We start from the raw sequence: 115,343 nt of genomic DNA, 5'->3' as shown, positions 1-115,343 counted from the left end.
GACCTGTTCGGCTCGTCCTGGCGGTCCGCGTTCCTGGTGAACGTGCCGGTGGCCGTGGTGGTGCTGGCCCTCGCCCGGAACCTGCCGGAGGACCGCGCCCCGCACCGCCCGGCCCTCGACTGGCCCGGCACCGCGCTGGCCGCACTCGGCACCGGGCTGCTGGTGCTTCCGCTGATCGGCGGCGATCTGCGCCAACTCCCGCTGCGCGACTGGCTGTCGCTGCTCGCCGGGCTGTTCGTGCTGGCCGGCTTCGCCCGCCGGCAGCGCCGTACGGCCCGCCCTCTGCTCGAGCGCAGCCTGTTCACGCGGCGCGGCTTCCCCGCCGCTCTCGTGACCTCCACGGCGTTCTTCGCGGTCACCAACGGACTGACCGTCGTGGTCGTCCTCCAGCTACAACTCGACGCGGGAACAGGGGTGTTGGCGGCCGGACTGAGTCTGCTGCCCTGGTCCGCGGGGCTCGCCCTGGCGTCCTGGTGGGCGGGCTCGCGGCTGGTGCGGCGGTACGGGCGCCGGGTCATGCCGTGCGGGCTCGGGACGCTGCTGGCCGGACTGCTCGCCGCCGTGGCCGCCTACCGGACGACCGCGCCGGGCCACTACCCGCTCGCGCTGCTGCCCGCCCTCGCCCTCGTCGGCCTCGGTGCCGGCCTGTTCACCCCCGCCTTCTTCACCCTCGCCCTGCATCCCCTGCGCCCGCACGAGACCGGCTCGGCGGCCGGCGCCCTCAACGCCGTCCAGCAACTGGGGGCCACGCTGGGGGTGGCGACACTCGGCAGCGTGTACCTGTCCGGCACGGGAGGGCACACACCGCAGACCGCCTGCTGGGCGGCGGCGGCCCTGCTGACGGTGGCGTGGGCGGCGAGCAGGAGAGTGGGGGCGGAGGAGAGGCCGTAAGCGGCGGCGCGCTCTTTGCGCCGGGTGGGCGTACGGCTTCAACGGCCTAGGGTGTTGCGCCCTAGGGGAGGAGCGTGCGCGGCCTGAACACCCCCGCCGGACTCCCCGCCTTCAGCGTGCGCAGCACCGGGCTCGTCTCCAGCGCGTCGATCTCCCGCAGCGCACCCAGCCGTCGGGTGAGGTACCGGTGCAGATCGGCCGGGTCGCGGCACAGGGCCTGCGCCACCAGGTTGGTGCGGCCCGTCGTCGCGGCCACGAAGGCCAGCTCGTCATGGCCGGCCAGGGCGAGCGCGACCCGCTCCAGGTCCGCGGGGCGCACCGACAGCCACAGCAGGGCCTGAGTCCGGACGCCGAAGAGCGCCGCGTCCACCTCCACGTCGAAGAACAGCGCGCCCGTCGCGCGCAGTTCGGCCAGCCGCCGGGCCACGGTCGTGGGCGACCAGCCGGTCGCGTCGGCCAGCTCCCCCTGTCCGGCCCGGCCGTCCCGCGCCAGCACGGCGAGCAGCTCGGCGTCCTCCCGGCCCGGTTGCCGTATCCCGTCGGTGTCATGGACGTACTCCGGGCCGGAGGGCGCGGACGGGCCGGGCGGCTCCCCGTCCCCCGCCCCGGCCGCGGGCGTCCGGTACTCCAGCGCCCGCTGCTGCCTCTCGTCGAGGGCCTCGGTGCGGCCCCGCCAGCCGGCGGGGCCGCCCAGATAGGTGTGGAGCAGGCAGTGCGCGGAGACGGCGGTGATGCCGCCGGTGCGCGGGATGTCGCGCAGCAGGAGGGAGCCGGGGGAGGCGTCCTCGGCCGGGGCGTGGATCACTGCCGTGATCTCCGTGCCCCCGGACGTCAGCTTCACCCAGGACGTGTCCGGCCGCCGCACCAGCGCGCCGGCGATGTCCTGCGCCGAACGCGCCGTCGCCGTCAGCCGGACCAGCCACTGCGCGCGGCCCGTCCGGTCCGGGGCGGTGAGGCCCACCACGCGCAGCCCGGCCTCCGTACGCAGCCGGCGATATCGCCGGGCGACGGTCTGCGCCGAGACCCCGAGCACCTCGGCGATCCTGCTGAACGGCGCCCGGCCGTCCAGGTGCAGGGCATGGATGAGGGCACGGTCGAGATCGTCGAGCATGCCCCCATCCTCGCGCGGTACGGCACCGATGGGTCCGTCGGCTCAGAGGTCGAACTCGTGCGGCGGCAGGTCCAGCGTGTAGCACGCCTCGCGGACCACGGCCTGCTCCGTCTTGTCGAAGTCGCCGTCCGCACCGCCGATCACGATGCCGATCTGGACCACGGCCCGCGCCTCGGCCGGCTTCTTCTTGGCCTTGGCGATCTCCTGCAGCACACTCACCTTGCCGAAGGCGAAGTCGGTCGTCAGCTTGTTCAGATTCTCCTCGAAGCGGCGCCTGAGGTCGTCCGCCGGGAAGTTCTGCAGCACCTCGTTCGTCGCGATGAGCTGGGCCACCCGCTGCCGCTCGGACGGGTCGACGGTCCCGTCCGCCGCGGCCACGAGCGCGCACATCGCCATGCTCGCGTCGCGGAACGCGCCGCTCTTCAGGTCGTTCTTCTTCGCCTCCAGCTGGGTCTGCATCTGCGACGCCGACTCCTTGATGCGGTCCCACAGGGCCATGCGTACTCCTCGTCATCAACGGCCGGCGGCTTCCCCCAGCACACCGGCGGCAACTTCTACAGCACCGTAGAAACTAACGGGACGGCCGGGAAGTTCCGGCCGACCTAGACTGATTCCCCGCACACAGCCCGAACACCCCATCCGCACCCCACCCGGCCGAGACTCGGCACGACCTACCGGACACGCGCGACCTACCGGACACAGAGGAAACAGAGGAAGACGACAGTGGTGACAGTGCCCGGCACCGGCCATCAGGATCCCTCCGCCGAGGTGCTCACCGAGGCGGCCGCCGCCTTCGGACTGCTCGCCTCGCCCGCCCGGCTGCACATCGTGTGGGCGCTGATCCACGGGGAGAGCGATGTCACCGGGCTCGCCGAGCGGGTCGGCGGCGCGCTGCCCGCCGTCAGCCAGCATCTGACCAAGCTGAAGCTGGCCGGACTCGTCCGCTCCCGTCGCGAGGGCCGCCGCCAGGTGTACTTCGTGGACGCCGCCGGACAGGCCGCCGTCGTCGACGTCGTACGCCTGCTCGTCGGCCGGCTCGCCGAGCGGGACGCGGCCGCCCCGGCGCCGGCCCGCCGCCTCCATGGCCTCTGAGCCGGTGACCGGGACGTCTCTGCAGGTGCTGCGGCGCCTGGAGACCGGTCCGCGCGGACTGACCGACGCCGAGGCCGCCGGCCGGCTCGCCGCCCACGGCGAGAACAGCCCGCCTTCTGTGCGCACCCCCTCCGTGCTGCGGCGGGGCCTCGCCGGTCTGCGCGACCCGTTCACGGCCGTGCTCCTCACCCTCGGCCTGGTCTCCGCGTTCGTCGCCTCCTGGGGCACCGCCACGGTGATCCTCGCGCTGGTCGCCGTCAGCTGTGTGCTGCGCGCGGCCGGGGAACGGCGCGCCGACCGCTCGCTCGCCGCCCTGCGCGAACTGGTCACCGGCACGGCCACCGTGCTGCGCCGCACCGACGGCGCCGCCGCCCCGCGCACCCACGAGGTCCCGGTGGCCGACCTGGTCCCCGGCGACGTCGTACGGCTTTGCCCCGGCGACCTCGTCCCCGCCGACGTACGACTGCTGCGCAGCCGCGCGCTGACCGTGCGCGAGGACACGCTCACCGGCGAGTCCGCACCCGTGCCGAAGGAGGCCGCCGACCGGCCGGAGCCGGATGCCGAGTCCGCGCTGTGCTTCCAGGGCAGCGCCGTCGTCGCGGGCAGCGCCACCGCCGTCGTCGTGGCGACCGGGCCGCACACCCGGTTCGCCGCCGCCGGGCGGACGGCCCCGCCGCGCGGACCGAGCGCCTTCGACCGGTCCGTGCACGGCATCGCCTGGGTGCTGGTCCGGTTCATGCTGCTCACCCCGCCGCTGGTGCTCATGGCGGGCGCGGCGGTGCGCGGCCGGGGCCTGGAGACCCTGCCGTTCGCCGTGGCGGTGGCCGTCGGGCTCACCCCCGAGATGCTCCCGGTGATCGTCACCACCTGCCTCGCCCGCAGCGCCGCGCTGCTGGCCCGCACCCGCCGGGTCGTCGTACGGCGGCTGCCCGCGCTGCACGACCTCGGCGCGATCGACGTGCTGTGCGTGGACAAGACGGGCACCCTCACCCAGGACCGGCCCGTCGTCGCCCGCTCCCTCGGACCCGACGGCCGGGACGATCCGGAGGTGCTGCGCTGGGCGGCCGCCGGCGCCTGGTGGACCCTGCAACTGGCCGAACTGCCGGCCCCCGACGCCCTCGACGAGGCCCTGCTCGACCTCGTCCAGGACGCCGGCGAGGAGTACGACGGGCTCGCCGCGCTGCCCGTCGCTCCGGGGCGGCGCCTTGCCACCGCCGTGGTCGCCGGCCGGCTCGGCCACCATCTGCTGATCACCAAGGGGGCCGCCGAGGACGTCCTGGAGCGCTGCGAGCTGCCGGCCGCCGAGCGGGCGCGGCTGCTCGCGCTCGCCGCGCGCGAGGCCGAGTCAGGGCAGCGTGTGCTGGCCGTCGCCACCGCCGACCGCCCTGGTCGCACCCGCCCGTACACTCCGGCCGACGAACGCGGCCTCACCTTCCGCGGCCTGGTCACCTTCCACGACGAAATCGCCCCCGGCGCCGCCGAGTCCCTGCGCACCCTCGCCGGCCTCGGCATCCAGGTCCACCTCCTCACCGGCGACCACCCCGCGACCGCGGCCCGCGTCTGCCGGGAACTGGGCCTGGAACCCGCCGATATACGCACCGCGACGGCACCCCCGGACAAGGCCCCGCACACCACCGACTCCACCCCGGCCGACACCACCGTCACCCGCCTCGGGGCGGACGAGGCAGGGGAAGGCGATTCAGGGGCCGGTGAGGCAGGGGTCGGTGAGTCCTGGGCGGGCGGGACAGTGGGTGGTGAGACACGGGCTGGCGCGGCAGGGGTCGGAGGGGCTGGGGCCGGCGAGACACGAGGCGGCGAGTCCTCGGCCGGCGATGCAGCGGTCGGAGGGTCCTGGGCCGGTGAGGCAGGGGGCGGTGAGACCGGGGCCGGCGTGGCAAGGGGGGGTGGCTCCGGGGCCGGTGGGGCAGACGGCAGCGGTGGTGTGTTCCCTGCCGAAGGCACCGTGGTCGTCGCCCGCTGCACGCCCGAGGACAAGGCCCGTGTGATCGCCGGGCTGCGGGCCGCCGGGCACACCGTCGGCTTCCTCGGGGACGGCGTCAACGACATCGCCGCGCTACTCGCCGCCGACGTCGGGATCGCGCCGCGCGGGGCCGTGGCGGTCGCCCGGGAGAGCGCGGATGTCGTGCTCGCCGAGAAGGACCTCACCGCCATCGGACACGCCGTCACCGCCGGCCGGCGCAGCAGCGCCAACATCGCCGCCTATCTGCGCGTGACCCTCTCCTCCAACCTCGGCAACGTCCTCGCCATGCTCGCCGCCGGACTGCTGCTGCCCTTCCTGCCGATGCTCCCGGTCCAGGTGCTCGCGCAGAACCTGTGCTTCGACGCCGCCCAGCTCGCCTTCGCCCACGACCGCCCCGCTCCCCGCGAACTGCGCCGGCCGACCGTGCTGCGGCCGCCCGCGTTCCTGCGGTTCATCACCGGCTTCGGCGTGCTCAACGCGTTCGCCGACCTCGCCACCTTCGGCGTCCTCGCGCTCGCCCTGGACGGTCCCGACGCCCTGGACGACGAGGCGGTCTTCCACTCGGCCTGGTTCACCGAGAACCTGCTCACGCAGGCACTCGTGATGCTGCTGCTGCGCGACGGCCGGCGCCTCGCGCGTGGCGGCCGGCCCGGACCGGTCGGCTGGGCCGCCGTCCTGCTCGCCGTCGTCGGACTCGCCGTACCGCCCAGTCCGCTCGGCGCCGCGCTCGGCATGACCGCCCTGCCCGCCGCGTACCACCTGCTGCTCGCCGCCGTCCTCGGCCTGTACGCGCTGGCACTCACTGTGGCGAAGGTCCGCTCCGAAGTCTGACCCAGCAGGTTGTACAGTTGCGCAAGACGGCAAGCATTCATGAGAAGGGGGCGGCCATGCTCCGCAACGGACTCGAGCCCTGGCACCTGTTGATCGTCGCGGTCGTGTTCCTCGTGCTGTTCGGATCCCGCAAGCTCCCGGACACCGCGCGGGCGCTCGGCAAGTCGATGCGCATCCTCAAGAGCGAGGCGAAGGCGATGAAGGACGAGAGCGCCGCTCCGGGCGAGGGGGCCTCGACCGTGGAGCCGTCGCAGGTCCTGCGGGCGAGCGAGGTCCGCACGACGGCGGACGCGGGTACGACCCGGCAGCCGGCGGCGCCCACGTCCGCCGAGCCGCCGGTCACCGCGGGCTGACAGCGGGAGCCGATGGGCGCCGCGCGTGGCACTGCGGCGCCCGGCAGACCGCCGCGGCACTGCCCGGCGACGCCGGTCGAGCTGCTGTGTGCTGCCTGGTGGTGCTGGTCGGGCCGCTGTGTGCTGCCCGGTGGTGGCGGTCGGGTCGCCGTGTGCTGCCTGGTGACGCTGGTCGGGCTGCCGTGTGCTGCCCGGTGGTGCCGCCGTGTGCTGCCCGCCGGTGCCCGTCAGGCCGCCGTGCTGCCTGCCGGCGCGGGTCAGGCCGTCGTGCCCTCCGCCCCCTCGGCCGGCGCGGCCGGTGCCGCCGCCCTCGCCTGCCTGCGGCGTTCGCGGAGGCTGACGCGCGGTTCCTGGTCGGGGAGCCAGCCGAAGGCGAGGCAGCTGCCGGTGACGCCCAGTAGCAGGCCGACGAAGAAGCCGCCCAGGTTGGAGGTCATCCAGGTGCCCAGCGAGACCAGGACGCCGGTGATGGAGTAGAAGAGCCGCTGCGCGGGGTTGAACAGGACCAGCAGACCCAGCAGCGCCATCAGCGTCGGCAGCAGATAGCCGGCGAGCCCCTGCATGCCGATGTGCATCACGACCTTCAGCGAGGCCTTCTCGGTCAGCAGGATCTCACCACCGGCCAGGGCGAGCAGCAGCCCGCCCCAGAACGGCCGGCGGGCCCGCCAGCCGCGGAACGCGGCCCGCGCTCCCTGGCGTGGACGCTCGGACACCGCTCTCAGCAACCCGAGCCGCTGAAGCGGAGCTTGAGGCCGGGAAGCTTGAACACCCCTGCTGTCGTCGCGTAGTTGGTCTGCCGCAGATGGGCGATGCGCACGGTGTCGGCCTGCTGGCTGAAGACCCCGATCGGACCCTTCACGCCCGCCTTGGTCAGCGTGCTCGCGTCGTTGCCGATCTCGATGTTGTTGAACGCCGCGTCGCCGGACAGCTGGGTGGAATCGGTGGCCAGGTCGCTCGCCGTCACCTTGGTGGCGCCGCTGCCCGCCGTGATGAGCAGGTTGGTGCCGCCGAGGTCGACGCTCTGGCACAGATGGTCGAGCGTGGCGTTCTTGATCGCGGAGGTGACGACGAGCTCCTGCCCGCCGGTGTCCCCGGCGTTCGGGCTGCCCTCCGCCATGTTGTCGAGGCCGCCGAACTGCTCGAAACCGGTTCCGTCGAGTTCCGTCGCCGTGACCGTGAACGGCATGCCGGAGATCGCGAACTGCACGCCGAGCGCCCCCTGCGCGGTGAGGACCGCGAGGGTGGCGGCAACGAGGGTGGCGGGCACCGCCATCACCGCGGCCCGGCGGGCCCGGACCCGGCCCCGTCGCTCGCCGCCGGTGGCGGTCCCGGCGGTCTGCGGCGCTTCGGAGGGTGAACCGTTTCCCGGGTTCTCGGGGGTGTTGCCGGCGGACGGGACGTCCGGGGACGAGGCCATGTCTGCTCCCATGGGCATGGATCAATGCGGGTTGGGCTTCAGCGGCGCGATGTCCTGGCGCGGACAGCGACCGTCGCGTACGCCTCCTCGCACCCCGGCGGAGCAAGGGCTTTCTCGCTACGCGACAGTAGCCTTCCGAGCAAGTTACCGCCGGTTACTTCGGAGGGTCAAGGGAGATGTGAAAAAAGGGTGTCGGATGTGCCCGGACCGCGACCTGGACCCGCAACTCCCTTGAAACGCCTTGACGTTGACGCTTGATCAGGTCTACAACTTGCCCTGCTTCACGGATCCGTGGCGCCGGATCCGACGAGCGGCACCGGCCGCGATTGCCGGCCCTCTCATGTCGGCCGCTCACCTCGGCTCGCGGAAACCGTTCTCTCCACCGCGGCCGCGCACGGCCCATTCCCCCAGGCCGTGCCCGCCCGCCTCCGCCGGCCCGGCCGAAGGCCTTCCCTCGAGGTCTTCGGCCGGTGCCCGGTCCGCCGCCGTCGCCGGTCCGTCGCGTACGGAGAAGGCACAACGGCCCGGCGCCGGCGGCACCGCACCCCCTCCCGCGCGCCTCGGTGCCCTGCCGCACGGCCCCCGTCCGCCACCCCCCACCCCACCTCGTCCGGACCCCACCCAGGAAAGAGGCACCCGCATGCGTACGCGCTCCCTCCTCGCCCTCGCCGGCACCGCCACCGCACTCGCCCTGGCGGTGGCCGCCCCGGCCTCCGCCGACGGCAGCGCCGTCCTGACCACCGGCAGCGCGGGCGGCACCGCCGCGGCGACCGGCGACACCCTCATCGCGCCCCTGGCCTCCGGCACCTCCGCCACGCTCTACTCCAGCGCGACCGGCACCAGCGGTGTCACCTGCACGTCCTCTCAGTTCACCGCCAAGGTCACCGGCAACCCGACCGCCCCCGGTACGGCCACCGAGTCCGTCACCGGGCATACCTTCGACGCCGCGTCCTGCACCAGCAACGTCCCGGGTGTCACCGGCGTCAGCAGCATCACCGTCGACAACCTGCCGTACACGGCGACGGTCGCCTCCGCCGGCACCCTCACGGTCTCTCCGGCCAGCGGCTCGACCATCCAGACCACGGTCAAGCTGAAGACCCTGCTGGGCAGCATCACCTGCGTCTACCAGGCGCCCTCCCTCACCGGGAAGGCGGACAACGCCGACAGCAGCATCAGCTTCACCAACCAGCAGTTCACCAAGTCCTCCGGCTCGTCGCTGTGCTTCGCCAACGGCTACTTCACCGCCAAGTACGCACCGGTGACGGACGGCGGTGCCCGGGTCTACGTCAACTGAATCGTTAGCTGAACCGACAACTGCACCGATAACCGAACCGATAACCGAACCGACAACTGAACCGACAACTGAACCGACAACTGAACCGATATGACGGCGAGTTCACGGCCGTCGTAGCCGCGGAACCTGGGCGGCGCCCCCGGTGCACACCAGCACCGCGGCGGCGCCGCCCGTCGGCATGTGCGCCGAGGGCCCCGAGCCCGCGCCACGCCCGTCCGTGCCGTGCCCGTCCACGCCACGCCCGTCCGTGCCGTGCCCGTCCACGCCGTGCCCGTCCGTGGTGCGCGCGTCCGCGGCCTGCGCCGCCCCCGGCTCCCGCCCCCGCCCCTTCTCGACCTCGCGTCGACGCCGCCGGGCGGAGCGGCGCATCGGTGACGCGGGGGCGCGCGAGCACCGACCGCTTGGGATGTTTCGCGCCTGCTTCGAGGACCCGTTGAGGAGCCGGCGGTCGGCCTCGTATCGTGGCGATCATGGGTCCGGCGCCGTCACCCCGCAGCTGCCGCGAACGGTCGGGCGACGAAGGGGGAACCGTTCTGGTCTTGTCTCTGGTCTCGTCCGGTCTCGCCCCGCCCCAAGGACCGCCGAGGGGCCGTCAGGTGCCGGATCCATGGGTGACACGTGTCGTCATTTCGGCCCGCACCCCAGGGCTCCTGCTGCCGCTCGGTGAGATATCGTGTGCGAGGGGTTAAGAAAAAACCGCATGTCCCGTTCGTTTAGAGCCGCGAGGAGGGGTCCAGGATGGCGAGGCAGTTACGCGCTGAGCAGACCCGGGCAACGATCATCACGGCCGCCGCCGATCTGTTCGACCGGCACGGCTATGAATCAACGAGCCTGAGCGACATCGTCGCACACGCGAAGGTCACCAAGGGCGCGCTGTATTTCCACTTCGCCGCCAAGGAGGACCTCGCCCAGGCCATCCTCGAACTCAACGCCAGGGCTGGGCAACAGCTCGTCGCCGAGGTCGAGAGCCGGGGCTACTCCTCGCTGGAGTCCCTGATGCGCACCACTTTCGGGGTCGCCCGGCTCGCTGTGGAGGACCCGGTGCCCCGTGCCGCCCTCCGACTCGCCACCGCCGACATCGCCGTACGGCCGCCGCTCAGGCACCCGTTCACAGAATGGCTGGAATTCTCGACACGCAAATTCACCGCGGCCGTCCGGGAGTCCGATCTGCACGGCGATCTCGACGTCGGCATCGTCGCGCACTCCCTGGTCTCCTTCTTCGTCGGCACCCGGGTCGCGGGCCGCTCCCTCGAACCGGTCGGACGGCTGCCGCGCCGCGTCGCCGAGATGTGGCACCTGCTGATCCGGGGCCTGGTCCCGGTGCACCGCCGCCCCCGCTACGTCACACTCGCCACGCAGCTGGAGCGGGAGATCAGAACCGCCTGACCCGCGCTATACGTTGGAGACATGCCCGACACCCCGTCCGCCCCCGTGATCCTCGGCAACGAACCCGGCTCGTTCCCGCACAGCGTGCTCGCCCGGGGGTACCTCCCACGCCCGTCAGGCAGTGGGGGAGGCACCCCGCGATCATCAGACAGGTGCGGGGCGCCTTCCCGTACGGCCCCGGCCAGCGCCAGGCGCTGGACGAGCTGCTGAAGAGCTGCACGGAGGGGACGATCGGGCCGTTGCCCTCCGGCGCCCCGGACCGGGAGCGGTGGCGGGAGTGGGGCCTGCCCGACCGCGTCGGACGCCCCTGGTACGACGTGCCGTGGCTGTGGTCCGAGAGCTACTTCTACCGCCGGCTGCTCCAGGCCGTCGGCTGGTTCGACCCCGGCGCCTGGCAGGGCATCGACCCCTTCCGCCCGTTCAAGCGCGCCGAACCGGACGCTCCGGAGACCGACGCGGAACTGGCCGCGCTGGACGCCCTGCCGACCCTGCCGGAGCCGGAGCGGGCATGCGCCCTGCTGCACGGCTCGCTGTGGGGCAACCGCGCCGACCTCGGCTTCCGGCTCTCCGCCGAAGGCGCCGAGGCCCAGGACCCCGTGCCCGCGCTGGTGGCCGACGACAGTGCGGCCCTGTGGTCGCAGCTGCCGCCCGGCGGTGCGGCCACCCTCGTCCTGGTCGCGGACAACGCGGGCCGTGAACTCGTCCCGGATCTGCTGCTGATCGCCCATCTCCTCGCCGAGGGCCGGGCCGCGCGCGCCGTGCTGCACATCAAGCCGTACCCGTACTACGTCTCCGACGCCACGACCGCCGACGTCGTCGACGCGCTGCACCGGCTCCGGGCGGCGCCGGGCGTGGCCGGCGACTACGCGCGCGTGCTCTGGTCGGCCATGGCGGACGGCCGGCTCACCGTGCGCGCCCACCCCTTCTCCTGCGCCCCGCTGCCGTACGACCGGATGCCGGACGACCTGCGTGCCGAGTTCGCGGCGGCCACGCTGACCGTGTTCAAGGGGGACCTCAACTACCGGCGTCTGGTGGGCGACCGGAGGTGGCCGCCGACCACGCCGTTCGCGGAGACGACCCGGTACTTCCCCGGCCCGGTCGCCGCGCTGCGCACCCTGAAGTCGGACGTGATCACCGGCCTGTCCCCGGCGACCGAGTCCGCGCTGGTGGCGGCCGAGGGCCGGCGCTGGCGCACCAGCGGCGCCCATGCGCTGGTCCAGGTCGCTCTCAAGTGGCCCGGAGCGGAAGCGACTTGATGCCGTTGATGAAGTTCGACACGAGCCGCTCCGCGGGCGCGGCGAGCCGCAGCTCGGGGAGCGCGCCCAGCAGCTCCGTGTGGAGCAGCCGTAGTTGCAGCCGCGCGAAGTGGGCGCCCAGGCAGACGTGCGGGCCGTCGCCGAAGGACACATGCGGGTTGGGGGAGCGGGCGAGGTCGAGCCGGGCGGGATCGGTGAAGACCCGCTCGTCCCGGTTGGCCGAGGCATGGAAGACCACGACCTTGTCACCGGCCCGGATCCGCCGCCCCGCCAGCTCCGTGTCCCGCGCGGCGGTCCGGCGGAAGGTCAGCACGGGCGGATGCCAGCGCAGCAACTCCTCGACGGCCAGCGGAAGTTCGCTCTTTCCGGCACGCAACGACGCGTAGGCCTCCGGGTGCTGTGCCAGCGCGAGCAGTCCGCCGGGCGCCGCGCTGCGCACGGTGTCGTTGCCCGCGACGGTGAGCAGGAAGAAGAACATCTCCAGCTCGGCGTCCGCGAGTTCGGCGTCCCCGGCGAGCGTGGTCATGACGTCGTCCGCCGGGTGGTGCCGCTTGTGCGCGGCCAGCTGCCGCGCATAGGCGAACATGTCCGCCAGCATCGCCGGGGAGCGCGGGTTCACCGGCCTGCCCGCCTCGTCCCGCACCGGGGGGCCGGCCTCGTCGGGGTCCTGGTAGCCGATGACCCGCTGCGTCCAGTGCAGCAGCAGCCGCCGGTCGCTCTCCGGGACGCCCAGCAGATCCGCCAGGTTGAGCAGGGCGTACTCGTCGGTGACGGCCGCCACCAGATCGACCGTGCCGTCGCCCTCGCGTGCCTGCCGGAGTGCTCCGGCGAGCAGGGTCCGCGCCCGCTCCCGGGCGAGCGCCGCGAACCGGTCGACCCGGCCCGGCGTGAACGCGCGGCTCACCAGCCGCCGCAACCGGCCGTGCCGCGGCGGATCCTGATTGAGCATCATGCCCCGGATGAACGGCAGGTCCTCCGGGTCCGGATCACGGATCTGGGTCGCGCCGAGGTGGGAGGAGTACGTCGTCGCGTCCTTGAGTACCCGTACGACGTCCGCGTGCCGGGTCACCGCCCAGAACCCCGGCCCGGCCGGCCAGCCCAGTACCTCCGGCTCCTCCTGCCAGGCGACCGGATGGTGATCGCGCAGCACGCGGTAGTCGGCATGCGGCACACCGGCGGCGTACCGGCGTGGGTCGAACACATCGGGCACCGGCGGGTCCTCGCGCACCCGCACCCCGTCGGGCACCCTCATGCCGGCTCGCCCTCGCCGGCCGGCGCCCGGTCGTCCTCTGCGGCTGGGGCCCGGTCGCCCTCTCCGGCCGGGGCCGGGTCATCCGTGGCCGCCGGGTCCGGCTCGTCCGTGGCGGCCGCGGTCCACGGCGGATGTCCGGCGTCGGCCCGCAGGAAGTCCTCGACCACACGGATCAGCTCCAGCGGGCACTCGTCCATGGCGTAGTGCCCCGCGAACGGCAGGGCCACGAGTTCGGCCCGCGGATACCAGGACAGCCAGGTCTGCCGCATGACCTCCGGCGACAGCGCCGGGTCGAGTCCGCCGGCGACGGCCAGGGCGGGCACCTCGCTGCCCTCGACGTCGGCGTGGAAGTCCTCGCCCGCCCATGACTCCAGCCAGGCCCGGAACGCCGTCGCGTCGCTGCGCTCCAGCGAGAGGGCGACCATCCGGTCGAGCCAGGCGGCGGGCCGCCGGCCCCCGGTGGTGAAGTCGATGATCGCGCGCCGGTTCTCCGGCCGGTGCGCGGCGTCGGTGAACAGCGCGGCCTGCTCGCCGGCCAGCGGCAGGCCCGAGGCGGGCACCGGGGAGACACCCACGATCCGGCGCAGCCGGTCCGGTGCGACGGCCGCCAGCCGCTGCGCGACCGCGCCGCCCATGGAATGCCCGATCACCGAGAACCGTTCCCAGCCCAGCCGGTCGGCCAGCTCCACCAGGTCCGCGGCCGCCTCGGCCGTCGTGTACGCGCCCGCCGCGTCCCGGGCCTCGCCGTAGCCGCGCAGGTCGACCAGCGCATAGCTGAACGCGGTGCGGTCGAGGTCGGGCAGGACGGCGGCGTACGCGGACCGGTCGGCGAACCAGCCGTGCACGGCGAACACCTTGTGGGAGCCGTCGCCGTGCACCTCATGGGGCAGCACAAAGGAGGTCATGCGCCTACCGTGGCCCGCGTCCCCGAACACGGCAAGGGCACACGCGAGGCACCCGCCCATGCTCGCACCGATGCTCACGGACAGCGGTGAACGTTCCACGTTTCGGGGGCGGTTCACGCGATGGTGTGATCATCTCCCGCGCCGCGGATGGCGGTCGGAGGCCGCGGGTAGGGCCCCGGCCATGACGCAGCCGTTCGAACTCCCGCGCTTCTACATGCCGTATCCCGCGCGGCTCAACCCGCACCTCGACGAGGCCCGTGCCCACTCGACCGCCTGGGCGCGCGAGATGGGCATGCTGGAAGGCTCCGGGATCTGGGAGCAGGCCGACCTGGAGGCGCACGACTACGGGCTCCTGTGCGCCTACACCCACCCCGACTGCGACGGACCCGCTCTCTCCCTGATCACCGACTGGTACGTGTGGGTGTTCTTCTTCGACGACCACTTCCTCGACATGTTCAAGCGCACCCCGGACCGGGCCGCCGGAAAGGCCCATCTGGACCGGCTGCCGCTGTTCATGCCGCTCGACCCGGCCACCCCCGTGCCCGAGCCGGCGAACCCCGTCGAGGCGGGCCTCAAGGATCTGTGGGCGCGCACGGTGCCGTCGATGTCCGTGGACTGGCGCCGCCGCTTCTCCCTGGCCACCGAGCATCTGCTCAACGAGTCGATGTGGGAGCTGTCGAACATCGACGAGGGGCGGATCGCCAACCCCGTCGAGTACATCGAGATGCGCCGCAAGGTGGGCGGCGCCCCCTGGTCGTCGGGGCTCGTGGAGTACGCGACCGCCGAGGTGCCCGCCGCCGTCTCCGGCACCCGGCCGCTGCGGGTCCTCATGGAGACGTTCTCCGACGCCGTCCATCTGCGCAACGACCTGTTCTCCTACCAGCGCGAGGTCGAGGACGAGGGCGAGAACAGCAACGGCGTCCTCGTGCTGGAGAAGTTCTTCGGCTGTACGACCCAGGAGGCCGCCGAGCGCGTCAACGACATCCTCACCTCGCGTCTGCACCAGTTCGAGCACACCGCGTTCACCGAAGTCCCCGCCGTGGCGCTGGAGAAGGGCCTCACCCCGGACCAGATCGCCGCGGTCGCCGCCTACACCAAGGGACTTCAGGACTGGCAGGCCGGCGGCCACGAATGGCACATGCGCTCCAGCCGCTATATGAACAAGGGCGCGCGCCCCGGCTCCCCCTGGCAGCTGCTGAGCCACCCCGGCACCTCGGCCGCCGACGTCGGCGCGCTGCTGGCCTCCGCCGCCCAGGAACGCCTGCGCGCCTACACCCATGTGCCCCACCAGAAGGTCGGCCCCTCGGTCCTGCCCGAGTTCCACATGCCGTACGAGGTGAGCCTGAGCCCTCATCTGGACGGCGCACGCCGCCATCTGCTCGCCTGGTCGCACCGCACGGGCATCCTGGAGGAAGGCGTCTGGGACGAGGACAAGCTCGCCGCCGCCGACCTCGCGCTGTGCGCCGCCGGACTGGACCCGGACGCCACCCCCGAGGCCCTCGACCTCAGCACCCAGTGGCTCGCCTGGGGGACGTACGCCGACGACTACTACCCGCTGGTGTACGGCCGTCGCCGGGACCTGGCCGGCGCGCGGCTGAGCACGGCCCGGCTGTCGCAGTGCATGCCCCTGGACGGCGAATCGGCGGTCGTCCCGGCGAACGCCATGGAACGCGGCCTGACCGACCTGTGGGCGCGCATGACCGCCGGGATGACCACGGAGCAGCGGCAGATCGTCAAGGACTCCGTGGACGTGATGACCGAGAGCTGGCTGTGGGAGCTGTCCAACCAGCTGCAGAACCGTGTCCCCGACCCGGTCGACTATCTGGAGATGCGGCGCGCCACCTTCGGCTCCGACCTCACCCTGAGCCTGTGCCGGATGGGCCAAGGACCCGCGATCCCGCCCGAGGTGTACCGCAGCGGTCCGGTGCGCTCACTGGAGAACGCCGCCATCGACTACGGCGGCCTCGTGAACGACATCTTCTCGTACCAGAAGGAGATCGAGTACGAGGGGGAGTTCCACAACGCCGTCCTCGTGGTGCAGAACTTCTTCGGCGTGGACTACCCGACCGCGCTCGGCGTCGTCCATGATCTGACGACCCAGCGTATGCAGCAGTTCGAGCACATCGTCGCACACGAACTGCCCGTCCTCTGCGACGACTTCGCGCTGACGCGGGAGGAGCGCGCCGTCATGGACGACTATGTGCGCGACCTGCGGAACTGGCTCGCCGGGGTCATGAACTGGCACCGCGAGACCGACCGCTACAAGGCCCAGTGGCTCGCCCGCCGCTCCCACGGCTTCCTGCCCGACCGCGCGCCCGCCCCGCCGGCCCTGGGCGCCGACCGCTGCCCGGCCGAGGTGGCGCGCAGGCTGGTGGGGACGGGGTGAGTGGGGGCGGGGTGAGCGGGGTGGCGCGGCCGTGAGTCCCGGCGCCGACGGCGACGCCGGTTCCCGCCCCTGAGGATGCCGGCTCTCGCCCCTAAGGGTGATGACTACCCTGCGCCACCCTCCGGCCAGTCTCACTCGTTCGTGTCTCGTCGCGGCCCGGCGCCCCGGGTAGGCACCAGCAGGAGGCGAGCGAACCATGGAACAGACTGCGTTGCGTCCCAAGCCCATGCCAGGACAGGACCGACGGGAGGGCACCACCCCGGGCCCCACCCGTCGCCCGCATGCCGCGCCCCGACGTGGACGGCGGCTGTGGACCGCGCTGTTCGGCCTGATCACCGGCACCGTGCTGGTGCTGTCCGGCGTGGGCATCGGCACGGTCGGGGCCACTGTGATCGGCATGAGCAGGCTGGCCGAGCTGCAACGCCGGGCCCCGTCGGCCGCGCCGTCGGCGAGGGCCACGCCCACCGCACCGGCCGGCACCCCGGGCCCCGCCGCGGCCGCGCTGCCCGCGGCGACCCTGGGCATCGAGGCCGTCGACGCGCGGAAGGCGGGCGCGCTGGTCGTGGGCGTGCATGTGCCCGGACCCGGCTACGCGGCCGGTCTGATCCGCGGGGACGTCCTGCTGCAGTTCGGCTCCGCCCGTGTCGACACCGCCGCCGACCTCGCCCGGGCAGTGGCCCGGGCCCGGCTCGGCAAGGCGGTGGTCCTCACCGTGCGTCACAGCAGCGGGGGCTACCAGCAGTTGGCGGTCGTCCCCGGCGTGGTGACCTGAGCCGGTGCGACGCGCGGGCGGTGCGACGCACGGGCTGGGCAACTCGGACCAGGTGAGGCGTGGGACCGGGTGAGGCGCGGACCAGGGAGCGCCCCTGCCGTGCGACGTCCCGGTCACCCCCGCCCCCGCCGTTCCGGTGGCTCTGGGAAACCCGCTGGTCACCATCCGCGCCGCGCGCGATGATGGCCCCATGCCGAGTCCCCTCCGCGCCGACCGTATTCCGCGGGACGCAGCGGCGACCGGCTCGCGCGCCCCTGTCCGGCCGGGCAGGATGCTGCCCGAGACGCCGTCGCCCGTTCCCGCACCCGCGCCCGGAGGCCCGGATGACCGGTAGTACGCCCGCGCCCTTCACCGCCGCCGACTACAAGGCCCGCATGGAGCGTGCCGTGCGCTCCGCGGCCGACGCCGGCCTCGCGGGGCTGCTCGTGGCACCGGGACCGGACATGGTCTGGCTCACCGGCTACACACCCACGGCCGTCACCGAACGGCTCACCGTGCTGGTCCTCACCCCGGGCCACGAGCCCGTGCTCGTCGTGCCGACCCTGGAGGCCCCGGACGCCGAGCACGCGGCCGGCGCGTCCGCGCTCGCCCTGCGCGACTGGACCGACGGCAAGGACCCCTACGCCGTCACCGCCGCCCTCCTCGACGGCCGGGGCCGCTTCGGCATCAGCGACAACACCTGGGCCATGCACCTGCTGGGCCTCCAGCGAACGCTGCCCGACACGTCCTACGCCTCTCTCACCGACGCCCTCCCCATGCTGCGCGCCGTCAAGGACGCGGCCGAAGTAGAACTCCTCGCGGCGGCCGGAGCCGCTGCCGACGCAACGTTCGAGGAGATCCGGAAAGTTCCCTTCGCCGGCCGACACGAGACCGACCTCGGTCGGGACCTCGCCGCGCTGCTGCGCCGCTTCGGCCACTCCCAGGTCGACTTCACCATCGTCGGCTCGGGCCCCAACGGCGCCAATCCGCACCATGAGGTCGGCGACCGCCTCATCCGCCACGGCGACATGGTCGTCCTGGACTTCGGCGGCCTGAAGGACGGCTACGGCTCCGACACCACCCGCACGGTCCACGTGGGCGAGCCGACCGAGGAGGAGCGCCGGGTGCACGACATCGTGCGCGCGGCCCAGGAAGCGGGCTACCAGGCCGTACGCCCCGGCGCGGCCTGTCAGGACGTCGACCGTGCCGCCCGCGCGGTGATCACCGACGCCGGGTACGGCACGTACTTCATCCACCGCACCGGGCACGGCATCGGCGTCACCACGCACGAGCCGCCGTACATGATCGAGGGCGAGGAACAGCCCCTGGTGCCCGGCATGTGCTTCTCCGTGGAGCCCGGCATCTATCTGCCCGGCCGCTTCGGGGTGCGCATCGAGGACATCGTCACGGTGACCGAGGACGGCGGCCGTCGCCTCAACACCACCACGCGCGAGATGGTCATAGTGGACTGAGCGACCACACGGCGACTCAGGAGACACCTCTTCGACGACATCCCGGAACTCGACGACATCCCGGAACGGCGACGCGCGACCCATGACCCAGGCACCGACACCCACCGCGGACACGGTCCGCAGACTGGTCCGTTCGCTGCTCAAGGAGGGCGGCGCCGGTACCGCGGGACCCGACGTGCGGCCCGTGACGGAGGGCGGCGAGCACTCCACATGGTGGGTCGGCACCCGTCATGTGCTGCGCCTCGCCACCGACCGCGAGGCCTCCGCACGCCAGCGCCGCGAACTGCGCGTGCGCGATCTCGTACGGCCGCATCTGCCCGTCACCGTGCCGGCCAGCGCGGCGCACGGCGAATGGGCGCCGGGCCTCGGCTACACCCTCGACACCGCGATCCCCGGCGGCAGCGCCGAGGAGCACGATGTCTCGGCCGTCGGGGAGGCCGACCTCGCCGGGCTGCTCAGCGGGCTGCGCGCGGTGCCGGTACGGCAGGCCGAGACGCTCGGCGTGCCACGGACCGCCCCGCGCTCCCTGGAGGCACTGCGCCGCATGGCCGTGCACGCGGCCGAACGCCTCGCCGCCGCCGACGAGTTCGAGGCCGCGCGTATGCATCAGCTCACCCCGCCCGCCGCGGCCCAGCTCGCCACGCAGCCCGGCACCGCCGTCCTCGTCCACCACGACCTCAAGGGCGAGCATCTGGTGGTCAGCGCCGACGGCAGGGTGCGCGGCGTCCTCGACTGGACCGACGCGGCCGTCGCGGACCCGGCCGAGGACATCGCCGGACTCGTCCTCGCGGTCGGCTCCGGCGCGGCGGTTCGCGCGGCCACCCTCGCCGGCTACGGCGCCCGCCCCTGTCTGCGCGGCCTGTGGCTGGCCCGCTGCGACACCGTCGTCCGGCTCGCCGACCGTCTGGAGGGCCGCGACGACAGCCCCCTGCCGCTCCTGCGCACCCAGCTGGAGCGCGCCTGGGAGCCGATCCTGCTGGAGCGCTTGACGGACTTCACGGAGAGCGAGCAGGAGCCGTAGCACGGCGTCCTCCGCCGGCTCAGGGCTGGGTGAGGATCACGCAGGACTCGCCGGGCAGCCGCAGAAGGCCGGCGTCACCCGGCGGGCCGACCGGGTCCCAGGCCGCGAGGACCAGCGCGGGCCGGGAGCCCAGCGGGATCGCCGCCGGTTCCTTGGCGAGGTTCACCGCCACCCGTACGTCACCGCGCCGGAAGGCGAGCCAGCGGGCCTGCGCGTCGTAGGCCACCCTCGTGTCCACGAGGTCCGGGTCGGTGAGGTCGGGCTGCTCGTGCCGGAGCGCGATCAGGCGCCGGTACCAGGCGAGCACGCGCGCGTGGGGCTCGCGTGCCGGTTCCGACCAGTCCAGGACGGAGCGGTCCCTGGTCGCCGGGTCCTGTGGATCCGGTACGTCCTCCTCGGCCCAGCCGTGCGCCGCGAACTCCCGGCGCCTGCCCCGCCGTACCGCCTCGGCCAGCACCGGATCGGTGTGGTCGGTGAAGAACTGCCAGGGCGTGCCGGCCGCCCACTCCTCGCCCATGAACAGCATCGGCGTGAACGGCGAGGTCAGCGTCAGCGTCGCCGCGCAGGCCAGCAGCCCGGGGGAGAGCCGGGCCGAGAGCCGGTCGCCGCGGGCGCGATTGCCGACCTGGTCATGGGTCTGGCCGTAGCCGAGCAGCCGGTGCCCGGCCGTCCGCGCGCGGTCCAGCGGCCGGCCGTGATGCCGGCCCCGGAAGCTGGAGTACGTGCCGTCGTGGAAGTACCCGCCGGTCAGCGTCTTGGCGAGGGCGGCGAAGGGAGCCTCGGCGAAGTCCGCGTAGTAGCCCTGCGACTCGCCGGTCAGGGCGGTGTGCAGGGCGTGGTGGAAGTCGTCGTTCCACTGCGCGTCCAGCCCGAGGCCGTGCTCCGCGCGCGAGGTGATGATCCGAGGGTCGTTCAGATCCGACTCGGCGATCAGGAACAGCGGCCGGTCCAGCTCACCGGCGAGCCCGTCCACGGCCGCCGACAGCTCCTCCAGGAAATGGCACGCGCGCGTGTCGCACAGCGCGTGCACCGCGTCCAGCCGCAGCCCGTCGATCCGGTAGTCCCGCAGCCACGCCAGCCCGCTGCCCACGAGGAAGGCGCGCACCTCGTCCGAGCCGGGCGCGTCCAGGTTCACCGCCGCACCCCACGGGGTGTGGTGCGTGTCGGTGAAGTACGGCCCGTAGGCGGGCAGATGGTTGCCGGACGGGCCCAGGTGGTTGTGCACGACATCCAGGACCACGCCGAGACCGAGTTCGTGCGCCCGGTCGACGAAGCGTTTCAGCGCCTCCGGGCCGCCGTACGGCTCGTGCACCGCCCACAGCGACACACCCTCGTACCCCCAGCCGTGCCGTCCGGGGAACGGACACAGCGGCATCAACTCCACATGTGTGATGCCCAGTTCCACCAGGTGCTCCAGCCGGGCGGCCGCCGCGTCCAGGGTGCCCTCGGCGGTGTACGTGCCCACATGCAGCTCGTACAGCACGGCACCCGGCAGTCCGCGGCCCGCCCATCGCGCCCGCCACGCGTGGCGCCCGTGGTCCACGACCGCGCTCAGCCCGTCCGGGCCGTCCGGCTGGCGGCGCGAGCGCGGATCGGGCAGCACGGCGGAGTCGTCCAGCGCGAACCCGTACCGGGTGCCGTCCTCGGCCTCCGCCTCCCCCGTCCACCAGCCCGCGCGCTCGGGATCGCGCGTCAACGCGCGCGTACCGCCCCCGCAATGGAGCGTCACTCGGTCTGCCTGCGGTGCCCACACCTCGAACTGCACGGACGGTTCCCCTTCGTCTGCGACGGATCGCCTGCTCACCGTGATGTCCCGCGTCCCCATCGTGCCCGCCCGGACGATCGATCCGCATTCCGATTGCGCCCTTTCCCGGTGGTGTCGTGGGTGTACGCGCCGTTCGGCGCCGATTCCCCGTTTTCTGGACACCCGGGGTTCACTGCCCGACAATCACCTGCGTGACGTCGTCCTTCGAGTTCTCCACCTATCCCGCGCGGCTGTCCGACGCGGAGCGTGACAAGGCGCTCCAGGTGCTGCGTGACGGCGTCGCCATGGGCCGGCTCTCGCACGACACGTTCGTGCGCCGCATGGAGCTGGCGCTGGCCGCCCGCCGCAGCGACGAACTGGCCGCCCTCGTCGCCGACCTGCCCCGCGAGAACCGTTTCTCCCGCGTGGTCCTCGGCAGCGTCGAGGCCGTCTCCGGGTTCACCGTACGGCTGCGCCGGGCCTGGCAGGCCGAGCGGCTGCCCAAACTGCTGCTGCCGAGCCCCGCGCACACCCACCCCCTGCGCATAGGCCGCGACCCGGCCAACGGGCTGCGCCTGAACCACGAGACCGTCTCCCGCGTGCACGCCGAACTCAGCCGCCAGGGCGGCATGTGGGTCCTGCGCGACCTCGGCTCCACCAACGGCACCACGGTCAACGGCCGCCGCGTGATCGGTTCGGCCGTCGTCCGCGAGGGCGACCAGGTCGCGTTCGGCCGGATGGCGTTCCGGCTCGCCATGAGCTGAGCGGCGCCGGCCGGCCGGGCCCGGACCGGCTCACCCGCACGGGCGCGCGCCGGACCGATCGGGTGAGCCGGGCTGTGGAACGCCGCCCCGTGTGCCGATGCATCGGTCATGACGTACATCACCCGACTGACCACGGCCGCCGGCGCCCTGCTGGCCTGTGCCGGTCTCCTCGCCGCGGCCCCGGCCCAGGCGGCACCCCGCACGGCGTTCCCGCTCACCGACAACTGGCTCTACCTCACCGTCGTCCGCGGTGAGACCGCCCAGAGCGGCGACCGGCACGGCACGCTGCTGCTGTGCGACCCGTTGCCCCTGGGGTACGCGCGCGCGGCCGAGGCCTGCGGCGAACTCGCGGCCGCCGACGGCGACATCACGCGCATCGAGCAGAAGAAGGTCATCTGCTCGATGATCTACGCCCCCGTGACCGTCCACGCGCACGGACAGTGGAACGGCCGGCCGGTCGACTACCAGAAGACCTTCTCCAACAAGTGCGCCATGGAGGCACGCACGGGAGCGGTGTTCGCCACGGAGCACTGAGCCCGGCTGCCGGGCGGCGCGGGGCGCCGGGTGCCGGGGCGCGGGGGGCTCATACGAACCGCTCCCTGGCCTGCTGCGCCGCCACGAGCACCGTACGGGACTGATGCTCCACCTGGTGCTCCAACGGCACCCAGCGGGCCCTGAAGCGGGCCGCGAAGGCATCGCACCACGCGGCGACGAGCTGTTCCAGGCCCGGCGCCGCCCGGTCGTCCGTCTCGCGCAGCACCCGCAGCAGCATCGCCGCCGCCCGCAGCGGCAGCCGCCGCCCGAAGGCGTCCACACTGCCGACGTACGCCATGGTCGAGCCGGCGGGCGGCGTCCGGGTCCAGTCCTCGGCCAGGCCCGGGATCAGCTCCAGTGCCCAGCGCGCCGCCCGCAGCAGCGGGCCGTCCACGCCGTCGAGGCGGGGCAGCGCCTCGGTGAGCACCCCCTCCACCTCCAGCGCGTCCCGCAGCAGCCGCTGCGCCAGACGCCGCATCGCCGCCGCCGGCGCCGGGTGCGGTGCCGGATCGTCCACCAGGTCGCTCGCCCACATCGGCACCTCCACCACGGCCGTCAGACCGCCGTAGCGGTGCGCGTGGTACCAGGTGCTGTGCCGCGCGTCGTCCGGCATGCTCGGGTAGGCCGCACCGGTCTCCGGGCCGGGCATGACATGCACCCCGGGGCCGGAGGCCGGCCAGCCGGCGGCGTCCGAGGCACCCGTCTCCACCGGGATGTGCAGTTGCGCGGCGGACTTGGCGAACGGCTCGGCGAGCCCCGGCACGTCCCGGGTCAACTGCACCCAGCTGCCGCCCAGATCGGTGCCGTGCAGGGTCACCTGGAGGTAGGGCCGCAACTCGTCGATGACCCCGGTCAGGGCCCGGGTCTCGGGCGGCAGCCGGTCCGGCGGCAGCACGGACGGCGACCACTCCGGCTGTTCCGCGCCCGTCGGCCGGTAGAAGCCGAGGTGGTAGTCGAGCAGACTGCGCGGCGCCGGTGTGACATGCAGGCTCGCGCCGTCGGGATCCGCGCAGAGCAGGAAATGCCAGGACGTGTCCGTCCGCAACTCCCGCTCGGCCAGTACGCGTTCGGCCAGCACCCGCAGGGTGGAGCCCCCGGTCGGTTCGTTGGCATGGGCGCCGGCCACCACCAGCACCGCTCGCCGGGCGTGCCCCACCGACAGCAGGTGCAAGGGTCTTCCCGCGCGTGAGACGCCCACTTGCCTGAGCGAGCACAGCCCTGGTCCCTGAGCGGCCAACGCCTGTGCGGAGGCGATCAGTTCGGGAACACTGGGGTAGCGCAGCTCCGGCAGAAGACTCACCCCCGACTTGTTCCGCCCGGCTTCGCCCTCCAAGTCCCGCACGCGACGGGTGAACTGTCAAGCATCCGGCGGGGGAGGCTACCGGGGGCGCCCGGACACAGGCGCGGGGCGCGTTCCGGGCGGTGTGTGCCGTGCGCTCACTGCTGGTGCAGACCGCGTCCCGCGAGGGTCAGGAACACCTCGCCGACGGCCTCCGACAGCGTGGGGTGCGCGTGCACATGCCGGGCCACGTCCGCGGGCTCGGCGTCCCAGCCGACGATCAGCTGGCTCTCGGCGATCATCTCGGACACGTGCGGGCCGACCAGGTGCACGCCGAGCACCTGTCCGCCGCCGGCCTCGGCGACGACCTTCACCATGCCGCCCTGGCCGTGCACCATCCCTTTGGCCACGGCGGTCAGCGGCATCGTGTTCACCTCGACCTCGGACCCACGTGCGCGTGCCTCCGTCTCGCTCAGCCCCACCGAGGCGGTCTGCGGCGACGAGTACGTCACCCGGGGCACCGCCCCGTAGTCCACCGGGGCCGACGCCAGGCCCGCCAGTGTCTCGGCGACCAGCAGGCCTTCGGCGAACGAGGCGTGCGCGAGGCCCGGCGACGGCGGCGGCAACAGATCCCCGACGGCATGGATGCCCGGCACGGCCGTCTCCAGCCGCCCCCAGTCGGCCGGTACGACGAACCCCCGCTCGTCCGTCGTCAGACCGGCCGCCTCCAGCCCGAGCCCCTCGGTGACCGGCACCCGGCCGACCGCCACCAGCAGCCGCTCCGCCTCCACCGCGCGCGTCTCGCCGCGCGCGGTGCGCACACGCGCGCGTACGCCGTTCTCCCGCACCTCCGCGTCCAGCAGCCGTGCGCCCGCCTGCACGTCGATCCCGCGCTTCTTCAGACCACGCGTCAGATGACGGCTCACGTCGGGGTCCTCCAGGGGCACGATCCGGTCCGCGGCCTCGACCAGGGTGACCTCCGCGCCCATGGACCGGTGGAAGGAGGCGTACTCCACACCGATCGCGCCCCCGCCCAGCACCAGGACGGACGCGGGCAGCCCCGGCGCGAACAGCGCGTCGTCACTGGTCACCACGCGGCGCCCGTCCGGGGCGAAGCCCGGGAGCGTGCGCGGGCGCGAGCCGGTCGCGAGGACGATCCCGCGGCGCGCGGTGAAGTCGTGCACGCCGGGCGCGATCTCGTGCTGCGCGCCGGGCGCGGGCATGGACGGCGCGCCGGGCGTGGAATCCGTCGGCACGCCCTCCACGCGCACCGTACGCGTACCCGTCAGCCGTGCGCTGCCCCGCACCACTCGTACCCCGGCGTGCGCCAGATGCGCCTCGACCCCCTTGTGGTTGCGCGCCACGATGTCGTCCCGTGTGGCCACCAGCGCCGCCCAGTCGACCGAGTCCAGCGTGGCCTTCACGCCCCACCGCTCGCGTGCTTCGGCGATGCCGTCGACCAGTTCGGCGGCGTGCAGCATCGCCTTGCTCGGTATGCAGCCCCGGTGCAGACAGGTGCCGCCGACCTTGTCGCGTTCGACGAGGACGACGTCCAGACCGAGGGCGGCGGCGCGCAGGGCGGTGCTGTACCCGCCCGTGCCGCCGCCGATGACGAGGACGTCCGTCGTGTTCGTGGTCCGTGTGCTCATGCGTCCACCTTCCGTCCACCCCTTGTCATGAGTCCAAGGCAATGTTCTTGTGGAAGTCATGCAGGATATTTATGGATGGACGGGGAGGGCAGGGAGTTGAGCCTCCGGCAGATGGAGTACTTCGTGACGGTCGTCCATGAGGCGTCGTTCACACGCGCGGCCGAGGCCCTGCACGTCACCCAGCCCGCGCTCTCGCACCAGATCAAGGCCCTGGAGAAGTCGGTGGGCGGCGCCCTGCTGGAGCGCATGGCCCGCGGCGTGCGCCTGACGGCCATGGGGCGGGCCTTCCTGCCGCACGCCGAACTCGCCGTCCGCAGCGCCGCGCAGGCCCGCCGCGCGGCCCGCGCCACGGCCGGCGCCGAGGGCGGCGAACTCCACGTCGCCACCCTGCACTCCCTCGCCGTGGGCGTCCTGCCCGACGTCTTCGCCCGCTGGCGCGCGGCCCGCCCCCGCGTCCTGCTGCGCCTGCACGAGTACGCCACCGCCGAAGCACTGGAGGAGGCCGTGCAGCGTGGCACCGCCGACCTGGCCTTCGGCCCGGAGCCCGCCGACCGGCCCGGCACCGTCGTCCCGGTCGGGGAGGAGGAACTCGTCCTGGTGGTCCCGTTCGACGACCGGCTCGCGGGCCGTACGACGGTGACACTCCCCGAACTGGCGGACCGGCCCTGGGTCCGCTGCGCCATGGAACCCGTCGTCCACGGTGCGCGCTTCCTCGACTGGGCCTGCGGCCGGGCCGGGTTCGGGCCGAGGACCGCCGTGTGGACCGAGCACACGTCGACGGCCGTACGGATGGCCGCCGCCGGTGTCGGGGTGTGCGCGGCCCCGGCCCACCTCGTACGCGGTGCCGTCGGCGAGGACTGTGTGATCCTCACCCCGGACCCGGCCTGGAAGCGCGCCCTGGCCGTCTACGCGCGCGTGCCGCCCACCGGAGCGGCCGAGGCCTTCGTGGACCTCCTGCGAGCCACCTGGGCCGAGCTGGGAGCACCGCCGCAACGGCCGTACGAGCGGTGCCGGCTGTCCACCGGCCCCCGCTGAGCCGCCGACTGCTCCGAGGCCGCCTGCTCCGAGCCGCCTACTCCTCCCGGCCGCGCTCCAGCAACACCACCGGCAGCCGGTCGAAAAGGTCCGCCACGCGTGCGTGGCCGCTGAATTCGCGCTCCGGCGTGAGCAGATCCGCCCACCGCCCCGGCGGCAGCGCCAGCCGTGTGTCGTGCCAGCCACCCGCCTCCGCGAGCCGCAGCGACAGCCGGGTCACCGCCGTGACCACCTCGCCGGAGCGCGCGAACGCCAGACAGTGCCCGGCCGCGGCGCCCTCGGCGTGCAGCGGGTCGTACGACGCGCCCGCGCCGAAGACGTCCGCCCGGCGGGCCCGCAGCCGCAGCGCCGCCGCCGTCAGCGCGTCCTTCTCGCCGGGCGCCTCGGGCGGGAACGCCACCGGCCGCCGGTTGTCCGGGTCCACCAGCGCCCGGTACTCGCCCTCGGTGCCCTGGTACAGGTCCGGCACCCCCGGCATCGTCAGATGGACCAGGGCGGTGCCGAGGACGTTGGCCCGGATGTGCGGCTCCAGGGCCTTGCGGAACGCGGCCACGCGCTCCCCTGGCGGCCCGCAGGGACCGGCGGCGACGAACGCGGCCACCGCCTCCTCGTACGGCGGTTCCTGCTCCGTCCAGCTGGTGTACATGCCCGCCTCGCGCACATGCTTCAGCAGCGCCCGCCGGACCCGCTCCTCCCCGGCCGGCCCCAGCCCGAACACCGTCTGCCAGGCCGCCCAGGTCAGCTGCCCGTCCGGCACGCCCAGCTCCTCCTCGGAGCGGCCCACCTCGGCCAGCAGCTCCGCCCACCGGTCCGGGCATTCGGTGAGCACGGCCAGCGCGGCGCGGACATCGGCGCTGCGCTTGGTGTCATGTGTGGAGACCACCGTGCCGGTGACCGGCCAGTCGCGCTGCACGCGCGCGCAGTGGGCGTGGAAGTCCTCCGGGGACACCCCCGGCCGGCCCGGATCGCCGCCCACCTCGGTCGCCGACAGCAGCGGCACGTACCGGTAGAACGCGGTGTCCTCCACCGACTTGGCGCGCAGGGCCGACGCGGTCTGCGCGAACCGGGTACGGAACTCCACCCGGTCGGCGTGATCCGCGGCCGATCCGTCACCGGGCGGCTCGACCAGCAGCCCGCGCACGATGCCGACCGCCCCCGCCTCCTCGGCCACCGCGAAGGCGAGCCGGGCCTCCTCGGCGGCCTCCTCGGTGACCACGGCGGCGGCGTCACCCGAGGGGTACGGCCGGTACACCCGCATCCGGACCAGCAGCTCCTCCACGGCCGTGCGCAGCGCCCAGGGAGCGCGGTCGCGCAGGGCCAGGTCCGGCGCGGCCGCGCACAGCCGGGTGGCGACCCGGGTGAGCCGGTCGGTCTCGGCGGCCAGCTCGTGCGTGAGCACCTTGTAGGCGGCCCGTCGTACCGTCGCCTCCCAGTTCCCGCCCCGGTCCGTCTGCGGTGCCGCGAACGCCCGGTACCGGCCCAGCAGTTCGTACGCCCCGGTCGGGTCCGTGAACAGGCCGTCGACCTGGCGCAGGGCGTCGTAGCCGGTGGTGCCCGCGACGGGCCAGGAATCCGGCAGCCGCTCGCCGTCGGCGAGGATCTTCTCCACCACCGTCCAGCGCCCGCCGGCCGCCTCGTGCAGCCGCTTCAGATAGCCGTCGGGGTCGGCGAGGCCGTCGGGGTGGTCGACGCGCAGCCCGTCGAGCACGCCCTCGCCGAGCAGCTGGAGGATCTTGGTGTGCGTGGCGTCGAACACCTCGGGATCCTCCACGCGCACCCCGATCAGCTCCGAGATGCTGAAGAACCGCCGGTAGTTCAGCTCGGTGCGGGCCAGCCGCCACCACACCGGGCGGTACCACTGGGCGTCCAGCAGCTCCGGCAGCGGCAGCCGGGCCGTGCCGGCGCGCAGCGGGAAGGCATGCTCGTGATAGCGCAGCACGTCACCGTCGACCACGAGGTCCGTCAGCTGCGAGCCGACCGGACCGCCCAGCACGGGCAGCAGCACCCGCCCGTCCCGCGCCTCCCAGTCGATGTCGAACCAGCGTGCGTACGGCGAGCCGGGCCCCTCGCGGAGCACCTCCCACAGGGCGTGGTTGTGCCGGGGCGACATCGCCATGTGGTTCGGCACGATGTCGGCCACCAGGCCCAGACCGTGCTCCCGCGCGGTCCGCGCCAGCGACCGCAGGCCCTCCTCGCCGCCCAGTTCCTCGCGCACGCGCGCGTGGTCCACCACGTCGTAGCCGTGCGGGGAACCCGGCACGGCCTCCAGGACGGGGGACAGGTGCAGATGCGAGACCCCGAGCGACGCCAGGTACGGTACGGCCGCGGCCGCGGCGGCGAACGGGAAGGCGGGCTGGAGCTGCAGCCGGTAGGTGGCCGTGGGCACCTCCGGACCGGGTCGCGCAGACGTCATGCAGTCCTACGTACCCAGCCCGCCGCCTTTCCTGTCATCGCCCCCCGCCCGCACCCACGTGTGCCGGCACGGGGACACCCCTAGGGCGTGTTGCGAAAGTCCCGCCTGCTGCCTGCTGCCTGCTGCCTGCCGCCCGACGCCTGGCACGCACTCTCGGCGTGCCGGGCGAAAACCCACGTACAACCAGTACGAGGGCTTCCGCCCGGCACTCCCCCAGCCTCCGGCCGGGGGGACCCCCAGAGCACGCACCAGACGCCGCTCGGCCCGCCCTCCGGGCGGACGACGGGACTTTCGCAACACGCCCTAGGCCGGCCGTTGCAGCACCGTCAGGCTCCGGTCGGGCAAGGTGATCCGGTCGCCCGCCGCGACCTTCGTGCCCGGTCCCGCCGCCACCTCTTCCGGATGGGCCGTGTCGACGACCACCTGCCACTGCCGGCCGTGGTTGACCGGCACCAGGAAGTCCAGCGGGCCGGGGGAGGCGTTGAACATCAGCAGGAAGGAGTCGTCGGTGATGCGCTCCCCGCGCGGACCGGGCTCGGAGATCGCGTTGCCGTTCAGGAACACCGTCAGCGCCGACGCGGGCGCCGAGTCCCAGTCCCGCTGGGTCATCTCCGAACCCTCCGGGGTGAACCAGGCGATGTCGGACAGCTCGTCATGGGTGCCCTCCACCGGACGGCCGTGGAAGAAGCGGCGCCGGCGGAGCACCGGATGGTCCCGGCGCAGCCACACCATCGCGCGCGTGAACTCCAGCAGCTCCCGGTCGTCCTCCGGCCAGCCCACCCACGCGATCTCGTTGTCCTGGCAGTAGGCGTTGTTGTTGCCGCGCTGGGTGCGGGCGAACTCATCCCCATGACTGATCATCGGCACGCCCTGGGACAGCATCAGCGTGGCCATGAAGTTGCGCATCTGCCGGGCACGCAGCCGCAGCACCTGCGGATCGTCGGTCTCGCCCTCCGCCCCGCAGTTCCAGGACCGGTTGTGGCTCTCGCCGTCCCGGTTGTCCTCGCCGTTGGCCGCGTTGTGCTTGTCGTTGTACGAGACCAGGTCGCTCAGCGTGAAGCCGTCGTGGCAGGTGACGAAGTTGATCGAGGCCAGCGGGCGGCGGCCGTCGTCCTGGTAGAGGTCGGAGGAGCCGGTCAGCCGGGAGGCGAACTCCGCGAGCGCGCGCGGCTCGCCCCGCCACAGGTCCCGTACCGTGTCCCGGTACTTGCCGTTCCACTCGGTCCACAGCGGCGGGAAATTGCCCACCTGGTAGCCGCCCTCGCCCACGTCCCAGGGCTCGGCGATCAGCTTCACCTGGGAGACCACCGGGTCCTGCTGCACCAGGTCGAAGAACGACGACAGCCGGTCCACCTCGTGGAACTGCCGGGCCAGGGTCGCCGCGAGGTCGAAGCGGAAGCCGTCGACATGCATCTCGGTCACCCAGTACCGCAACGAGTCCATGATCAGCTGGAGCACGTGCGGGGACCGCATGAGCAGCGAGTTCCCGGTGCCCGTGGTGTCCATGTAGTAGCGGGGATCGTCCGTGAGCCGGTAGTAGCGCGGGTTGTCGATGCCCTTGAAGGACAGCGTCGGGCCCAGATGGTTGCCCTCGGCGGTGTGGTTGTAGACGACGTCCAGGATGACCTCGATCCCGGCCTCGTGCAGCGCCCGGACCGCCGATTTGAACTCCAGGACCTGCTGTCCGCGGTCGCCCCAGGAGGCGTAGGCGTTGTGCGGGGCGAAGAAACCGACCGTGTTGTAGCCCCAGTAGTTGCTCAGGCCCAGATCGGCCAGCCGGTGGTCGTTCACGAACTGGTGAACGGGCATCAGCTCCAGGGCCGTCACCCCGAGCTTCGTCAGATGCTCGACGATCGCCGGATGCGCGAGCGCCGCATAGGTGCCGCGCAGCTCCTCCGGCAGCCCCGGATGACGCATGGTCAGCCCCTTGACATGGGCCTCGTAGATCACCGTGTGGTGGTACTCGGTGCGCGGCGGCCGGTCGTCGCCCCAGTCGAAGTACGGGTTGATCACCACCGAGGCCATGGTGTGCGGCGCCGAGTCCAGGTCGTTGCGGCTGTCCGGGGCGCCGAAGTGGTAGCCGTACACCTCCTCGCCCCACCGGATCGCGCCGCTGATCGCCTTCGCGTACGGGTCGAGCAGCAGCTTCGCGGAGTTGCAGCGCAGCCCGCGCCCGGGGTCGTACGGGCCGTGCACCCGGAACCCGTAGCGCTGCCCCGGCATCACGCCCGGCACGTACGCGTGCCGCACGAAAGCATCGCTCTCGCGCAGTTCCACCGCCGTCTCGGAGCCGTCGTCGTGCAGCAGACACAGCTCTGCTCGGTCAGCGGCCTCCGTGAAGACCGCGAAGTTCGTTCCGGCGCCGTCGTAGGTGGCGCCGAGCGGATACGCCTGTCCAGGCCAGACCTGCATGGATACGACTCTCCCAGGTGTGCCGTCGCGCGGGGGCCGCCTTGGCCCCGAGTCTGCCCGAAAGTGACGGAACCTCCCCTGACTTACGTCCCTCTTACCCACCGACCGGCGCACGCGGTGGTTCTTGTGGCCGCCGTGTGCCGAACCAGTGGGGCAACACCTACTCCCCGAGGACCACGGGGAGTAGGGGGACAGCGTGCGTGAGACAGTGCACCGCCATCTGGGGAAGTCAGTGGCCGTCGCGGCCGTGGGGACCGCCGCGATGGCCGCGGTCACCCGGCCGGGCACGGCGGGGGCAAAAACGCCACCAGGGGCGGGCAGCGGGGGGACACAGGCAGGTCAGGGGCCGGACGGAGTCCGGCCCGCGGTCGTCGAACGGGCGCCCGCCGAGGGCGCCAGGGGCACCGGCCGGGATCCGCTGACCGACGACGGGATCCGGCGGGCCGAGAAGATCGCCCTGAACCGGCAGCCGCCGAACACCGGCGAGAGTGCCGACGGCGGCCGCGGGCCGCAGCGGCTGAGCGTCGACCTCGCCGAACCCGAGGCCGGCGAGAGCGACGGACCCCACGCGCCCCGACGGGCCGCCGTCACCTTCCACGACTACGAGGACGACACCCTCGTCACCACGACCGTCGACCTGGACACCGGCAAGGCCGAGCGGAGCGACACGCAGCGGGGCGTCCGGCCGCCGCCCAGTGGGGCCGAGAACACCGAGGCCGCCCGGCTGCTGATCGCGGCTCCGCTCGGCGCGGGCCTGAAGGCGGACTACAAGGACGCCACCGGCAGGGAACTCAGCCCCCCGGACCAGCTGCTGCTGAGCGGCGGTGTCTACCGGGCCGCTCCGGGCGCCCAGCCCGCGGTCCCGCGGTCCTCGACCGGTGCGGCGCGCACCGGTGCGTCCGGCTGTTCACCAAGGGCAGGAACGGGCCCTGGATCGACACCAGGTCCCTGGTGATCGACCTGAGCACGCGCCAGGTGGCCGCCCTCGACCACGGCTGACCGGCCGGTTCCGCCCACTCGCAGCTCCAAGCGCCTTCGGCAAGGGAGTCATCTCGTCATGCCTGTGAAGCCCGGCACGCCCGCGAAGCCCGCCATGCCCGTGCGGCTCGACATGCCCGTGCGGCTCGATATGCGTCTTGTCTCCGACCGTCGGGTCCGCCGGGTCCGCGCGGTGGCGGCCGCCGTACTGGCCGTGGCCGCGCTGACCGTCGGCGCGACGACCACGGCGGGCCCGGCGGCCGCCCGGCCGAGAGCGGCCACCGGCGCACCCGCACCCGACTGCAGCGCCGCCCACCGCCTCGAACAGAAGCTCTCCGGCGGCACCACCCCGGCGGCATGCTCAAGTCCGTCAAGCTGCCCGACCCCGTCGACCCGGCCCGTGCGACCGTCAACGGACTGTGCGCGACCACCCGTTCGCGCGGCCACCCCTACCGCATGCACGACGCCGGCACCGACAGGGTGTATCAGACCCAGGGCAAGGACTTCCTCGTCTGCACCGTCCACCAGGTCGGCTGGTACGAGTACATCACCGAGTGGCGCTTCCAGGACGACGGCACCATCGCCAGTGACAACCCCAGGTGCGGCCACGGACATCCCTCGTCCGTGGACAACTGGGTCGACGGACAGACCCTGACCCACCCGGTGATCTGGATGAACGTCGGCTTCCACCACATCGCGCGGGACGAGGACCAACAGCCCCTGCCGGTGCACTGGCAGGGCTTCGCCATCGCACCGAGGGACGTCACCGCTATGAATCCGCTCACTCCCCGTGACCCGACGTGGCAGAACGGCCATTGGGGGTGGCCGAGTTGAGGAAAACAGTTGAGAAACCGACCTGTCCATCCGGCTGCACCGCCGACCTCTCGCGGAGTACCCTTCCTTGATCGTTGAGACGGGAAAGGCCCGGGGGGCGGAAGGCGGTGCACGGGTGGGCTCGGGAGGGCTGGAGCTGCCTCCTGGTGACGAGGGTCACGAGGGGAACTCCACGGACGTCCCGCCCGGCGCGGTGTCCCTGGCCAGGCCGATGGACGCGGGATCCATCGGGCCGGAGCTGGAATGGAACGCCGACGCCTGGCGCGAGGTGCGCACTCGCGCCCAGCGGGCGGGCCGGGCCTACATCTGGCTGAACCTCGTCGAACAGCGGCTGCGCGCGGTCGTGGCCGCCGTACTGCGCCCCATCTACGAACCCGTCCACGGGGACGACTGGGTGGTCGCCGCAGCCGGCCCGGCCGGACAGGAGTGGGTGCAGCGCGCGGTCGCCGTGCGCGAGGTCAGCCGCCGCAAGGGCTATCTGCTCGACCCGGCCGACGACAACGTGCTCAGCTTCCTCACCCTGCCTCAGCTGCGCGAGCTGATGGTGCAGCACTGGCCGTGCTTCGAACCGTACTTCGACGAACGCCGCGACCTGGAACTCGCCCTGGACGAGCTGGAGGTGACCCGCAATGTCGTCTCCCGCAACCGGGCGCTGTCCGAGGCCGTGCTGAGCCAGGCGGAGCGGGCCTCGGCCCGGCTGCTGGAGATGCTCGGCGCCGGCGGTGACGTGCCCTCCGCGCGCCGGCTGCCCGTGGACGCGGTCGAGGACCTGGTCGGCGACCGGTACGCCGACGTGGTCGCCGTCCATCCGGACCGGGTGCGGCTGCTGCGCCAGTTCCCGGCCGAGGACATCTTCGGCTCCGCCCGCCGCCTCGACGCCATCGGTATCGGCCTCAACCTGCTGGTGCAGAACTTCTCCGGCCGCCGGCTGCTCCGGATCGCCGAGTCCGGCTGCCGGGTGCGGCTGCTCTTCCTCAACCCCGCCTCCAGCTCGGTCAAGCGCCGCGAGCGCGAACTGGGGATGAAACGGGGCGAACTGAGCCGCTCCGTCGAGATGAACATCCTGCACATGCGCCGGGTCCGCTCCCGGCTCCGCGACCCGGGCGCCTTCGAGATCCAGGTCTACGACGAGACACCGCGGTTCACCGCCTACCTGGTGGACGGCGACGGCGCCGACGGCATCGCCGTGGTGCAGTCCTATCTGCGCGGGGCGCGCGGGATGGAGTCGCCGGTGCTGGTGCTGCGCAACGGCAGCAAGCTGGTCAAGTCGGATGATGTGGTAGAAAACGGTCTCTTCCCGACATACCGCGAGGAATTCGAGCAGTCGTGGGCGGATTCCCGCCCGGTGTCCTGAGCCGTCGACGGGCGCAAGACGGGCGCAAGCGGAACGCGATCCTCGGATTGTCAGTGCCGCGTGCGATGGTGGAAGCCACTGGGGGAAAGCACCACCGAGAAGGGGGGCCGCCCATGGGCTGGCACCAGGAGCTGCTGATCGGCTTCGACCTGGAGACGACCGGGACCGATCCGCTGGAGGCGCGCATCGTCACCGGCGCGGTGATCGAGGTCAGGGCCGGTGAGCCGAGAGGCCGCAAGGAATGGCTGGCCGATCCGGGCGTGGAGATCCCCGCCGACGCGGTGGCGGTGCACGGCATCAGCAATGAGCGGGCGACGGCCGAGGGCCACCCCGCCGACCGGGTGGCCGACTCCATCGCCGACGTCCTGGTGGGGTACTGGAAGACGGGCGTCCCGGTCGTCGCCTACAACGCCGTGTTCGACCTCACCCTGCTCTCCGCCGAACTGCACCGGCACGCTCTGCCGTCGCTCTCCGACCGACTGGGCGGAGCCCCGCCCGCCCCGGTCGTCGACCCCTACACCATCGACCGCTGGGTCGACCGCTACCGCCGCGGCAAGCGGAATCTGGAGGCGGTCTGCGCCGAGTACGGCATAGTCCTCGACGCGGCCCACACCGCTCCGGCCGACGCCCTCGCCGCGGGTCGCCTGGCCGGCGCGATAGCCGACCGCCACCCGAAGATCGCGGCCCTGAGCCCGGCGGAGCTGCACCTGCGGCAGATCGAGTGGTATGCGCAGTGGGCGGCGGACTTCCAGGCCTTTCTGCGCCGCAAGGGGGACACGGAAGCGGTGGTCGACGGGGCGTGGCCGCTACGGGAGTTGACCGAGAGCCAGCCTGCGTAGCCGTCCGAAGGGGACACCGTCCTCAGAACGGATACCACCGCACCGACTCGTCCCCGTCCCGCAGGGACGCCACGCGTCGGCGGAACTCGGCCAGTGCCTTGGGGTTGCTCGGCGCATGCTGGGCCACCCAGGCGCAGCTGGCCGTCTCCCGGGCGCCCCGCAGCACCGCACAGCCCTCCCATTCCCGCACATCCCACCCGTACGCCTCGGTGAAGGAGTCGTAGGCCTCGGCGGGCAGCCCGTACCGGTCGCGGGAGAGGGCCATGGTCACCAGGTCGTGCTCACGCAGATCCGTGGAGAAGGTCTCCAGGTCGACCAGGACCGGCCCGTCGGGCCCGATGTGCACATTGCGGGGCAGCGCGTCGCCATGGATCGGCCCCGGCGGCAGATGGGGGGTCAGCGCGGCCGCGGCCGCCGCGAAACCGTCCCGGCGCGCCCGGAGACAGTCCGCGTCCCTGGGGTCGATCGCGTCGCCCGCGAGCCGCAGCCAGCGCTCCACGCCGCCCAGCAGCTCGCGGGGCGGCAGCACGAAAGGGGGAGAGGGAATCGCGTGCACCAGCCGCAGCAGCTGTGCCAGATCGCGCGGCTCGGCCGCGCGTACCGGCTCCGGCAGCCGGTGCCACACGGTCACCGGGTGGCCCTCGACCAGCCGCGGCTCCGGCTCGGCCGCGCGGACCGCCGGCACGCCCGCCTCGGCCAGCCAGCCGGCGATGTCCAGCTCACGGCGGGCCCGCCGCAGCAGCTCGGCGTCGCGGCCCACCTTCACCACCAGGTCACCGGCGGCGAACACCGCGTTCTCACCGAGGGCGAGAAGAGCCGCGTCCCGGGCCGGGCCCGACAGTACCCCTGCCGCGGCCAGTACGTCCCGTGCCCGTGCCTCGTCCATCGTGCCTCCGTGCCGCGCTCGCGTCCCGTCTGCGGCCAGTCTCGCATTCGCACAGGTCGGGCGGTGTCCTCGCCTGGCAGCAGGAGTCCGCCGCCGACAAGGCCTGGACCTGGGCGGAGTTACGGCAGGTGACGAAGCGGCTCAGCGGGCACGGCAGATACGGCGCGGCCTGGCCGCTGACCGGACGGGCGGAGAAGCACCGGCCGGCCCGCCGGATTCCCGAGGGAACCGGCGGGCCGGCGGCGGGCGGGATCAGACGGGCAGTCGCTCGCCCTGCTCGTGTGCGGGACGCGGCGCGGGCGGCTGCGGGCCCTCATCGTGGGTGAGGTCGGGCAGCCGGTGCAGCCACCTCGGCAGATACCAGTTGCGCTCACCGAGCAGCGCCATCACGGCCGGCAGCAGCACCCCGCGGATGACCGTCGCGTCGATGAGGACCGCCGCGGCCAGGCCCACGCCCATCTGCTTCATGGACTGCATCGAGAGCGTCCCGAAGATCGCGAACACGGCGACCATGATGACCGCGGCGCTGGTGACGACGCCGGCCGTGGTGACCACGCCGTGCCGGATCGCGTCCGTCGTGGTGCGCCCGCGCATCCTGGCCTCGCGGATCCGGGACACCACGAACACGTGGTAGTCCATCGACAGCCCGAACAGGATCACGAAGAGGAACAGCGGCAGCCAGGTGACGATCGCGCCGACCCCTGCCGCGCCCACCAGCGAAGCGCCCCAGCCGTGCTGGAAGACGGCGACGAGGACGCCGTAGGCGGCACCCACCGACAGCAGGTTGAGCACGATCGAGGTGAGCGCCACGGTCAGCGAGCGGAACGACAGCAGCATCAGCAGGAAGGCGAAGACCACCACGAACGCGAAGACCGGGACGACGGAGCCGAGCAACTGGTCGTTGAAGTCGTGGTTGCCGGCGACCTGACCGGTGATCGGCGCCTGGAGGCCGTCGACCTTGCCGAGGGTCGCGGGCCGCACCTTGTCGCGCAGCGTGGCCAGGCTCTTGACCGCCTGGTCCATGTCGGAACCGCCGACCAGCGGCACGGAGACCAGCGCGACGTTCTGCGCGTCGTGCAGCCGGATGTCGACCGGGCCGCGCGAGGCCCCGGAGGAGAGTGCCTGCCGCTTGAAGTCGGCCAGCGCCCGGCGCACTTCGGGAGCCTCGATGTCCTTGGCCTTGACGACGACCTGGGCCGGCTCGCTGCCACCGGGGAAGGCCTCGTTGATCCGGAGGTACGTCTGCACGATCGGCAGCGACTTGCCGAACTCCTGGTCCAGGGTGAGCTGTTGGGTCTTCATACCGAGCGCGGGCGCGGCGACCGCCAGCAGCGCGCCGCCCGCCACGAGGACGGCGACCAGCGGCTTGGCCAGCACACCGCGCAGCACGGCCGTCCACAACCGGCTGCCCTCCTGGACGCCGTGCCGACGGCGCCGGCGGGCGAGGAACGGGATCCGCCCCTTGTCGACGCGCTCGCCGAGCAGCGACAGCAGCGCGGGCAGGACCGTGACCGACCCGACCATGGCGACCGCGACCACCATCAGCGAGGCCAGGCCCATCGCCTCGAACTGGGCGAGCCCGGTGAAGAGCATGCCCGCCATCGCCACGCACACCGTGACACCGGAGACGATGATCGCCCGGCCGCTGGTGGCGGCGGCGATCCTGAGGGCGCTGTCCGCGTCCCGCCCGGCCTGCCGCTCCTCGCGCTCCCGGCGCAGATAGAACAGGCAGTAGTCGACACCGACGGCCATACCGACCAGCAGCATCACGGAGTTGGCGGTGTCGCTCATCGGCTGCAGATGGCTGACGAGGCCCATCAGGCCCATCGTCGCCATGATCGCGGTGATCGCGAGAGCCACCGGCAGCAGCGCCGCCACCAGCGCCCCGAAGGCGATCAGCAGGATGCCGAGCGCCACCGGCACCGCCGAGTACTCGGCCTGCTGGAAGTCGTCCCCGAAGGCGTCCTTGTACTGCTTCTGCATGCTGGCGCCGCCGATCTCCTCGATCCGCAGGCCGCCGTGCGCCTTCTGCACCCCGGCGACGGCGTCCACCACCGGCGCGACCCGGTCGACGGCCGTCTTCGCGTCGCCGCGCATGTCGAACTGCACCAGCGCGCTGCGGCCGTCCCGGGAGATGGTGTGCGTGTCGTACGGCGAGGTCACATGCGTGACCTGCCCGGTGCCCCCGACGGCCTTCACCACATCGGCGACGGCGGCCCGGAACTCCGGCCCGGTCGCCGTCGCGGCGGCGTCCTTGGACTGGATCAGGACGGTCTCGCCGGCCGGCTGCTTGATCCCCGCGTCGTCGATGATCCGGGCGGCGGTGTGTGTCTCGCCCTTGAGCTGGTTGCTCTCGTCCACATCGACCCGGCCCGCCGCCGAACCGAGCCCCATCGCCAGCACGACGAACAGCACCCATATGCCGACGGCCGCCCAGCGGTGCCGGGCGCTCCAGCCGCCGGCGCGGGCGGCCAGCCCCCGTACCCGCACATCCCTGTTCCCCATCGCGGGTCTTCCCCCTCGTGTGCGGTGGCGGCCCCCTGCCGCCACGTCTGCGCTTGCTCCGGTTCGACCGTATGAGCCGGACGAACGTCTCTCGTCGTGCTGCCCGGTGAAGTCGGCGGCGCGTCGGTCACCACTGGGGAGGACGGCGGCCCCCTACACCTATCCACATGTCTCGGGGACACGTCTCGGGGTTCTCGCGCCGTGGCCGCAACGGCAGGACATGGGTTGTCCGTTCTGCCGACGGCTCGGCGTTTTGTGATTACGAAGATTTGTTGAACAAGTCACAGGTGCGTGAAGAGGTTGATCCGATGCCCGCCGATCGGCGAGAGTTTCGCGCAGTCCCGCCCTGCGCGGACCCGGCCGTCGTGCCCGCCCCCACGGGGCACGACGGCCGTTCTAGGCTGGCCGGATGACGACCTATGCGGCGCTGTTGCGCGGAATCAACGTCGGGGGCAGCAAGAAGGTGCCCATGGCCGAGCTCCGCACGCTGCTGACCGGCCTCGGCCTCACCGGCGTACGGACTCATCTGCAGAGCGGCCAAGCCGTCTTCACCGCCGGCCAGGGTGACGAGGAGTCGCTGGCGGCGGAGCTGAGCCGGGCGATCGAGGAGCGCTTCGGCTTCCCGGTCGACGTGCTCGTGCGCGACCACGCCTACCTCCGGGCGGTCGTCGAGGACTGCCCGTTCCCGGCCGCCGACCTGGAACCCAAGCAGCTGCACGTCACCTACTTCTCCGCGTCCGTCACCCCGGACCGCTACGCGGAGATCGACCAAGCCGCCCATCTCCCCGAGGAGTTCCGGCTCGGCGACCGCTGTCTGTACCTCTACGCCCCGAACGGCCTCGGCCGCTCCAAGCTCGGCGAGGCGCTGTTCCGCCAGCGCCTGACCAAGGGCCTGATCGCCACGAGCCGCAACTGGAACACCGTGGTCAAATTGGTCGAGCTGACGTCCCCAGAGGCGTGACGGTCCGCCGTCCGGAGGACCGGGCCACGCACGCGTGTGCGAGGCTCTGCCCCATGCGCTACATCATCATCGGGGCCGGAGCGGTCGGCGGAACCGTCGGCGGGCGGCTGGCCCAGGCCGGGCGCGAGGTGGTCCTCGTGGCCCGCGGCCCGCATCTGACAGCCCTGGCGGAACACGGGCTTCGACTGCGGGTACCGGAAGGGGAGTTGACGTACCGGCTGCCCGTCGTCGACGGGCCCGGCCCGCTCGGCGCACTGCGCGCCGACGACGTCCTCGTCCTCGCCGTGAAGACGCAGGACACTGTGGCCGCCCTGGAGACGTGGGCCGAGGTGCCCGTCACGGGAGGCGGCACGGCTACTGAGCGACTGCCGCTCGTGTGCCTGCAGAACGGCATGGAGAGCGGCCGGCTGGCGCTGCGCCGCTTCCGGCGGGTGTACGGCGTCTGCGTCTGGCTGCCCTCGACCTTCGTGGAACCGGGCGTCGTCTCCGCCGCCGGCACCCCGCTCACCGGCATCCTGCACCTCGGGCGGCTGCCACACGGCACAGACGGCGCAGACGACCCAGACGGCACCGATGACACCGCCTGCCGGATCGGCGCCGACCTGGCGGACGCCCGCTTCGAGGCGCCGGTCGTGCCGGACATCGCCCGCTGGCAGTACGCCAAGCTGCTCTGGAACCTCGGCACCGCCTTCGAAGCGGTGTGCGGGCCCGCCGCCGACGAGGCGGCGCACGCCCTGCTCGCGCGCGTGCGGGCCGAAGGCGAGGCGGTGCTCGACGCGGCCGGCATCGCCCACACGAGCGCCGAGGAACAGCGCGCGGCCCGCGGTGACAAGGTCACCCTGGTGCCGCTGGACGGGGCGCCGCGCGGCGGCGGTTCCTCCTGGCAGTCCCTCGCCCGGGGTACCGGCACCATCGAGGCCGACTATCTCAACGGCGAGATCGTCCTCCTCGGCCGGCTGCACGGCGTACCGACCCCGCTGAACGAACTGCTCCAGCGGCTCGCCGACCGGTTCGCGCGTGAGCGCCGCGCCGCCGGCTCGATGCCGGTCAAGGAACTGGCACGCCTGGCGGACGAGGCGGCGGACGCGGCCCGTTGATCAGCCATTGATCTTCCGCCGGGATTCGGGTTTCGTGGCTCCGGACGCGCGCGAGCCGCTCGGGGCGGGGCGTGCGGGAGGAGGACGGGGGAACGGTGGACGACTTCACGGGGGACGACATCACGGGGGACGCCGGGCGGCGGCTCGCGGCGCGGTTCGAGGCGGACCGGCCGCATCTGACCGCCGTGGCCTACCGGTTGCTCGGATCGGCCGCGGAGGCCGAGGACGCGCTGCAGGAGGCCTGGCTGCGGGCGAGCGAGGCCGACCTCGACGAGGTGCGCAATGTCACCGGCTGGCTGACCACCGTGGTCACCCGGGTCTGCCTCAACCTGCTGCGGGCCCGGCGCAACCGGCGCGAGGAGTTCCTCGACGCCCACGACCACGACCACGCGCACGACCACGCCTACGACAAGGCGTACGACCACGCCCGCGACGCACCGCCGCTGCCGGCCGAGGCCGGTGATCCCGCGCGGGAGGCGCTGCTGGCCGATGAGGTCGGGGTCGCGCTGCTGGTCGTCCTCGACGCCCTCGGCCCGGCCGAGCGGGTCGCCTTCGTGCTGCACGACCTGTTCGCCGTGCCCTTCGAGGAGATCGCCCCGCTCGTCGAGCGGACCCCGGCCGCCACCCGCCAGCTGGCCAGCCGGGCCCGCCGCCGTGTGCAGGGCCGGCCGCCCGCGCCCGCTGCCGCCGTACAGCGTCGCCGGGCCGTCGAGGCGTTCCTGGCCGCCACCCGAGGCGGCGACTTCACGGCCCTGCTCGCCCTGCTCGACCCGGACGTGGTGCTGCACGCCGACGCACGAGTCGTACCCACGCCCGAACCCCTCACCGTACGGGGCGCCGTGCCCGTCGCCCAGGGCGCCATGGCGGCCGTGGCCCGCGCCCAGGTCACCGGACTCGCTCTGCTGGACGGCGAGTTCGGCCTGGTCATGGCGCCGTACGGGCGGCCGCGCCTGGTGCTTGCGTTCGCCTTCGGCGCGGATGGCCGGATCACCGGGATCGACATCGTGGCGGAGCCGGAGCGGCTGCGCGGCACGGAGATCGCCGTTGTGGACCCACCGCACCGGGAAGCCGACGGGTCCGGCGAAGTGGACCAGTGAGGGAGGGGAGGATTGGGCCGGGACACTGTGCCACCGGGTGACTAGTCTCGCTGTCATGACGTACCGCGAGACCACCACCGAGCCGGCGACCGAGCCCTCCGGCGAGTCCTCCACCGAGCCCGCCCCGACCCGTGTCGACTTCTTCTTCGACCCGGCCTGTCCCTTCGCCTGGATCACCTCCCGCTGGCTGCTGGAGGTCGAGCGACTGCGCCCGCTCGACCTCCGGTTCCGGGTGATGAGCCTGTACGTGCACAACGAGGGCAATGAACTCCCCGACTGGTACCGGGACTTGGTGGACCGTTCGATCGGCCCGGTGCGGGTGGCGGTGGCCGCGGCCGAGCGGCACGGCGCGACGGTGCTGCGCGACCTCTACACCGCTTTCGGCACCCGGATCCACGAGCGCGAGATCAAGGACTTCGACCAGGTGATCACCGAGTCGCTGGCCGAACTCGCCCTGCCCGCCGACCTGTCGGCGGCCGCTGACGACCCGTCGTACGACGACGCGGTGCGCCGCAGCCACGAGGCGGGCGCCGAGCCGGAGTCCGGCGGTTATGTGGGCACGCCGACCCTGCATGTCGACGGCACGGTGTGGTTCGGCCCCGTGCTGCGCGCCATTCCGCGTGGTGCCGAGGCGGCCGAACTGTTCGACAGTTTCCGGGTGCTGGCCCGCCAGCCCGATCTGTTCGAGCTCAAGCGCACCCGCACCGGCGGCCTCCGTTTCGACTGACCAAGAGTCACGTTGGCCGATAAGAGCCCCTCACGTACGCCCGGTCCGCCGAGCGTGTGACACGTGGGCCGCGACAGGCGCAGAACGGAGAGCCGCCGCGGTCCGACGTCACAGGGGAGCGCCGGACCCGGCGGCCCCTCTACCACGCGTCCGGTCTCCGGGACGACTGCTCACCGAAGTTCGCGACAAACGCATGAGGCGTCCCTAGGGTGAAGCGCGCAGATGGCCGTAGAGGGGGCGGATGAGCGTGGTGGGGAGACCATTACCGGCGCTGCCGGGGTACCGCGCGGGCGAGGCGCCTCGGCGGCCGCGCCCGGCGGTCGGCTTCCTGGCCCGCGTTCGGCACGCGCGCGCGGCCGTGCGTCGCCGTGCGGCCCTCGGCCGTCGGCCCGCCCGCCCCGTGACGCCCGCCCGCCCCGTGGCGGTCGTACCGATCGCGCTCCTCTACGGCCCCTGCGCCATGGTCAACGGACACCGTTCACCCGGATGGGTGGCGATTTTCGGACCGATCGGTGCCGTCGTGGCCCGCTCGGCCGGCCCGTCCGAGCCGTTCGCGCCTCCGGCGGAACCGGCCGCAGCGACCACCGCGCACCGGCGTGGATACGCCAACCTGCGGCGCCGTGCCGACGAGAGCGGCCACACCGGGCCGTACGCCGACAGCACGGCCATGAACCAGCCCTTTCCCACAGGGAAGTTGGCCGTGACCGCGACGCCGTCCATCGGTGTCGGTCGCGTCGGCAAGGCGTTCAGGTTCTCGGCGCACACACCCGCAACATCGGTAACGTCAGCAGCCCCGGCGTCTTCGGCAACAGGCGCCCGATCGCCCCGGGCGGCACGCACGCACCCGGCCCCCGAGGCCGCCCGTGCCGAAACCGCAGCGAACCCCCCACACCCGCAGGCTCTTTGGGTCCACGAGCAAGGACAGGACATGAGCACCTACAACTTCGGCAATACAGGCGGCCCGGCCAACTTCGGTGACTTCGGCCATATCGACATGAAGTACGGCGGCACACCGGACCTTGAGACCCTCATGGCCGTCGCCGACCGGCTCACGGCGGCCCTGCGGGCCGAGTACCCGGGCATCATCGGGTACGGGGAGGTCATCCAGGCCGAGTTGGCACTGTCCGCCGAGGACGGTCTGCCGCCCAACCGGGGCCGGATCCGTACCGCGCTGGAGAACATCGCCATCGCGGCGGGGGCCGGCACCGGCAGCCTCGACTTCACCCGCCAGCTCACGCACGCCTTCGACCTGTGACCCACCGGAGCCCCGTCACCGCGGGGCTCCGCCCGGTCGGTCAGGCGCCCAGCGCCGCCAGCGTCGGCCGGCGTGCCGTGTCGTAGCGGTCCAGGAGCACCCGCGCCACCTCCGGCGCGGGTCCCAGCACGTCCGCCAGTACGTCCGCCCCGGCCGCGCCCCGCGCGATGCGGTCCGGCAGGTAACCGGGGGCCAGGACATACGGCGCGACGGCGACCCGCTCGCAGCCGAGGGCGCGCAGCTCGGCCACGGCGTCCTCGGTGCGGGGCAGGGATGCGGAGGCGAACGCGGGCCGCACGGCGCACCAACCGGTGTGCCACCACTCCCGCGCGATATCGGTGATCACCGCGATCGCCTCCGGGTCGGAGGACCCCGCCGAGGCCAGGACGACCCCGGTCGAGGACTTGTCGGCGGGCGTCAGCCCCGCCTCGTACAGCCGCCGCTCCAGCGCCGACAGCAGCAGCGGCGACGGGCCGAGCACATCCGCCTGCCGGATCCGCAGCCGTGCCGGTGCCTCGCGCAGCACGGCGGGGATGTCGGCCTTGGCGTGGAAGGCACGGGTCAGCAGCAGCGGCAGGGCGACGACGTCGCGCACCCCCTCCGCCGCCAGCGACTCCAGCACCCCGTGCACGGACGGGACGTTGAAGTCGAGGAAACCGGTCTCCACCCGCAGCCCCGGCCGCAGCGACCGCACCCGCTCCACCAGGGCGTGCACGGTCGCGGCATGCCGCGGATCACGGCTGCCGTGCGCGACGACCACGAGGACGGGGCGGACCGGACGGTGCATGGTGTGCCTCAGCCCTTCACCAGCAGACCGCGGCTGCGCAGCACCCACCGCTCCAGCGGGCTGAAGATCAGCAGGTCGATGGCGATACCGACGAACAGGATCAGGAAGATCGCCTCGAACACCGCCGCCATGGAGCTGGCGTTGCGGCCGTTCTCCAGCAGCGCGCCCAGACCGATGCCCAGGTCGGGGGAGGAAGCGATGATCTCCGCGGCCATCAGTGAGCGCCAGGAGAACGCCCAGCCCTGCTTGAGCCCGGCCAGATAGCCCGGCAGCGCGGCCGGCAGCACGATGTGCCAGGCGCCCTTCAGCCCGGTCGCGCCCAGGGTGCGGCCCGCCCGCAGGAACAGCGGCGGCACCTGGTCGATGCCGGACACCAGACCGTTGGCGATGGACGGCACCGCGCCGAGCAGGATCACCGCGTACATCATCGAGTTGTTCAGGCCCAGCCAGATCACCGCGGGCGGGACCCAGGCCACCGACGGCAGCGACTGCAGACCGGACAGGACCGGGCCGATGGCCGCGCGCACGAACCTCACCCGGGCCACCACCAGCCCCAGCGGAGTGCCGATGGCCAGCGCGAACAGGAAGCCCAGCAGACCGCGCGAGACGGAGGTCCAGATGTAGTCGAACAGTGTGCCCTGCAGCCAGGCGTCCTTGAACTCGTTGCCGACGTCGGCGGGCGAGGGCAGCTTCGTCGGATCGTCGACGATCTTGAAGGAGATCAGCGCCTGCCACACCAGCAGCACCACCGCCGTGGCGACCAGCGGCGGCAGGATCTTGGCGGTGAAGGTCTGCCGGAACGAGGCCCGGGAGGTGACGGTGGTCTCCAGGGCGTCCAGGCCCGCCTCGACGCTCCCGGCCTCGATGCTCCCGGCTTTGCCGAGGACGGTCTTCGCCGTGTCAGTGCTGGCCATGGCGGCGGATCTCCCCACGCAGTACTTCAGTGATCTCCAGGGACAGTTCGGCGACCGGCGCGTCCTCGATGCGCCGGGGCTGCGGGATGTCCACCCGCCACTCGCGCGCTATCCGGCCCGGCCGGGACGACAGCAGCACGACCCGCTGCGCGAGCCGTACCGCCTCGCGCACGTTGTGCGTGACGAACAGCACCGACACGCCCGTCTCCGCCCAGATCCGGGTCAGTTCGTCGTGCAGCAGATCACGGGTGATGGCGTCCAGGGCCGCGAACGGCTCGTCCATCAGGAGCAGTTGGCTGTCCTGGGCGAGGGCGCGGGCCATGGCCACGCGCTGGCGCATACCGCCGGACAGCTCGTGCACCCGCTTGCCGTACGCGCCCTGCAGCCGCACCAGTTCCAGCAGCCGTTCGGCCCGCTCCCGCCGCTCGGGCTTGGCGACGCCCCGCAGCTTCAGGGCGAGTTCGATGTTCTTGCCCGCGGTCAGCCACGGGAACAGGGCGTGCTCCTGGAACATCAGAGCCGGCCGCCCCTGGGTCGTGATGCTGCCGGCGGAGGGCTTGTCCAGCCCCGCCACCAGGTTCAGCAGGGTCGACTTGCCGCAGCCCGAGGCCCCCAGGAGGGTGACGAACTCGCCCGGGGCGACATCGAGGCTGATGTCGTCCAGGACCAGTTGCTGTCCGCCCGGTCCCGCGAAGGACTTGGAGACGTGCTCAAGGCGTGCCGCGTGCTCGACGGCCTCAGCCGCTTTGGCGAAAGTCGTGGACATGGTCGTCACCTCCTGGGAACTCACCGGTTGCGGGACTTACTTGACGCCGAGACCGGCGTCGCTGACGGTGTTCTCGCCCTCGGCCTTGAGGACCTGGTTCAGGAGGGTGAGGTCATAGATGCCGTCCAGCTTCGGGTTCTCCAGCAGACCGGCCTTGACGGCGTGCTGTGCCTCGGTGTTGAGGGTCGAGGCCAGCGGGTCGTCGGTGAACCGGATGGACTTCCAGGCCGGGTCCAGCACCTTCGCCGGCAGGGCCTTGCCGGCGTCCGTCGCCAGCTGCTTGTTCGCGGCGGCCTTGGCCTGGTCCGGGTTGGCGTTGATCCACTTGTTGGTCTCGACCGAGGCCTTCAGGACCGCCTCGACGGCCTTCGGGTGCTCTTTCAGGAAGCTCTGGCGCACGATGATGTTCGTGATCACGAACTTCTTGTCCGGCCACAGCGACGACTCGTCGAGCAGCACCTTGCCGCCCTCGGCGACCAGCTTCGACGCGGTCGGCTCCGGCACCCAGGCGCCGTCGATCGACCCGGACTTGAAGGCGTCCGGGGTCACCTTGTTGTCCGTGCGGACGACGGAGACATCACCCTTGCCGCTCTGCGCGTCGACCTTCCAGCCCTGCTCGGCGACCCAGTTGAGGAACGCCACGTCCTGCGTGTTGCCCAGCTGGGGCGTCGCGATCTTCTTGCCCTTGACGTCCTGCAGGGACTTGATCTTCTTGGGGTCGACGACCAGCTTCACGCCGCCCGAGGCCGATCCGCCGATGATGCGCAGGTTCTTGCCGTTCGACTTCGTGAAGCCGTTGATCGCCGGGGACGGGCCGATCCAGCCGATGTCGATGGAGCCCGAGTTGAGCGCCTCGATCTCGGACGGGCCTGCGTTGAAGAGCTGGTAGTCGGCCTTGGTCGCGCCCAGGTCCTTCTGGAAGAAGCCCTTCTGGTTGCCGACCAGCGCGGTGGCGTGCGTGAGGTTGCCGAAGTAGCCGATCTTGACGGAGTCCAGTCCGTCGATCTTCTTGGCGCCGGCCGCGATCTTCGCGTCGGAGGTGTCGTTCTTGGCGTCGGACCCGTAGCCGCAAGCTGCGAGCGTGAGCAGGGGGAGTGCGGCGGCCACGGCGAGGCCGCGGCGGATGGAGCGGTTGGCAGGCACGGGAGGTGTTCCTCTCGTTGGCCCGGCGGTCACGGTCTTTCAGGTCGTGGCCGGGTGTTCGGCAAGGGTTTTCGTCGCAGCCGGGACGTCGGGTGGGGGGTGAGGGCGCGCAAGCGGTGCGCGTACGTCAGCGCACACATCGCGCGACCCCGCCCTGCCCGCTGCCGAGGACACCGCTGCCGATGCGGCCGCCCTCCTTGGCGAACGTCGAATAGGCGTCGGTCGGGTTCATGTTCAGAAGTCCCAGCCGTCGTCGTCGGCCGCGTCCTTGACCGGCGCGGGCGCGGCGAACGACTCGCCGACCATGCCCGCGGTCAGCGTCGTGCCGTCGGCCGGGTCGATCAGGATGAAGGAGCCCGTGCGGCGGGAGTCGGCGTAGGAGTCGACCGGCAGCGGCTCGGCGGTACGGATCTTCACCCGGCCGATGTCGTTGGCGACGAGCTGTCCGGGGTGCGGATGCAGGGACAGGTCGTCCAGCGTCAGCCGGGACGGGATGTCCTTCACGATCGCCTTGACCGTGCGGGTGCCGTGCTTGAGCAGCACCCGGTGGCCGACGGTCAGCGCGGCGTCGGCGACATGGCAGACGGTGGCCTCCACGTCCTGCGTGGTGGCGGGCGCGTCCTTCGTCGGCACGATCAGATCGCCGCGCGAGACGTCGATGTCGTCCGTGAGCAGCACGGTCACCGACTGGGTCGTCCAGGCCGTGTCGACCGGCTCACCCAGCAGGTCGATGCCCGAGATCGTCGTCGTACGACCGGACGGCAGCACCGTGACCGGATCGCCGACGCGGAACGTGCCCGCCGCGATCTGGCCCGCGTAGCCCCGGTAGTCGGGGTGCTCGGCGGTCTGCGGCCGGATCACGTACTGCACGGGCAGCCGGGCGTGGCAGTGTGCCAGGTCGTGGCTGACCGGCACCGTCTCCAGGTGCTCCAGGACGGTCGGGCCGCCGTACCAGTCCATGTTCGCGCTCGGCTCCACCACGTTGTCGCCGACGAGCGCCGAGATCGGGATCGCGGTGACCTCGGGGACGCCCAGCTCGGTCGCGTACGCCGTGAACTCCTCCGCGATCGCGGCGAACACCTCCTCCTCGTACCCGGCGAGGTCCATCTTGTTGACGGCGAGGACGACGTGCGGGACGCGCAGCAGGGCCGCGATCGCCGCGTGCCGACGGGTCTGCTCGACCACGCCGTTGCGGGCGTCGACGAGGATCACGGTCAGCTCGGCGGTGGAGGCACCGGTGACCATGTTCCGGGTGTACTGCACATGGCCGGGCGTGTCGGCCAGGATGAAGCGGCGGCGGGGCGTGGCGAAGTAGCGGTAGGCCACGTCGATCGTGATGCCCTGCTCCCGCTCGGCGCGCAGGCCGTCGGTGAGCAGCGCGAGGTCCGGTGCGTCCTGGCCGCGGCTCGCGGAGGCCCGCTCCACGGCCTCCAGCTGGTCGGCGAGGACCGACTTGGAGTCGTGCAGCAGCCGCCCGACCAGCGTGGACTTGCCGTCGTCGACGGAGCCGGCGGTGGCGAACCGCAGCAGCGTGGTGGCCGAGAGCGCCTCGGTAGTGGTCGTGCTCATGGCTAGAAGTACCCCTCGCGCTTGCGGTCTTCCATCGCGGCCTCGGACATCTTGTCGTCGGCACGGGTCGCGCCCCGCTCGGTGAGCCGGGAGGCGGCGATCTCGGCGATCACGGCGTCCAGCGTGGTCGCGTCGGAGTCGACGGCGCCCGTGCAGGACATGTCACCGACCGTGCGGTAGCGCACGAGCCGCTTCTCGACGGTCTCGCCGTTCTTCGGGCCGCCCCACTCGCCGGCGGTCAGCCACATGCCGCTGCGGGCGAACACCTCGCGCTCGTGCGCGAAGTAGATCTGCGGCAGCTCGATGCCCTCGCGGGCGATGTACTGCCAGACGTCCAGCTCGGTCCAGTTGGACAGCGGGAAGACCCGGACGTGCTCGCCGGGCGCGTGCCGGCCGTTGTACAGGTTCCACAGCTCGGGGCGCTGGCGGCGCGGGTCCCACTGGGAGAACTCGTCGCGCAGCGAGAACACCCGCTCCTTGGCGCGGGCCTTCTCCTCGTCGCGCCGGCCGCCGCCGAAGACCGCGTCGAACTTCTCGCTCTGGATCCTCTCCGTCAGCGGAAGCGTCTGCAGCGGGTTACGGGTGCCGTCGGGACGCTCCTTGAGCACACCGCGGTCGATGTAGTCCTGTACGGAGGCCACATGGAGGCGCAGCCCATGGGCGGCCACCACACGGTCCCGGTACTCAAGGACCTCGGGGAAGTTGTGTCCCGTGTCCACATGCAGCAGCGAGAACGGCACCGGGGCCGGGGCGAATGCCTTCAGCGCCAGATGCAGCATGACGATGGAGTCCTTGCCGCCGGAGAACAGGATCACCGGGTTCTCGAACTCGCCCGCCACCTCGCGGAAGATGTGCACCGCCTCGGACTCCAGCGCGTCCAGGTGCGACAGGGCGTACGGGCTGTCCGTGCCCTCGCCACCGGTCGCGGCCTCGGCGACGGTCGTCATGCCAGTCCCCTCTCGCTGAGCAGCGCGTACACCGACGCCGCGGACTCCTGAACCGTCTGGTCCTGCGACTCGATCCGCAGATCCGGCGTCCGGGGCTCCTCGTAGGGGTCGTCGACCCCGGTCAGCCCGGTCAGCTCACCCGCGGCCTGCTTGGCGTACAGCCCCTTCACATCGCGGACGCTGCACACCTCGACCGGGGTGGCCACATGCACCTCGACGTACGCCGTGTCGTTCTCCTGGTGGCGCCTGCGCACCGCGGCACGGCTGTCCGCGTAGGGCGCGATCACCGGGACGAGCGCCGTGACGCCGTTGCGGGCCAGCAGTTCGGCGACAAAGCCGATGCGCTGCACATTGGTGTGCCGGTCCTCGCGGGAAAAGCCGAGGCCAGCCGAGATGAACTCGCGGATCTCGTCGCCGTCGAGCACCTCGACGCGCCGGCCCTCGGCCCGCAGCCGGCCGGCCAGCTCGTACGCGATGGTGGTCTTGCCGGCGCTCGGCAGACCCGTGAGCCAGACGGTGGCTCCGGTCGTCACGTCGTTCTCCTGAATCTGGTCGTTCGTCATCCGTGCAGTCCGCACTCGGTCTTGGCGCGGCCCGCCCAGCGGCCGGCCCGCGCGTCCTCGCCCTCAAGGACCCTGCGGGTGCACGGGGCGCAGCCGACGGAGGCGTAGCCGTCCATCAGCAGCGGGTTGGTGAGGACGCCGTGCTCGGCGACATAGGCGTCCACGTCGTCCTGCGTCCAGCGGGCGATCGGGGAGATCTTGACCTTCTGCCGCTTCTCGTCCCAGCCGACGACCGGGGTGTTCGCCCGGGTCGGGGACTCGTCGCGGCGCAGGCCGGTCGCCCACGCCTGGTAGCCCTTCAGGCCCTCTTCCAGCGGCTTGACCTTGCGCAGCGCGCAGCACAGGTCGGGGTCGCGGTCATACAGCTTCGGGCCGTACTCGGCGTCCTGTTCGGCGACCGTCTGCCGTGGCGTGAGCGTGATGACGTTGGCATCCATCACGGCCGCGACGGCGTCCCGGGTGCCGATGGTCTCCGGGAAGTGGTACCCGGTGTCCAGGAAGACGACGTCGACGCCCTTCAGCACGCGCGAGGCGAGGTGGGCGACGACGGCGTCCTCCATGGAGGACGTGACGCAGAACTTCGAGCCGAAGGTGTCGACCGCCCACTGGAGGATCTCCAGGGCGGAGGCGTCCTCCAGGTCGCGGCCGGCCTGCTCGGTGAGCGCCTTCAGTTCACCGGTCGTACGCTGTTCCTGAGCCGTCGTCATATCCGTTCGTCCCCTCCGTGGTCGGCTCGCTGCAGCCCCCGGGCGAGCAGCCCGAGGAACTTCAGCTGGAATGCGCGGTTGCAGGCCGCGCATTCCCAGGCACCGTGACCCTGCTCATGCGGACGCAGGTCCTCGTCGCCGCAGTAGGGGCAGTAGAAAGGCGCGGCACGCTCGCTCACGACAACGCCTCCTCGGAGGCGCGGGAAGCCCAGGTCGCGAACCGCTCGCCGGCCTCGCGCTCGGCCTGGAACCGCTTCAGCACCCGCTCGACGTAGTCGGGCAGCTCCTCCGCGGTGACCTTCAGACCGCGTACCTTGCGGCCGAAGCCGGCCTGAAGGCCGAGTGCGCCGCCGAGGTGCACCTGGTAGCCCTCGACCTGCTCGCCCTTGTCGTTCAGGACCAGCTGGCCCTTGAGACCGATGTCCGCCACCTGGATCCGGGCGCAGGCGTTCGGGCAGCCGTTGAGGTTGATGGTGAGCGGCTCGTCGAAGTCCGGCAGACGGCGCTCCAGTTCGTCGATCAGCGTCGAGCCGCGCTGCTTGGTCTCGACGATGGCGAGCTTGCAGAACTCGATGCCGGTGCAGGCCATGGTGCCGCGCCGGAAGCTGGACGGCCGGGCGGTGAGGTCCAGCGCCTGAAGGCCCTCCACCAGCGAGTCGACCTGGTCCTGCTCGACATCGAGGACGATCATCTTCTGCTCGACCGTGGTCCGCACCCGGCCGGAGCCGTGCGCCTCGGCGAGATCGGCGATCTTCGTGAGCGTGGCGCCGTCGACACGGCCGACCCGCGGGGCGAAGCCGACGTAGAAACGGCCGTCCTTCTGCCGGTGCACACCGATGTGGTCGCGCCACTGCTGTGCGGGCTGCTCGGGGGCGGGCCCGTCGACCAGCTTGCGCCCCAGGTACTCGTCCTGCAGCACCTGCCGGAACTTCTCCGCACCCCAGTCGGCGACGAGGAACTTCAGCCGGGCGCGGGTGCGCAGCCGGCGGTAGCCGTAGTCACGGAAGATCGAGATGACGCCCTCGTGGACGTCCGGGACCTCGTCGATCGGCACCCAGGCGCCGAGCCGCACGCCGAGCTTGGGGTTCGTGGACAGGCCGCCGCCGACCCAGACGTCGAAGCCGGGGCCGTGCTCGGGGTGCCGTACGCCGACGAACGCCACGTCGTTGATCTCGTGCACGACGTCCAGCAGCGGCGAGCCCGAGATCGCCGTCTTGAACTTCCGGGGGAGGTTCGAGTACGCCTTGTTGTTCAGGACGCGGCGCTTCATCTCCTCCAGCGCCGGGGTGGCGTCGATGATCTCGTCCTCGGCGATGCCCGCCACCGGGGAGCCGATGATCACACGCGGGGTGTCACCGCAGGCCGTGACCGTGGACAGGCCCACGCCCTCCAGCCGCTCCCAGATCTCCGGCACGTCCTCGATCCGGATCCAGTGGTACTGGACGTTCTGCCGGTCGGTGATGTCCGCGGTGCCGCGCGCGAACTCCTGCGAGATCTCGCCGATCACCCGCAGCTGCCGGGTGGTCAGCGCGCCGCCGTCGATGCGCACCCGGAGCATGAAGTACTTGTCGTCCAGCTCCTCCGGCTCCAGCACGGCGGTCTTGCCGCCGTCGATGCCGGGCTTGCGCTGGGTGTACAGCCCCCACCAGCGCATCCGGCCGCGCAGGTCGTTCGGGTCGATCGAGTCGAAACCGCGCTTGGAGTAGATCGTCTCAATGCGTGTCCGCACATTGAGACCGTCATCGTCCTTCTTGAACTGCTCATTGCCGTTGAGCGGGGTGAAATGACCCACGGCCCACTGACCCTCACCACGGTGACGGCTCACCTTGCGGCTGGGCGCGGAGGCGGCAGGGTTCGGCGGAGTGGCGGCCATGGTTCTACGTCCTTCGGGACCGGTGGGAATCAGCTCTGACCTGCGTAAAGGCGCGCACGCGGGCAGGCGTGCGCGGCATTGCGCAAGAGGGATCAGGTGCGGGGGGTGTGCGGCGGTGCTGGGGCGTCAGCTCGCCGGACAGATGGCGCTGGACATGCGGCCGAGGTCGACGTGCCGCCGACTCACCAAGGCAATTCCAGTTCCAGACATGACGGAAGCGTGTCATGGCGATCTGGACACAGTCCAGAGTTATCCAAAATGCGGACACCCTTGTCCCGGAATGTGAGACAAGAGTGTCATCGCTCACATGTGTCGCCGGGTGGCTTGTCCCGGCAGGTCAGGTGGGCTACCAGCGGGATGTCACGCGGGGTACGCCCCGGGCCAGGGCCCCGGCGCCGCCACATCCGGCTCCGGCTCGACCTTGGTCTCGAACAGGGTGAAGCCGCGCCGCTGGTAGTTGTCCATGGCGAACTCGCCGTCCTTGCTGCAGGTGTGCACCCACACCCGCTTGGTCGGGGTCCGCTGCGGCCACCGCTCGGCCAGGTCCCAGGCGCGCGCCGTGCCGTAGGCGAGCAGATGGCCGCCGATGCGTCGGCCGCGGAAGGCGGGGAGGAGCCCGAAGTAGGCGATCTCGACCGAGCCCTCGTCCTGAGCCGCCAGCTCGATGAAGCCGGCGGGGGTGCCCCGGTCGTAGGCCGCCCAGGTCTCCACGCCGGGCCGGGCCAGATACTCCTGCCACCGGGCGTACGTCCAGCCCAGGCGGTCGGTCCAGCGGATGTCACCGCCGACCGAGGCATACAGGAAGCGGCTGAACTCGGGGGAGGGGACCTCGGCCCGGACGATCCGGACATCACCCTCGGGTGCCGCGGCGGGCAGAAGATCACCCGGTGACGTCTGTTCCAGGTACCAGGTGGTGACGGGGACGCTGCTCATGCGGGCCAGGGAACCATCCCGTCGCCCGGTCTGTCGATCGACTGGCTCACCCCGGCGCCGGCCCCGGTCACCCCTGAGCCGGGGCCCCGGTCACCCCACCGACCGGTCCAGCGCGGCCAGTGGCACCGTGAAGAGCATCCGGTCCGACAGGGACCACACCTCGCCGGTCTCCTGCCAGTAGGACAGGGACCCCGCCGCCGCGGCCCAGCAGCGGTGCGAGCCGTCCGAGCCGCAGCGTGCCGCCGTCGCCCCGTCGACGTCCTGCCGCCACAGTGCGCCATGTCCGTCCCGTGACCCGGGCAGGCGTCCCACATACCAGGACACACGGCCCGTCCCGGGCTGGCGGTACGACAGCACGCCCCGGATCCCGGCCGCCCGGGTCCGGTACGCCTGAACCGCCTTCGCCCGGCCCCCGGCGTCCGTGGCGAGCAGCCCGCCGCGCGCGGGATCCGTACTGAAGGCGTACCGCCACAGCCGGGCGCCTCGGTCGCCGTCCGGCGCTGTCCACTCCGCGGCGACCAGGCTGTCCGGCGCGGAGCCCCGGTCGAGGGAGAGCGCGCCGGGGCAGGGCGGGCCGGAGCGGGCGCAGCGGCCGGCGGTGAACCGGTACGACCCGACCGCGGGCATCACAAAGCGATAGCCGTCGGCGGACCAGCCGCCGGGCACCCGGCCGATCGCGCTGCCGTCGACATCGGTGCGCTGGATCCGGTCGAGGTCATAGACGTAGAGCGCGTCGGCGCTGCCGGTCCTGGTGGTGACCAGCAGCTTGTCCTGGTACCAGACCATGCCGGAGATCGCCGAGGACAGGCCCCGGTAGTCCCGGCCGCCGTCGACCGGCACCACCAGCAGCACCCAGCGGTAGGCGAGGCGGGCGGGGTCGCCCGCGTCCATGAAGGCGACCCTGGCCAGACCCCGCTCGGCGGCGCGGCCGCTGGTGGTGCTGTGGGTCCAGCCGGCGAGGACGACCCGGTGGGCGCCCCAGACACCGTCGTCGTCGGCGTCCCCCGAGGTGGTCACCGATGCCGGCCGCCAGTCGCCGGCGGTGTCGGCCGGGTCCCAGCAGTAGGCACGGGCGGGGGCCGGGGTCACGGGCAGGGTGGCGCGGTCGGTGGCGGAACAGTCGGCGGACGCGTTCGTCTCGCGGTCGGCGCTCGCCAGGACGTCGTCCACACCGACCGGGCGGCCCATCGCGGCCGCGAGCCGGTCCAGGGTGCGGGCGGGGACCAGTCGCTCCCGCAGCCCGAGCGGGGCGGTGTCCGCCGGGGCGGAGAGCGGCCTGAGCGCGCCCGGGCTGTCGGTGACGTCCGCCTGGGACACGCTGATCAGAGTGGCGGCGGCAGTGAGCGCGAGCGCGGTCCCGGTGAGGAACGCGCGCAGCGCGGCACCGCGTCTGCGCCGACGGTGTCTGCCGCGATGCTTCATCTCGTCCCCTCTTCCAGGGCCCCTCCGCCGCCGGGACGCGCCTGCCGGCGGCGCGTCAACTGCGCCTGCCGATCAGTACGTTGACGCGAGAAGCAGATGGGAAGGCCCGTAGGGGATGCTACGGCAGCAACGGCCCGTGCAGGGCCGAGACCCCGCAAATATGGGGAAGACACGCTCACCGGGCGGCCGGTCCGCCGCTCCGAGCAATCGAACGGATCCGCGAGATCGCCGGTGCCGTCGAGGAAGGCAGCAGGTCACGAGGGTCGTCGGGGAGCAGCACCTCGATCTCCGCGTCTTCGCGGAAACGATACGGCCGATGCTGCAGAAGTTCCCCCGAGTACCGCCGGATCCGTGACATCTCGGCCCGCACCGTGACCGTGCGTGAGGGATCCCCGAACAGATCCCCGGCCAGGGCCGCCGCACCCCGTCCCGATCGGTGTGTGGCGAGCAGATACAGCAACTCGGCGTGCCGGGGACTGAGTTCCCGCGACCACGGACCCGCGGCCCCGGCCACCGTCAGCGTGCTGCGACCCGGCCTCGCCAGGTCCAGCACGATGCGGGTCACGGTGCCGAGCGGCTCCTCGGTCGCCCGCAGCAACCAGCCCCCGGCCAGCGGCTCCACCGCGCACGACCCCAGTGACGGCAGCCAGCGACGGCCCGGCGCCAGCGACTTGGGCAGCGCGACACGGGGCACGTACGGCATCCCGGTGACGGCCGCCGACCAGCCGTCCCGGTCCACCACCAGCGCCCGTCCCTCCAGCCGGGCCAGCACCGGTGCCGCCACCGCCCGCAGCCGCTCCAGCGAGTCCCGGTGCAGCTCCCGCAGCCGCGCCTCGGCCAGCTTGGCCACCGAGTTCACCCAGGCGAGGGTCGCCGGATGCATGGTCTCCAGCGGACCGCTGACATCCACGACACCGATCAGCCGCCCGTCCCTGGGGTCGGTGATCGGTGCGCCCGTACAGGTCCAGGAGGCGTGCGTGCGGACGAAGTGCTCGGCGGCGAAGACCTGGACGGGCCGCCGTACCACCGCCGGAGTGCCGACCCCGTTGGTGCCGACGACGTCTTCGCGCCAGTCCGCGCCGAGTTCGAAGCCCAGGCCGTCCGCCTTGCGCAGCACCGGCGAGGACCCCTCCCGCCACAGCACCCGCCCGTCGGCGTCCGCGACGACCATGATGTGCTGGGCGACATCGGCGACCGAAAGCAGGCCCTCGCGCAGCACCGGCAGCACATGCCGCAGCCGTGACTCCTCACGCCGGCGGCGCACTTCGTCGGAGGACAGCAGGCCGGATCTGAAGTCGTGATCGGGATCGACACCGCTGCGCAGCATCCGTCCCCAGGACTGCTCGATCACCGGACGCGGCGCGATCCTCGCACGTTGACCGGCGAGTGTGGCGTCGCGTGCCTCGCTCAGCAGCCGCGCCGCCTGTGTCGCGTCCACGGCGGCCAGGCGCGCCATGTTCATCGGCGGGTTCACCACGGAGGCCTCCCGGGAAAGGCATCGAACATATTTGTCAAGCCGTCCGGGCGGCGGTTTCCGGTCCGGCTGTGTCTCTCCATACTGCCGCTCCGGGCAGGCCGGAGGCACACACTCCGCGCACGTGCCCCGACAAGTTGCAACCCCCTGCAACCCTGGTGGACGGCCGGAGGGTGGCCGAGACTGGTCGGGTCCGCGGGCTCAACGGGCCCAGGTGGTGGGGGTGGTGCCGTGTCGGCGCAGCACCACCCCCTCCGGGGATTCAGCCGAATGTGCTACATGAAGAGCCTGCCTGCGCTTCAAGAGCCCGGGTGCGCTCGGTCCACCATCGCTTTCAGGCCCAGGCCCGTTGACAGCGTGCCGAACGTCGAACCGTGGTCGCCGCCCAGGCGGGAGGCGCAGAAGGCGTCCGCCACTTCCGGCGGGGCATGGCGGACCAGGAGTGAGCCCTGGAGCACCAGTGCGAGACGTTCCGCCAGGCGCCTGGCCCGGCCCTCGACGGCGTCCAGGTCGGCGAGTTCGGTGAAGAGGTCCTTCACGGCACGGTCGAGACGGTGGTCGGCGCCGTGCGAGCGGCCGATCTCGGTCAGGCAGGCGTCCAGTGCGCCCGGCTCCCGCCGCAGCGCCCGCAGTACGTCCAGAGCCTGGACGTTTCCGGCGCCCTCCCAGACGGAGTTCAGCGGCGACTCCCGTACCAGCCGGGGCAGGCCCGACTCCTCGACGTACCCGTTTCCGCCCAGGCACTCCGCGGCCTCGACGACAACGGACGCGCAGCGCTTGGTGATCCAGTACTTGGCGGCCGGTACCGCCAGCCGCAGAAAGGCGTGTTCCTGCTCGCCGCCGTCGTCGTAGGCGGCCGCGAGCCGCAGGGCGAGGGTGGTCGCGGCCTCCGACTCCAGCGCGAGGTCGGCGAGGACGTTGCGCATCAGCGGCTTGTCGAGCAGCCGGCCGCCGAAGGCCTCCCGGTAGGTGCAGTGATGGATCGCCTGCGACACCGCCTGCCGCATCAGGCCCGCCGAGCCGAGCGCGCAGTCGAGCCGGGTAGCCGCGACCATCCCGATGATCGTCTGCACCCCGCGCCCCTCCTCGCCGACCCGGCGCGCCCAGGTGCCGGCGAACTCCACCTCCGCGGAGGCGTTGGAGCGGTTGCCCAGCTTGTCCTTCAGCCGCTGGATGAGGAAGACGTTGCGGGCGCCGTCGGGCAGGACGCGGGGGACCAGGAAGCAGGTGAGGCCCTCCGGGGCCTGGGCGAGCACCAGGAAGGCGTCCGACATCGGCGCCGAGCAGAACCACTTGTGCCCGGTCAGCGCGTAGGTGCCCGCCTCGGCGAGCGGCCGGGCCTCGGTGGTGTTCGCGCGGACGTCGCTGCCGCCCTGCTTCTCGGTCATGCCCATGCCGAAGAGTGCGCCGGGCTTCCGCGCGGCGGGCCGCAGCGCACGGTCGTAGAGCGTGGACGTCAGCCGCGGCTCCCACTCGGCGGCGAGCGCGGGGTCGGCGCGCAGCGCGGGCACGGCGGCGTGGGTCATCGACAGCGGGCAGCAGTTGCCCGCCTCGACCTGGGTCCAGACCAGGAATCCGGCGGCGCGCCGGACATGCCCGGACGGCCGGGTCCAGGCCGCCGTCAGCCCCGCGGAGACACCCTTGCCGAGCAGCCGGTGCCAGGCCGGATGGAAGTCGACCTCGTCGATCCGGTGGCCGTAGCGGTCGTGGGTGCGCAGGCGGGGCGGGTGCTCGTTCGCCTGTACGCCCCACTCCTGCAGCTGTGCCGAGCCCGCCGCGCGGCCCAGCAGGGACAGCTCCGCGCGCACCTCGTCGAGCACATCCGCACCGGTGTGCCGCTCGACGGCCGCCACCAGGGCCCGGTCGGTGGCGAAGAGGTCGTGGCCGACCAGCGGGGGCGGCTGGTTCGTCACGGTGTGGGTGGGGGTGCCTGCCATGATTGCGAACCTACCCGGGAAGGCGGTGGTGAAGGCCTCCAGAGTGGCACAGCGACCCCGCCGGCGGCGCCGGACGCGGTCGGGCGCCCCGGAAGGTGAGGGCGGTCCGGCGCTGCGGATACCTTTGGGTCGTGCAGCCAGCAAGTGAACCCCCCGAGCAGTCCGCCGGTCGCCTCCACCGGGCCCGGGCCCTCTACCGGAACGTCTCCAAGCGCAGGACCGCCTGGCTGCTGCTCAAGGACACCGTCAACTCCTGCATGGAGTACCGCATCCTGGGCCTCGCCGCCGAGGCCGCGTTCTTCACGCTGCTGTCCGTGCCACCGCTGCTGCTCTGCCTCATCGGACTGCTCGCCTACGTCGACACCTGGACCGGTGCCCACACCATCAGGAGCCTGGAGACCAACATCCTCGACGCCTCGCGGACGATCCTGTCCGACAAGGGCGTGAAGGAGATCACCGAGCCGATCCTGCACGACGTGCTGAAGACCCGGCCGGACGTCATCTCCATCGGGTTCGTCTTCGCCCTGTGGTCGGGATCCCGCGCGGTGAACGTCTTCATCGACACCATCACCGTCATGTACGGCCTCGACGGCGTCCGGGGCATCGTCAAGACCCGGATGATGTCGTTCCTGCTGTTCATCGTGGCGCTGCTGATCGGCTCGGTGGCGCTGCCGCTGATGGTGGCCGGCCCGGACGCCGTGGTCCGGGTGGTGCCCTGGTCGGCGACGGTGGTGCAGGTCCTGTACTGGCCGGTCGTCATCGTCCTGTCGGTCGCCTTCCTGACCACCCTCTACCACGTCTCCGTGCCCGTCCGCTCCCCGTGGATCGAGGACGTTCCCGGCGCCCTGGTCGCGCTGGCCATGTGGGTGCTCGGCAGCATCCTCCTGCGGATCTACCTCGTGCACACCATCGAGGGTGCCACCATCTACGGCTCACTCGCCGCGTCCGTCGCCGTACTCCTGTGGATCGGCGTGTCGGCCTTCGCCGTCCTCGTCGGCGCGGCCGTGAACGCCGCCATCGACCGGGTCTGGCCCGCCGCCGCCACGGCCGCCGCCCGCGCCGCCAACGAGCGGATGCGCGAGGCCCAGGTCGTCGAGTACGTCGCCCGCGCCGCGGCGGCCCGCGAAGCCGACCCCGACGACCCCGACATGCCGTCCGAGTTCCCCGAACGCTGGTCCCGCTTCCTGCCCCCGGAGGACGTCACGGCCCGCCTGCGCACCCACGCCAAACACGTGGAACACGCGCACAAGGCGCACGGCAGGCATCCGCACGAGGACGACGGCCGGCATCCGCACGAGACGGGCGGGACGGGGGGGACGGCACACCCGGAGAAGTGACCTGTGCGCCGTCCGCAGACGTGACCTGTGCGGCGTCACGGCCGGCCCCGGCCCTCAAGCGGGACCCTGCGCCGCCTCAGACCGCCCACGCACCGGCCGCCGCGGCCTCGCGCGCGTAGTCCCCGAAGTCCCGTGGCGCGTGCCCCAGCACCTGCCGTACCCCCTCCGAGACGTGCGCGTTGTGCCCGTCGAGCAGGGACGCGAACAGCTCGACCAGGAACTCCACCTCCTCGGGCGACACCCCGAACCCGGCCAGCCGCTCCCCGTACTCCCGCGGCGACACCGCCCGGTACGTCAGCTCCCGCCCTGTCGCCGTCGCGACCTCGGCGAGTGTCCGGGCCGCCCTGCGTGTCCTGGATGTTCTTGGTGTTCTGCGTCATGTCCGTCAGTCAACTGCCGTGCGGGGACGGGCGACATCGCCGAGCCGCTCGCGCCCATAAGCGTGCGTCTACGTGTCTACGCTGCCTTCATGGACGCACTCGCAGGCCTGCTGGACGGTCCACGCGCGCACGGCGCCTTCATGATCCGGGCGTGCTTCGATCCGCCGTGGGCCGTGCGGGTGGCGGACGAGGCGCCGCTGACCGTGATGCTCATGGCGCGCGGCACCGCCTGGATCACCCCCGACGGCGACCACGTGCCGTGCGGCTCGGCCCCGGCGACCTGGCCATCGCGCGCGGTCCGGACCCGTACACCTGCGGCGACGAGGCGGACACCGCCCCGCAGGCGCTGATCCTGCCCGGCGGCGAGTGCCATTACCCCGACGGCACCTCCCTGAACGGCTCCATGGACCTGGGGGTGCGCACCTGGGGCGATCGCCCCGACGCCGCCACGGTCATGCTGATCGGCACCTAGCTGATCGGCACCTACCTGATGCGCGGTGAGATCCACGGCCGCCTCCTCGACGCCCTGCCGCCGCTCGTGACCCTCCCCGCCGAGGTGTGGGACTGCCCGCTCACGCCCCTGCTGGCCGAGGAGATCGTGCGCGACGAACCCGGCCAGGAGGTCGTCCTGGACCGCCTGCTGGACCTCCTGCTCATCAGCGCGCTGCGGGTCTGGTTCTCCCGCCCCGAGGCGGCGGCCCCCGCCTGGTACCGGGCGCTGGCCGACCCGGTCGTCGGCCGCGCGCTGCGCCTGCTGCAGGACGATCCGGCCCACCCGTGGACGGTGGCGGCGCTCGCCGTCAAGGCCGGGGTGTCCCGCGCGGCCCTCGCCCGCCGCTTCCGCGACCTCGTGGGCGAACCCCCGATGTCCTATCTGACCGGCTGGCGGCTCGCCCTCGCCGCCGACCGCCTGCGCGACACGGACCTCACCCTCGACGCCATCGCCCGCCATGTCGGCTACGGCAGCGCCTTCGCCCTCTCCACCGCCTTCAAGCGCGTGTACGGCGTGAGCCCGCAGGAGCACCGGGCGGGCCGCGGCGGCCATGGGGGCCACGAGGGCCCCGGGGGCGACGGGGGCTATGGGGGACGGCCCTGAGGGCAGCGCCTCAGATCTCCACCCTCGGTTCCACCTGCTTTCCACCCGGCTCTCCACCCGTGCTCCGATCCGCCCGGCACCGCTGCGGATCTAGCGTTTTCCGCAGGCCGGCGCGGTGCGGCCGGAGACGCGAGGAGACGAGGGACGTGGCGGACGTGGCGGACGTGGTGGACATGGCGGATGTGGCGGATACGGCGGACACGACGAGCCGGTTACGACGGCCGGGCGTGGGGGAGGGCGACGCGGAACCGAAGAGCGGTACGGCGGCCTACGGCCCGCTGCTCTCCATCGCCATCGACCTCGTCGTGCCGCTCCTCGTGTACTACGCGGCCCGCGCCCTCGGTGCCGGACAGGGACCGGCGCTTCTGCTCAGCGGCGCGCCATCGGCTCTGCGGCTGGTGACCGGAGCGGTGCGCCGGCGCCGGATCGACGGGGTCGACCTGTTCTTCACGGTGCTGCTGGCCGCCGCCGCGCTGGCCACACTGATCGGCGGCGGCCCCCGGATCCTGCTGTTCAAGGACGCGGTGCTGTCCCTCGTGGTCGGCGGCTGGATGCTCGGCACCGGTTTCACCGGCAGGCCGCTGGCCTTCCAGCTCGGACAGCGACTGCACCGGGGTCCGGTGCCCGGTGCCCGGGAGCGGATATGGCGGGACTCCGCCGAGTTCCGCCGGGGACTGCGCGTCCTGACCGTGACCTGGGGAGCCGGGCAGGTGCTCGACGGCGGCGTCGGCACACTGGCCGCCGCCACCCTGCCCACCGACAGCGTGCCGCTGCTGACCCGGGTCGTCTCGCTCCTGCTGCTGGCCCTGACCGTCGCGGTCACCGCCGCCTACGCCCGCCGCTTCCGCACCCGCCACGGTCTCCCGCTCTTCGGCGTCCCCGACGGCGGCATATGGTCCACCCCGGGATCACCGCGTCCGGCCTCCCACGGGGCGGCACCAGAGCCGAGCGGGCGGTCGTAGGGCGCGGCGCTCGGAGGGCGAGGCGCGCTCGGACGACGAGGCGCTCGGGGCGGGTGTTCACGGCGCGGGTGTTCATGGGACGGAGCGCAGGAAAGGTGCTTGGGGGACGGGGCACAGGACAGGTGCTCGTGGGACAGCCGCCTAGCACTGGGACGCGGGGCGGGCGTCCTGGCCGGCCGGCGACATAGGCTGGCACCTGTGTACGCGGAGCGGATGTCCCGGCTGACGGGCGCGGTCGTGTGGACGAACACCCCGGACGGGGCCGGCGGCGGGCCCGTGCTGCCCGACGGCTGCATGGATCTGCTCTGGAGCGAGGGCCGGCTGCTGGTCGCGGGCCCCGACACCCGCCCCTACGTCCCCGGGGGACCGCCCCGCTCCTGGGCCGGCGTCCGTTTCTTCCCCGGCACCGCGCCCGCACTGCTCGGCGTCCCCGCGCACGAACTGCGCGATCTTCGGGTCGACTTGGAAGACCTCTGGCCCGCCGACCGGGTCCGGCGCCTGGCCGACCGGGTCGGGTCGGCGTCCGACCCGGCGACGGCACTGGAGGACATCGCCCTGGAACAGGCCGCGCGGACCATGGCTCCCGACCCGTTGCTGCACCGGCTGGTGGAGCGCCTGGACGAGGGCCGCCCGGTCTCCGCGACGGCCGCCGAACTCGGCATCGGCACGCGCACATTGCACCGCCGCTGCCTGGGCGCGTTCGGCTACGGCCCGAAGACCCTGGCCCGCATCCTGCGGCTGCGGCGGGCGCTGGCGCTGGCCCGCGCCGGGACGCCGTACGCCGAGACGGCGGTGCGTGCCGGGTATGCGGACCAGTCCCATCTCTCCCGTGAGGTACGGGAGTTGACGGGGATGCCGCTCGGGGAGCTACTCGGCGCCGGGTAGCGGGGCGAACAGGTCGACACCGTTGCCGTCGGGGTCGTGCACGGTGGCGTACCGCTGCCCCCAGAACGCGTCCCATGGCTTCAGTTCCCCGTGGTGGCCGGCGGCCACCAGGTCCGCGTACAGCGCGTCGACCTCGGCGGGCGAGCCGCATCGGAAGGCGAGCCCCACGCGCCCACCGCCCTCGGGCGGCCGCCAGCCGGAGTGGAAGGAGCGGACGGTGTCCTCGGTGTCCAGGGCGAGCACCAGTCCGCCGGGCAACTCGGCCTCGACATGCGGCTGTTCCTCGGCGCCGGGAGGGAAGACCAGTCCGAGGCGACGGTAGAAGGCGAGCGAGGCGGCCAGATCGGAGGCCACCACGCCGATCACGGCGAATCGTGCAGTCATGCGATCACCGTAGGGGGGCGGCCGCCGGCCGGTCTTGAAGGAATCGGACACCTCGGGGGCGCGCCGCGTGGTCCACGGCCCACGCTCCCGGGCCCGCCCACGCCCCCGGCTCGCGCCTCAGCCGAAGCTGACCGGCCCGTTGGGGGTGTCCACGGTGAAGGACAGGGCGATCGGGCCCGGGGTGAGTGCCAGCCCGGTGCCGAGGGCCGCGAGCGGTCCGCGTGCCTGCGCCGGGTCCGGCACGGTGGCGGCCACCTCCAGCAGCGGGGTGACCGGCAGACCCGAGTCCGTCGGGTGGCGGGAGTCGCCCCAGTCGATCAGGAAGGGGACCAGGCCGGAGGGGTGTGCGTGGTCGGCGTCGGTCAGTCGCCAGCGCAGCACGGTGCCGTCCGGCGTACGGCGGCTCATCGGGCGCACCGGCCCGGGGTCGTAGCCCCGGGCGCGGGCCGTCCTGATCGCCGACTCCAGGTCGGGCGGGCTGATCGCCCAGGTCAGCGTGCGTGGCCCGGTCAGCCGGCTGATCCCGAACGGCCGGGGCACGGCGGGTTCGGGCTGCTCGGGGTCGGGGCCGATGATCTCCAGATAGCTCCGGCCGCCCAGCCCCACCAGATGGTTGCGCGTGCCGAGGCCGGGGTGCGCACCGCCGGGCGCCGGTGTCACACCGGTCCGCAGTGCGAAGTCGGCGACCGTCGTCACCAGGTCGGGCGTGGCCAGGACGAGATGGTCCAGGAGCGGGGGAACGGCATTCATGCCCGGCGAGGCTACGGTCACCGGCGGGGCCTTTCAAGGGAGTTGTTCGGGTGGCCCGCCCCGCACCGTGCCGGGCGTGACGTTTCTGCGGTGAACCCGTTGCGCCATTGAGGTGAGTAAAGCTGGCGTACATGGATGGTCACATGAATATCTATAGATACTCATGTCTTGGTAAAGGACGTCGAGACGCGTCGGCCATCCGGCCCCGCGCCCCCCACCCAACAGGAGGAGCCGGCCATGACTTACGGCAAAAAGCTGCGCGAGCGCATCGCCGGGCCCGGGACCACACCGCTGATCGGCGTGTACGACATGTACTCGGCGTCGATCGCGGCCAAGCACTACGACGGGATGTTCGTCTCGGGCTTCGGCTTCGCGGCCTCGTACTACGGGCTGCCGGACATCGGATTCATCGCCTGGCCCGACATGGTGGCCTTCGTCCAGCGGCTGCGGGGCGCGTTCCCGCACCATCACCTGCTGGTCGACATCGACGACGGGTATGTCGACGCCGAGGTGGCGTGTCACGTCGTCGAGGGGCTGGAGCGGATCGGCGCCTCCGGCGTGATCCTGGAGGACCAGAAGCGGCCCCGGCGCTGCGGGCACGCCGACGGCAAGCAGGTGCTGCCGCTGGAGGAGTATCTGGAGAAGCTGCACCAGGTCCTGGAGACCCGTGAGGACCTGGTCGTCGTCGCCCGGACGGACGCCACGGACGAGAAGGACATCCTGCACCGCGCCGAACGGCTGGCCGCGACCGACGCCGATGTGATCCTGGTCGACGGGGTGCGCAGCATCGAGTGGATCAAGCGCATCCGTACGGTCGTCGGTGCCAAGCCGCTGCTGTTCAACCAGATCGCCGGCGGCAAGTCACCCCGTCTGTCGCTCGGTGAACTGGCCGACCTGGGCGTCGATGTGGCGATCTACAGCACCCCGTGTCTGTTCGCCGCGCACGAGGCGATGGACTCCGCGCTGGCCGGCCTGAAGGCGGCCGACGGCCGGCTGCCGGAGGTGGACCCCACGAGAGGGATCGGCGTGAAGGCCTCCACCGCGCTGCTGGAGCGCAATATCGCCCGCGAGCGACGCACCCCCGAGGGCGTGGGCGTGTGAACGGTGCCGTACCCCGGTGGGGGCTTGCCGCGGCGGCCGCCGCCGCGCTGGTCGGGGCCGCTGCCGCGCCCTCGGGCGCGAGCGCGGACAAGAGCCTGATCACCGTCATCGACAACTCGAACGCCGACTCCTGGCTGGAGGTCGACCGCGCGGCCAATGTCCAGGCCGGCAGCGGCACCGCCGGCAGTGACCACGACGGCAGCGCCGTCGACGTGGTCGAGGCCTTCATGGGCGCCGCCGGTCACCACGGCGAGGGCTGACCGGCCGGTGATCCCCGATAACAACCGGGAGCGAGGACGGCCGGGCCTTCGCGGTGTCGAAGCGGGGCGCCGCACATGGCCGAGCCGGTCCAGGGTCTCGATGACCCGGCGACGGGCCTCCGGCGCCACGTCCTCGCGGCCGTTGACCACTTTCGACGCGGTGGGCACCGACACCCCCGCCTCCCGGGCCAGCACCGCCAGGGTCGGCCCGGCCGGCACGTGTGTACTCCCCGCACGGACCACGGAAACAGCCTCTCCGGCCTGCCCTCTTCCGGGGCCCGCCCACCGGCGCAGAAAGCGCTTCCTGTGATAGATGCGAGGCAACACGGACGTGAGGACAAGGGAATTCACCGGACGGTACGCCGAACGGCCCAGTGCCGGGCCTGTGCGCCGGAATACATCGGCGCACTGTGATGCTCTGATGTTGACGGTGCAGTCGGCGTGGCGGTGCAGAACGCAGGAGCACGGTGAAGGGCTGGTGGGCGATGACGGCAGACCAGACAGGCCCCGTGGTCAGAACGCCCCACGGGGCCGTACGCGGCCGCTACGAGAAGGGCATCGCGGTGTTCCGGGGCATCCCGTACGCCGCCCCGCCCGTCGGCCCCCTGCGGTTCCGGCCGCCCGAGCCGCCCGAGTCCTGGGACGGTGTGCGCGAGGCCGGCGCCTTCGGTCCGACCGCGCCGAAACCGCCGTACTCCGAGGCGTTCGCCCAGTATCTGGCCGACCCCGAGATCCCCGGCGACGACTGCCTCAACCTCAACGTATGGACCCCCGAACCGGACCCAGGCGCCCGTCTGCCCGTCCTGCTCTGGCTCCATGGCGGCGCCCTGACCAGGGGATCCTCCGCGGTGCCCGTGTACGACGGCAGCACCTTCGCCCGGGACGGCGTGGTCTGTGTCTCGATCAACTACCGGCTGGGGATCGAGGGCTACGGACTGTTCCCCGACGCACCGCCCAACTCCGGACTGCGCGACCAGCTCGCCGCCCTGCGCTGGGTCCACGAGGCGATCGGTGCCTTCGGCGGCGACCCCGGCCGGATCACCCTGTGCGGCCAGTCGGCCGGTGCGATCAGCGCCGGCGCCCTGCTCGCCGCCCCGCAGGCCCGTGGGCTGATCCGGCGGGCGGTGCTGCAGAGCGGCCCGCCCGAGGTCTTCGACCGCGACAAGGTACGGCGCATGGTGCGTCGTATGGCCACCCGGCTGAGGATCCCCGCCACCGCCGAGGCCTTCGCCGCCGTCGACCGTGATCTGCTGCTGCACACCCAGGCCGAGGTCGGCCGGCTCAGCAGCCCGGTGCTCGGCGGACCCGCCTTCGGGATCGTCGTCGACGGCGATCTCGTGCCCGGCGACCCGCTGCAGGCACTGATCGACGGGGACGCCGCCCCGGGCGTGGAACTGCTCATGGGCTGGACCCGGGACGAGTACCGGCTGTGGCTGGTGCCCGGCGGACTCCTCGAACACGTCGACCGGCTCGGCCCCGTCTCCCTGGCCGGAGCCATGGCCCGCTGCCGCACCGGCCACGAGGTGCCCCGCGGCTACCGCGCCCTGCACCCGAACGCCGGCACCGCCGAGATCGTCGGCCAGATGGTCACCGACCATCTGCTGCGCATCCCCCTGCACCGCCTCGCCGACTCCCGCCCCGGCACCTGCCACCTCTACGAGTTCGCCTGGCCCTCCGGCCTCCCGTCCCTCGGCGCCTGCCACGCCCTGGAACTGGGCTTCGTCTTCGACTCCGGCGCCATACCCGCATCACAGAAGCTGGCCGGCGAGGGCGCCCCACCGGAGCTGTGCGCAGCGATGCACGGGGCCTGGGTCCGCTTCGCCGCGACCGGCGACCCCGGCTGGGAGCCCTGGGACGCGTCGCACCCCGTGCGCATCTTCGGCGACGGTGGGCCGTACACCGCGTACGGCCCACGGGACGCGGAGTTCGCCCTCTGGTCCCCCGCCACCACCGTCCCCGAACCCGCCCCGGCCACCGACACCGACGACCGCCCCCCGAGAACGGAACTGACGGCAGCGGTACGGCGCCTGCGGAGGTCGGTCGCCGCCAGGCGCCGCTGACGCGCAGCACCGCCACAGGTGTGAGGGCGAGCCGGCGAACCTCACCGGCCGCCGGAGGCGATCCCCGCGATGCCCTCCGTCCCCACCCGGCAGCACCCCCCGATCAGCCGGGCGCCCGCCGCCCGCCACGCCTCGACCTGCCCTGCGTCGAACGTCGTCCTCCCGGTCCAGGCGCGCGCCTCGGCGTCCCAGGTCTCCCCGCTGTTCGGATAGACCACGACCGGCTTGCCGGTGACCCTGGACGCGATCTCCACCGCGGCTGTCACGTCCCGCGGCGCACAGCAGTTCACGCCCACCGCGATCACCTCGTCCACCTCCGCGGCCGGGGCGAAGGCCTCCTCCAGAGGCTGCCCGGCCCGCGTGTGCCGGCCCTCGACGGTGTACGACAGCCACGCCGGCACCCCCAGCCCGCGCACCGCTTCGAGCAGTGCGGCGCCCTCGTCGGCGTCCGGCACCGTCTCCAGCGCGAGCACGTCCGGCGCGGCGGCGGCCAGCACCTCCATGCGCGGCCGGTGAAAGCGCGCCAGTTCCGCCACGCTCAGTCCGTACCGGCCGCGGTACTCGGAGCCGTCCGCGAGCATCGCCCCGTACGGCCCGACCGAGGCCGCCACCCACAGCGGCCGGTCGATGCCCTCGTCCCTGGCCCGCCGGGCGGCCGCACGGGCGAGGTCCACGCTCAGCGCGAGCAGCCGCGCCGCGTCGTCATGGCCGATGCCGCGCCGCGCGAACCCCTCGAAGGTGGCCTGGTAGCTCGCGGTGATGGCCACGTCCGCGCCCGCCCGGAAGTAGGCGAGATGCGCTTCGGTCACCGCTTGTGGCCGCTCGGCGAGCAGCCGTGCCGACCACAGCTCGTCGCTCAGGTCGTGTCCGGCCGACTCCAGCTGGTTGGACATGCCGCCGTCGAGGACGAGCACCCTGTCGGCGAGGGCGTCGGCGAGGCCGGGGGAGTCGGTGCGGCCGGAGGAGGTGTCGCTGGTCATGCCACACACAGTGGATCAACCTGAGAGCTAAATCAAAACATGGCAAAGCCAAATGATCGCCGTCGCCGACGGGCTCACGGTCAGCGTGGCCGCGGGGCGCAGCGATGTCGCCGCGCAGCTCAGCGGGCGCGGGGAGGACGAGCGCAGCCGCGTGGTCAATCTGCGGGTCGGAGCGATGACCGGGAACGTGCCGATGCTCGCACGACCCGACCCATTGACCCCGCACCGGCACACCCTTACCTTTTCGACGTTCGGAATCACAGATGCCGTTCGGGATATCGAAAATGAGCGGCATTCATCGACACCGGCCGAGAGGCAGTCCGTATGAGCCGCGAGCACGATCTGCCCGAAGTCCCCAGCCGCAGACTGATGTTGAAGGGCGCCGCGCTGGCCGCGGGCGCCCTGGCGGCCGCGCCCGGCGCGGCGTGGGCGGCGACCCCGGCCGCCGGCACCCCGAGAGCGCGCGCCTTCAGGAACCCCCTGGCCCCGCAGCGCGCCGACCCGCACATCACCCGCCACACCGACGGCCACTACTACTTCACGGCCACGGTCCCCGGGTACGACCGCATCATCCTGCGCCGCTCGCGCACTCTGAACGGCCTCGCCACGGCCGCCGAGTCCGTGATCTGGCGGGCCCATACGACCGGCCCGATGGGCGCGCACATCTGGGCGCCCGAGCTGCACCGCATCGGCGGCAAGTGGTACATCTACTTCGCCTCGGCCCCCGCCGAGGACGTGTGGGCGATCCGCATCTGGGTGCTGGAGAACGCGCACCCCGACCCCTTCAGCGGCACCTGGGTGGAGCGGGGCCAGATCCGCACCGCCTGGGAGACGTTCTCCCTCGACGCCACCACCTTCGAGCACCGCGGCACCCGCTATCTGGTCTGGGCCCAGCACGAGCCCGGCATGGACAACAACACCGCGCTGTGGATCTCCGCGATGGCCGACCCCTGGACCTTGAGCGGCCCCCAAGTGCGCCTGTCCACCCCCGAGTTCGACTGGGAGTGTGTCGGCTTCAAGGTCAACGAGGGCCCGTACGCGCTGCAACGGGGCGGTCGCGTCTTCCTCACCTACTCGGCCAGCGCCACCGACTACCACTACTGCGTCGGCCTGCTCACCGCCGACGCGGACAGTGACCTGCTGGACGCGCGGAGCTGGTCCAAGTCCCCGGTCCCGGTGTTCACCAGCAATGACGCCACCCGTCAGTACGGCCCCGGCCACAACTGCTTCACCGTCGCCGAGGACGGCCGTACCGACATCCTCGTCTACCACGCCCGCCCCTACAAGGAGATCACCGGAGACCCGCTGAACGACCCCAACCGCCACACCCGGATCCAGCGGCTCGGCTGGAAGCCGGACGGTACCCCGGACTTCGGGATCCCCGTCGCCGACACGGCACCGTGAGGCGGAGCGCGCGTGAGTGAAGGTCGCCCAGGCCACCGCCGTCACATCAGCAGGTCGATGGCGTCGATCGCCGTGCCCGCGCTGAGATGGCCGGTGGTCCCCGAACCGCTCACCACGTCGATCCTCAGCACGTTGTACCGGCCGGTGTCCGTGAGCCACGCGCTCGCCGGGACGCTGTACGTGAACGTGTGGTTGTTGCCCCGGTACGAGCCGACCGTCAGGGACCGGGTGCTCGGCTGGGCGGGCGGGGAGGGGACCGCCGAGGTCCAGGTGCCGTTGACCGTGACCTGCGGGCGGCCGTTCGCGTACGCCGTCGTCACGCCGATTCTCAGGGTGTGCGCGGCGGCGGCCTGGGCGGCGGTGAGCCTGAAGTAGACCAGCAGACCGCTGTTGACGTCCTTCCACAGGTAACAGGGGAAGGCGGACGTCTCGGAACCGCTGCCGATCACCACGTTCCCGGTCCAGGTCGAGGCCCGTGCGTCCGAGGGGTGCGCGTAGGTCATCAGGTCCGCGTTCTTGAACCCGCCCGGTGTGCCGTCCCAGTCCCCGATCCGCCAGACGACGCTCGCGTTCGACGGGTCGTTGGACGACGGGACGGCGATCGTGCCGAGGGTGGTCGTCGCCCCCGCGGACACGGTCACCTGAGCGGTGCGGACCGCCAGCTCGCCCTTGTACACCGTGAGCGTGTAGCTGCCCGGCAGGACCCTGGACATCGAGAAGTAGCCGTCGCAGGCGCGTGCCGTACCCCAGTACTGGGCCGCCGGGCCCGCGAGCCCGACCGTGTAGGTGTACGCCGTGTCCCGGCCGGTGATGCCGACGCCGGCGACCCGGCCCCGGCCGTTGTCGGGGACATAACCGGAGATGCCGAGCGCGTCGGCCCACGCAGTGGTCAGGGTGCCGTGGTACAAGGCGGAGGACGGCGCGCCGCCGTCCGTGAAGGCGATGACGTACGGGCCCTGCAGGCCGAAGCGTTCGGACTCGGTCTGGTTCTCGCCGTAGTAGAGGACCTCGTACAGGCCGCCGCCGTCGGTGCCCTGATGGCGCAGGAGCGAGCGGTAGAAGGGGCCGCCGGAGGCCTTCTCGTGGTTGCTGCGGACGATCCACAGCCCGACGCCGCCGGCGGTCCAGCCGATGTAGTCGTAGTCGATGACGCGGCGCTTCGAGTAGTGCTTGGAGCGGGTCTGGCCGTCGGACTTCGCGAACACGTCGGAAGCCTCGACGGTGCTGGTGGTGTACGTGTAGGAGTCCGGTTCGTCGTCGCGGAACAGGCCGGCCTTCACGCGCACGATGTACCGGGTCGCCGTGACCGAGGAGTCGGCCTTGTTCGTCCACAGATAGATGTTGTTCTCGCCGCTGCGGGCCGCGTAGTAGTGCCGCAGCGTGCCATGGGCGACGGAGATCAGAATGGTCGGGCCGGACCGGGCGAGTGTCACCGTCGAGGCGCCGAGGCCGGATTCGATGTGCGAGTTCTTGCCGCCGTAGCCCTGGTACTCGGTGCCCTTGTACACCAGCGAGGTCAGGTCGCCATCGGTCTTGCTGACCTTGAGGACCAGGCCCGCGCCGGTGTCGACGACGTAGTCCGAGCCGTCGTCGCTCCAGCCGAAGCCGGCCGCCGCCGCGGAGCCGGCGAGGGGGCCGGCGAGGGCCGCCGCACCGGCGGCGGCAGCGGTGCCGAGGACGAAGGCGCGCCGGTCGACCGCGCCGTTCGGGGATCCGGACATGGGGGTGCCTCCTTCGGGAGGTCCGGGGAGTGCGCGTGTCTGGCAGGGTGACAGTCGAATCGATTTCGCGAAAGGGCTTTCTCCCCGCAGGACCCGCCAGGAAGGACAGCCACCGTCGTGATCGAACTGCCCGCCGACGACCGCGCGTCGAGCCCGTACACCGGCTACACCCGCGCCCACTGGGAGGCCGCCGCCGATGCCCTGCTGGCCGCCGTCGAGCCCTACGCCACCCCCGACCGCGCCCTCTACCACCTCCCCGGCGACCATGTGAGCCGGTCCGGTCACCTCTCCGACGGACTGGAGGGGTACGCCCGTACGCTGCTGCTCGCTGCCTTCCGGCGCGACGAGAGGGCGCTCGGCCGCTATGCCGACGGCCTCGCGACCGGCCCCGGCGGGGTCTGGCCGCGCATCGGCCACCGCGGTCAGCCGCTCGTCGAGGCCGCGTCCGTCGCCCTCGCCCTGCGGCTGACCCGGCCACTGCTGTGGGACCGGCTGAACGAGGGGGTCAGACAGCGCACCGCCGACTGGCTGGCGGACGCCCTCACCGCCGAACCCTGGCCGTGCAACTGGGAGTTGTTCCCCGTCACCGTGGGCGGTTTCCTCCAGGAGATCGGCCACCGGACGGAGGCGGCCCGCAGGGCGGTCGACCGCGGCCTGGAACGGATCGAGGGCTGGTACCGCGGCGAAGGCTGGTACACCGACGGCGACGGCCGGAAGTTCGACTACTACAACGGCTGGGCGATGCACCTGTACCCGGTCCTGCACGCCTGGCTGGCCGGCGACACCGAGCTGCTCTCCGTGTACGGCGCACGGCTGGCCCGCCATCTCGACGACTACGTCCACCTGTTCGGCGGCGACGGCGCCCCGCTCCGCCAGGGCCGCTCCCTGACCTACCGGTTCGCGACCACCGCCCCGCTCTGGCTCGGCGCGCTGACCGGCCGGACCCCGCTGACCCCCGGTCGGACGCGGCGGCTGGCCTCCGGCACCCTCAGATACTTCCTCGACGGCGGCGCCCTCGACGAGCGCGGTCTGCTTCCGCTGGGCTGGCTCGGCCCCGACGCGTCGCTCGTACAGGACTACTCGGGCCCGGCCTCCCCCTACTGGGCGGCCAAAGGCTTTCTCGGCCTGCTGCTGCCGCCGGAGCACGAGGTGTGGACGGCGACCGAGGAACCCGGCCCGGCCGAACACGCCGACACGGTACGGCTCGTCCCGGTCCCCGGCTGGCTCCTTCAGTCCACGTCTGCGGACGGACTGGTACGGCTGCACAACCACGGCAGTGAGGACGTCCGCTACGACCCCTACTACACCCGGCTCGCCTACTCGACCGCGACGACGCCCGACCCTGTGTCGTACGACAACAGTGTGATCGTCGGCGGCGATCCGGGCCGGACGCGGATCGTGCCGCTCGGCACCGGTGCGGGGTGGATCGCCTCCCGGCACACCGTGTGCGAGGGGATCACCGTCACCAGCCTCGTGCTCGCCGAGGGCGCGGTGGAGGTGCGCGCCCATCTCGTGGCCGGGGCGGATCCCGGGACACCGGTGCGGATCACGGGCTGGCGGGCACCGGACGGGCTCCGCACCGGCCCCCGCACCGGCCTGCGGGCCGAACTGGTGCCGGTGTCGGGCCTGTCGCGAGAGCTGACCGGAGAGACCGGGCCGGGTGCCGGGCCGGGCGGGGCCACGCTGTTCGTGGCGCTCGCCCGGCTCACCGGCGAACCGGACCCGCGGCCGCTCGCGGAGCTGGTCTCCGTCACGGTGGGGGAGGATCGCGAAGTGCGGGTCCGCTGGGCGTCCGGCGTGGAGCACGCCTTTCGGTTCACGGCTTCAGACGGGCGATCCGCAGGCTCGTCGTGGTCGGTGACGCCCCGTTGAGTGGGGTGGCGTAGGACGGGGTGACGGGCGCCTAGGCCCAGGTGAGGGTCCCGTCCTTGAGGACCGCGACATTACCGGTGATCCGCGCGCTCACCACCTTGTCGGCGCTCGCGAACCTTCCGTGGTGCGTGGCGGTCTGCGGGGTGACGGTCCAGCCGCGGCCGCTGGAGTCGGCCGGATTCTTCCTGGCGGACGCGGCACCCCGTGAGGCGAACGCGGTCGCGTACCGGCCGCCCGCCGACCTCCCGGGCCCCGCACGACCGTGTCGGCACCCGCGCGTCTCCCGGCGGCCGTCAGCGGGGTGACATGGACGCCGTCCGCCGCCGTCCGGGCGACCCGGAGGGAGCCGTGCGGCGCGGCCGGGTGGCGGTGCGGCTCCACTGCCGGGCGTTGTGGTGACCGGCCTGGAGACAAGGGAACTTGGCGGGCGGGGGGACGGTCGTGGTGGCGGGCGTCAGGTCCGGCGCGGCGGGTGTGGCGGCGCCGGCCGTGGCGTACCACGCGCCCGCGAGCACTCCGGCGGCGGTGAGAGCGCCGATCGCGGGCTTGCGGGCCGCGCGGCCCCGGCGGTGACCTGAGATACGTCGTGCGAGCGTCATGCCCTGTGGTCGCCGCGGGCGCGGGAAAGGTTGCCCACCTCCATCGTTCGGTGGGTGCCGAAGCGTCCGGTGCCTAGCGTGACCGTATGACCGCACAGCCCCCTGTGACGAAGACCGCCCCGACCCCCGTGACCCCCCTGACCGCGTTCGCCGGGCTCCACGACCGGCCCGGTGTTCCCTTGCTGCTGCCCAACGCCTGGGACCATGCCTCGGCGGCCGCCCTCGCCGCCCGGGGATTTCCCGCGATCGGCACGACGAGCCTGGCCGTGGCGGCGGCCGCGGGCCTGCCCGACGGCGCGGGCGCGACCCGGGAGCAGACGCTGAACCTCGCGCTGACCCTCGGTTCGGGACCGTATCTGCTCTCGGTCGACGCCGAGGAGGGATTCAGCCGGGACCCCGGCGAAGTGGCCGAACTGGCACGGCAGTTGTGGGTCCTCGGGGCGGTCGGGATCAACCTGGAGGACGGGCTGGGGCCGAGCGGGCGCCTCGCGGCGAAGATCGCCGCCGTGAAGGCCGCCGTACCCGGTCTGTTCGTCAATGCCCGCACCGACACGTACTGGTCCGGCGACGGCGACGAGCGGGACACCCTGCGCCGGCTGGACGCCTACCGGCAGGCCGGTGCCGACGGGGTGTTCGTGCCCGGACTGACCGACCCCGGGCGGATCGCCGCCCTCGTCCGGCGGTTCGACATCCCCCTCAACGCCCTCTACGCGCCCACCGGACCCACCGTCGCCCAGCTGGCGGACCTCGGTGTCCGCCGGATCAGCCTCGGCTCGCTGCTGTACCGGCGGGCGCTCGGCGCGGCCCTGGACGCGGCGGCCGGCATCGCCGCCGGCCGCGCCCCGGGCGGCCCCACGCCCGCCTACGCCGAGGTCCGCGCACTGGAGCGCAGTGTGTCGGCGAGCAGGTCGGCGAACGCCACCGGGTGATCCACCGCACCCAGATGCCCGCCCGGGAACTCCGCGAACGCGCCGCCGAGCCGCTCGGCGAGCAACGCGGCCGTCCGGTACAGGAGTTGGCCGCGCGAGTCGGTGCCCGCGGCGACGGTGAGGCCGCCCGGGGGAGCGGTGAAGGACGGCAGATACGACGTGAACGGGCGCAGGACATGGGCCAGGAAGACCCCGAACGGGGTGGCCGGCGCCCCGTCCGCGGGCGGGCGTCCGGGGCCGTCCAGCTGTCGGATCAGCTCGGCCCGCCGCTCCGCCCCGTCCGGCAGCACCGTCACACACGGCGGCTCGTGTGCCACCACGTGGGCCAGCCGCGCGGGGTGGCGGGCCAGCAGGTCCAGGGCGGCGATCCCGCCGGAGCTGGTCCCGAGCACACAGGCGCGCCCGCCCGCCGGGAGCACCGCCTCCAGCACCCGGTGCGCGCCCTCGCTCCAGTCCGCCACCCGCTGCTCGGGCACCGGCAGGCCGAGCCGGCCGTGCGCGAGCCCGAGCGGGTCGTACGTCACCACCGTGAAGCGCGCGGCCAGCCGCTCGGTCAGCGGCCCCAGCCCCATCGGATGCCCGGCGCCGCCCGGCAGGACCAGCAGCACGGGACCGCGGCCCAGGACGTCGTGGTGAAGCTGTTCAGTCATCGTTCTCGGTCTCCCGGGGCCAGTGGGTCAGAGCCAGGTGCAGGGCCTCGACCGCCTTGTCCCAGGAGGCCTGTACGTCCCGGTCCGCGCCGAAGCCGCCGGCGGCCTCCAGGGCGCAGTAGCCGTGGAAGGTGCTGCGCAGCAGGCGTACGGCGTCGGTCAGGTCGGGCTCCCGAAGGCCGTAGGCACGCAGCATGCCGTAGGTGATCTCGGCGGTGCGGCGCATCTCGGGGGAGCCGGCGATCAGGGACTGGTCGATGCGGATCTGGGTGGCCGCGTAGCGGCCGGGGTGCTCCAGGGCGTAGGCGCGGTAGGCGCCGGCGAAGGCGGCCAGCGCGTCCTTGCCGGCACGGCCCGCGACCGCCGCCGAGATCCGGTCGATCAGCTCGCCGCCCGCGTACAGCGCGAGCCGGGTGCGCAGGTCGGCGAGGCCTCGCAGGTGCGAGTACAGACTGGCGTCCTTCACACCGAAGCGGCGGGCCAACGCGGTCAGGGTGACGTTGTCGAAGCCCGCCTCGTCGGCGAGTTCGGCGGCGGCCGTGACGACACGGTCCGCGGAGAGACCCGCTCGGGCCATCCGACACCTCTTCCTTGGGTACCTAGTAACAATCCTAGGGTACCTAGGTTGGAAGGGTGCCGCTCAGCCGATCGGCGCGTACAGCACGCCCAGCTTGTCGATCTCGTCGCCCGCGCGGCCGGTGAAGCCGACGATCTGCCAGCCGGACGGGGCGGTGAAGGTGGCGGCGTCCGAGGTCGCCGTGCCGGCGGACAGTGACCGGCCCCGGTCCGTGGCGAAGGCCGCGGAGAAGATCCGGGTGCGGCCGTCCTTCTGGCCCTCCGTCAGTTTCACCGAGGTGAGATGTTCACCGGTGGCGAGGGTGAGGGAGGCGGCCGTACCGCCGCTGCCGCCGTGGGTGAGGACCGTGCCGTCGTCGTGGGTGAGGGACACCGCGTCCAGCCGGGCGTCGCCGCGCAGGGTGAGGGTGCGCGGGGCGAGGGCGGCCGGGAGGTCGTCGGCGTCGTTGAAGGCCGTACCGTGCGGGCCGCCGAGGAAGTCGCTCGCGCGCAGCTTCGGACTGACCGTGTAGGAGAAGCCGACCGTGTGCGGAAAGTGGTCGGAGAGGTTGCCGCCGCCGGCGTCGAGGAACCTCGCCCACTCGTCGTGGTAGCGGTTCGCGGTGAGCGAGACGAGGTCACTGCTCCGGTACAGGACCTTGTCGACGACCTCGCAGTCGTCGGCCGGCGCCGAGGTCGGGCACAGCAACGGGTCGGCGCCCTGCGCGGGAGCCGTACCGCCCTTGACCAGCCGCACCCAGGCATCGGTGAGGTGGTTGCCGTCGACGAGGGTGCGGATGTTGTCCCCGGTGCGGGTGTAGCGGGTGTTGGTGTCGCCCATGACGATCACCGCGTTGCCCGCCGAGTTGGCCTGGATGAACCGCGACAGCTGGGTGATGTTGGCGCGCCGGGCGGCGAGCGCGTCGTCGGTGTCGTCGGCGTTGGGGTGGAGGTTGTACAGGTCGATGTACACGCCTTCCGCCAGCCGCACCCGGGCCAGCGTGAAGCCCTTCGGCGTCAGGCAGTTGGTGCCCGTGCAGTCGTTCCACTTCACCCGCTCGAAGTCGTCGAAGGGGTAGCGGGACAGGGTGTTCAGGCCGTCGCCGATGCCCGCGCCGCCGCTGGTCGCCGTGCGGTAGGGGTGGTCGTCGCCCGCGTACAGCGCCGCGTGGTAGTTGAAGTCCTCCTGGACGTTGACGATGTCGTAGCCGGCCAGCCGCGGTGAGATCAGCGGGGTGTTGGTGGCCGGATGGCTGGAGCTGAGCCCTTCCGGCAGGCCCGCCACGTTGTACGTCAGCACCGTGAAGGTGCCCGAGTCGGCGGCCTGGGCCTGGGCCGGCCCGCCGGACAGGCCGAGCCCGGCGAGTACCAGCGCACCGGCGCCAAGGGCGCCGAGAAGTCGTCTCATGGGTCGCATGCACCCCATGTTGATCTCAACAGGGCTATATTCAAAGGGTAGTTGAGAAAACTGTTCAACATTAATGCATGACGGGGCGGTGGATGCGCAAGACAGGCCGGAGCGGGGCGGCGGCGCGGGAGGGCGCGGCGGGGCGACCCCTGTGGCGGCAGGGGGACTTCGCCGTCTTCTGGGGCGCCCAGACCCTCTCCGTCCTCGGTGACTCCTTCGCGTTGATCGCCCTGCCGCTGCTGGTGCTGGAGGCCACCGGATCGGTGGCCCGGATGGGGCTGCTGACCGCCGCCGGCGCAGCCGCCTCCGTCCTCGCCGCCGTGTTCGCCGGCAGCGTGGCCGACCGGGTGGACCGGCGCCGGCTCCTCATCACCTGCGACCTCCTGCGCATGGTCCTGTACGGCGTGATCCCGCTCGTCTGGGCCTGCTTCGGCCCGCGCGTCTGGCTGCTGTACACGGTGCTGCCGGTCTGCGAGGCCGTCGGCATGTTCTTCGCCGTCGGCTATGTCACCGTCGTCCGGGGACTGGTCGGCACCGGCCGGCTCACGGAGGCCAACGGCCTGCTGAACGCCACCGCCGCCGCGGCCGGAGTGCTCGGACCGCTGTGCGCCGGGCTCGTCGCCGCCTGGACCGGCCCGGCCGCCGCCGTCGCCGTGGACGCGGCCAGCTTCGCCGCCTCCGCCGGGTGTCTGCGCTGGGTACGGCTGCGCCCCCGGACCGGTGACGACACCCCCGCGCCCGGCCGTGGCACCGTCCGGCAGGATCTGCGCACCGGCGTCGCCTTCCTCTACCGCCACCCCCTGCTGCGCTCGCTCACGGCGCTGCTGTTCGGCTTCAGCTTTCTCACCCTCGGCCTGAACGACCTGGTCATCTACCACCTCAAGCACGACCTCGGGCACGACGACGGCACGGTCGGCACCGTCCTGGCGGCCGGCGCGCTCGGCGCCATCGCCGGGTCCCTGCTCGTCGCCCGGCTGCGCCGGGTGTTCGGCTTCGGCGCCGCCTGGATCGGCGCGGTCGTCCTGTGCGGGCTGACCTGCGCCGGCCTCGGCCGGGTCGGCAGCGTGCCCGCGATCGCCGTCCTCGCCGCCGGCTTCCTGGCCGGCGTCGGCATCGCGGGCACCTGCTCGATGTCCCTGCGTCAGGAGGTCACCCCCGAGCATCTGCTGGGCCGGGTCACCTCCGCCTACTGGACCCTGCAGTACGCCGCCGCCCCGGCCGGCGCCGCCCTCCTCACCTGGGCCGCCGGACGCTGGGGCACCACACCGGCCGCCCTCACCGCGGGCACCGTCTGCGTCCTCATCGCCCTCATCGCCCTCGTCACGCCGATCCGCCGGGCCTGACGGAGAACACGAAGGAGAACTCCGCCGGTTCGGCCTGCAGCCGGTAACGGGGCAGCGGGCCCGGACCGCAGGACTGGGAGCCGATGCCGTGCTGGGCGTGGTCCAGGTTGACCCAGACGGTCGAGTCGGCGGGGACGAGGTCGGTCAGATGGGTGGCGGCGTCCAGCTGCTCGGTGGTCCAGCGGCGGGCGGTCAGGGAGAACACCGGGTCGCCCTCGATGCGCAGTCCGCCCAGCTCCGCCCAGCGGACGTCGATCCGGGCCCCGTTCTCCTGCGGGCGGACGTAGGGCGTCTGCAGCTCGTCCACGGTCGACTGCCAGCGGCCCACCGCCGACGCCGCCCTGGTGTCCGCATACGCCTCGCCGGGGCCGCCGCCGAACCAGCGCACACCGTCGGCCGCGGCCAGCGCCAGACGGATGCCGAGCCGGGGCAGCGGAACCGTCCAGTCGCCCTCGGGGACGGTGGACACGGTCAGCCGCAGCCGCTCTCCGTCCGACGTCCAGCGGTACACGGTCGCGAGGCCCAGCTCCCGCGCGGCCGGCGCCACCCGGGTACGGACCGTCAGGGTGTGCTCGCCGGTCTCCACCGCGTCCAGCCGGTGCCGCATCCGGTGCAGGCCGAGCCGGCGCCACAGCAGTCCGTAGCGCAGGTCGGGCTGCCAGGGGGCGCCGTCGTCGTTGTCGGTGGTGGCCCGCCAGACATCCAGTCGCAGCCCGGAGACGGGCACGTCCCCGACGGCCGTCAGGGCGCCGGTGCGGGCGTCGAAGACGCCGGGGCCGAGGGTGATCACCCCGTCGTCGCCGGCGGCGGGGCGGGCGGTCGCCGCGACCGTCGGCACCCGGGGCTCCGACACCGGCACCTGGCCCCAGGCCACGACATGGTCCTTCGGCGCCCACGCGGTGTCGGTCGCGAGTACCGCCCGGACCGTCCAGCGGGCCTCGCCGGCCGGTCCGCCGGCGGGCGGCGGGGGCAGCTTGACGTCGGCGGACTCGCCGGCCGCCAGCGCCGGCACGGACAGGACGCCGGTCTCGACCGGCTCCCCGTCGACCTCGTACGCCCATGAGAACGCCAGCGCCGACAGACCGGCGAAGTCCTGCTTGTTGGTGATCCGGACCGTGCCGTCGCCCGCGTCACCGCCGATGCCGACCGGTTCGATCACCTTCTTGTACTCCACCAGGCCGGGGGAGGGCCGGCGGTCCGGGAAGAGCAGTCCGTCGCAGACGAAGTTGCCGTCGTGCAGTTCCTCGCCGAAGTCGCCGCCGTAGGCGAACCCCAGCCCGGGATGGGCGATGCCGTGGTCGATCCACTCCCAGACGAAGGCACCCTGCAGCCGGCCGTACGACTCGAACAGCCGCTGGTAGTCGGCGAGCCCACCGGGGCCGTTGCCCATGGCGTGGGCGAACTCGCAGAGAACGAAGGGGAGCCGGCGGCGCTTGAGGCTGCCGCCGTCCAGCTCGCGGCCGATCCGCTCGACCTCGGCGTGGTCGGCGTACATCCGCGAGTACATGTCGGTGTCGCGGCAGGTGGGGTCGCCCTCGTAGTGGACGAGGCGGGAGGAGTCACGGCCCTTGATCCACCGGGCCATCGCGGTCAGGCCCCGGCCGGTGCCGGCCTCGTTGCCGAGGGACCAGATGACGACCGACGGGTGGTTCTTGTCCCGTTCGACCATGCGGGACGCCCGGTCCAGCAGCGCCGGGGTCCAGCGGTCGTCGTCGACGGGGTTGTCCCGCCAGCCCTGCTCGGTGAAGCCGTGGGTCTCCAGATCGCACTCGTCGATCACCCACAGGCCGAACTCGTCGCACAGGTCGAGGAAGGCCGGGTGCGGCGGGTAGTGGGAGGTGCGCACGGCGTTGATGTTGTGCCGCTTCATCAGCAGCACGTCCTCGCGCATCGTGGCGAGGTCCAGCGCGCGCCCCCGCTCCGGGTGCCATTCGTGCCGGTTGACGCCCTTGAACAGCACCGGCCTGCCGTTGACCTTGATCAGGCCGTCCGACAGCTCCACGGTACGGAAACCGATGCGCAGCGGCACCCGCTCGCCCTCGGTGGTCAGCTCGCCGTCGTACAGCGTGGGCGTCTCCGCCGACCACGGTTCGACCGGCACGGTCACGCTCTCGCCGGTCGCGATGTCGATGCCCAGCCCGGCCACGGTGACCCGGCCGGCCACGTCGGAGTCGACACGCAGGGTGCCGGCGCCGGCCAGGTGGTCGTAGGAGGCGTGCACGAAGAAGTCGAGGGCGGCGCCCGCCGGGCGGTGCAGCAGGGTGACGTCACGGAAGATGCCCGGCAGCCACCACTGGTCCTGGTCCTCCAGATAGGAACCGGCCGACCACTGGTGCACCCGGACCGCCAGCACATTGCCGGTCCGCTTCAGCAACTGCCCGACCGCGAACTCGTGCGGCAGCCGGGAGCCCTTGAACTCGCCGAGTTCCGTGCCGTTCAGCCACACCCGGGCACAGGACTCCACCCCGTCGAAGCGCAGGACGGCACCGCCCTCGGCGAGGTCCGGCCAGACCTCGGGCAGTTCGAAGACCCGCAGATGGTCGCCGGTCGGGTTCTCGGTCGGCACCCGCGGCGGGTCGACCGGGAACGGGTAGAGGTGGTTGGTGTAGATCGGGGAGCCGTGCCCCTGCAGGCCCCAGTGGCCGGGGACCTGGATCCGCGCCCAGGCACCGGCGTCGTACCCCGGCGCGGCGAAGGAGTCGTCCTCGGCGTCGGCGGTCGGCGACAGCCGCAGGCGCCAGTTTCCGTTCAGGGACAGGGACGGTGCGTCCGAGGAGGCGTACCAGGCACGGGGTGGCAGCGCCCCGGAGCCCGGTGAGACGTCCTCGACGTAGTCGGTGACGGTGTGCGTGCGGAAGGACATCGGTCTCCTTGGGAGGGGGCTACGCCCGGTCGAAGACGTACGTCGTGATCGAGCGGGCGGCGAGGGTGGCGGCGACGGTTCCGTCGTCGACGGCCGGTTTCGCGACCTTCGCCCAGTTCTCGTCTGCCGAGGTTCGCACCGCCTGCGTGGCCCGCACCGGCGCCTCGCTGGTGAAGCGCAGGTTCAGCGCGGTGTCGGTGGTGTTGTGGTTGTTCACCACGACCACCCACCGGCCGCCGCGTTCGTACGACGACACCTCGACGCCGTCCGGCGCCCCCGTCACGTTGTGCGCGACCGCGCCCGGCCGGACGAACCTGCTGTACTGGCCCAGCGCGTAATAGCGCTTGGTGAAGTACAGCTTCTGGTTTCCGTTCGTCGCGTAGTCGGGGTCGTAGTAGAGCAGGCCGTCGTTCCAGCCCTGGTCGTTGCGGGCGGTCGGATCGGTGCCGTAGCCGCTCGCGAGCGCCACCCACCACTGGAACGCCGAGTCGTGCGAGACCGCGAAGTCCTTGTAGATGATCCTCGACATCAGCAGGGCGTTGTCGATCGTCGGGTCGTACTCCTGGTTCCAGCCCGTGGTGCCCTTGCCGAAGCAGCAGATCTCGGTGGCCCAGGAGGTCTTTCCGAGCGACTTCGATGTCTCGTAGACCTTGCCGAGCCGGCCGTCGTCCGGGTTGTCGTAGGTGTGGTGGGCGAGCCTCGCGACGTACCGGGCCGTGCCCGGCCGGCTGATCCACTGCGGAACTTCGCTGGTGAACTGCGTGGTCCTGCTGGACTCGTCCGCGATGACCGACGTCCTCTGGTGCCGGGCGCGCTGCTCGGCGCCGAGCGCGCGCACGATGTCGTCGCGCTGGTCGACCGGTACCGGCATGCCCTCCTGGCCGCAGTCGGCGAAGCTGTTGTCCGGTTCGTTGAAGGGGCTGATGTAGTCGAGCCGTACGCCCTGCCGCGCGAAGTGACCGGTCACGTCGGCGAGGTACTTCGCGAAGTCGGTCTCGTTCTGGGCCTTCAGCTGCCCGCCGCAGCTCTTGCCGTTGGTCGTCCACCGCGCGGGCGCGCTGTTGACGAAGCCGATCAGGTCCTTGACCCCGTACTTCGCCGCGTACGTCAGAAACGTCCGGCCGCCCTTGTCCTTGCTCCAGTCGTAGGAGCCGTCGGCCCCCAGGAAGTCCTCGGCGGCGCGGGCCGGGGTGGTGACCCCGGTGCCGCCGCCACCGATGTTGTAGCGGTAGGAGCTGAGGTGCAACCCCTGCCGGGAGAACAGGAGTTGCGCGATCCGGGCCTGCACCTTCGGGTCGAAGTGCTGGAGGTCGTCGACCCACCAGGCGCCGGACGCGCCGATGTCGTCGATGGCCTGGGCGGCGTGCGGGGAGACCTCGGCGGCGGCCGGGGCGGCGGTGGCACTCGTGGGCGGGGAGGCGAGCAGGGCTCCGGTGACAGCCAGTGCGGCGGAGGCCGCCGGCAGCAGGGATCTCTTGCGCGGGTGAGGCAGGGGGTGAGACACGTGCATCCCTTCCGTCGTCATGAAGGCGGTGCGGTACGGCTCCTTGCGGGGACGGTGGCGCGCTGGGCGGCGCCGGTCCGGTGGCCGACGGACTGCAGCGCCCCTTCCAGCGCGAACGTGGCCGCGCCGAGGGACACCGGGTCGGTGGGGATCGGGGAGAGGACGATCTCGGTGGCCGCCAGCGGGCGGCGCAGCGTGTGCCGGGCGACGGCCCGGCGGACCTCGCCGAGCAGCGGCTCGCCCAGCCGGGCCGCCACCCAGCTGCTGAGCACGACCACTTCGGGGTTGAGGAGGTTGATCAGATCGGAGATACCGGCGCTCAGGTAACGGGCGGTGTCCTGGACCACCTTGACCGCCACCGGGTCGCCCGCGGCGACCGCGCGGGCGAGCGCGTCGATGGTGGCCGTCTGGTCCTCGGGGTACAACAGCGGGGAGCGCGGGCTCAGTTCGCGCAGATTCCGCATGATGCCCGGCGCGCCGACGTAGGTCTCGACACAGCCGTGGTTGCCGCAGTGGCACAGCCGCCCGTCCAGCACCAGCGTGGTGTGGCCCCACTCGCCGGCGCTGTTGCTCACGCCCCGGTGCAGCCCCCCGCCGAAGGCGAGACCGGCGCCGACGCCGGTGCCCAGGTTGACCACGACCGCGTCCCCGCGGCCCCGCGCGGCCCCGAACCAGAGCTCGGCCACCGCGCACGCGCGCAGCGGATTGTCCAGGTACAGCGGATACGCGATGTGGTCGGCGAGCAGATCGAGCAGCGGTACGTCGTGCCAGTTCCAGTTGGGCGCGTACTCGGCGACACCGGTGTCCCGGTCCACCTGGCCCGGCACGCTCACCCCGACGCCCAGCACCCGGGCCGCCGCCACCCCGGCCTGCGCCACCACCGAGCCGACGGCGGCGGCGACATGGCCGACCACCTGCTCCGGGTGGCTCTCCCCGGGCCGCATGTCCTCATCGGCGCGGGCCAGTACGTTCAGCGCCAGGTCGAACAGCTCGACATGGACGTAGGTCTCCGCGATGTCGACGCCGATCAGCGCGCCCCCCGACGCGTGGACGGCCACCAGGCCCCGGGGCCGGCCGCCGGCGGAGTCCTCGAACCCCACCTCGGTGATCATGCGCAGTTCCAGCAGCTCGCCGACCAGCGTGGCCACCGTGGCCAGGCTCAGGCCGGTGGCGGCGGCCAGCTCCTGCCGGGAGGTGGGGGACTCGGCGATGATCTGGCGCAGCACCTCGTAGCGGTTCGCGGTGCGGATGTCACGTGATGTGCGCTTCATACGGCTGCCCCTCCCATCGGTCCCGTCCTGGCACCGGCACTGGTACCGGCACCGTCGCGGGCGCCAGGCTAGGGGCAGGGAGCGGCTTTCGACAAGGGGTTAGGAAAGGGGCTGGAAAAAGTCGCGGGGCGGCGGCCGTCAGCCGTCCAGCAGATCCCGCACGAAGGCGTTGGTGAACTTCCCGGCCGGATCCAGGGAGCGCGCCAGCGCCCGGAAGTCGTCGAGGCGCGCATACCGTCCACGGACGAGAGCCGAGGGCATCTCGTACACCTTCCCCCAGTGCGGGCGCGGATCGAACGGAGCCAGTGCCTCCTCCAGCCGGCGCACCACCGGCAGGACGGCCGCCTCGTCCGGCACCCAGGTGAAGTGCAGCGCCACCGAGTCCCGGCCATGGGCCGGGCTGAGCCACTGAGGGTCGGCGGCGACCGTGCGCACCTCGCAGATCTGCAGCGCGCCGGCGACCGCCGACCGGATGCCGTCGACCGCCCACAGCGCGTCGACGGCCGTCTCCCGCGGCAGCAGATACTCCGACTGGATCTCCGCCCCGCTGCTGGGGGTGAACTCCGCCCGGAAATGCGGCAGTCGCTCGTGCCACGGTCCCGGCACGCCCAACTGCTCGGTGCAGTGGGCCGCCGACAGCCCCGGCACCGGGTGCACCGGTTCCCGGACGGGCGCCGCCCACGGGAAGCGCACCGCGGGCCCATCGGTGCGCCGCTTGACCCACACATGCCGAAAGCCCGGCTCGCGCCAGTCCGTGAACAGGCTCACGCTGTATCCGGCGGCCGACACGGCGGCGAAGTCCAGCCCGTCCAGCGGGAGTTCGGCGAACACATGCTGCTCCACCTCGTACGCCGGCTCCAGGTCGAGCGTGAGCGCGGTGACGACGCCGAGCGCGCCGAGCGAGGTCACGGCGCCGTCGAACCGCGCCTCACCGCGGCCGATCGGCACCGTCGAGCCGTCCGCGACGAGCAGTTCCACCTCCCGCACGGCCGAGGCCAGCGGTCCGTTGCCGACGCCCGAGCCATGGGTGCCGGTCGCCACCGAACCGGCCACCGAGATATGCGGCAGGGACGCCATGTTGGGCAGGGCGAGCCCTCGCGCATGGACCGCGCGGGCCAGTTCGGCGTAGCGCACCCCGCCCGCCACCCGGACGGTGCGCGCGGCCGGGTCGACCTCGATCACCGGCGGCAGCGCGGCGGTGGACACCAGCACCCCGTCCGGGCCGGGGTCGGCGATCCGGCTGAAGGAGTGCGCGCTGCCCAGCACCCGCACCCGCGCGCTGTCCGCCACCAGTGCCGCGAGCGCGTCGAGCGTGCCCGGACGGTGGAACGCGCGGGCGGTGTACGTGAAGGTGTGCGCCCAGTTGCCGACCGTCCCGCCGGTCTCCGCCGTCCCTGTCATCGTCGCGTCCCTCCAGATGAGTCCCTGTGCGCCGAGCCTCTCATCCGGTATGCGCCGCCGGGGAGATCATCTGCGGATTTCGTCGTTCCGATTATCTCGATCGACGTATTCGATATTTCTCTGGCCTTCTGGCTGCGATATCTATAAATTTTCGATGTATGACTCAGGAACCGCTTCCCGTCGAGCTGCCCGTCACCGACCGCACCCGGCACCGCCGGCTGCGCGAACAGGGCAGCCTGGAGCGGGCGGAGCTGGAGGCGGTCCTCGACGCCGCCTTCGTCTGCCATCTCGGCGTGCTGGTCGACGGCCGGCCGGTCGTCGTGCCGACGGTGTACGGGCGGGACGAGCGGTGGCTGTATCTCCACGGGTCGGTGGCCAGCCGCAGCCTCGCAGGTGACACCCCGGTCTGTGTCACCGTCACCCACGTCGACGGGCTCGTGCTCGCCCGGTCCGTCTTCGAGCACGGCGTCAACTACCGCAGCGCCATGATCCACGGCACCGCCCGCAAGGTCACCGATCCCGAGGAGAAGCTCGCGGGCCTGCGCCTGCTCACCGAGCACTCCGCGCCGGGCCAGTGGTCGTACGCCCGCCTCCCCAGCCGCAAGGAGCTGGCCGCCACCACCCTCCTCGCCCTCTCCCTGGCGGAAGCCTCCGTCAAGATCCGTACCGGCGCCCCCGAGGACGGCGACGGCCCCGACGCGGCCCTCGGCCTGTGGGCCGGCGTCCTGCCGCTGACCACGGTCTGGGGCACCCCGGAGCCCGACCCGGCGCTGCCGGCCGGAACCGCCGTACCGGAGCACATCGCGCGCCGTGCGGGGACCCGGCACGGGTGAGCCGCAGGCGGGGGCATACGGTGTAAGCCGTACGCCTGAACCGGGAGGAGACAGACGGATGGGCAGTCGTACCGCGCTGGTCGAGGATCTGATGGAGCGGTTCCCGCAGGTGCCGAGGGAAGCCGTCTTCAAGGAGGACCTGCTCCGCGGCGGCGTCGCCTTCGACCCGTCCGCCCTCAGCGACAACGAGAACGGTGAGGTCAAGCCGAAGTCGTACTTCATCTTCTCCTTCGACCACGGCACCCTGCCCGAACTGGGCGAGGCGGCGCTGCGGCGCCCGCCGGAGGAGATCATCCTCACCGGCGGTCCGTACGACCTGCGCCGCACCGTCGTCTCCGTACGGGTGAACCCTGCCTCGCCGTACCGGGTGGCCGCCGACGACGAGGGGCTGCTCGGGCTCTACCTCGACGGGAAGCGCATCGCCGACGTCGGCGTGCCGCCGATGCCCGAGTACTACCGGCACACCCTCTCCAACGGGAAGTCCGTGATGGAGGTCGCCCCGACCATCCAGTGGGGCTATCTGATCTACCTGACCGTCTTCCGGGTCTGCCAGTACTTCGGCGCCAAGGAGGAGTGCCAGTACTGCGACATCAACCACAACTGGCGCCAGCACAAGGCGGCGGGGCGGCCGTACACCGGCGTGAAGGACGTGGAGGAGGTCCTGGAAGCGCTGGAGATCATCGACCGCTACGACACCCAGAAGGCGTCCACCGCGTACACGCTGACCGGCGGCGCGATCACGAAGACGGTCGCCGGACGGGACGAGGCCGACTTCTACGGCCACTACGCCAAGGCCATCGAGGAGCGCTTCCCGGGCCGCTGGATCGGCAAGGTCGTCGCCCAGGCGCTGCCGCGTGACGACGTGCAGCGGTTCAAGGACTACGGCGTCCAGATCTACCACCCCAACTTCGAGGTGTGGGACCGCCGGCTGTTCGAGCTGTACTGCCCCGGCAAGGAGCGCTACGTCGGCCGCGACGAGTGGCACAAGCGGATCCTGGACTCGGCGGAGATCTTCGGCGCGCGCAATGTGATCCCGAACTTCGTGGCGGGCGTGGAGATGGCCGAGCCGTTCGGGTTCACGACGGTGGACGAAGCCATCGAGTCGACCACCGAGGGGCTGCGCTTCTTCATGTCGCACGGCATCACGCCCCGCTTCACCACCTGGTGCCCGGAGCCCACCACCCCGCTCGGCAAGGCCAACCCGCACGGGGCGCCGCTGGAGTACCACATCCGGCTGCTGCAGGCCTACCGTCAGACCATGGACGACTTCGGGCTCTCCTCCCCGCCCGGTTACGGCCTGCCCGGACCCGGCCGCGCGGTCTTCTCCGTCAGCTCCTTCATGGACAGCCTGCCCGCGGCGGAGGCCACCGAGGCGCCGGCCCGGAACTGATCCAGCTTGATCCATCCTGATCCCGGCTGAGCCCGCGCACCGGGCCGGTGGGACGTTGAGCGCGACGGCGCCCGCGTCCGTACTCCAGGGCGGAGTCGCCGGCCCGTCGCGTCAGGCATCCGCGTCACCACCAACGGTAACCGGATGTGAACAGGGCGCTTGTCAGTTGTGTCGAGGACGTGAAAGGCTCTGTGCCGCCGCGAGGTTCCCTGCAACTCCCTTCCCCCTGTGGTGAGTTGACCTCGCTCGTGGATGCAGGAGTCCCATGCCCGACCTGCCGACCCCCAAGGACGCCACCGAGACCGCGCTGTTCTCGGAGGGCTGGGACGCGGTGCTCAGCTACGCGGACCTGTGCACCTCCGGGTCCCTGACAGCCCATCAACTGGCGACCGAGGCCTTCACGCTCGGCATGCGCGAGGTCCGCGCCGCCGCACGCACCCATGTGCGCGGTGCGGGCCGCCGCACCTCCCGGCTGCCCACCATCCCGGCGCTGCTCACCGCCGTACGCGACACCGCCGCGGCCTGGGAGGCCGACGGGCGGGGCCACACGCTCGACCCCGACCTCCGGCTGTGGCTCAACTCCGGCAACGCCGCCCGTTATACGGGCCGGCCGCTGGGGCGCCCGGTCGCGCTGCGCGGCCTGAGGGATCTGCAGGAGGCCGACGCCGCGCTGCTGTGGCTGGCCGAGGTGGAGGCGCTGCCCCTGCCCGCCGTCGCCCGCCGGCTCGGCCTGGACCCGGCCACCGCCGCCGGCGAACTCGCCCAGGTGCGCACCCTGTTCCGGGACCGCTGTCACCGCGCCCACCTCGACAGCCCGCTGGACGAGCGGTGCCGCCCCTACGCAAGGCTGCTGGACGCGGTCACCCGCTCGCCCGCCGCCGACACCCCCGACGACCTCTCCCGGCACCTCGCGACCTGTGTGCCCTGCGCCGAGGCCGCCGCCTGTCTGCGCCTGCACGGTGGGGGGCTGCCCGCCGCGCTGGCCGGCGGGGTGATCGGCTGGGGCGGACTCGCCTACCTGGAACGCCGGCGCCGCGCCGCCGAGGTCCGGCTCGGCGCGGGTCGCCCCGCCGGTGCCGCCGCCGGCCCCGACGATCCGGCGGAGGGCACCGGTCGCAGCCGCGTCCTGCGCGGCGGGCTGCTCGCCGCCGCCGTGCTGCTGTCCGCGCTCGCCCTCGGCGTGTCGATGATGCCGTTCGGCGGCTCGGGCGACGACACCGCGGTCGCCCGCGACGACACCGTCGCCCACGACGACAGTCAGCCGGTCGCCGACCCGAGCGTCCCCCGCACCACCCCCCGGCAGTCCGCCGCGCCGCCGGCCTCCGCCCCCACCCCCTCCGCGGCCCGTACGACGGCCGGCTCCGGCCGCCGGGACCCCGACCCCGAGCCGCAGGGCACCTCCTCGCCCACACCCGGGCCCGGCCCCGGCAGCACCCGCGCCGCCCCCGCCGCGACCTGCCGGGTCGCCTACGAACTCGTCAACCAGTGGCCCGACGGCTTCCAGGCCACCGTCAACGTCACCACCGACCGGCCCCTGCGCGACTGGCAGGTCTCCTGGGCCTTCCCCGACGGCCAGCAGCTCGGCCAGATCTGGGACGCCACCGCCCACCAGGACGGCCCCGACGTCACCGCCACCGCCGCCGACTACAACAGAACCGTCGCCGCCCACGGCACCGTCTCCTTCGGCTTCATCGGCACCTGGCAGAACAAGAACCGCCCACCCCAAGCCTTCACCCTCAACGGAGCGTCCTGCGCGGCCGGGTGATCCCGACCGGCCGCCTGTCCGTTCGCGGCCGATCCGGTGAGGCCTAGGGCGTGTTGCGAGAGTCCCGCCTGCCGCCCGACGCCTGGCACGCACTCTCGCCGCACCGGGCGATAACCCACGTACAACCCGTACGAGGGCTTCCGCCCGACACTCCCCCAGCCTCCGGCCGGGGGGACCCCCAGAGCACGCACCGGACGCCGCTCGGCCCGCCCTCCGGGCGGACGACGGGACTTTCGCAACACGCCCTAGCCGAACCAGCGTGTGAGGGCCGTGTCGAGGGGGGTGTCGGCGGTGTCGGCCCAGGCGAGGTAGCCGTCGGGGCGGATCAGGAGGGCGCCGGCGCCGTCGAGGTCCTCGTCGGTCTTCGCCATGATGTGGTCGACCCGGTCGGTGCGGTCGCCGACCGACCGTCGCCTGCCGTCGAGGGAGAGCAGCAGGCCCCGGCCGGAGTGCATCAGCCGGCTGGCCCGGGTCGGACCGTCCTCGGTGGTCAGGTCCACGTCGATGAGCCGGGGGCCGACGCCGGGGTACTGGAGGTCCAGGCCGGACATCATGCCTGCGATGTACCGGTTGGTATCGGGCAGGTGCAGTAGTTCGGTCACCAGCTCGCGGACCGTGCCGATCTCCTCGTCCCGGCCGGGGTTCATGATCACGCCCTGGGCGCGGGTGGAGCGCAGCACGCGTGCGGCGGCCGGGTGCCGTTCCTCGTGGTAGGTGTCGAGCAGACCGGCGGGCGCCCAGCCGCGAAGGGTGCCGGCGAGCTTCCAGCCCAGGTTGACCGCGTCCTGGACGCCCAGGTTGATGCCCTGGCCGCCGATCGGCATGTGGATGTGCGCCGCGTCCCCGGCGAAGAACACCCGGCCCTCGCGATAGCGCTCGACCTGGCGCACGGCGTCGCCGAACCGGGAGGCGGCGCGCAGTTCGCCCAGTTCCGTCTCGGGGCCGTACACCGCGTGCAGCGCCTCGCGGACCTCGTCGGCGCGGACCGGCGCCTCGCGGTCCGGACCGTCTCCGGAGGGCCTGCCGAACAGCAGCCGGTACTGGTCCGGCCCGATGGGGTGCAGGATCGTGAGGAAGCCGCCGGCCGACCGGGGGTACCGGCTGAAGTGTCCCTCCTCGGTGGGAACCGCCGCGGACCGGGCGGCGAGGGTGAGGTCCGCCGCCACCATGGACGTCCGGCTTCCCCGGCCGGGGAAGGGGACGCCCAGCAGCCGGCGGACCGTGCTGTGTCCGCCGTCGCACGCGACGAGGTAGCGGCCCCGGATCTCACCGCCGCCCGGGGTGCCGTCCGCGTGCCACTCAGCCGTGACCCCCTCCGTGTCCTGCGCGAGCGCCGTCAGCTCATGGCCGCGGAGCACGGGCACGCCCCGCTCGCCGAGGAGCCCTTCGAGGTGGGCCTCCAGCCGTTTCTGCGCAAGCCTGACCGGGTGGGGGTAGCGGGTGCGCCAGGGGCGGCAGTCCAGCTCGACCGGCAGGGTGGCGAAGTGCCCGCCGCTGGTCTTCCCGGACGGTTCCCGCGCGAGCAGCGGCTCCAGCAGGCCGCGCAGATCGAGCACTTCGGCGGTGCGCGGCTGGAGTCCGCCCGCCCGGGACTGGGTGCCGGGGGTGCGCTGCTTCTCCATGACGACGACCGGTATCCCGGCCAGGGTCAGCTCGTACGCCAGCATCAGCCCGGTCGGGCCCGCTCCCACGACGACGACCTCGGTCCGCATGACGACCTCCGATAAGAAAGGGAACTGAGTGCAAATCTGCACTCAGTCTACCACGGGGTAGACTGAGCGCATGGATCAGCAGATGGGCCTGCGGGAACGCAAGAAGGAACGCACCCGGGAGTCGGTCTCGGCGACGGCGATCCGCCTCTTCCTCGACAAGGGCTTCGACCAGGTCTCGATCACCGAGATCGCTCAGGCGGCGGAGGTCTCCCGGCGGACCCTCTTCGCGTACTTCCCGAGCAAGGAAGACCTCGTGCTGCACCGGTTCGCCGACCACGAGGGCGAAGCGGCCCGGATCGTGCGCGCCCGGCCGGCCGGACAGCCGCCGCTGGAGGCGCTGCGGGCGGCCCTGCTCGACGCCCTGGCGCGCCGCGATCCGAACACCGGCCTGTGCGACGACCCCGAGGTCATGGCGTTCCTGCGGATGGTCTTCGAGACCGAGAGCCTGGCGGCGCGGCTGACCCGGTACACGGCACGCGGGACCGACGCGCTGACCGAGGCGCTGCGGGAGGCGGGGCTGGATCCGCTCGACGCGCGGCTCGTCGCCGCCCAGGTGATCGTGGTGCAGCGGGAACTGGCGGTCATGAACCAGGAGTTCCTGGCGGACGGCGCCACCGCCGAAGAGCACCACCCTAAGGCCGTCCGCGCGGCCGAGCGGGCATTCGACCTGCTGCGCGACGGGCTGCGGCGGCACGGCTGACAGCCGAGCGGATCGAAGCCGAGCGGATCGGCGCCGGGTAGATCGAAGCCGAGCGGAACACCTGCGGTCGGTCTACCTGCACCTGAAGACGAAAGTGCCGGTCACAGCCACTTGTTGCGGGCTGCGACCGGCACTGTCGTTGCGTGGCGCACGGCCGGTCAGTTGCCGACCCGTCCCCGTGCACGGCCGCCGCGGCGGTCGGAGCCGCGGCCGCCGGTGCCGGCAGCGCCGCCCGAGGCTCCGCCGCCCGCGGTTCGCCGGCGGGATGCGCGCGCGTCCTTGCCGCCCGAGGCTCCGCCGGCCGCACCGGCCGTCGCCTGGCGGTCGGAGCCGCGGCCGCCCGCGCCGCCGGCGCCACCCGTGGCCCCGGCGGTTCCCGCCCGGCGGGCAGAACCGCGGCCACCGCCGCTCGCGGACGTACCACCGGCCGCTGCCGCTCCGGCGGCCGACCGGGAGTCCGGGCCCCGGCCACCCGTCCTGGTGGCGGCGCCTGCCGCGGCTGCGGGCCCGCCGCCGTTTCGGCGTCGGCGGCCGGACCGCCTGCCGCGCTCGGCGCCGGCCTTCTGGTCCGGGCGGTCCCCCGGCGCCGTCGTCGGCTGGGGGACCTCGATGGTGACGGGGACGCCGGCAGGCTCGCGGGCGCCGGTGATGGTGGCCAGTTCCGGGTCGCTCGATGTGACGCGGGCCGTGCGGGGGCGGATGCCCGCGTCCGACATGAGCCGGGTGACGTCCCGCTTCTGCTCCGGCAGGACCAGCGTGACCACGCTGCCGGAGCCGCCGGCACGGGCCGTGCGGCCGCCCCGGTGGAGGTAGTCCTTGTGGTCGGCGGGGGGATCGACGTTCACGACGAGGTCGAGGTCGTCGACATGTATGCCCCGGGCCGCGACGTTCGTCGCCACCAACGCGGTGACCTGGCCGTTCTTGAACTGTTCCAGGGTGCGGTTGCGCTGCGGCTGGGAGCGGCCGCCGTGCAGTGCCGCGGCACGGACACCGACGGCCAGCAGCCGCTTGGCGAGCCGGTCGGCGGACCTCTTGGTGTCCAGGAAGAGGATGACCCGGCCGTCACGGGCCGCGATGCGCGTGGTGACGGCCTTCTTGTCGGTCTCGTCCTGGATGTGGAGCACATGGTGCTCCATCGTGGTCACCGCTCCCGCGGACGGGTCCACGGAGTGCACCACGGGGTCGGTCAGAAAGCGCTGCACCAGGCGGTCGATGTTGCGGTCCAGGGTGGCCGAGAAGAGCATGCGCTGCCCGTCGGGCCGTACCTGCTGGATCACCTTGGTGATCTGCGGCAGGAAGCCCATGTCGGTCATCTGGTCGGCTTCGTCCAGCACCGTGATGTGTACGTCGCCGAGTACGCAGTCCCCACGCTCCACGAGGTCGTTGAGCCGGCCCGGAGTCGCCACGAGCACCTCGGCGCCGCGCCGGAGCGTGGCGGCCTGCTTGGTGATGGACAGGCCGCCGACCACGGTGGCCAGCCTGAGGTTCACCGCCGTCGCGTAGGGGGTCAGCGCGTCCGTCACCTGCTGGGCGAGTTCGCGGGTGGGCACCAGGACGAGGGCGAGGGGTGCCTTGGGCTCCGCGCGCAGTCCGGCCGTGCGGGCCAGCAGCGCCAGCCCGAACGCGAGTGTCTTGCCGGAGCCGGTGCGTCCGCGGCCCAGCAGGTCACGGCCGGCGAGCGAGTTCGGCAGCGTGGCGGCCTGGATGGGGAAAGGCGTGGTGACGCCCTGCGCGGTGAGGGTCTTGAGCAGTCCTGCGGGCATGTCCAGACCGGCGAAGTCCTCGACGGCGGGAAGCGCGGGCGTCGTGCTTTCCGGCAGCCGGAATTCCCTGGGTGACGACGCGGACGGTGGCGGCGACGAGGCGCGCCGGTTCGACTTCTGGGGTCTGCGGGACATGCGGTTGTCTCTGCCTTCCTGGAAACAGCACAAACCGGGGTCCGCACCGTGACGGTGCGGACCCCGGTGAGCGGATACGCGTCCGGCGATCAGGCGGGGAGGATGTTCTCCGCCTGCGGGCCCTTCTGGCCCTGCGTGACGTCGAAGGAGACCCGCTGGCCCTCCTGCAGCTCACGGAAGCCCTGGGTCGCGATGTTCGAGTAGTGGGCGAAGACGTCGGGGCCGCCGCCGTCCTGCGCGATGAAGCCGAAACCCTTTTCAGAGTTGAACCACTTCACGGTTCCCTGTGCCATGACTTTCTCCGATCTGTAGGCAGAGGCCCCATCCGGAGATGCCGGAAACAAATAATGCGCCTGAAGGGGAAACATTCCTGTCAGGCGCACATAGGTTCATGGGTACCACAACTGCAACCCCGGAACCGTAGCACAGCCCGGCGGACCGCGGCGGATCACCGAAGCGCGCGCATCAACAGGACGACGCGTTCGCAGCCGGTGATCCTCGCGCTCAGGCCTTTGCCGTCGGCTCCTTCGGCAGAAGGAAGACGATCATGGCCGCGATGACAGCGATGACGAACACCGCGAAGGACGCGACGGCGAAGGCGTGGCCGGCGGCGGCAACCCGGCCGACCGCCGCGGGACGGAACGAGCCGAAGAAGACCGCACCCACAGCCGCGACGCCCAGCGCTCCGCCACACTGCTGGGCCGTGGACAGGACCCCTGACGCGACACCGGCCGACTCCGGCTCGACGCGGCTCAGCACCGCGTTGAGCGCCGGCGTGATGACCAGTCCGCCACCGACGCTCTGCAGCACGAGGGTGGGGATCACGAGCAGCGGAGTGATCCGCGGGCCGGACACCAGCAGGAGGCCGGTCGCCAGGTAACCGCTCGCCAGGATGACCGCCCCGATCTCAAGGACACGCCGTCCGTATTTCGGGATGGTCCGGCTCGCCACGATGCTGAACACGAAGAACGCGGTGGCCGCCGGCGCGTAGACCAGGCCCGCGCCGAGCGCCGACATGGTGAGGCCTTGCTGCATCGTCACCGACAGGGCCAGGTAGTACGAGTAGATCAGCGCGTACAGGGCGAGGACGAGAATGATCCCGAGCGAGAACGAGCGCTGCCCGAACAGCGTCAGCGGTACCAGCGGATCCCCGCCCCGCCGTTCCAGGCCCCGCTCGATCGCGACGAACAAGCCGAACGCGGCCGCGCTGCCCGCGAAGCAGGCCCAGACCCACCATGGCCAGCCTGCCTCCTGCCCCTGGATCAGCGGGAGCACCAGGAGGAACAGGGCCGTGCTGAGCACCAGGACGCCGGGCATGTCCAGCTTGCGCGAGGCGGCCGAGCCTGTCTTCGGAACATGTCGCAGGGCGAGCAGGAACAGGACGATTCCGATCGGCACGTTCACCCAGAACACCAGGCGCCAGCCGGAGCCGAACAGGTCGGCGCCGATCAGCAGTCCGCCGATGAGCTGTCCGCCGATGGTGGCCGTACCCATGACGATGCCGAGCACGCCGTACACGCTGTGCCGCCGCGCCGCCGGCACCAGCACCGTGACGTACGCGAACACCTGGGGAACCATCAGGGCGGCCCCCAGACCCTGGAAGACACGCGCGGCGATGAGGCTGCCCGCGCCCGGTGACAGCGCGCAAGCGACCGATGCCAGAGTGAACAGGGCCACCCCGAGAAGGAAGATCCGCTTGCGGCCGTACAGGTCGGCCAGGCGTGTGGCGGTGATGATGAAGACCGCGTAACTCAGCTGATAACCCGCCAGAATCCACTGGACATCACCGGCGGAGGCATGCAGATCCGCTTCGATCGCGGGGTCTGCGACCACCACGATGAACGAGTCGAGCACCGCCATGAACAGGGCGGCCAGGACAACCGTGATCGTCATCCACGGAACGGCGTCAGCTTGCGAGGCCACCGCCGCCGGGCCGGCCGACTGCTGACTAGTTGCCACGGCAGGTGAGCACCAACTTCCCCGTGGTCCTCCCGGTTTCACCGAGCTCATGGGCCTTGGCGGCGTCCGCCAGCGGGAAGACGGCGTCGACGTGCACCTTCAGCCTGCCGGTCTCGACCAACTCCGTGATGGCCAGCAGCGCTCGCCGGTCGGGCTCGACCAGCATGAAGCCCGAGCGGACGGAACGCGCTGCCGCAGCCGAGGCGAGCGCCTCGGTCTCGCGGGCCGGGAGGGTGATCAACGTGCCACCGTCCCGCAGCACGGACAGCGAGCGCTCCTGGTAGTCCCCGGCGATCGGATCGATCACCACATCCACATCGGAGACCACCGAGGCGAAGTCGACCGCCGTGTAGTCGATCACCTCGTCCGCACCCAGCCCGCGCACGAAGTCGTGCTTGCCCGCGCTGGCCGTGCCGATGACGTACGCGCCGTACGCCTTGGCGATCTGCACCGCCAGGTGCCCCACGCCACCTGCCGCGGCGTGCACCAGGACCCGCTGCCCCTCCCGCAGGGCCGCCATGTCCACCAGGGCCTGCCAGGCCGTCAGCGCGGCGAGCGGCAGGGCCGCCGCCCGCACATGGTCGAGTGCGGCCGGCTTGGGGGCGAAGTGGCGTGCCGGAGCGGCCACGTACTGCGCGTAGCCGCCGACCATCCGCGGGAAGCCCGGCATGCCGTACACCTCGTCGCCCGGCCGGAAGAGCGTCACGCCGCGGCTGACCGCCTCCACCACACCCGAGACGTCCCACCCCACGACGCCGTCGCCAGGGACGTACAGGACACCGGCCGCCCGGGTCTTCCAGTCCACCGGGTTGACGCCGGCCGCGTGCACCCGGACCAGGATCTCCGTCGGGCCGGGCACCGGCCGCTCCCGTTCCACGACCTTCAGGACCTCCGGCCCGCCCGGCTCTTCGAAGGCCACAGCCAGCATCTTCTCCGCCATCCGCATGCACTCCCCGTCTCGTTCGCGATTGATCCACAGCCTGGCGCCACCCAGTGACCGAAACGAGTGGCCAGATTGCCAATAAGTGAGAGAATCCGGCCATGCAGCGAGTCATGCAGCAAGCCGTGCCGCAAGCGATGCACCGCGTCGTCGTCCTCGCCCTCCCCGGCGTCGTCCCCTTCGAACTCGGCATCCCCGCCAAGGCGTTCGGCCTCGCCCGCGGCCCGGACCGCAACCGGCTCTACGAGGTGATCACCTGCACCCCGGACGGCCGGCCGGTGCGCACCAGTGAGGACTTCTCGATCGCCGTCGAGCACGACGCGGGCGTGATCGCCACCGCCGACACCCTGATCGTGGCGGCCGTCGCCGACCCGACCGGCGGCAGCGAGCCGCTCCCCGGGCCGGTCGCCGCCGCGCTGGCCCGACTCCGGCCCGGTACCCGCCTGGTGTCGATCTGCACGGCCTCCTTCGTCCTCGCCGCCGCCGGGCTGCTCGACGGCCGACCCGCCACCACACACTGGGCGCACGCCGAGCGCTTCCGCGAGCTGTACCCGCGGACCCCGCTCGACCCCGACGTGCTCTACGTGGACGACGGCGACGTACTCACCTCGGCCGGCGCCGCCGCCGGCATGGACCTCTGCCTGCACCTGATCCGTCACGACCACGGCAGCGAGATCGCCAACCAGGTCGCCCGCCTGTGCGTCGTTCCGCCATGGCGTGACGGCGGACAGGCCCAGTACATCGCCCGACCCGTCCCCGATGCGACCGGCAGCGACACCGCCGGGGCCCGCGAATGGGCCCTCCGGCAGCTCCACCAGCCCATCCAGCTGGCCCAGTTGGCCACCCAGGCGGGCATGAGCGTGCGCACCTTCAGCCGTCGCTTCCTCGCCGAGACCGGCCAGACCCCCGGCCAGTGGCTCACCGCCCAGCGGCTCGAACTCGCCCGCAGACTGCTGGAGTCCAGCGATCTGCCGGTGGACCGGGTCGCCGAGCAGGCCGGGTTCGGCAGCGCCTCCTCGCTGCGCCAGCACCTGGCCGCCGCGATCGGCGTCTCACCCGCCGCGTACCGCCGTACCTTCCAGGGCCGGCACCACGGCCCTACCGGCCGTCAGCCGGCCGACGCCGCCGACCGTGCCCCCGCCGGAAAATGGGAGGTGTGACCGATGGCTGTCTCTGTGACGGGCGTTGCCCGCAACCAGGAGTTCATCGACGCCGGCGGTGATCCGCGTGACGTCCGGGGAAGGGGCGTTGCCACGGCACGAAACCTGTTGCGGATCCCGGATGGATCGGATACCTGTGAAGCTCCCGGGGCGGACGACCTCGGCTCCTGAGGGAAGCTCCCGTGACAGCCAGTCGCTTCGCACATTCCGGCGGCGCGGATCAATGTGCCGCGTCCGTGTCCTCACCGGCAACGGACGAGGTTCTCGCGCCGCTCAACGGCCTTGATGACATTCCGTGGGCGGAGCTGGGGCACGCGTACGGGGCCGCTGACGATGTCCCGGCCACGCTCCGCTTGCTGGCGCGAGCCGGAGAGGATCCCGAACGAGAAGAGCGGCTGGATCACCTGGACGCCTCGATCTACCACCAGGGCGGCGCCGTGTATGCGGCGGGTGCGGCGGCCGTGCCTTTCCTTGTCGAACTCGCAGCCACGCCCGGTCTGCCCATGCGGGCCGCGATCGTGGAGCTGGTCGGCCGTTTCGCGGCCCTGCAGAACGAGATGCGTGAGCCATGGCGCTCGGCCGGGCATGCGGTGTCCTGTCGTGCGGCGCTGGTTGCCGGGCACGACATTCTGGTCGCGCTGCTGGACGATGCCGACCACTCAGTGCGGACCGCGGCGGCGGCCCTGCTGTGGAAGTACGCTCTGTGGTCGCCGCGCACGGATGATGCCATGGAGGCACTGGTCGGCCGCGATGCGGTGGAGCCGGACCTCGCTCTGCGCGTGTCGCTGAGACTGGACGGCGCGCGGGCGGCGGCCAAGGCGCGTGAGTCGAACACTTCCTCGGCCGCCGCGCTCGCGGCGGCGGTGCGCCGCCTCACGGCGGCACCGGACCGGAACACGGACGCACTCAGGCTCGCCTGTCTGGCGGCGGACAAACGTCTTGACCCAGCCGCCGTGAGCTGGCGGGATCTGCTCGACGCAGCCCTCGCGCCGGCCACTCCTCACAAGGCCTACTCGGCGTGGGGCGAGAACGGTTCGCGCCTGGCCGGGGCGTTGTGCGCCGTGTGCGGTGACGATGCGGCCGCATGGCTGAACGTCATCCGTGTTCTTATCAGAGATGAGCGGGCGCAGGTTCGTACCGGCGCACTGCAGGCGGCCGGTGACGCGATGAGACGATGGCGATCGGCCGCCTCGGCGCTGATCCCCTTGATCGGAGCCACGCTGACGGATTCCGAGCCGGAGAACCGCATGAGATCCGCCGATCTGCTCGCGGCAGCGGGCACCGCCGGCGCCGTGTTCGACGACCGCCTCGCCGAAGCGCTCGGCGATCCGCACCGTCCGACTGCGATCCGGGCCGCCTGGGCGCTGGCCCGGCACGGGGACGTACGTGCCGTCCCCACGCTGGTGCACGGCCTGGACCACGAGGAGAACGAGGGGTTCGGGCCGTCCGCCCACTACAACGGGCGCTCCTACTGGTTCGCGCAACCTCCGTTGCGTGAGGCCCTGGTCGCGTGCGCCGCACGGCACGGAGCGCTGCTGGCCCCCGCGTTGCGGTCTGCGCTCGCTCGATGCCTGGCGCAGGCCCGCACCGAGGACGGCGCCGCAAACGGTCTGCGGACGGACAGCCTGCCGCGAATCCACCTGCTCTGCGAGGCCCTTGTGGCATGCGGGCCCGCGGCAGCCGAGGCGGTGCCCGAACTGGAAGCCCTGCTGGACTCCGCGCACCCCCGGTTGGCCTGCACCGTGATCGAGGCCGTGGGGCCCGCTGCCGCACACTGCGTCCCGCACCTGGAGCGAGTGGAGCGCTTGGCTCTGGAGGCGTCGTCGACGCAGATGTCCGCGCGCCGCGCACACGACACCTCTCCCACCGGCGAAGAGACCCCGGCCCACCCATCGCCCGGCCGACAGCGCGTACCCGGACCGGCGGACCTCTGGGTCACCGCGCTCACCGCCGCCTGGACCCGCTTTGCTGTCGTCGGCGACGAGGCGGCACTGCTGTGCACGGTGGACGAGGTGCTCACCATGACGGCTCCTCTGCGCCAGGGCGCTGAAGCGGGGCGCGAGGACAGCCTTCCGGAGTCCGCGACAGCGGCTTTGGCGGCGCGTGACGCGGCGACGCTCGCGAGCACCGTGGCCCGCTGTCTCTCCGTACTTGGACCAGGGGCCGGGGCGAGCCGGATGCGCTGGCCCGAACAGTGGCTGCGTGCGAACGAGCGGTGGTGGAGGAGTCACGAGGCCGTCCTCGTCGCCTGGGCGCACTGGCGGGTGACCGGCGACAGCGGCCTGGCACTCCAGGTGTTCCAACGCGTCCTGGACTCGCGGCCGGGCGCGGCCTACGGCCCGATCGAACTGGCGGCGTTGCGAAGGGTCACCGATATGAGATCCGAGGCCCGTGCGCTCGCACCGCTGCTGCACGCATGCCTGGACAGGGATGAGCGGATCAGCGACAGCGGCGGTTGGCGGGGCATGGCGCTGGACGAGGAGGTGCGGGAACTCGCCTCTACCATGCTGGCCACTCTGCCGGCGCGCTGAGCCCCTTCAGGCTGACGTCTCGTGCGGTGTGTTCAGGTAGCTCTACGGCGGCTTGCCCCAAGACGTGGTGCGAAAAAGCCGGATACGCCCCCGCCGACTACCTTTGATCTGTGATCAACGAGATCCTGGTCCGCGCAGCGATCGACTCGGGGGGGCGCCCACCGACACGGCGATGCCAAACTGTGGGCGCCGCCGCTCCGCTCCTCCGGTTGAATGTCTATGTGGCACAGGACTTGGACTTCGACGAGGACGACCTGCGGGCGCTGGCCGGGCCACGCTCCTTCGAGCGGGGCCGAGGGTATCTGGCCGAGGTGACCGCCGTGGAGGTCGGCGACGGCTGGATCACGGCCACCGTGCACGGGACGGAGGCCTATCAGGCGGAGCTGACCCTGGACGGGCCCGACGGCCTCGCTGGGGAGTGCGACTGCCCGTACGGCGTGGAGGGCAATTTCTGCAAGCATCTGGTCGCCCTCGGCCTGACCGTGCTCGCCGAGCCCGAGGCGGTGCCCAGGCAGCGCGGCCGGGCCAGGACTCGTGCCCAGGAGCTGGATGCGTGGCTGGCTGCGCGCTCCAAGGACGAGCTGCTCGCCCTGGTACGGGAACAGATTGCCGACGACCGGCAGTTGGCGCGCCGACTGGAGCTACGGGCGGCGAGTGCCCATGGGGACCTGGCCGAGGTCCGCGCCCGCATTCGGGAACTCCTCGACACCGCACCCTTCGCACGGTACGGCTACGTGGAGTACGCCGATGCCCACGCCTACGGCGAGCAGGCTTCTCAGGCGGTGTCCGCGATCGCCGCGCTGACCGCCGCCGGGCGGCCCGCGGACGCGACATCCCTGTGCCGGGAGGCGATGCGGCTGCTGAGCGAGGGGCAGGACGCGATCGACGACTCCGACGGTCACCTGGGCCGAATCGGGGCTGCGCTTGCCGAAGCCCACCTCAACGCGTGCCGCGCAGCACGCCCCGACCCGGACGAGACCGCGCGATGGCTGGTCGGTCACCTGCTCAGTGACGTGGACGACCTCACCGGCATCGATCCCCTCGACTACGCGGATGTCCTCGGCGCTCAAGGAATGTGCCGGGTAAGGGAGTTGGCGGTTACGGCCTGGCGCGGCAACCGCACCGGCTGGGCGGAGAAGTACCTGATGGAACGGCTGGCCAGGGCGGAAGGAGACGTGGACGGCTGGGTCGCCGTGCACGCGGCCGATCTCGCCCCGGACGGCAGCACTCACCTGAGCGTCGCCCGCGAACTGGACGCAGCCGGTCGTCCGGACGAGGCCCTGCGGTGGGCGGAACGCGGCGTTGAGGAAGCACACGACGATGTCACCCCCGACCACGCTCTGATCGATTACCTCTGCGACCGCTACACCCGCGCCAACCGGCTCCATGACGGCGTCGCCCTGCGTCGCGTCCAGTTCACCGCCCGCCGCTCCCTGGTCGCGTACCAGCAGTTGCGTACGACGGCACAGGCGGCCGGCTGCTGGCAGGCCGAGCGGGAGCAGGCGCTCGTGCTGCTGCGCGCCGACGCCGGGCAGCAGCAGTCCTGGTACGGCGGCCCGGTCCTGGTCGATGCCCTGCTCGATGACGGCGACGTCGAGGCCGCCTGGCGGGCCGCGGCCGCAACGCATGCACATGACCGACAGTGGCTCGCCCTCGCCGACCAGGCCCGCGCCGACCGCCCTGCCGACGCGCTCGGGGTCTACCTCAGGCTGGCCGAACCCCTCATGACACAGACGGGGAACGCCATCTACGCGCGACTGACCGGCCTGCTGCTGAGCATGCGCGACTGCCATCGGCGCCTGGGCACCGAAGACGAGTTCACCGTGTACCTCGCCGCTCTGCGTGCCAGCCAGAAGCGCAAGCGGAACCTGATGAGGCTGCTCGTCCAGCACGACCTGTGACACCGCCGGAAAATCGGTGGCGCTCGAATACGCGCGCCTCTAGGGTGAGGTCCACTTCACGCAGTGGCTGTCCGCCGCTGTTGTCGGCTGAGTGAGGAACGGGAGGTGTGACCGATGGCTGTCTCTGTGACGGGCACTGCCCGCAACCAGAAGATCATCCACTCCACCTCCGTGGCCGCCGGCTGACCTTTCTCACAGCGCACACGTGCGCAGAGCCGGGGCCGCCCCTGTGAAGGGTTCCCCTTGAATCTCTCTTCTCCTTCGGCTTCTTCGGCTTCTTCCGCTTCGTCGCACCCTCTGGCCCCGTACGGCTGGGACGAGGGCTGGGAAGCCGAGTTCGCTCCTCATGCCGAGCAGGGCCTCCTGCCCGGGCGCGTCGTACGGGTCGACCGTGGCCAGTGCGACGTCGTCACTCCCGTCGGCATCGTCCGCGCCGACACCGAGTTCGTCGTTCCCCGTGACCCGATGAAGGTCGTGTGCACGGGGGACTGGGTCGCCGTCGACGCCGACGGTGATCCGCGTTACGTCCGCGCGTATCTGCCGCGTCGCACCGCGTTCGTGCGCTCCACCTCCTCCAAGCGGTCCGACGGGCAGATCCTCGCGGCCAACGTCGACCACGCCGTCGTCGCCCTCTCGCTCGCCGTCGATCTCGACCTCGGCCGCATCGAGCGCTTCCTCGCCCTGGCCTGGGAGTCCGGAGCCCAGCCCGTCGTCGTCCTCACCAAGGCCGACCTCGTGCCGGATCCGGTCACCCTCGCCCATCTGGTGCAGGACGTCGAGACGAGCGCGCCCGGCGTGCCCGTGCTCACCGTCAGCGCCCTGCACGGCGAGGGACTCGACGTCCTCGTCGCGCTCGTCGGCTCCGGCACGTCCGTGCTGCTCGGCCAGTCCGGCGCGGGCAAGTCCACGCTGGCCAACGCCCTCGTGGGCGCGGACGTCATGGACGTACAGGCCGCGCGGGACGTCGACGGCAAGGGCCGGCACACCACGACCACCCGCAATCTGCTCGCCCTGCCCTCGGGTGGGGTCCTCATCGACACACCCGGGCTGCGCGGTGTCGGCCTGTACGACGCCGAGGCCGGGGTCGGCCAGGTCTTCGCCGAGATCGCGGAACTGGCGAAGCGGTGCCGCTTCCACGACTGTGCCCATGAGTCCGAGCCGGACTGCGCGGTGCGCTCCGCCGTGGAGAACGGGGAACTCGCGGTGCGGCGGCTGGACAGCTACCGGAAGCTGGTGCGCGAGAACCAGCGGATCGTCGCCAAGACCGACGCCCGGATCCGTGCGGAGCTTCGCCGGGACTGGAAGCGCAAGGGCGCGGAAGGGAGGGCGGCGATGGAGTTCAAGCGAGGGCGCTTCTAGCCGGAAAGGCGCAGGTCAGCCGCGCGGGAGGCACCGGTCAGCTGCACGTCCGATTTCCGCCAGCAGGGCGCCTCGGCAGGGCCCCACACTGGTACATGTGATGGACGAGGACACCAGGTACGAGGCGGTGCGGAGCCGTGACGGGCGGTTCGACGGCGTGTTCTTCTTCGCCGTCGAGACCACCGGGATCTACTGCCGGCCCAGCTGTCCGGCGGTGACGCCGAAGCGGCACAACGTGCGGTTCTTCCCGACGGCCGCCGCCGCGCAGGGCTCGGGGTTCCGGGCCTGCCGGCGGTGCCGGCCGGACGCCGTGCCGGGCTCGGCCGAGTGGAACGTACGGGCGGACGCCGTCGGGCGGGCCATGCGGCTGATCGCCGACGGCGTCGTGGACCGCGAGGGCGTCGCCGGGCTCGCCGCGCGCCTCGGTTACAGCGCCCGGCAGGTCCAGCGGCAGCTCACCGCGGAACTCGGCGCCGGGCCGGTGGCACTCGCCCGCGCCCAGCGGGCGCACACCGCGCGGGTGCTGCTGCAGACCACCGACCTGCCGGTCACCGAGATCGCGTTCGCGTCCGGATTCGCCAGCGTCCGGCAGTTCAACGACACGGTCCGCGAGGTGTACGCCTCGACGCCCACAGAGCTGCGGACCGCGGCTCCCGGCGGCCGGGGTGCCGCCCGCGGGCGCGGTGCCCGTCGGGCCGCCCCGGGCGCCGGGATACCGCTCCGGCTCGCCCACCGCGGCCCCTACCAGGCCGCCGCCGTCTTCGACCAGCTCGCCCGGGAGGCGGTCAGCGGGGTCGAGGAGGTGTCCGGCCCGCCCGGCGGCCGCACCTACCGGCGCACGCTACGGCTGCCGTACGGCACCGGGATCGTCGCCGTCCGGGAGCGCACGCACGCGGTGCGGGCCGCTGCCGGTACCCGCCCGGGCGGCTGGCTCGACGCGCGGCTGCACCTCACCGACCACAGGGACCTCACCACGGCGGTGCAGCGGCTGCGGCGGCTGTTCGACCTCGACGCGGACCCGTACGCCGTGGACGAGCGGCTCGGTGCCGACCCGCGGCTCGGGCCGCTGGTCGCCGCCCGGCCCGGGCTGCGCTCGCCCGGCGCCGTGGACCCGCTGGAGCCCGCCGTCCGCGCCCTGGCGGGGCGGGCCGGCGCGGCGGAACTGGTGCGCCGGTGCGGCAAGGTGCTCGACGCGCCCTGCGGCACCCTCACCCATCTCTTCCCCGAGCCCGCCGCCCTCGCCGAGGCCGCACCGGACGGCCCGCTCGGGGCGCTGGCCGCCGCCCTCGCCGACGGCACCGTGCGGCTGGACCCGGGCGCCGACCGGGACGACGCGCAGCACGCCCTGCTCGCCCTGCCCGGCATGGACCCGGACGCCGTCGCCGCCCTGCGGACGCGCGCCCTCGGCGATCCGGACGTGGCCCCGCCCGGCGCCGAGGTGTCCGACGACTGGCGGCCCTGGCGCTCGTACGCCGTACAGCATCTGCGGGTGGCAGGGGAGTGGAACCGATGACTGCGGAAGCGATGACCACGGAAGTGATGACGACCATGTACTGGACCCAACTCGACTCCCCTGTAGGGAAGTTGCTGCTCACCGCAGACGCGGGCGGAGCGCTCGCCTCGCTGTCCGTGCCCGGGCAGAAGGGCGGGCGGAGCGTGCAGAGCGCCGAGGCGGAGGGATGGCGGTACGACGCCGGGCCGTTCCGCGCCGCCGCGGATCAGCTCGCCGCCTACTTCGCCGCTGAACTCAAGGAATTCCAGCTGCCGTTGAGCCCGCATGGCACCGAGTTCCGGCAGCGGGTGTGGGCGGCCCTGGACGAGGTGCCGTACGGCGCCACCGTGACGTACGGAGAGATCGCCGCGCGGATCGGCGCATCGCGTGCGGCCGTTCGCGCGGTCGGCGGCGCGATCGGCGCCAACCCCCTGCTGATCGTGCGCCCGTGCCACCGGGTCATCGGCGCGGACGGGTCGATGACCGGGTACGCGGGCGGCGTCGAGCGGAAGGCGCGACTGCTGACCCTGGAGGGCGCGCTCGCCGGATAGAGCCTGTCACGGGCCGGTGGGCCGGTCCCGGAAGATCCGGTCCAGGTGGTAGCCGAGAACGGCGGTGGCGGAGTCCGCGTCGCGCTGGCCGACCAGGACGCTGGTGCCGAGCCCCGCGGACATGGCCAGCAGCCCGACCGCCTCGGCGCGGGCGTCCACGCCGGGCCGCAGCAGCCCGGCGTCCGCCGCCTGCCGCAGCAGCCCGCTCAGGGTGGCCTCGGCGGCGTCGGGGTCCTTGATGAACGGCTGGGCGGCGAGGGCCTCGTCGGTCACGGACAGGACGGCGTACGAGGTGTAGAGGTGGTGGAAGAGCCGGCTCTCGTCGTCGACCGGCAGGGCCGCCGTCAGCACCGCCTCGATCACCGCCCGCGGCCCGGGATCCTCGCCGGCCGCGCGCACCCGGGCGGCCACCCGCGCCCCGAACTGCGCTGCCAGCTGCCGCAGCCCGAAGAGCAGCAGCTTCTCCTTGGACTCGAAGTAGTACTGCACCAGCCGGAGCGACACCCCCGCCTCGGCCGCCACGTCCCGCATCCCCACCGCGTGCAGGCCGAGCCGTCCGGCGGCCCGGACCAGGGCCTGTGCGATCTCGGTGCGCCGCTCTGCGTGATCCACGCGCTTGGGCATCGTCCGCTGCTCCGCTCCTCGCCGGCGTCCGTCGGCCGGTTCCGCTTCCGGCGGCCCCTTGCGGGCCGGCCACCGTTGATGATACAGCCGTACCACCAACGTGGTACGTTCGTATCACAAAGACCGTCTGTCCCGGAGGTTGCCGTGCCCGAGTCCGCAAGCACCCGTCCCCGCCCCGACGTCGGCCGCTACGTCAGCGACGCCTGGCGCGAGCGCTACTTCGCGGCGTGCGACGCGCTGTACGCCCTGGGCGCGCCCATCTCCTGGGAGCGGGACGTGGAGACGTCGTACGGGACCACGCACGTCTACCGCCACGACCCCGAGGACCCGGCGGCCCGCGAGCGAACCCCCGTCGTCCTCGTCCACGGCGCCGGCTCCTGCTCCGCCATGTGGTACCCCAACACCCCGGCCCTCGGCGCCGAACGGCCTGTCTACGCCATCGACACCCCGGGAGACCCGGGCCGCAGCGTGCAGCGCGCGCCCATCCATGAGCCGGAGCACGCCGCGCGCTGGCTGGACGAGACGCTCGCCGGGCTCGGGCTCGACCGGGTGCACCTCGTCGGCTCCTCGTACGGCGGATGGCTCGCGCTGAACCAGGCGTACCGCGGCACCCACGGCCTCGCCTCCGTCACGCTGCTCGATCCCGGCGGTCTGGAGAAGGTGGGGCTGCGCTTCTTCGTCTGGATCTTCGCCAGCCTGTTCGCGACCTTCGCCCCGAAGCGGCTGAGGCCCCGCCTCGCGTCCTGGCTGGAGCAGCCGGTCCTCGTCGTGCCGGAGCTGCGCGCCATGATCAGGACCGGTGTGCGCGCCTACCGCATCCGCCGGCCCGTGCCCCAGCCGCTGACCGAGGCCGAACTGTCCGCCATCCGCACCCCGTTGTACCTGGTGCTGGGCCGGCGCAGCCTGTTGGTGCACCCGGAGCGGCAGGTGGAGCGCGTACCCCGGCTGGTCCCCGGCGCCAGGGCCGAGATCATCTCCCGCACCGGCCACGGACCCCAGATCGATCACGCGGAGCGGGCCAACGGCCTGATGCTGGACTTCATGAACTCCGCCGAACGCGGCCTGTCTTCGCCTCTCTAGGCCGGGGCGCGAGGGGCGACGGTGGCCAGGCGGCCCAGGGCCTGTCCGGGGGATCCTGTCGCGGACGCGGGGGCCGGCACGCCCATCGCGTCGACGCCCTCCTCCGCCTTGCAGCCGGACTCACCAGCCCCTGCTCACCTGCGCCGATGAGGCACCGTCACTTTCCCGCGACCTGATCCGCCGGACAGGCCCCAGCGCATCTGCCCCGCCCGCCCCGCCGCACACACCTGCCCCTTCCTCCCCCACAGCCCTGACCCCCTCCGCCACGCCCGCGCATCGGCTCCGCGCCCCCCGGTCCCGCCGTCCTCCTCGCGGTTGCGCCGAGCGGGTGGACCCCGGCCGAAGGTGCGGTTGTGCGGGCCGGCTGTGTGGCACGGTCTGCTCCGACGAGCAACGGGGAAGGGCGGGTTCGGAGATGGCCGGGGTCAGACGGGTCCTCGCGGTGGTGCTGCTGGCGATGCTGCCGGGCACGAGCACGTCGGCGGTCGCGGCGCAGGCGCCGCCGGTGTGGACCGGCAGCTGGGAGACCGCGCCGTCGGGAACCGCCGCCGCACTGCCCGGCGCCGCCGTCCGCAACGTCGTCCACCTCAGCGTCGGCGGCACGGCCGTGCGCATCCGGCTCAGCAACCGCTTCGGCACCGCACCGCTGCGGCTCGGCGCGGTCACCGTCGCGCTGCGCCGGGCGGCCGGCCCGGACGCCGTACCCGGCACCCTGCGCACCGCCACCTTCAAGGGCGCCCCGACCGTCACGGTCCCGCCCGGCCAGGACACGTTCACCGATCCGGTGACGCTGTCCGTGCCGGCCGCCGCCGACCTCCTCGTCACCGTGTACACCCCCGGCGACGACGGCCCCGCGACCTACCACCAGACCGCGCTGCAGACCAACTACGTCGCCCCGGCCGGCGCGGGCCGGGCCGCCCAGGAGAGCGGCGCGGGCTACACCACCACCGTCAACCGCTGGTACTACGTCACCGGCGTCGACGTCTTCGGCGACAACGCGGGCAGCGTCGTCGCGCTCGGCGACTCCCTCACCGACGGCAACGGCTCCACTCCCGACGCCAACCACCGCTGGCCCGACCGGCTCGCCGAACAGCTCCGCACCGGCCGGCTCGGCGTCCTCAACGCCGGAATCTCCGGAAACCGGCTGCTGCACGACGGCACGGGACCGAACGCCCTCGCCCGCCTGGACGCCGACGCCCTGGAGCGGACCGGGGTACGGGTCCTGGTCGTCCTGGAGGGCATCAACGACATCAAGGGCACGCCGACGGCCGACGACGTCGCCGCCTACGCCGACGCCTACCGCGCGCTCGTCAACCGCGCCCACGCCCGGGGCGTCCGGGTCGTCGGCGTCACCCTCACCCCGTACCGCGGCTTCTCCGCCTACACCGCCGCCCGGGAGGCCGTACGGCAGCGGGTGAACACGTTCATCCGCACCGGCGGCGCCTTCGACGCGATCGCCGACGCCGACGCCGCCCTGCGCGACCCCGGCGACGCCACCCGGCTGCTGCCCGCCTACGACCCCGGCGACCATCTGCACTTCAACGACACGGGCATGGCCAGGATCGCGGACGCGGTGCGCCGGGCGCTCGGGCCGACGGGCGGGCTGACGGCCGGTGGTCCGACGGCCGGTGGACGGGCCCGGTGGGCGCTCAGTGCCACAGCACCGCCCCCAGCCAGGCTCCAGCGATCAGCAGACAGGCGAAGAGTTCCGTGAACACACGGGAACCGCCCGAGCGCATCGCCGTACGCAGGGAGGCCATCGCCTCGCCGTGGCGGCCGAGGCGCAGCCGCTCGTGCAGATAGATGCCGGCCATGAACCCGGGCAGCGCGCCGAGCACCGGCAGCAGCACGAACCCGACGAACGCGCCCGCACCCGCGTACGCGCCCATCGCCAAGGTGGCGCCGCTCTGCCGCAGCCTGCGCGGCGGCAGGGCGGCGCGCACCGGCAGCGACAGCAGCAGGACCCCGGTGGCGCCCACCAGCACCGCCCAGGCCGACGGCCGCGGATCCGTCAGCGCCCACCACAGCACCCCGGCCCACACCAGCCACGACCCCGGGACCCCGGGCACCAGTACTCCGCACAGGCCGAGCACGATGACCACGCCGACCAGCAGGAGTTCCCACACTCCCATCTGCCCAGAGTGCCCCATGACACGCCCTAGGTGCGGGTGACCCAGCCCCGTTCGTACGCGTGCCAGCCCAGCTGGAGCCGAGTGGTCACCCCGGCCAGCTCCATCAGCCGCCGTACCCGGCGCTGCACGGTCCGCAGGCCCAGATCGAGCTGTTTGGCCACGCTCGCGTCGGTCAGCCCGGCCAGCAGCAGCGACAGCACCTCCAGATCGGTGGCGTCCGGGCCGTCCGGCTGGGCCTCGGCCACCCCCGCCGGGCCCAGTCGCAGCGGCACCGCCTCCCGCCACACCGACTCGAACAGCCCGGCCAGCAGCTCCAGCAGCCCGCTGGCATGCACCACCAGCGCGGCCGGCTCCGCCGTCCTCGACGTCAGCGGCACCATGGCGAGCGAACGGTCGGCGATCACCAGCTTCGTCGGCACCCGGTCCACCGTCCGCACCCGCTCGTCACGGGCGAGCGCCGCGGCCAGCTCGGTCAGCCCGTGCGGCAGGTCCAGCACCGCACGCTCCACCACCACCCGGTAGCCCACACCGCGCCCGGCCGCCTGTTCCTCCGCCTCGTTCTCCACACCGGACACGACCACCGGATTGCCGGTCACCAGCGCGCACACCTCGTGGGCCGCCCCCAGCTGCAACTGCAGAAAACGCTGGGCGACCGCCGAGGCGCCGGTCACCACCTCCACCAGGTCGTGCACGGCCGGCTCCGCCGCGGCCGCCCGGTACTCCTCCGCGAGCAGCGCCGCCGTCAGCTCCGCCTGCTCCAGCTCGTGCCGCTGCTGGGTGAGCAGCGCGCCCAGTGCCACCCCGGGCGGCGCGGCCACCCAGCGGCCCGGCCGGGCCGGTGACTGGGCGGCGAGCCCGTGCCCCTCCAGCCGGCGCAGCGCCCGCTCGGCGTCCCGTTCGGCCAGCGCCAGGCGCCGCGCCAGATCGGACACGTCGGCGGCGCCCACGGACACCAGCGCCCGGTACGCCGCCTCGTGCGTCTCGTCCAGCCCTATCGCTGCCAGCACCGGCCTCTCGTCCCTCCCTGCGACGGGCCTTCGGTCAGGCCCGGGAACACGCCACCGACAAGCCGCCACGACGGCTGCGGCCTGGCGGGAACCGGCCACGGCGCAAACCCGCCGCGGAACATCATCGCCGTAGCGGAGGTGAGTCTGCCAAGGTGGCAGCACCGCGGGAGGCGCAGGGTGTTTTCGATTCACAGCTGCGTCCCAGGAAACCAAGCCACAATCCGGCCATCCGACCGGTGCCGTATCGAGGCCCGGCCGCCCGGTACGTGGCCCGGGCCCGGACGTGTGCGAACCACGCGAAGGGGATCCGGGGCCGGGTCACTTCGGACGTCGCCGGGCGGTCCTCCCGTGGGGGGTGGGGCCGTCCGGCGACCATCTGCCGCCCTTCGTACGGCTGTTCAGTCCCTCACTCGCCACGCCGTTCGAGGCGACCAGGTGGGCCGGATTTTCCCGATGCCCCGTTTTCCCGCGGCCCGCGCGGTGGACAATGAAGGGCATGAGCCAGCAGGGGGGAAGGCCCGCCCGTCCCGAGGACGACTGGTGGGGACAGCTGTACGACGACTCCACCGAGGACACGGGCGCCACGGCCGCGCACGACACCCTGGACGACCGCTTCGCCTCCGCGAAGCACACGGTGACGCCCGCCCCGATCGCGGGCAGGGGACCCGGCACGGTGGCACGCGGGGACGACACCCCGCGCCGAGCGCGGCCCGACCGGCCCGCCGTACCGCCACAACGCGTCACCGACACCTCGCCCGCCCCGGCCCCGCCCACCCCCGCCGAGCCGCGGGACGCGCCGGCCCCCGTCCCGCCTCCGCACATGCCCGAGGCCACCCGGTCCGACCCCGCCGCGGGCGGTCCCGCGGCCGGCCCGGGTGGTCCGGTGACGTCGGTCGTTCCACCCGTCACACCCGTTTCGCCCTTCGGCGCCGACTATGTCGGGTCCGGGCCGCCCACCTATGATCCCGAGCCGACCGCGTTGCCCGGGGTCGATCCGGAGGGGCTGGGCGAGCTGGTCGCCGACACCGTGCTGGACGGCGCGCGGTACGGGACGTGCACACTGCGGGCCGTGTCGATGCGCGGGGACTCGGCGCGGTACCGGGGCGAGCCGCGCCGGGACTCGCTGCTCACCGCCCGGTTCGGGACGGGGCGGCAGGCGCTGGTGCTCGTCGCGATGGCGACCGGGGTGCGCGGCACGCCGGACGCGCATCTCGCGGCGGCCGAGGCGTGCCGGTGGATCGCACGCGCCGTGGGCCACAGCCAGCACGGGCTCGCGGAGGACATCCGGGCCGCCCGGCGCGGCGAGCTGAAGGCGGGGCTGCACCGGCTGACCGACCGCAGCCTCGGCAAGCTGCGGGCGAGCGCCGTCGAGCAGGGCGTCGATCCCGGGATGTACACGGCGAGCCTGCGCTGTCTGCTGCTGCCCGCCGACCCCGACTGCCGTACCCGCGTGTTCTTCGGTGTCGGCGACGGCGGCCTGTTCCGGTTGCGGGCCGGGGAGTGGCAGGACATCGAGCCGCGGGTCGATTCCGACAACAGCGGCGGCGAGGGTGACCGGTTCACCTTGGACCTCGGCATCCCGACCCCGCCGAGCCCCTACGAGCCCGCTCCACAGCCGCCGAGCGCGCCGTTCCGGTTCCACGCCTCGCCGGCCCGCCCGGGGGACGCGCTGGTGATGTGCAGCGCCGGTCTGGCCGAGCCGCTGCGCGGAGAGGCCGCGCTCTGCGCCTATCTGGCCCGCCGCTGGTCCGGCCGTACCCCGCCCGGCCTCGCCGCGTTCCTCGCCGACACCCAGGTACGGGTGAAGGGTTACGCCGACGACCGTACGGTGGCGGCCGTGTGGGAGGCGTAACCGCCGCCCCTGTGGATTGATGGGACCGAGGACCACGGAGGTCGTCGCGGTAGCCGGGACCATCGAAGGGGCAGACGAGAGAACATGGCCAAACAGAATGTTGCCGAACAGTTCGTCGACATCCTCGTCCGCGCCGGCGTACGCCGTCTGTACGGCGTGGTCGGCGACAGCCTCAACCCGGTCGTGGACGCCGTCCGCCGCAACTCCGCCATCGACTGGATCCATGTACGCCACGAGGAGACCGCCGCCTTCGCGGCCGGCGCCGAGGCCCAGCTCACCGGGAAGCTGACCGCGTGCGCCGGCTCCTGCGGCCCGGGCAATCTGCATCTGATCAACGGTCTGTACGACGCGCACCGCTCCATGGCCCCGGTGCTCGCACTCGCCTCGCACATCCCGTCCAGCGAGATCGGCCTCGGCTACTTCCAGGAGACCCACCCCGACCGGCTGTTCACGGAGTGCAGCCACTACAGCGAGCTGATCTCCCACCCGAAGCAGATGCCCCGGCTGCTGCAGACGGCCATCCAGCACGCGGTCGGACAGAGCGGGGTCAGCGTGGTCGCGCTGCCCGGCGACATCGCCGCCGAACCGGCCCCGGAGAAGGCCGCGCGGAGCGCCCTCGTCACCTCCCGGCCCACCGTCCGGCCCGGCGACGCCGAGATCGACGCGCTCGCCCGGATGATCGACGAGGCCGGACGGGTGACCCTCTTCTGCGGCAGCGGCACGGCGGGCGCGCACGCCGAGGTCATGGAGTTCGCCGGGCGGATCAAGTCCCCGGTGGGGCACGCCCTGCGCGGCAAGGAGTGGATCCAGTACGACAACCCGTACGACGTCGGCATGAGCGGACTGCTCGGCTACGGCGCCGCCTACGAGGCCACCCACGAGTGCGACCTGCTGCTCCTGCTCGGCACCGACTTCCCGTACAACGCCTTCCTGCCCGACGACGTGCGGATCGCCCAGGTCGACGTGCGGCCCGAGGTGCTCGGCCGCCGCTCCCGGCTCGACCTCGCCGTGTGGGGCGATGTGCGCGAGACGCTGCGCTGTCTGATCCCGCGGGTGAGGGAGAAGACCGACCGGCGGTTCCTCGACAGGATGCTGAAGAAACACGCCGACGCGCTGGAGGGCGTGGTCAAGGCCTACACCCGCAAGGTCGACAAACACATCCCGGTCCACCCCGAGTACGTGGCCGCCGTCCTCGACGAACTGGCCGACGACGACGCCGTGTTCACCGTGGACACCGGCATGTGCAATGTGTGGGCCGCGCGGTACATCTCGCCCAACGGGCGCCGCCGGATCATCGGTTCGTTCTCGCACGGCTCGATGGCGAACGCGCTGCCCATGGCGATCGGCGCCCAGTTCACCGACATGCGCCGGCAGGTGGTGTCGATGTCCGGCGACGGTGGCTTCGCCATGCTGATGGGCGACTTCCTGACGCTCGTGCAGTACGACCTCCCCGTCAAGGTCGTCCTGTTCAACAACTCCTCCCTCGGCATGGTCGAGTTGGAGATGCTGGTGGCCGGACTGCCCTCGTACGGCACCACCAACGTCAACCCCGACTTCGCCGCCGTGGCCCGCGCCTGTGGTGCCCACGGGGTGCGGGTGGAGAAGCCCAAGCAGCTCGCCGGGGCCCTCAAGGACGCCTTCAGGCACAAGGGACCGGCGCTGGTGGACATCGTCACCGACCCCAACGCGCTGTCCATCCCGCCGAAGATCAGCGCCGAGATGGTCACCGGATTCGCTCTGTCCGCCTCCAAGATCGTCCTGGACGGCGGCGTCGGCCGGATGCTCCAACTGGCCCGCTCCAACCTGCGCAACGTGCCGCGTCCGTAGGCTCTGTCCGAGCCCTGTCCGCGGGCGCCGTTCATGCAAGGACGCGTACTGGCCCGTAAGGGAGTGGATTTCGGCCACTTTCACGGCGCGTGACGGTGTGCCGACGGCTGGTGCCGGG

At 72.6% G+C, this 115,343-nt stretch carries 94 protein-coding genes and 6 pseudogenes (1 of these 100 cut by a window edge); 49 read left to right on the top strand and 51 right to left on the bottom strand.

The features are described 5' to 3' along the window. Positions 1-891, top strand: the 3' portion of a protein-coding gene (locus tag IE277_RS10125) for an MFS transporter (RefSeq protein WP_189950684.1). Its footprint begins 498 nt before the window's first position; the window shows 891 of its 1,389 coding nt (coding positions 499-1,389); its start codon lies off the left edge, out of view; its stop codon occupies positions 889-891. Between the two features lie 61 nt (positions 892-952). On the opposite strand, the gene IE277_RS10120 is transcribed toward IE277_RS10125, so the two are convergent. Next, positions 953-2,002, bottom strand: coding sequence for an Lrp/AsnC family transcriptional regulator (locus IE277_RS10120; RefSeq protein ID WP_189950683.1), 1,050 nt, complete (start codon positions 2,000-2,002; stop codon positions 953-955). Positions 2,003-2,044: 42 nt separating this feature from the next. Further along, entirely contained in the window at positions 2,045-2,500 is a 456-nt protein-coding gene (locus IE277_RS10115) for a tellurite resistance TerB family protein (RefSeq protein ID WP_189950681.1), read from the bottom strand. A 225-nt stretch (positions 2,501-2,725) separates the two neighbouring features. Between IE277_RS10115 and IE277_RS10110 the strand changes: the two genes are divergently transcribed. The 3 genes from IE277_RS10110 to tatA are packed head-to-tail and all read left to right on the top strand — an operon-like array spanning position 2,726 to position 6,259. Then, positions 2,726-3,094, top strand: a complete 369-nt coding sequence (locus IE277_RS10110) for an ArsR/SmtB family transcription factor (RefSeq protein ID WP_189950679.1) — start codon at positions 2,726-2,728, stop codon at positions 3,092-3,094. Further along, entirely contained in the window at positions 3,084-5,906 is a 2,823-nt protein-coding gene (locus IE277_RS10105) for a cation-translocating P-type ATPase (RefSeq protein ID WP_189950677.1), read from the top strand. The genes IE277_RS10110 and IE277_RS10105 overlap by 11 nt, the downstream gene beginning before the upstream one ends. 56 nt (positions 5,907-5,962) lie before the next feature. Further along, entirely contained in the window at positions 5,963-6,259 is a 297-nt protein-coding gene (gene tatA, locus IE277_RS10100) for a Sec-independent protein translocase subunit TatA (protein WP_189950675.1), read from the top strand. Between the two features lie 257 nt (positions 6,260-6,516). Here the strand turns inward: tatA and IE277_RS10095 are convergent, their stop codons facing one another. Continuing rightward, on the bottom strand, positions 6,517-6,972 hold the full coding sequence (locus IE277_RS10095; protein WP_189950672.1) for a DUF6114 domain-containing protein: 456 nt from the start codon (positions 6,970-6,972) through the stop codon (positions 6,517-6,519). A 5-nt stretch (positions 6,973-6,977) separates the two neighbouring features. Beyond that, the gene (locus tag IE277_RS10090; protein WP_189950670.1) at positions 6,978-7,676 is read right to left on the bottom strand and encodes a DUF6230 family protein; all 699 of its coding nucleotides are present in this window, start codon (positions 7,674-7,676) and stop codon (positions 6,978-6,980) included. Positions 7,677-8,316: 640 nt separating this feature from the next. Here IE277_RS10090 and IE277_RS10085 point away from each other — a divergent pair. Further along, complete coding sequence (locus IE277_RS10085; RefSeq protein ID WP_189950668.1) at positions 8,317-8,970, top strand: Tat pathway signal sequence domain protein; 654 nt, start codon at positions 8,317-8,319, stop codon at positions 8,968-8,970. 102 nt (positions 8,971-9,072) lie between these two features. Here IE277_RS10085 and IE277_RS47035 read toward each other — a convergent pair whose 3' ends face one another. Further along, positions 9,073-9,339 (bottom strand): hypothetical protein, encoded by a 267-nt coding sequence (locus IE277_RS47035; protein WP_229881155.1) that lies wholly within the window; start codon positions 9,337-9,339, stop codon positions 9,073-9,075. A gap of 369 nt (positions 9,340-9,708) precedes the next feature. Here IE277_RS47035 and IE277_RS10075 point away from each other — a divergent pair, with 369 nt between their 5' ends. Continuing rightward, positions 9,709-10,356, top strand: coding sequence for a ScbR family autoregulator-binding transcription factor (locus tag IE277_RS10075; RefSeq protein WP_189950667.1), 648 nt, complete (start codon positions 9,709-9,711; stop codon positions 10,354-10,356). A gap of 21 nt (positions 10,357-10,377) precedes the next feature. Beyond that, positions 10,378-11,612: pseudogene (locus IE277_RS10070) on the top strand (damage-control phosphatase ARMT1 family protein). Here the strand turns inward: IE277_RS10070 and IE277_RS10065 are convergent. Continuing rightward, on the bottom strand, positions 11,584-12,864 hold the full coding sequence (locus tag IE277_RS10065; RefSeq protein ID WP_189950665.1) for a cytochrome P450: 1,281 nt from the start codon (positions 12,862-12,864) through the stop codon (positions 11,584-11,586). The pseudogene IE277_RS10070 and the gene IE277_RS10065 overlap by 29 nt on opposite strands. Then, entirely contained in the window at positions 12,861-13,769 is a 909-nt protein-coding gene (locus tag IE277_RS10060; RefSeq protein WP_189950663.1) for an alpha/beta fold hydrolase, read from the bottom strand. Before IE277_RS10060 ends, IE277_RS10065 begins: the two co-directional genes overlap by 4 nt. Positions 13,770-13,950: 181 nt before the next feature. On the opposite strand from IE277_RS10060, the gene cyc2 reads away from it, so the two are divergent. From cyc2 to IE277_RS10040, 4 genes are all read left to right on the top strand, one after another. After that, positions 13,951-16,155 (top strand): germacradienol/geosmin synthase Cyc2, encoded by a 2,205-nt coding sequence (cyc2, locus tag IE277_RS10055; protein WP_189950662.1) that lies wholly within the window; start codon positions 13,951-13,953, stop codon positions 16,153-16,155. A 196-nt stretch (positions 16,156-16,351) separates the two neighbouring features. Continuing rightward, a complete protein-coding gene (locus IE277_RS10050) occupies positions 16,352-16,927 on the top strand; it encodes a PDZ domain-containing protein (RefSeq protein WP_189950659.1) in 576 nt (191 codons plus the stop codon). A gap of 323 nt (positions 16,928-17,250) precedes the next feature. After that, the gene (locus IE277_RS10045; RefSeq protein WP_189950658.1) at positions 17,251-18,378 is read left to right on the top strand and encodes an aminopeptidase P family protein; all 1,128 of its coding nucleotides are present in this window, start codon (positions 17,251-17,253) and stop codon (positions 18,376-18,378) included. Between the two features lie 82 nt (positions 18,379-18,460). Next, positions 18,461-19,399 (top strand): aminoglycoside phosphotransferase family protein, encoded by a 939-nt coding sequence (locus tag IE277_RS10040; RefSeq protein ID WP_189950656.1) that lies wholly within the window; start codon positions 18,461-18,463, stop codon positions 19,397-19,399. A gap of 19 nt (positions 19,400-19,418) precedes the next feature. On the opposite strand, the gene treZ is transcribed toward IE277_RS10040, so the two are convergent. Then, on the bottom strand, positions 19,419-21,164 hold the full coding sequence (gene treZ / locus IE277_RS10035) for a malto-oligosyltrehalose trehalohydrolase (RefSeq protein ID WP_189950654.1): 1,746 nt from the start codon (positions 21,162-21,164) through the stop codon (positions 19,419-19,421). 191 nt (positions 21,165-21,355) lie between these two features. On the opposite strand from treZ, the gene IE277_RS10030 reads away from it, so the two are divergent. Together IE277_RS10030 and IE277_RS10025 are read left to right on the top strand one after the other, a co-directional pair. Further along, complete coding sequence (locus IE277_RS10030) at positions 21,356-21,907, top strand: FHA domain-containing protein (protein WP_189950652.1); 552 nt, start codon at positions 21,356-21,358, stop codon at positions 21,905-21,907. A 108-nt stretch (positions 21,908-22,015) separates the two neighbouring features. Further along, positions 22,016-22,441, top strand: a complete 426-nt coding sequence (locus tag IE277_RS10025; RefSeq protein WP_189950650.1) for a subtilase-type protease inhibitor — start codon at positions 22,016-22,018, stop codon at positions 22,439-22,441. Between the two features lie 49 nt (positions 22,442-22,490). On the opposite strand, the gene IE277_RS10020 is transcribed toward IE277_RS10025, so the two are convergent. Next, complete coding sequence (locus tag IE277_RS10020; protein WP_189950649.1) at positions 22,491-23,741, bottom strand: M14 family zinc carboxypeptidase; 1,251 nt, start codon at positions 23,739-23,741, stop codon at positions 22,491-22,493. A gap of 137 nt (positions 23,742-23,878) precedes the next feature. Further along, positions 23,879-25,369 (bottom strand): dihydrolipoyl dehydrogenase, encoded by a 1,491-nt coding sequence (gene lpdA, locus IE277_RS10015; RefSeq protein ID WP_189950646.1) that lies wholly within the window; start codon positions 25,367-25,369, stop codon positions 23,879-23,881. A 96-nt stretch (positions 25,370-25,465) separates the two neighbouring features. On the opposite strand from lpdA, the gene IE277_RS10010 reads away from it, so the two are divergent. After that, positions 25,466-26,404 carry a LysR family transcriptional regulator gene (locus tag IE277_RS10010; protein ID WP_229881151.1) on the top strand — a complete coding sequence of 313 codons (939 nt, stop codon included), beginning with the start codon at positions 25,466-25,468 and terminating at the stop codon, positions 26,402-26,404. A gap of 37 nt (positions 26,405-26,441) precedes the next feature. Here IE277_RS10010 and treY read toward each other — a convergent pair whose 3' ends face one another. Both treY and glgX read right to left on the bottom strand, forming a co-directional pair. Continuing rightward, positions 26,442-28,817 carry a malto-oligosyltrehalose synthase gene (gene treY, locus IE277_RS10005; RefSeq protein ID WP_189950644.1) on the bottom strand — a complete coding sequence of 792 codons (2,376 nt, stop codon included), beginning with the start codon at positions 28,815-28,817 and terminating at the stop codon, positions 26,442-26,444. A gap of 303 nt (positions 28,818-29,120) precedes the next feature. Beyond that, positions 29,121-31,229 carry a glycogen debranching protein GlgX gene (gene glgX, locus IE277_RS10000; RefSeq protein ID WP_189950642.1) on the bottom strand — a complete coding sequence of 703 codons (2,109 nt, stop codon included), beginning with the start codon at positions 31,227-31,229 and terminating at the stop codon, positions 29,121-29,123. Positions 31,230-31,425: 196 nt separating this feature from the next. On the opposite strand from glgX, the pseudogene IE277_RS09995 reads away from it, so the two are divergent. From IE277_RS09995 to IE277_RS09980, 4 genes and pseudogenes are all read left to right on the top strand, one after another. Continuing rightward, positions 31,426-32,228: pseudogene (locus tag IE277_RS09995) on the top strand (Tat pathway signal sequence domain protein). Between the two features lie 130 nt (positions 32,229-32,358). Further along, positions 32,359-33,041 (top strand): annotated as a pseudogene (locus tag IE277_RS09990) (hypothetical protein). Between the two features lie 115 nt (positions 33,042-33,156). Next, the gene (locus IE277_RS09985) at positions 33,157-34,395 is read left to right on the top strand and encodes a DUF5919 domain-containing protein (RefSeq protein WP_189950640.1); all 1,239 of its coding nucleotides are present in this window, start codon (positions 33,157-33,159) and stop codon (positions 34,393-34,395) included. 113 nt (positions 34,396-34,508) lie between these two features. Further along, positions 34,509-35,234 carry a 3'-5' exonuclease gene (locus IE277_RS09980; protein ID WP_189950638.1) on the top strand — a complete coding sequence of 242 codons (726 nt, stop codon included), beginning with the start codon at positions 34,509-34,511 and terminating at the stop codon, positions 35,232-35,234. A 22-nt stretch (positions 35,235-35,256) separates the two neighbouring features. On the opposite strand, the gene IE277_RS09975 is transcribed toward IE277_RS09980, so the two are convergent. Both IE277_RS09975 and IE277_RS09970 read right to left on the bottom strand, forming a co-directional pair. Further along, positions 35,257-36,120, bottom strand: a complete 864-nt coding sequence (locus tag IE277_RS09975; RefSeq protein WP_189950636.1) for a phosphotransferase enzyme family protein — start codon at positions 36,118-36,120, stop codon at positions 35,257-35,259. Positions 36,121-36,372: 252 nt separating this feature from the next. Next, positions 36,373-38,625, bottom strand: coding sequence for an MMPL family transporter (locus tag IE277_RS09970; RefSeq protein ID WP_189950634.1), 2,253 nt, complete (start codon positions 38,623-38,625; stop codon positions 36,373-36,375). 409 nt (positions 38,626-39,034) lie between these two features. Between IE277_RS09970 and IE277_RS09965 the strand changes: the two genes are divergently transcribed. The 5 genes from IE277_RS09965 (at position 39,035) to IE277_RS09945 (ending at position 43,762) form a co-directional block, all read left to right on the top strand. After that, on the top strand, positions 39,035-39,586 hold the full coding sequence (locus tag IE277_RS09965; protein WP_189950632.1) for a DUF1697 domain-containing protein: 552 nt from the start codon (positions 39,035-39,037) through the stop codon (positions 39,584-39,586). Positions 39,587-39,639: 53 nt separating this feature from the next. Beyond that, positions 39,640-40,683: a ketopantoate reductase family protein gene (locus IE277_RS09960; protein ID WP_189950631.1), complete on the top strand. Its 1,044-nt coding sequence runs from the start codon at positions 39,640-39,642 to the stop codon at positions 40,681-40,683. A gap of 95 nt (positions 40,684-40,778) precedes the next feature. Continuing rightward, positions 40,779-41,780: a sigma-70 family RNA polymerase sigma factor gene (locus tag IE277_RS09955; protein WP_229881150.1), complete on the top strand. Its 1,002-nt coding sequence runs from the start codon at positions 40,779-40,781 to the stop codon at positions 41,778-41,780. Positions 41,781-41,835: 55 nt separating this feature from the next. Beyond that, entirely contained in the window at positions 41,836-42,507 is a 672-nt protein-coding gene (locus tag IE277_RS09950) for a mycothiol-dependent nitroreductase Rv2466c family protein (RefSeq protein WP_189950628.1), read from the top strand. A 928-nt stretch (positions 42,508-43,435) separates the two neighbouring features. Continuing rightward, entirely contained in the window at positions 43,436-43,762 is a 327-nt protein-coding gene (locus IE277_RS09945) for a hypothetical protein (RefSeq protein WP_189950626.1), read from the top strand. A 40-nt stretch (positions 43,763-43,802) separates the two neighbouring features. Here IE277_RS09945 and IE277_RS09940 read toward each other — a convergent pair whose 3' ends face one another. The 15 genes from IE277_RS09940 to IE277_RS09870 form a co-directional block, all read right to left on the bottom strand. Further along, complete coding sequence (locus tag IE277_RS09940; RefSeq protein ID WP_189950624.1) at positions 43,803-44,549, bottom strand: sirohydrochlorin chelatase; 747 nt, start codon at positions 44,547-44,549, stop codon at positions 43,803-43,805. An 8-nt stretch (positions 44,550-44,557) separates the two neighbouring features. Beyond that, positions 44,558-45,463, bottom strand: a complete 906-nt coding sequence (locus tag IE277_RS09935; RefSeq protein ID WP_189950622.1) for an ABC transporter permease — start codon at positions 45,461-45,463, stop codon at positions 44,558-44,560. Then, positions 45,450-46,229, bottom strand: coding sequence for an ABC transporter ATP-binding protein (locus IE277_RS09930; protein ID WP_189950621.1), 780 nt, complete (start codon positions 46,227-46,229; stop codon positions 45,450-45,452). The genes IE277_RS09935 and IE277_RS09930 overlap by 14 nt, the downstream gene beginning before the upstream one ends. 36 nt (positions 46,230-46,265) lie before the next feature. After that, positions 46,266-47,372, bottom strand: a complete 1,107-nt coding sequence (locus IE277_RS09925) for an aliphatic sulfonate ABC transporter substrate-binding protein (RefSeq protein WP_189950619.1) — start codon at positions 47,370-47,372, stop codon at positions 46,266-46,268. 234 nt (positions 47,373-47,606) lie between these two features. Further along, positions 47,607-48,941, bottom strand: a complete 1,335-nt coding sequence (locus IE277_RS09915) for a sulfate adenylyltransferase subunit 1 (protein WP_189950615.1) — start codon at positions 48,939-48,941, stop codon at positions 47,607-47,609. Between the two features lie 2 nt (positions 48,942-48,943). Next, positions 48,944-49,888, bottom strand: a complete 945-nt coding sequence (cysD, locus tag IE277_RS09910; RefSeq protein WP_189950614.1) for a sulfate adenylyltransferase subunit CysD — start codon at positions 49,886-49,888, stop codon at positions 48,944-48,946. Beyond that, positions 49,885-50,421, bottom strand: coding sequence for an adenylyl-sulfate kinase (gene cysC, locus IE277_RS09905; RefSeq protein ID WP_229881148.1), 537 nt, complete (start codon positions 50,419-50,421; stop codon positions 49,885-49,887). The genes cysD and cysC overlap by 4 nt, the downstream gene beginning before the upstream one ends. A 26-nt stretch (positions 50,422-50,447) precedes the next feature. Then, a complete protein-coding gene (locus IE277_RS09900; protein ID WP_189950610.1) occupies positions 50,448-51,158 on the bottom strand; it encodes a phosphoadenylyl-sulfate reductase in 711 nt (236 codons plus the stop codon). Next, on the bottom strand, positions 51,155-51,337 hold the full coding sequence (locus tag IE277_RS09895) for a hypothetical protein (protein ID WP_189950608.1): 183 nt from the start codon (positions 51,335-51,337) through the stop codon (positions 51,155-51,157). Before IE277_RS09895 ends, IE277_RS09900 begins: the two co-directional genes overlap by 4 nt. After that, positions 51,334-53,031 (bottom strand): nitrite/sulfite reductase, encoded by a 1,698-nt coding sequence (locus IE277_RS09890; protein WP_189950607.1) that lies wholly within the window; start codon positions 53,029-53,031, stop codon positions 51,334-51,336. Before IE277_RS09890 ends, IE277_RS09895 begins: the two co-directional genes overlap by 4 nt. A gap of 126 nt (positions 53,032-53,157) precedes the next feature. Then, on the bottom strand, positions 53,158-53,241 hold the full coding sequence (locus IE277_RS49440; RefSeq protein ID WP_309486338.1) for a putative leader peptide: 84 nt from the start codon (positions 53,239-53,241) through the stop codon (positions 53,158-53,160). Between the two features lie 150 nt (positions 53,242-53,391). Next, on the bottom strand, positions 53,392-53,964 hold the full coding sequence (locus IE277_RS09885; protein ID WP_189950605.1) for a GNAT family N-acetyltransferase: 573 nt from the start codon (positions 53,962-53,964) through the stop codon (positions 53,392-53,394). A 90-nt stretch (positions 53,965-54,054) separates the two neighbouring features. Continuing rightward, positions 54,055-55,386, bottom strand: a complete 1,332-nt coding sequence (locus IE277_RS09880; RefSeq protein WP_189950603.1) for a hypothetical protein — start codon at positions 55,384-55,386, stop codon at positions 54,055-54,057. Positions 55,387-55,561: 175 nt separating this feature from the next. Beyond that, positions 55,562-56,848 (bottom strand): GAF domain-containing protein, encoded by a 1,287-nt coding sequence (locus IE277_RS09875; protein ID WP_189950961.1) that lies wholly within the window; start codon positions 56,846-56,848, stop codon positions 55,562-55,564. A 311-nt stretch (positions 56,849-57,159) separates the two neighbouring features. Beyond that, on the bottom strand, positions 57,160-58,797 hold the full coding sequence (locus IE277_RS09870) for an acyl-CoA dehydrogenase family protein (protein WP_189950601.1): 1,638 nt from the start codon (positions 58,795-58,797) through the stop codon (positions 57,160-57,162). 131 nt (positions 58,798-58,928) lie between these two features. Here IE277_RS09870 and IE277_RS09865 point away from each other — a divergent pair, with 131 nt between their 5' ends. After that, positions 58,929-60,134, top strand: coding sequence for a YihY/virulence factor BrkB family protein (locus tag IE277_RS09865; RefSeq protein ID WP_189950599.1), 1,206 nt, complete (start codon positions 58,929-58,931; stop codon positions 60,132-60,134). Between the two features lie 76 nt (positions 60,135-60,210). Here IE277_RS09865 and IE277_RS09860 read toward each other — a convergent pair whose 3' ends face one another. After that, on the bottom strand, positions 60,211-60,417 hold the full coding sequence (locus tag IE277_RS09860) for a hypothetical protein (protein ID WP_189950597.1): 207 nt from the start codon (positions 60,415-60,417) through the stop codon (positions 60,211-60,213). A gap of 186 nt (positions 60,418-60,603) precedes the next feature. Here IE277_RS09860 and IE277_RS09855 point away from each other — a divergent pair. From IE277_RS09855 to IE277_RS09845, 3 genes and pseudogenes are all read left to right on the top strand, one after another. Then, positions 60,604-61,610: pseudogene (locus IE277_RS09855) on the top strand (AraC family transcriptional regulator). 146 nt (positions 61,611-61,756) lie between these two features. Continuing rightward, positions 61,757-62,572 carry a VC0807 family protein gene (locus tag IE277_RS09850; RefSeq protein ID WP_229881145.1) on the top strand — a complete coding sequence of 272 codons (816 nt, stop codon included), beginning with the start codon at positions 61,757-61,759 and terminating at the stop codon, positions 62,570-62,572. Positions 62,573-62,770: 198 nt separating this feature from the next. Further along, positions 62,771-63,457, top strand: a complete 687-nt coding sequence (locus IE277_RS09845; RefSeq protein ID WP_189950595.1) for a helix-turn-helix domain-containing protein — start codon at positions 62,771-62,773, stop codon at positions 63,455-63,457. Here the strand turns inward: IE277_RS09845 and IE277_RS09840 are convergent. Then, complete coding sequence (locus IE277_RS09840) at positions 63,440-63,841, bottom strand: VOC family protein (protein ID WP_189950593.1); 402 nt, start codon at positions 63,839-63,841, stop codon at positions 63,440-63,442. The genes IE277_RS09845 and IE277_RS09840 overlap by 18 nt on opposite strands. A 117-nt stretch (positions 63,842-63,958) precedes the next feature. Further along, positions 63,959-64,591, bottom strand: coding sequence for a VOC family protein (locus IE277_RS09835; protein WP_189950592.1), 633 nt, complete (start codon positions 64,589-64,591; stop codon positions 63,959-63,961). A gap of 237 nt (positions 64,592-64,828) precedes the next feature. Between IE277_RS09835 and IE277_RS09830 the strand changes: the two genes are divergently transcribed. Continuing rightward, positions 64,829-65,692, top strand: a complete 864-nt coding sequence (locus IE277_RS09830) for an isocitrate lyase/PEP mutase family protein (RefSeq protein ID WP_189950590.1) — start codon at positions 64,829-64,831, stop codon at positions 65,690-65,692. Next, positions 65,689-65,952 carry a hypothetical protein gene (locus IE277_RS09825; protein WP_189950588.1) on the top strand — a complete coding sequence of 88 codons (264 nt, stop codon included), beginning with the start codon at positions 65,689-65,691 and terminating at the stop codon, positions 65,950-65,952. The genes IE277_RS09830 and IE277_RS09825 overlap by 4 nt, the downstream gene beginning before the upstream one ends. Positions 65,953-66,011: 59 nt before the next feature. On the opposite strand, the pseudogene IE277_RS09820 reads toward IE277_RS09825, so the two are convergent. Continuing rightward, a pseudogene (locus IE277_RS09820) lies at positions 66,012-66,195 on the bottom strand (LacI family DNA-binding transcriptional regulator); the annotation flags it as partial. A 242-nt stretch (positions 66,196-66,437) separates the two neighbouring features. On the opposite strand from IE277_RS09820, the gene IE277_RS09815 reads away from it, so the two are divergent. After that, entirely contained in the window at positions 66,438-68,012 is a 1,575-nt protein-coding gene (locus IE277_RS09815; protein WP_189950586.1) for a carboxylesterase/lipase family protein, read from the top strand. Positions 68,013-68,053: 41 nt separating this feature from the next. On the opposite strand, the gene mmuM is transcribed toward IE277_RS09815, so the two are convergent. Continuing rightward, positions 68,054-68,992: a homocysteine S-methyltransferase gene (gene mmuM / locus IE277_RS09810; protein ID WP_189950585.1), complete on the bottom strand. Its 939-nt coding sequence runs from the start codon at positions 68,990-68,992 to the stop codon at positions 68,054-68,056. Between the two features lie 52 nt (positions 68,993-69,044). Here mmuM and IE277_RS09805 point away from each other — a divergent pair, with 52 nt between their 5' ends. Next, positions 69,045-69,320: a hypothetical protein gene (locus IE277_RS09805; protein WP_189950582.1), complete on the top strand. Its 276-nt coding sequence runs from the start codon at positions 69,045-69,047 to the stop codon at positions 69,318-69,320. Further along, complete coding sequence (locus IE277_RS09800; protein WP_189950580.1) at positions 69,317-70,396, top strand: glycoside hydrolase family 43 protein; 1,080 nt, start codon at positions 69,317-69,319, stop codon at positions 70,394-70,396. Before IE277_RS09805 ends, IE277_RS09800 begins: the two co-directional genes overlap by 4 nt. A gap of 41 nt (positions 70,397-70,437) precedes the next feature. Here IE277_RS09800 and IE277_RS09795 read toward each other — a convergent pair whose 3' ends face one another. Next, on the bottom strand, positions 70,438-72,117 hold the full coding sequence (locus tag IE277_RS09795; protein WP_189950578.1) for a rhamnogalacturonan lyase B N-terminal domain-containing protein: 1,680 nt from the start codon (positions 72,115-72,117) through the stop codon (positions 70,438-70,440). Positions 72,118-72,237: 120 nt separating this feature from the next. Here IE277_RS09795 and IE277_RS09790 point away from each other — a divergent pair, with 120 nt between their 5' ends. Beyond that, on the top strand, positions 72,238-73,989 hold the full coding sequence (locus IE277_RS09790) for a DUF2264 domain-containing protein (protein WP_189950958.1): 1,752 nt from the start codon (positions 72,238-72,240) through the stop codon (positions 73,987-73,989). A 293-nt stretch (positions 73,990-74,282) separates the two neighbouring features. Here the strand turns inward: IE277_RS09790 and IE277_RS47030 are convergent, their stop codons facing one another. After that, entirely contained in the window at positions 74,283-74,588 is a 306-nt protein-coding gene (locus tag IE277_RS47030) for a hypothetical protein (protein ID WP_229881131.1), read from the bottom strand. Positions 74,589-74,674: 86 nt separating this feature from the next. On the opposite strand from IE277_RS47030, the gene IE277_RS09780 reads away from it, so the two are divergent. Beyond that, a complete protein-coding gene (locus IE277_RS09780; protein WP_189950576.1) occupies positions 74,675-75,517 on the top strand; it encodes an isocitrate lyase/PEP mutase family protein in 843 nt (280 codons plus the stop codon). Here IE277_RS09780 and IE277_RS09775 read toward each other — a convergent pair. The 3 genes from IE277_RS09775 to IE277_RS09765 form a co-directional block, all read right to left on the bottom strand. Further along, a complete protein-coding gene (locus IE277_RS09775) occupies positions 75,451-76,167 on the bottom strand; it encodes an alpha/beta fold hydrolase (protein ID WP_189950575.1) in 717 nt (238 codons plus the stop codon). The two genes, IE277_RS09780 and IE277_RS09775, sit on opposite strands and share 67 nt — an antisense overlap. Then, positions 76,160-76,744 (bottom strand): TetR/AcrR family transcriptional regulator, encoded by a 585-nt coding sequence (locus IE277_RS09770; RefSeq protein ID WP_189950573.1) that lies wholly within the window; start codon positions 76,742-76,744, stop codon positions 76,160-76,162. Before IE277_RS09770 ends, IE277_RS09775 begins: the two co-directional genes overlap by 8 nt. Positions 76,745-76,807: 63 nt before the next feature. Continuing rightward, positions 76,808-78,130: a jacalin-like lectin gene (locus IE277_RS09765; protein WP_189950572.1), complete on the bottom strand. Its 1,323-nt coding sequence runs from the start codon at positions 78,128-78,130 to the stop codon at positions 76,808-76,810. A 92-nt stretch (positions 78,131-78,222) separates the two neighbouring features. Between IE277_RS09765 and IE277_RS09760 the strand changes: the two genes are divergently transcribed. Next, positions 78,223-79,473 (top strand): MFS transporter, encoded by a 1,251-nt coding sequence (locus IE277_RS09760; protein WP_229881109.1) that lies wholly within the window; start codon positions 78,223-78,225, stop codon positions 79,471-79,473. Here the strand turns inward: IE277_RS09760 and IE277_RS09755 are convergent. From IE277_RS09755 to IE277_RS09740, 4 genes and pseudogenes are all read right to left on the bottom strand, one after another. Next, positions 79,451-82,336 carry a glycoside hydrolase family 2 TIM barrel-domain containing protein gene (locus IE277_RS09755; RefSeq protein WP_189950567.1) on the bottom strand — a complete coding sequence of 962 codons (2,886 nt, stop codon included), beginning with the start codon at positions 82,334-82,336 and terminating at the stop codon, positions 79,451-79,453. The genes IE277_RS09760 and IE277_RS09755 overlap by 23 nt on opposite strands. Before the next feature lie 25 nt (positions 82,337-82,361). Continuing rightward, positions 82,362-83,846: pseudogene (locus IE277_RS09750) on the bottom strand (glycoside hydrolase); the annotation flags it as partial. 11 nt (positions 83,847-83,857) lie between these two features. Continuing rightward, positions 83,858-85,111 carry an ROK family transcriptional regulator gene (locus IE277_RS09745; protein WP_189950565.1) on the bottom strand — a complete coding sequence of 418 codons (1,254 nt, stop codon included), beginning with the start codon at positions 85,109-85,111 and terminating at the stop codon, positions 83,858-83,860. A gap of 138 nt (positions 85,112-85,249) precedes the next feature. After that, positions 85,250-86,512 carry an FAD-binding protein gene (locus tag IE277_RS09740; RefSeq protein WP_189950563.1) on the bottom strand — a complete coding sequence of 421 codons (1,263 nt, stop codon included), beginning with the start codon at positions 86,510-86,512 and terminating at the stop codon, positions 85,250-85,252. A 158-nt stretch (positions 86,513-86,670) separates the two neighbouring features. On the opposite strand from IE277_RS09740, the gene IE277_RS09735 reads away from it, so the two are divergent. The 3 genes from IE277_RS09735 (at position 86,671) to IE277_RS09725 (ending at position 90,500) form a co-directional block, all read left to right on the top strand. Continuing rightward, on the top strand, positions 86,671-87,345 hold the full coding sequence (locus tag IE277_RS09735; protein ID WP_189950560.1) for a pyridoxamine 5'-phosphate oxidase family protein: 675 nt from the start codon (positions 86,671-86,673) through the stop codon (positions 87,343-87,345). Between the two features lie 58 nt (positions 87,346-87,403). Beyond that, positions 87,404-88,735 (top strand): radical SAM protein, encoded by a 1,332-nt coding sequence (locus IE277_RS09730; protein ID WP_189950558.1) that lies wholly within the window; start codon positions 87,404-87,406, stop codon positions 88,733-88,735. 265 nt (positions 88,736-89,000) lie between these two features. After that, positions 89,001-90,500, top strand: a complete 1,500-nt coding sequence (locus IE277_RS09725) for a cellulose-binding domain-containing protein (protein WP_189950556.1) — start codon at positions 89,001-89,003, stop codon at positions 90,498-90,500. Between the two features lie 245 nt (positions 90,501-90,745). Here the strand turns inward: IE277_RS09725 and IE277_RS09720 are convergent, their stop codons facing one another. Then, a complete protein-coding gene (locus IE277_RS09720; protein WP_189950554.1) occupies positions 90,746-92,212 on the bottom strand; it encodes an FAD-dependent oxidoreductase in 1,467 nt (488 codons plus the stop codon). A 70-nt stretch (positions 92,213-92,282) separates the two neighbouring features. On the opposite strand from IE277_RS09720, the gene IE277_RS09715 reads away from it, so the two are divergent. Further along, complete coding sequence (locus IE277_RS09715) at positions 92,283-92,912, top strand: TetR/AcrR family transcriptional regulator (protein ID WP_189950552.1); 630 nt, start codon at positions 92,283-92,285, stop codon at positions 92,910-92,912. Positions 92,913-93,070: 158 nt separating this feature from the next. Here the strand turns inward: IE277_RS09715 and IE277_RS09710 are convergent, their stop codons facing one another. The 4 genes from IE277_RS09710 to IE277_RS09695 form a co-directional block, all read right to left on the bottom strand. Next, positions 93,071-94,810, bottom strand: a complete 1,740-nt coding sequence (locus IE277_RS09710) for a DEAD/DEAH box helicase (protein ID WP_189950550.1) — start codon at positions 94,808-94,810, stop codon at positions 93,071-93,073. Between the two features lie 89 nt (positions 94,811-94,899). After that, on the bottom strand, positions 94,900-95,103 hold the full coding sequence (locus tag IE277_RS09705; RefSeq protein WP_055710303.1) for a cold-shock protein: 204 nt from the start codon (positions 95,101-95,103) through the stop codon (positions 94,900-94,902). A 211-nt stretch (positions 95,104-95,314) separates the two neighbouring features. Further along, positions 95,315-96,820 carry an MFS transporter gene (locus tag IE277_RS09700; RefSeq protein ID WP_229881105.1) on the bottom strand — a complete coding sequence of 502 codons (1,506 nt, stop codon included), beginning with the start codon at positions 96,818-96,820 and terminating at the stop codon, positions 95,315-95,317. Continuing rightward, complete coding sequence (locus IE277_RS09695) at positions 96,759-97,709, bottom strand: NADP-dependent oxidoreductase (protein ID WP_229881091.1); 951 nt, start codon at positions 97,707-97,709, stop codon at positions 96,759-96,761. The genes IE277_RS09700 and IE277_RS09695 overlap by 62 nt, the downstream gene beginning before the upstream one ends. 101 nt (positions 97,710-97,810) lie before the next feature. On the opposite strand from IE277_RS09695, the gene IE277_RS09690 reads away from it, so the two are divergent. From IE277_RS09690 to IE277_RS09665, 6 genes are all read left to right on the top strand, one after another. Further along, on the top strand, positions 97,811-98,869 hold the full coding sequence (locus tag IE277_RS09690; RefSeq protein WP_229881088.1) for a GlxA family transcriptional regulator: 1,059 nt from the start codon (positions 97,811-97,813) through the stop codon (positions 98,867-98,869). Positions 98,870-99,105: 236 nt separating this feature from the next. Then, a complete protein-coding gene (locus tag IE277_RS09685) occupies positions 99,106-101,400 on the top strand; it encodes a HEAT repeat domain-containing protein (RefSeq protein ID WP_189950548.1) in 2,295 nt (764 codons plus the stop codon). A gap of 221 nt (positions 101,401-101,621) precedes the next feature. Beyond that, entirely contained in the window at positions 101,622-103,301 is a 1,680-nt protein-coding gene (locus IE277_RS09680) for an SWIM zinc finger family protein (RefSeq protein WP_229881085.1), read from the top strand. Between the two features lie 243 nt (positions 103,302-103,544). Then, positions 103,545-104,660 (top strand): ribosome small subunit-dependent GTPase A, encoded by a 1,116-nt coding sequence (rsgA, locus tag IE277_RS09675; protein ID WP_189950545.1) that lies wholly within the window; start codon positions 103,545-103,547, stop codon positions 104,658-104,660. Positions 104,661-104,760: 100 nt separating this feature from the next. Next, on the top strand, positions 104,761-106,173 hold the full coding sequence (locus IE277_RS09670; RefSeq protein WP_189950543.1) for a DNA-3-methyladenine glycosylase 2 family protein: 1,413 nt from the start codon (positions 104,761-104,763) through the stop codon (positions 106,171-106,173). Positions 106,174-106,199: 26 nt separating this feature from the next. Then, the gene (locus IE277_RS09665; RefSeq protein WP_189950948.1) at positions 106,200-106,703 is read left to right on the top strand and encodes a methylated-DNA--[protein]-cysteine S-methyltransferase; all 504 of its coding nucleotides are present in this window, start codon (positions 106,200-106,202) and stop codon (positions 106,701-106,703) included. Positions 106,704-106,709: 6 nt separating this feature from the next. Here the strand turns inward: IE277_RS09665 and IE277_RS09660 are convergent, their stop codons facing one another. Then, a complete protein-coding gene (locus IE277_RS09660; RefSeq protein ID WP_189950541.1) occupies positions 106,710-107,327 on the bottom strand; it encodes a TetR/AcrR family transcriptional regulator in 618 nt (205 codons plus the stop codon). A gap of 144 nt (positions 107,328-107,471) precedes the next feature. Between IE277_RS09660 and IE277_RS09655 the strand changes: the two genes are divergently transcribed. Next, positions 107,472-108,407 (top strand): alpha/beta fold hydrolase, encoded by a 936-nt coding sequence (locus IE277_RS09655; protein WP_189950540.1) that lies wholly within the window; start codon positions 107,472-107,474, stop codon positions 108,405-108,407. 415 nt (positions 108,408-108,822) lie between these two features. Continuing rightward, positions 108,823-110,121, top strand: coding sequence for an SGNH/GDSL hydrolase family protein (locus tag IE277_RS09650; RefSeq protein ID WP_189950538.1), 1,299 nt, complete (start codon positions 108,823-108,825; stop codon positions 110,119-110,121). Here IE277_RS09650 and IE277_RS09645 read toward each other — a convergent pair. Together IE277_RS09645 and IE277_RS09640 are read right to left on the bottom strand one after the other, a co-directional pair. Beyond that, positions 110,057-110,539 (bottom strand): DUF456 domain-containing protein, encoded by a 483-nt coding sequence (locus IE277_RS09645; RefSeq protein WP_189950536.1) that lies wholly within the window; start codon positions 110,537-110,539, stop codon positions 110,057-110,059. The two genes, IE277_RS09650 and IE277_RS09645, sit on opposite strands and share 65 nt — an antisense overlap. Positions 110,540-110,565: 26 nt before the next feature. Further along, positions 110,566-111,546, bottom strand: coding sequence for a helix-turn-helix transcriptional regulator (locus IE277_RS09640; RefSeq protein WP_189950534.1), 981 nt, complete (start codon positions 111,544-111,546; stop codon positions 110,566-110,568). A 496-nt stretch (positions 111,547-112,042) separates the two neighbouring features. Here IE277_RS09640 and IE277_RS09635 point away from each other — a divergent pair, with 496 nt between their 5' ends. Both IE277_RS09635 and IE277_RS09630 read left to right on the top strand, forming a co-directional pair. Beyond that, positions 112,043-113,398, top strand: a complete 1,356-nt coding sequence (locus IE277_RS09635) for a protein phosphatase 2C domain-containing protein (RefSeq protein WP_189950532.1) — start codon at positions 112,043-112,045, stop codon at positions 113,396-113,398. Positions 113,399-113,482: 84 nt separating this feature from the next. Further along, positions 113,483-115,225, top strand: a complete 1,743-nt coding sequence (locus tag IE277_RS09630) for a pyruvate dehydrogenase (RefSeq protein ID WP_189950530.1) — start codon at positions 113,483-113,485, stop codon at positions 115,223-115,225. The last annotated feature ends 118 nt before the right edge of the window (positions 115,226-115,343 follow it).

This window comes from Streptomyces alanosinicus (genome assembly GCF_014650595.1).
Taxonomy (GTDB): Bacteria; Actinomycetota; Actinomycetes; order Streptomycetales; family Streptomycetaceae; genus Streptomyces; species Streptomyces alanosinicus.
Note: the sequence above shows the minus strand (reverse complement) of the source record. Positions and strands in the feature narration are given on the sequence as shown.

Excerpts from the sequence above, each read along its gene's own strand:
- IE277_RS10120 (WP_189950683.1), bottom strand. The coding sequence starts at position 2,002 with ATGCTCGACGATCTCGACCGTGCCCTCATCCATGCCCTGCACCTGGAC.
- IE277_RS10115 (WP_189950681.1), bottom strand. The coding sequence starts at position 2,500 with ATGGCCCTGTGGGACCGCATCAAGGAGTCGGCGTCGCAGATGCAGACC.
- IE277_RS10105 (WP_189950677.1), top strand. The coding sequence starts at position 3,084 with ATGGCCTCTGAGCCGGTGACCGGGACGTCTCTGCAGGTGCTGCGGCGC.
- tatA (WP_189950675.1), top strand. The coding sequence starts at position 5,963 with ATGCTCCGCAACGGACTCGAGCCCTGGCACCTGTTGATCGTCGCGGTC.
- IE277_RS10090 (WP_189950670.1), bottom strand. The coding sequence starts at position 7,676 with ATGGCCTCGTCCCCGGACGTCCCGTCCGCCGGCAACACCCCCGAGAAC.
- IE277_RS10085 (WP_189950668.1), top strand. The coding sequence starts at position 8,317 with ATGCGTACGCGCTCCCTCCTCGCCCTCGCCGGCACCGCCACCGCACTC.
- IE277_RS47035 (WP_229881155.1), bottom strand. The coding sequence starts at position 9,339 with ATGCGCCGCTCCGCCCGGCGGCGTCGACGCGAGGTCGAGAAGGGGCGG.
- IE277_RS10075 (WP_189950667.1), top strand. The coding sequence starts at position 9,709 with ATGGCGAGGCAGTTACGCGCTGAGCAGACCCGGGCAACGATCATCACG.
- IE277_RS10065 (WP_189950665.1), bottom strand. The coding sequence starts at position 12,864 with ATGAGGGTGCCCGACGGGGTGCGGGTGCGCGAGGACCCGCCGGTGCCC.
- IE277_RS10060 (WP_189950663.1), bottom strand. The coding sequence starts at position 13,769 with ATGACCTCCTTTGTGCTGCCCCATGAGGTGCACGGCGACGGCTCCCAC.
- cyc2 (WP_189950662.1), top strand. The coding sequence starts at position 13,951 with ATGACGCAGCCGTTCGAACTCCCGCGCTTCTACATGCCGTATCCCGCG.
- IE277_RS10050 (WP_189950659.1), top strand. The coding sequence starts at position 16,352 with ATGGAACAGACTGCGTTGCGTCCCAAGCCCATGCCAGGACAGGACCGA.
- IE277_RS10045 (WP_189950658.1), top strand. The coding sequence starts at position 17,251 with ATGACCGGTAGTACGCCCGCGCCCTTCACCGCCGCCGACTACAAGGCC.
- IE277_RS10040 (WP_189950656.1), top strand. The coding sequence starts at position 18,461 with ATGACCCAGGCACCGACACCCACCGCGGACACGGTCCGCAGACTGGTC.
- IE277_RS10025 (WP_189950650.1), top strand. The coding sequence starts at position 22,016 with ATGACGTACATCACCCGACTGACCACGGCCGCCGGCGCCCTGCTGGCC.
- lpdA (WP_189950646.1), bottom strand. The coding sequence starts at position 25,369 with ATGAGCACACGGACCACGAACACGACGGACGTCCTCGTCATCGGCGGC.
- treY (WP_189950644.1), bottom strand. The coding sequence starts at position 28,817 with ATGACGTCTGCGCGACCCGGTCCGGAGGTGCCCACGGCCACCTACCGG.
- glgX (WP_189950642.1), bottom strand. The coding sequence starts at position 31,229 with ATGCAGGTCTGGCCTGGACAGGCGTATCCGCTCGGCGCCACCTACGAC.
- IE277_RS09980 (WP_189950638.1), top strand. The coding sequence starts at position 34,509 with ATGGGCTGGCACCAGGAGCTGCTGATCGGCTTCGACCTGGAGACGACC.
- IE277_RS09975 (WP_189950636.1), bottom strand. The coding sequence starts at position 36,120 with ATGGACGAGGCACGGGCACGGGACGTACTGGCCGCGGCAGGGGTACTG.
- IE277_RS09970 (WP_189950634.1), bottom strand. The coding sequence starts at position 38,625 with ATGGGGAACAGGGATGTGCGGGTACGGGGGCTGGCCGCCCGCGCCGGC.
- IE277_RS09965 (WP_189950632.1), top strand. The coding sequence starts at position 39,035 with ATGACGACCTATGCGGCGCTGTTGCGCGGAATCAACGTCGGGGGCAGC.
- IE277_RS09960 (WP_189950631.1), top strand. The coding sequence starts at position 39,640 with ATGCGCTACATCATCATCGGGGCCGGAGCGGTCGGCGGAACCGTCGGC.
- IE277_RS09950 (WP_189950628.1), top strand. The coding sequence starts at position 41,836 with ATGACGTACCGCGAGACCACCACCGAGCCGGCGACCGAGCCCTCCGGC.
- IE277_RS09945 (WP_189950626.1), top strand. The coding sequence starts at position 43,436 with ATGAGCACCTACAACTTCGGCAATACAGGCGGCCCGGCCAACTTCGGT.
- IE277_RS09940 (WP_189950624.1), bottom strand. The coding sequence starts at position 44,549 with ATGCACCGTCCGGTCCGCCCCGTCCTCGTGGTCGTCGCGCACGGCAGC.
- IE277_RS09935 (WP_189950622.1), bottom strand. The coding sequence starts at position 45,463 with ATGGCCAGCACTGACACGGCGAAGACCGTCCTCGGCAAAGCCGGGAGC.
- IE277_RS09930 (WP_189950621.1), bottom strand. The coding sequence starts at position 46,229 with ATGTCCACGACTTTCGCCAAAGCGGCTGAGGCCGTCGAGCACGCGGCA.
- IE277_RS09915 (WP_189950615.1), bottom strand. The coding sequence starts at position 48,941 with ATGAGCACGACCACTACCGAGGCGCTCTCGGCCACCACGCTGCTGCGG.
- cysD (WP_189950614.1), bottom strand. The coding sequence starts at position 49,888 with ATGACGACCGTCGCCGAGGCCGCGACCGGTGGCGAGGGCACGGACAGC.
- IE277_RS09900 (WP_189950610.1), bottom strand. The coding sequence starts at position 51,158 with ATGACGACGGCTCAGGAACAGCGTACGACCGGTGAACTGAAGGCGCTC.
- IE277_RS09890 (WP_189950607.1), bottom strand. The coding sequence starts at position 53,031 with ATGGCCGCCACTCCGCCGAACCCTGCCGCCTCCGCGCCCAGCCGCAAG.
- IE277_RS49440 (WP_309486338.1), bottom strand. The coding sequence starts at position 53,241 with ATGTCTGGAACTGGAATTGCCTTGGTGAGTCGGCGGCACGTCGACCTC.
- IE277_RS09885 (WP_189950605.1), bottom strand. The coding sequence starts at position 53,964 with ATGAGCAGCGTCCCCGTCACCACCTGGTACCTGGAACAGACGTCACCG.
- IE277_RS09880 (WP_189950603.1), bottom strand. The coding sequence starts at position 55,386 with ATGAAGCATCGCGGCAGACACCGTCGGCGCAGACGCGGTGCCGCGCTG.
- IE277_RS09875 (WP_189950961.1), bottom strand. The coding sequence starts at position 56,848 with ATGAACATGGCGCGCCTGGCCGCCGTGGACGCGACACAGGCGGCGCGG.
- IE277_RS09870 (WP_189950601.1), bottom strand. The coding sequence starts at position 58,797 with ATGGCAGGCACCCCCACCCACACCGTGACGAACCAGCCGCCCCCGCTG.
- IE277_RS09840 (WP_189950593.1), bottom strand. The coding sequence starts at position 63,841 with ATGACTGCACGATTCGCCGTGATCGGCGTGGTGGCCTCCGATCTGGCC.
- IE277_RS09835 (WP_189950592.1), bottom strand. The coding sequence starts at position 64,591 with ATGAATGCCGTTCCCCCGCTCCTGGACCATCTCGTCCTGGCCACGCCC.
- IE277_RS09830 (WP_189950590.1), top strand. The coding sequence starts at position 64,829 with ATGACTTACGGCAAAAAGCTGCGCGAGCGCATCGCCGGGCCCGGGACC.
- IE277_RS09815 (WP_189950586.1), top strand. The coding sequence starts at position 66,438 with ATGACGGCAGACCAGACAGGCCCCGTGGTCAGAACGCCCCACGGGGCC.
- mmuM (WP_189950585.1), bottom strand. The coding sequence starts at position 68,992 with ATGACCAGCGACACCTCCTCCGGCCGCACCGACTCCCCCGGCCTCGCC.
- IE277_RS09805 (WP_189950582.1), top strand. The coding sequence starts at position 69,045 with ATGATCGCCGTCGCCGACGGGCTCACGGTCAGCGTGGCCGCGGGGCGC.
- IE277_RS09800 (WP_189950580.1), top strand. The coding sequence starts at position 69,317 with ATGAGCCGCGAGCACGATCTGCCCGAAGTCCCCAGCCGCAGACTGATG.
- IE277_RS09795 (WP_189950578.1), bottom strand. The coding sequence starts at position 72,117 with ATGTCCGGATCCCCGAACGGCGCGGTCGACCGGCGCGCCTTCGTCCTC.
- IE277_RS47030 (WP_229881131.1), bottom strand. The coding sequence starts at position 74,588 with ATGACGCTCGCACGACGTATCTCAGGTCACCGCCGGGGCCGCGCGGCC.
- IE277_RS09780 (WP_189950576.1), top strand. The coding sequence starts at position 74,675 with ATGACCGCACAGCCCCCTGTGACGAAGACCGCCCCGACCCCCGTGACC.
- IE277_RS09775 (WP_189950575.1), bottom strand. The coding sequence starts at position 76,167 with ATGACTGAACAGCTTCACCACGACGTCCTGGGCCGCGGTCCCGTGCTG.
- IE277_RS09770 (WP_189950573.1), bottom strand. The coding sequence starts at position 76,744 with ATGGCCCGAGCGGGTCTCTCCGCGGACCGTGTCGTCACGGCCGCCGCC.
- IE277_RS09765 (WP_189950572.1), bottom strand. The coding sequence starts at position 78,130 with ATGAGACGACTTCTCGGCGCCCTTGGCGCCGGTGCGCTGGTACTCGCC.
- IE277_RS09760 (WP_229881109.1), top strand. The coding sequence starts at position 78,223 with ATGCGCAAGACAGGCCGGAGCGGGGCGGCGGCGCGGGAGGGCGCGGCG.
- IE277_RS09755 (WP_189950567.1), bottom strand. The coding sequence starts at position 82,336 with ATGTCCTTCCGCACGCACACCGTCACCGACTACGTCGAGGACGTCTCA.
- IE277_RS09745 (WP_189950565.1), bottom strand. The coding sequence starts at position 85,111 with ATGAAGCGCACATCACGTGACATCCGCACCGCGAACCGCTACGAGGTG.
- IE277_RS09740 (WP_189950563.1), bottom strand. The coding sequence starts at position 86,512 with ATGACAGGGACGGCGGAGACCGGCGGGACGGTCGGCAACTGGGCGCAC.
- IE277_RS09735 (WP_189950560.1), top strand. The coding sequence starts at position 86,671 with ATGACTCAGGAACCGCTTCCCGTCGAGCTGCCCGTCACCGACCGCACC.
- IE277_RS09730 (WP_189950558.1), top strand. The coding sequence starts at position 87,404 with ATGGGCAGTCGTACCGCGCTGGTCGAGGATCTGATGGAGCGGTTCCCG.
- IE277_RS09725 (WP_189950556.1), top strand. The coding sequence starts at position 89,001 with ATGCCCGACCTGCCGACCCCCAAGGACGCCACCGAGACCGCGCTGTTC.
- IE277_RS09720 (WP_189950554.1), bottom strand. The coding sequence starts at position 92,212 with ATGCGGACCGAGGTCGTCGTCGTGGGAGCGGGCCCGACCGGGCTGATG.
- IE277_RS09715 (WP_189950552.1), top strand. The coding sequence starts at position 92,283 with ATGGATCAGCAGATGGGCCTGCGGGAACGCAAGAAGGAACGCACCCGG.
- IE277_RS09710 (WP_189950550.1), bottom strand. The coding sequence starts at position 94,810 with ATGTCCCGCAGACCCCAGAAGTCGAACCGGCGCGCCTCGTCGCCGCCA.
- IE277_RS09705 (WP_055710303.1), bottom strand. The coding sequence starts at position 95,103 with ATGGCACAGGGAACCGTGAAGTGGTTCAACTCTGAAAAGGGTTTCGGC.
- IE277_RS09700 (WP_229881105.1), bottom strand. The coding sequence starts at position 96,820 with ATGAGCTCGGTGAAACCGGGAGGACCACGGGGAAGTTGGTGCTCACCT.
- IE277_RS09695 (WP_229881091.1), bottom strand. The coding sequence starts at position 97,709 with ATGGCGGAGAAGATGCTGGCTGTGGCCTTCGAAGAGCCGGGCGGGCCG.
- IE277_RS09690 (WP_229881088.1), top strand. The coding sequence starts at position 97,811 with ATGCAGCGAGTCATGCAGCAAGCCGTGCCGCAAGCGATGCACCGCGTC.
- IE277_RS09670 (WP_189950543.1), top strand. The coding sequence starts at position 104,761 with ATGGACGAGGACACCAGGTACGAGGCGGTGCGGAGCCGTGACGGGCGG.
- IE277_RS09665 (WP_189950948.1), top strand. The coding sequence starts at position 106,200 with ATGACGACCATGTACTGGACCCAACTCGACTCCCCTGTAGGGAAGTTG.
- IE277_RS09660 (WP_189950541.1), bottom strand. The coding sequence starts at position 107,327 with ATGCCCAAGCGCGTGGATCACGCAGAGCGGCGCACCGAGATCGCACAG.
- IE277_RS09650 (WP_189950538.1), top strand. The coding sequence starts at position 108,823 with ATGGCCGGGGTCAGACGGGTCCTCGCGGTGGTGCTGCTGGCGATGCTG.
- IE277_RS09645 (WP_189950536.1), bottom strand. The coding sequence starts at position 110,539 with ATGGGAGTGTGGGAACTCCTGCTGGTCGGCGTGGTCATCGTGCTCGGC.
- IE277_RS09635 (WP_189950532.1), top strand. The coding sequence starts at position 112,043 with ATGAGCCAGCAGGGGGGAAGGCCCGCCCGTCCCGAGGACGACTGGTGG.
- IE277_RS09630 (WP_189950530.1), top strand. The coding sequence starts at position 113,483 with ATGGCCAAACAGAATGTTGCCGAACAGTTCGTCGACATCCTCGTCCGC.